Below are 112425 nucleotides of genomic sequence, written 5' to 3'. Positions count from 1 at the left end.
GTAGCCGCCGACCGTGGCCGCCTCGCCGCGCTCCGCCGCCGCTGCGGCAAATTCCGCGAAAGTGTCATAGGGGGCGTCGGCGCGCACCGCGTAGATATGCGGCTCGGTCTGGACCATGGCGATCCAGGTGAAGTCGTCCGGCTTGAACATGCCCTTGAGCACGCCGGCCATGTTGGAGAAATGCGTCAGCGTGTTGACGCCGATCGTGTAGCCGTCGGGACGCGCATGCGAGATGTAGCCCATCTGGTTGGCGCCGCCGCCGCCGGGCTTGTAGTCGATCGCGACGGTCTGGCCGAGGATCGGCTCGGCGGCCTTGGCCAGTTCGCGCGCGAAGGTGTCCGAGGACGATCCCGCCGAGCTCTGCACGATGAACTCGATCGGACGGCTGGGATAGTCGGCCGCGTCCTCCGCCATGGCGGGCCCGGCCAGCACGGCGGCCGAGGCAAAGACGGCGATGAGCTTGCGGACCGGTGCGGCCGGACCACGGTTGCCTTGAGTGTTCATGTCTTCCTCCCTTGTCTCCCTGCCCGGCTCCGGCGAACGGAGCACGGACTCAGCCGGAGGATGTGCAAATCCGGTGCCAATCGGCACGGCACTCCCCGGCAGCCCTCCTGTTTGCAGCCTCCCCAGGCTTCAGAAGGCATGATCAGTTTGCGCGCGGAAGGCAACCCGAAGGACACGGCGCGCGACCGGCACGCGGTTTGCGCGCCTCCCGCGGGACGGCTTGCGATCAGGGAGGAAACCCGCATGACCACGACCGCCACCGATTTCAGCCGCACGCAGCGTCCGCGCGAGGACTGGCTGGCGCTGGCCCTGCCGGAACCGGCGCTGGAGCCGGAGCTGGAGATCGTCGATACCCATGTCCATCTGTGGCAGCATGCCAGCGGCTACGGCTATTTCCTGCCCGATCTGGCCCGCGACGCTGCGGAAAGCGGCCACAATGTCGCCGCGGCGGTCTATGTCGAATGCAAGTCGATGTACCGTGCCGCGGGTCCCGAACATCTGCGCCCGGTGGGCGAGACCGAATTCGCGGCCGGCCAGGCGGCGATGTCGGAGAGCGGCCTCTATGGCGGGCCGCGGATCGGCGCGATCACCGGCTTTGCCGACCTGACGCAAGGCAGGGAGCTCGACGCGCTGCTCGACGCGCACGAGGCCGCCGCCGGCGGACGGCTCCAGGAAGGCCCCGGGCGGCAGCGTGACCCGTGCCGGGCCGAGCCTGATTTCAGGCGCCGCCCATTGCGCCACCTGCTCGCCGTTCCAGCTCAGCCGCGCCAGCCCGGCCGCCGCGCCGATCGCGACCAGCTCCTGATGCAGCGCCAGATCCAGCGCCTTGCCGCCTTTCGCCGCCACGTCCGGTCCGTTCAGCGTCTCGGTCGCCTGGAAGGAGATCTCCCCCTTGCGCGAGCCCCCGGCGATCACCATCGCCTCGAGATGCGGCCTCAGCGCGGCCAGTTTCGGCGTGACCACCAGGCAGCCCGGCACCTCGATCAGCGTATGCGAGCGCGGTCCGTGGAAGCCGACCAGCGCGCCCTTCTTGGTGCGCCGCCCGGCGAAACCCGCGCGGCGGCGGCTGGCCCCGGGCGAGGTCACCGGCAGACCGACCTCCGCCGCCACGCCCTGGGACCTCAGCGCATCCAGCACGATGCCGCGCTTCCATTCCGCCACCAGCCGGTCGGAACCATGCTGGATCACGCAGCCGCCGCAGGACTTGGCATGCGGACAGGGCGGCTTCACCCGGTCTGCGGAGGGGGTGACGATCTTCGGCGCGGCCAGGATGCCGCCCTCGATCTCGCCCGCGACGGTCTCGCCGGGCAGCGCGCCGGGCACGGCGATGCCCTCCGAGAGGCCATCGCCCAGATGCCCCAGTTTCGTGATCACAAGCTCGGTCATGGCCTGGCTCCTCATGTGCCGGGCCGACCTATACCACGGGCGCGCGCGGGACCAGAGCCCCTCACCCCGGCCCTCTCCCCCCGGGGGGAGAGGGAGCGCGCGTCATTCCGCGGCTTCGGCGCCGAGGAAGCCGCCGGACTGGCGCTGCCAGAAGCGGGCATAGAGCCCGCCCTGCGCCAGCAGCTCGTCATGGGTGCCCATCTCGGCGATGCGGCCGCCCTCCAGAACGATGATCCGGTCCATCGCTGCAATGGTGGACAGACGGTGGGCGATGGCGACCACGGTCTTGCCCTGCATCACATGGTCCAGCGCCTCCTGGATCTCGGCCTCGACCTCGCTGTCGAGCGCCGAGGTCGCCTCGTCCAGCGCCAGGATCGGCGCGTCCTTCAAGATGGCGCGGGCGAGCGCGATGCGCTGGCGCTGGCCGCCCGAGAGCTTCACGCCGCGCTCGCCGAGATGCGCGTCATAGCCGGTGCGGCCGCGGTGGTCGCGGAGCGTCAGGATGAAGTCATGCGCCGAGGCCTGGCGCGCTGCCTCCATCACCTCCTCGTCCGTCGCGTCCGCACGGCCGTAGCGGATGTTGTCCATCGCCGAGCGGTTGAACATCGCGGTTTCCTGCCGGACCATCGCGATCTGGCGGCGCAGCGCGTCCTGGGTCAACTCGCGGATGTCGCGGCCGTCGAGCGTGATCCGCCCGCCCTCGACATCGTAGAGCCGCAGGAGCAGGGACATGACGGTCGACTTGCCCGCGCCGGAGCGGCCGACCAGCGCGATCTTCTCGCCCGCGCGGATGTCGAGCTCGAACCGGTCGAGCGCCGCGCCCGGCTTGCCGCCATAGCCGAAGGAGACCCCCTCGAAATGCACCGCGCCGCTGGCGCGCGGGATGTTCGCGGCCTGCGGATGGTCCGTGATGGCATGCGGCGGCGTGAGGGTGCGGATGCCGTCCTCGATCTCGCCGATATTGGAGAAGATGCCGAGCGCCGCGAAGCTGACCCAGCCGGTCATCGTGGCCAGCCGGGTGGAGACCAGCCCCGCCGCGGCGATGTCGCCCGCCGTCGCCGCGCCCTGCCCCCAGAGCCAGAGGCTCAGCCCGATCAGCACGGTCGGCAGGAGGCCGGCAAGCACGAAGATGCAGAGCCGGAAGGTCACCACGATCGAGGCCCAGGCGACCGAGGCCTCGCGGTAGCCATGCAGCGACTCCTCGGTGGCGGCCTCTTCCTTGGGGCCATGGGCGAAGAGCTTCACCGTGGTGATGTTGGTGATCGTGTCGACGATCTGGCCGGTCACCATGGCGCGGCGCGCGGCGCGCAGCTGCGACCGGGCGCGGATGCGCGGCAGGAAGAGGCGGATCAGCACCGCATAGCCCGCCATCCACACCAGCACCGCGAGCCCCAGCCACCAGTTGACCGCCGCCAGCATCACCACCGCCGAGAGCGCCGCCGCCACGGCGTTGCCGAGGATGTTGGTCGCCTCGGTGACCACCTCGGTCAGGGCGCGGGCGGTCTGCTGCGATTTCTGGGCGATGCGCCCGGCGAAATCATTGTCGAAATAGCTCAGCGCCTGGCCCAGTGTGTGGCGGTTCACGCGGCTGAGCACCAGCGCATAGAGGTTCGGCTGCAGCGTCACGGTGTTGAAGGCGGCGTTTGCCACCATCGAAAGCGGCCAGACGGCGAGGAAGAACACCGCCAGAAGCCAGAATTTCCAGCCCTCGGCGGAGAGGAAGGACGCGCCGCTGGCCTGCGCCGCGTCGATCACCCAGCCGATCATCCAGAAGCCGAGCACGGTGGTGATGCCGACCGAGATCGAGGCCGCCACCGCCAGCCGGATCTGGCGGCCGGCGCCATCCAGCGCCCAGCCGAGGAACGGCCGCAGGCGCCCGGGGGGCGGTCCCTCGGCCCGGGCGAAGGGCTCGATCGTGTCGGCGAGCCGCCGGTAGAAGGGCGGGATGCGGGCCGCCTTGCGTTCCGCGATGTCAGCTTCGGGCCATTTCATTCGGCCGCCTCCGTCTTGTCTTCCGTTCCGAGGAAGCCGCCGGACTGGCGCGACCAGAACCCGGCATAGAGCCCGCCCTGCGCCAGCAGCTCGCCATGGCTGCCGACCTCGGCGATGCGGCCGCCGTCGAGCACGAGAATGCGGTCCATATGGGCGATCGTGGACAGCCGGTGGGCGATGGCGATGACGGTCTTGCCCTCCATCATGCCGTAGAGCGTGTCCTGGATGGCGGCTTCGACCTCACTATCGAGTGCGCTCGTGGCCTCGTCCAGCACGAGGATCGGCGCGTCCTTCAAGATCACGCGAGCGAGAGCGATCCGCTGGCGCTGGCCGCCCGAGAGCTTGACGCCGCGCTCGCCGACCTGGGCATCATAGCCGCGGCGGCCCTCGGAATCGGCGAGATCCTGAATAAAATCATGGGCCTGCGCCTTCTGCGCGGCCGCCTCCATCTCGGCCTCGGTCGCGTCTGGCCTGCCATAGAGAATGTTCTCGCGCACCGAGCGGTGCAGCAGCGAAGATTCCTGGCTGACCATGCCGATCTGGCGGCGCAGGCTGTCCTGGGTGACCGCGGCGATGTCCTGTCCGTCGATCTCGATCCGGCCGCTCTCGGGATCGTAGAAGCGCAGCAGCAGCTTGACCAGCGTCGATTTCCCGGCGCCCGAGCGGCCGACCAGGCCGATCTTCTCGCCGGGCGCGATCTCCAGCGTGATCCGGTCGAGCCCGCCCGCGCCCTTGCCGTAATGGTGCGACAGCTCGCGGAAGGCGATGCGGCCCTCGCTGAGCTCAAGCGCGGGCGCGCCGGGTCGGTCGGTCAGGGCCACCGGCTGGGCGATGGTTTCGAGTCCCTCGTCAACGACGCCGAGCGACTGGAAGAAATTCGACACCGCCCACATGATCCAGCCGGTCATGGCGTTGAGCCTGAGCGTCAGGGCCGAGGCCGCCGCGACGATGCCCACCGAGGCCGAGCCCTCCGCCCAGAGCCAGATCGCCCAGCCGACGACGCCCAGCACGAGGAAGCCGTTCAGCAGCGTCAGCACGACATCCATGATGGTGAAGAGCCGCATCTCGGCGGCGAAGGTGGTGCGTGCCCGGTCGATCGCCTCCTTGGCGTAGTCGAGCTCGCCCGAATGATGCGCGAAGAGCTTCACCGACTGGATGTTGGTGTAGCTGTCGACCACCCGGCCGGTGACGGCGGAGCGGGCATCCGAAGCGGCCTTGGAGGCCGGGCCGATCCGGCGCACCGTCCAACGCACCAGCGCGACATAGGCGACGAGCCAGAGCCCGAGCGGCAGGAACAGCCGCAGGTCGGCATCCGCCAGCAGCACCGCGGCGCCGATCACGTAAGCCGTGGCGAAGGTCAGCGCGTCGAAGACCTGGAACACCGCCTCGCCGGCGGCGGGCGGCGCCTGCATGATGCGGTTGGCGATGCGCCCGGCGAAATCGTTCTCGAACCAGCCGACCGACTGGCGCAGCACATGGCGATGCGCCCGCCAGCGGAACAGCGTGCCGAAATTCGGCATCACCGCATTGTTCAGGAGCGCGACATTCAGCCATTGCAGCGCCGGGCGCAGGGTGACGAGGAAGACCGCCATGGCGATCAGCTCGATGCCATGCGCCTGCCAGAGCGCGGCCGGCGTGGTGTTGCCGAGCAGGTCGACCACCCGGCCGACATAGCCGATCAGCCAGATTTCCACGGCGGCGACGAGGATCGAGCTGGCGAAGGCCCAGACGAAGACCTTGCGGAACGGGCGCGACAGCTCGCGCATATAGGCCCAGATCCCGCGCGGCGGCGCGTCGGTCTCGGGGTAATCGACATAGGGATCGACAAGATTTTCAAAGAAACGGAACACGGGACCTGCCTTTCGAGCCTGGCCGACAGATAGGGTGATTCCGTCCCCCGGCGAAGCCTTCCGGGCCAGGGACCGCGCCGCAGGCGGTTGCCGATGCGGCAGCGGCACGGCCTTCTGCCTGCAGGACCGGCAGCGTCAGCGCGCGACAGGGCGAAGATCTGCAATTACCGTGCCGGGCAGGGCCGGGCCGTGGCAGGGCGGCGGCGCCCGGGCAGCGCGCCGATCGGAAAAGACATGCGGTCTTCGCTGCCGTCGTCATCCCGGTCACCGCGGCCCTGAGATAAGTGTGTCTGGGAAAGGGAACCCGCGGTCTTCGCCGGATTTGCGCAACAGCACCCAATCGCACGACCACTTTCCACGGAGCATGGGCCAGAGACAGGTGGCGCGAGCCAGTGGCTGAGATCACCTTTCCGGGCAATGCCGTCCCTCGGACGGTTTCCTGACCCTCCTGATTTCCCGCGCGTCCCGGCCAGTGCCCGGAGGACCGGCAGTTCGGCACCGTCACCAGCGTGTTGTCAGCCGATGCGCCACCGGTCCAAGCACCGCTGCAGCTGCCGCTCAGTGATAACCGCTTCAACGCCCTTGGCACCGCCGGGATCGAACGCGTTGCCTGGCCTCAACTTGGGAAAGGAGCACACGTGCCAATGCCGACTTCCGCAACAATGCCCCTCCAGACCGAAGCGCGCTGGCCCCCTCCTCATGGGATCTCAATGCAGGCCGGCGGAAGGAACCTGATCTCATGGCCGAACCTGCCAGCTCCCGGCCCCGGAAATGCGCGCCGCCGCAGGCCTCCACCGCAATCAGTCAGGGCGGCAGCGTGGCGAAGAACTCTGGCACCATGCCTTTGGAACACATATTTGTCCAAATCCAGACCGGCCGTGGCAATCTCCGGCGTGACCGCCTCCCGATTTGGAGTGTTGCGCTCCCACCTTGGCACAGCGATGCCGTCGGGGGGCGGTGGCATCATCAAGGCCGCCATGCGGACTCCCGAAGAGAACAAAAAGGGAATACAAAGATTCCCATGGCGGTCGAACTCTGCATCACCTCGAACTTCACCTTCCTCCTGGGCGCAAGCCATCCCGAGGAATACATGGAGCAGGCCGCCGCGGCCGGGCTGCAGGCAATCGCCATTGCCGACGAAAACTCCGTGGCAGGCATCGTCCGCGCCCATCAGCGCGCCCGCGAGATTGCCCGCAACCTGCGCGCCCGCGCGGCGGCCGTCGCCCGGGACGGTCCCGTCGGCGCACCCTGCCGGCCGAGCAGCGCTTCGGCGGCGGCCGCGTGCGGGTGATCGACGGCCCGCAGACCGGGCTCTTCAAGGCGGAGGCGATCGACGCGTTCTACGCCACCGCGTTCGTCCGCGGACAGCGCGGCAACCGGCAGGGCGTGGCACTGGAAGCCGAGCGGCATTTCACCTCGGAGCATGCCGCGGGCCTCGCCTCCGACGTGATCCAGCCGGGCGACCTGCAGATGACCGGCGAGGGGCTGCCCTATGTGCTGATGGCCGAATGCCAGACGATGGGCGGCTATCCGCGGATCGGCACGGTAATTCCCGCGGATCTGCCCGTCATCGCGCAGGCCGCGCCCGGCACGAAGCTGCGCTTCGAGCGGATCGCGCTGGCCGAGGCCGACCGGCTCTGCCGCAGCGAGGCCGGCCAGATCCGCGAGGCGGCGGCGCGCTGCCGCAACCTGGTGCGCGATCCGGCCGAGATCCCGGACCTGCTGTCCCATACCCTCGTCAGCGGCGTCACCGCTGGGGACGAGCTCGACCGAACCGACTGACCCGGAGAGACCGACATGGCGACGACCCTCGATCTGAACTGCGACATGGGCGAAAGTTTCGCCGCCTGGACGATGGGCGAGGACGAGGCGATGCTGGCGCTCGTCAGCACCGCCAATATCGCCTGCGGATTCCATGCCGGCGATCCCTCGGTGATGCGCCGCACGATCCGCGAGGCCAGGGCGCGCGGCGTGCGGGTCGGCGCCCATCCGGGCTTCGCCGATCTCTACGGCTTCGGGCGGCGGCGCATCTCGGGCGAGCGGCCCGAGGATCTGGAGGCGCAGCTGATCTACCAGATCGTCGCCATGCAGGGCATGTGCGCGGTCGAGGGCCATCCGATGACCCATGTGAAATTCCACGGAGCGCTGAGCAACATGGCCTCCGAAGATGCCGGGCTGGCGGCGCTCTGCGCACGGGCAATCAAGGCGGTCGATCCGTCGCTGACTTTCGTCACCATGCCCTATTCCGAGCTTGCCGTGGCAGCCGACCGGGCCGGGCTGCCGCAGGCCTGCGAGATCTTCGCCGATCGCAGCTACACGCCCGAGGGCCGGCTGACGCCCCGCAGCCAGCCCGGCGCGGTGATCCACGATCCGCAGGTCTCGGCGCGGCAGGTGCTGGAAATGGTCGTCGGCGGCCGCATTCCCTGCACCGACGGCAGCTTCCTGCCGGTCTCTGCCGACACGCTCTGCGTCCATGGCGACACGAAGCGCGCGGTCGACATCGCCCGGACGCTGCGCACGGCGCTGGAAGCCGAGGGCGTGGCGATCCTGCGCGCCTATGGCGGGGCGCCGCTGCCGATGCCGCTGCAGGCGGCAGCCGCGGCGGTCTGGGCGGACGAGGCGCATGTCGCCGAGAACCGCCGCCTCTACGGCACCAAGTTCGAGCTGGCCGACAGCATCTTCGGCGAGGTGCCGGGCTACGAGCCGCCGCAGGCCGGGTTCTTCCTCTGGCTGCCGGTCGGGGATGGCGAGGCCGCCTGCCTGAAGCTCTGGCAGGAAACTGGCGTGCGCGTCCTTCCGGGGGCTTATCTCGGCCGCGACAGCGGCGCGGGCAATCCCGGCGCGGGCTTCATCCGCGTGGCGCTGGTTGCGCCGATGGAGCAGACCGAATCCGGACTGACGCTGATCCGCCATTGCCTTTATGACAGTTGAGGACCTGAGCCATGGCCTATTCGACCCGCGGACGTGATCCCCTCCTGGATGCCGAGACCCAGGCGGCGCTGGAGAGGCGCACGAGCGAGCTGATCGGCCTGGCGCTGCTGGCCAGCAGCGTGGCGCTGGCGCTCATGCTCGCCAGCTACTCGCCCTACGACCCGTCCTTCCTCGGCAGCGCGACCGGCGATCCGCAGAACATCTTGGGCTATCCCGGCGCCTATGTCGCCTCGGCGCTCAGCTTCATCTTCGGGCGCGGTGCCTGGGCGCTGGTGGCGGCGCTGGCGGTCTGGGGCGGGCGGTTCCTGTTCCACCGCGGCGGCGACCGGCTGCTGAGCCGCGGCGTGTTCCTGCCGATCTGGGTGGCGCTGGCGGCGGTCTATGCCTCGAGCTACGTGCCCGGACCCGACTGGACGCACCATTTCGGTCTGGGCGGCATGCTCGGCGACGCCGCGCTCGGCATCGTGATCGGCATCCTGCCCTTCGCCCTCGGCCTGTCGCTGAAGATCTCGGCTGTGCTGCTGGGGCTCGGCGTGCTGGCCTTCGGGCTGTTCTGCACCGGCTTCACCCGCGCGGAGCTTGCGGGGCTCGGCCGGTTCCTCGGGATCGGCACGGTGCTGGCCTATGACAAGCTGCTGCGCCGCGCGGGCGAGGCAGGGCAGGGGGCGGCCGCGGGCCTCTCCGAACGCCGAGGTCGCCCGTCACCTGCACCCAGCGGGTTTCCGAGGCGGCGGCGGCGCGGTCCCAGCTGCGGCCGAGCTGGCCCAGCACGGTCTTGCGGTCGGCTTTGGCCGAATGCAGCTCCAGCACAGCGTCGCCCAGCCCGCTGGCGGCGAGCCGCCGCTGCACCACGTCGAGCGCAGCCGCCTTCTCGGCGACGAAGAGCACCGTCTTCCCCAGTCCGAGGCATTGCGAGATGATGTTGGCGATGGTCTGGCTCTTGCCGGTGCCGGGCGGGCCGATCAGCACGAAGTCATGGCCCTCCTGCGCGGCCAGCACGGCGGCCAGCTGCGAGGAATCCGCCGGCAGCGGCGCGAAGAGCGTCTCGGGCGGCAGGCGGCGGTCGACCTCGCGCGGCTCGGGCAGGCCGGGCGCATCGGGGGCCAGGAAGGCGGTCTCCGGCCCGTCGACCAGATGGCGGACCAGCGCGCTTTCGCGCAGGCTGTCGGTGCGGTCGACAAGGTCCTTCCACATCAGGAACTTGGCGAAGGAGAAGGTGGACAGCGCCAGCTCCTCCACCACTTCGAACCCGGCAACGTCGCGGACCCGGCGGCGCAGGATCTCGAAGATCATCGGCAGGTCATGGCCGCTGCCGTCGCGGGGCAGCTCGCCTTCCAGCTCGGGGATGGCGAGGTCGAAATCGCGCTTGAGGAATTCCAGCAGGGTCGCGTTGAAGCGGATGTCGTCCTCGTGATGCTCGATCACGAAATCCGACTGGGCCGAGCGGCGCGAGATCTTCACCGGGATCAGCAGGAGCGGCGCGCGGTAGCTCTTGGCGTCGTCCTCGCTGCGCTTCCAGCGCAGGAAGCCCGCCGAGAGGAACAGCGTGTTGGTGCCGCCTTCGGCCAGGTCGCTGCGCGCGCGGCGGTAGAGTTCCAGCAGCCGCGCCTGGGTCTCGGCCCCGGTCAGCGGCACCGCGATCTGGCCTTTGGCGAAAGCGTCTGCGGCGACCTCTGCAAGCAGCGCCGCCTCCTCTCCCGGCGGCAGGTCGCGCGGGCCGACCGGGTTCTCGTCCTTCAGCGCCAGCGCGCGGAATTTCTGCCCGGCGGCCAGCCGGTCCTCGAGCGCGGGCACGTCGGGGCAGAGGAAGGGCAGGGTCTGGCGGGTGTCGCGGAAATTCAGCAGCCGGTTGCGCAGCGACAGGTCGAGGAGCTTCCTCTGCCAGCGCGAGATGCGGTCGGCGGCGGTTTCCGGCGCAGCCTCGGCCAGTTCGCCCGGCAGCCGCCCCAGATCCAGCGGACGGGGCACGCGGCCGGAGCACCGCCGCCGAACAGGCCCGACAGGAAGCCGCCGCCCTGGCCGCGCTGCTGCGCCGCCGCGAGCTCGCCCTCGAGCTGCTCGATCCGCGCCTGGGCATTGTTCAGGGCGTGCTCCTGCACGACCACGGTCTGCGCCATGTAATAGGGCGCGCCCGGCTGCCGGGCGATGGCATCGCCGATAAAGCGGTCTGCATCGGCATCGCGGGACGGCGCCTGGCGCTCGACCTCTGCAAGCTTGTCGAAGAGTCCGCTGATCGCCTGGCGGTCGGAAGTGTCCATTTACTGTTTCCTCTGTTGTCTGGCTTCGGCAGTCTGCCGCCCGGACAGGCGCTTGCCCGGCCCGGTGCACTGGCAGATATGGTCTGCCCCCCGCTCGCGGGAGAGGCCCTCCGGCAAGATAACTCTACGTCATGCCTTCCTGCAGGTGCGGTCCTGCAGCGCAGCCGCCATCCTGCGGGCGCCGGTCAGGACCCGACCGGCAGCCCCCGCCGCGCGGCGCAGCGCCCTCCGACAGCGAGCGGGCCCGCCAACGAGAAACTATCCGCCGATTTCTTGCCAAATTAATTTTCTGCGTTGCCGGAATCCCGGATGATCGACACCCTCTCCGGAGTTTTTCTCAACGAGGCATTTACCATGGAACAGGCACCCGCAGCTCAGCAGGCGCATGGCGGCACGCACGACAAGGCCCGCCCGGAGCGCGCTCTCACGACATTGCAGGCAGGACGGGCCCTGGCCGCCATCGCGGTCGTGGCCTTCCATGCCCATGTCTTCTACCTGCCGGAACGCCTGCATCCCGGCGCATCGATCAGCCCGATCTTCGACCTCGGCTATGCGGGCGTGGAATATTTCTTCGTCCTCAGCGGCTTCATCATGCTCATGGTGCATCGCGGCGATATCGGCCGGCCGGCAAGGGCGCTGCGCTTCGTCAAGAAGCGCCTGCTGCGGGTCCTGCCCTTCTACTGGGCGGTGCTCCTCGGGACCATTCTCCTTGTCTTCGCCCAGTCGTCCGGCGGCCCCGGCCCGCTCCAGCTCCTTCATTCGATATTTCTCGTCCCCATGGCGGGAGACAGGCCGCTGATCGTGCATCAGGCCTGGACGATGTCGCACGAATTCCTGTTCTAAGCCGTCTTCGCCCTGCTGATCGTCTCCCACCGGCTGGGGGTTGCCGCATTCTGCCTGTGGATCCTGGCAGCGCTCTGCGTCAGCATGGGCGCAACGGCCAGCTATCCGCTGGACGACCTGTTTTCGCCTTACAACCTCCTCTTCCCGATGGGCATGCTCGCCGCAGCCACCTATCGCAGCCTGAGCGCCCCGGCAGGCGCCGCACTCGCGCTGTGCGGACTGGCCCTGTTCCTGGCCATCGGCCTGGCCGATGTCACCGGCGCAGCAGACATGGATCACGGCATCCGGACCCTGATCTTCGGCGCCGGTCTCGCAAGCGTCGTTGCCGGGCTGGCGGCACTGGAACTGCACGGCATGCTCGCCGCGCCCCGGCTCCTCAGCTTCCTCGGCGACGCGTCCTATGCGATCTATCTGGTCCACGGCGTTGCCCTGGCGGTCGGCGCCAAAGTTGTCCTCGCGCTCGGCATCAATGCCGCAGCCCCGCCATGGACCAGCTTTGCCCTTCTGATCCTCGGCGGCGTGGCTGCCGGCGCATCCGCCCATGTTCTGGTGGAGCGCCCCTTGACCAACGCCTTGCGCAGACGGGCGGGCATTTGAGCGGGATGGCTGCAGACCTCCGCGGCGCTGTTGCGCAAATCAGCTAAGGGCCAGCGTTCCCCTTTCCCCGGACACACTTATCCTGTGGACATGCGGTGGTTTTCAATGGGGTTGTCACCGATGTCTATTTTCAGGCTGCGCACTCCGTCTCAGCGGTGTTTCCGGCCGCCCGCGGGAGCCGGCATCAGGGCATCGCCGGACCGTAGGGGCGGACGATGCGCGGCACGCCTGCCACGATGGCCTCGAGGCCATCCGGCGCGGCGCCGGTCTCGACCCAGCGGATCAGCGCGGAGACGAGCTCCGGCTCGCTCGGACCGAACATCGGACCGTGGTCGCCGCCGGGAATGGCAAAGAAGGCGGCACTGTCGGAAACGGGCGCCGGATTGCCCCGCGCCGCGCGGAGATCGGCAGCCGTGGCCAGCATGTTCCTGAAGTTGCGCACATGGTCATTGGCCGAGACGAGACCGTCGCCGACGGCGTGCCAGGAGATCAGCTTGCCGCCGGCCGCGACCCAATCCGCGACCGCGATCCGGTCATGGCCGAACCCGGCGCGCAGCAGCCCCGTCTCGATGCGGTAGTGGTCGCGGCCGGGCTCGAAGGCGCGGCGGCGTTCGGCCGAGAGGGCCCAGTCCGGCGCATCCGTCGCGATCCAGGCATAGCCGCCCCCGAGCGCGGCCTGGAGATCGATCCATTTGCCGAAATCGGCGGGCGGATAGGCCGAGTAGATCACCTCTCCGTCGCTGCCGGTCATGTCGGAATAGAGCATGTCGAGCGTGGCGACCTGGGGCGGGGTCAGGCAGGTTGCGGCGTCCGAGACCCCGCACCCCAGGCTGGCGGGCCGGAAATGGCAGGCCGCCGGATCGGAGACCACGCCGTCTTGGCTGCCATCCAGCGGATCGCAGGCCTCGACCGCCGCGAGATAGGCGGCGTGGTACTGCTCCGCGCTCAGCCCGGCCTCCGTGCCCGCCGTGTTCGAAACGGCAAGCCAGCGCGCGACCTGTCCGCCCAGCGACATGCCTTCGCAGCCCGCTGCAATCCCGTCGAATTTCGCGCCGAGCCGCTCGGCCGCGATATACGCGTTGCGGCCGCCGTTCGAGCAGCCGTTGAAATAGCTGTATGCCGGTGGCCGGCCATAGGCCGCCTCGATGACATCGAGGCTGAAGGCCAGGGTCGCGGCGCTGGCCTCGTAGGCATAGTCCCGCAGCGATGCGCGCGCTTCGGCGGTATCCTGGAGCCAGACGCCCGGGGCAGCCTCGGCTTCCGCGGACGCCCGGTTGCCGCCGTTCGACGACGCGCGCGCCAGGCCGAGCTCGGCCACCACCGGGATCACGCCGTCAATCCCGGCGCCCATTGCCACGGGGCCGAGGGCGAGGGGCAGGCGCCCTGGATCCCGCCGCTCGCCGCGGCGGCATCCTCGCTGGTCGATGCGCCCGACTCGCAGATCAACGTCACGCTGAACGGGTCGTGGCGGGTGGTGACCGACGGCGTGCCCGATGCCTACCGGATGCCGCCCTTCCGCGCCCAGCTGTCGGATGCCGAGATCGCCCAGGTGCTGAGCTACCTGCGCGGCGCCTGGGGCAATTCCGGCGGCGCGGTCACGGCCGAAGCAGTCGGCGCGATGCGCGCCCATACCGATCCGGCCAGCAGCAGCCCGATCGTCCTTCAGATGCGCTGAACGGACGGATGCCGATGGACGGGGACGGCACAGCCGCCGCCCCCGCCCGGGACGCCGGTCCGGCCCGAGGGCCGCGCCGGTGCCCGCCACAAACCTTCAGCGGAGCAACTTCAATGTCTTCCCTTACCCGGCGCGCCCTGATGACGCGCATTGCCGCCGCTTCCGTCGCGGGCAGTCTGGCCCGCGTCCCTGCCTTCGCCGATGGCGGCGATGCGATCCCGAGCCTCGGGGCCGCCCCCGCAAGCGCCGTTCCGATCCCCTCGGCAGAGGCCGGGCTCGACACGGTCGTGGCCGAGCACTGGCTGAAAGTGTCCGACAAGGGCGTCTTCCTCGAAGGTCCGGCCTTCGACCGCCAGGGCGACCTGATCTTCACGCTGCCGCTCGACGGCGGGGTGGTGCGCGCCACCATGGACAGGCAGATGACCACGCTGATCGCGCCGAACCCGCGCAGCACCGGCGGCACGGCAATCCACCGCGACGGCCGCATCTTCGTCGCCAGCCCCGGCAACTTCACCGATGGCGGCTCGATCTTCGCGATCAATCCCGACGGCTCGGGGCTGACCGATATCGTCTCGCCGGATGCCGGCCTGCTGCCCGACGACCTGGTCTTCGATGCCGAGGGCGGGTTCTATTTCACCGATTTCCAGGGCACCTCGACCGAACCCGTCGGCGGCATCTACCATGTCGGCCCCGAGGGCGGCGATCCGGTCGCCATCCTGCCGAACATGGCGCTGGCCAACGGCATCGCGCTCAGCCCCGACGGCACCGAGCTGTGGTCGACGGAATTCAGCCGCAACCTGCTGCACCGGGTGCAGCTGGCCGATGCGACCACGGTCGCGCCCTTCGGGACCACGATCGGCTACCATTTCAACGGCCCGGCGCCGGATTCGATGCGCATCGACGCCGACGGCAACCTCTATGTCGCGCTGTTCGGCCAGGGCCGGGTGCTGGTCTTCAACCGGGCGGGCATCCCGATCGGCCAGGTTCTGATCCCAGGCCGCGACGAGGGGCACAACCTGATCTCGACCAGCCTGGCGCTGCGTCCGGGGACCAACGAGCTCTTCATCGTGACCAGCGATGCGGGCCGCGGCGAGGGCGCGAACATCTTCCGCGCCCGGGTCTATGGAGAGGCGCTGCAGCTCTATTCGCACAGCTGACCCACGCCGGGAGGGGGCGGTCCTCCCTCCCGGTTACCCGTCTGCCTGCAGCGCGTCGCGCGCAGCGCCGGAAGCAGCTCGGCGCCGAACCAGAGATTGGCCTTGAGCCATGCGTTGTTGCGCCAGGACGGGTGCGGCAGTCGGTCGTCGCGATGTCCTTGTGCCCCAGCTGGGCCCGGACCTTGGCCAGCGCCTGGAGGCGGTCATGGAGCAGGCGCAGACAAGCATAGTAGGTCTCGACGGCACAGGTATGGCGCAGGTCGTGGATGCTGTGCCGCGCGCGCGGACGCAGGAGCGGCCTGCCGCTCCCGTCCAGCCGCTGGACCCCTGCTGCGGTCTTGCAGGGGACGAGGTCGAAGAGTCCGGCCCGGATGAAGAGGTCCTCCATCGCGCGCTGCAATCCGCGGATGGCCAGCGCCCGGCCGCGCGCCTTGCCGAGATGGGCGACAAAGAGCCCAGCGGGGTCACGTCCGCTATCCTCGACAGCCTTCGGCCGCAGACCGAGAGCGTAAGCCTGCAGCTGCCGGAGCAGCGCTACCGGAAAGTCGACCTCCCGAGTCCTGCCGAACTTGCCTGTCACCGCAAGCTTGCGTGTCTCTGCCGGCCCGGCGCCCCGCAGGCGGAGCGCCATGATCTTTGCCACCGGCAGACCTTCCATCTCCTCGACCCGGAGTCCGGCGATACGTCCGACGGAAAAGATGAGCTGATCGCGCACATGCTTGTCGCGGCGTGCGCTGCCTTCATCCGCCGCGGCGATGCTTCTGGCAAGGGTGTCCTCCAGCTTGCGCAGATCGGACGCTGTCAGGGTGCGCGGGAGTCCGGCCGGGTTCCTTTTCCGCACCTCTGCCAAAGCGGATCCGGTGGGGCCGAGCAATGCTCCCTGGTTGCGGCCGGTGCCGGAATGATACCGGTCTGGCGTTCCGCCGCGGCGATACACGCGCTTGCGGAGCGCGCGGGGGCCAAGATCGCCGCGGAACCAGCCCTTCTCTGCGAACCATCCGTACATGGCGCAGACGCGGCAAACCTTGGCGGCGATTGTCTCTGGCGCGAGCCGTTCGCCGCGATGGTTCCGGGTGCCGGGCTCCAGCCAGGACCGGTCGTTCCAGAGGCGTGGGTCACCGGCTTGCAGGAACCCTGAACGACGGTGCGCCGGTGTTCCGCCGCGCTCGACTTGCTCCGGAGGCTCCGTCCAGCTCTTGCCTTTTGCGGGACGAGGGGTGCGGCAAACTAGCCGCGAAGCGCATCCCTGACCGCTGCCTGCAGGGCGGGCAGCAGGTCGTCCTCGAACCACGGGTGGCGTTTCAGCCAGGCGTTGTTGCGCCAGGACGGGTGCGGCAGCACGAAGGTGCCCGGCGCATGGGCGTGCCAGCCCCGCACGATCTCCGTCACGGGACCTTTCAAGCCGAGATGGCGCCGAATCGCGTAGCTGCCGATGATCAGCCGCAGCGGCACGTCGCCGATCTCCTCCAGAACGCGGCCATGCCAAGTCTCCCAGCAGAGCGGCGGCGGCGGAAGATCCGATCCCTTGGCGGAATAGCCCGGGAAACAGAACGCCGTCGGCAGCACGCTGACCAGCGATCGGTCGTAGAAGGTGTCCGCCTCGATCCCCATCCAGTCGCGCAGCCGGTCGCCGGAGCGGTCGAGGAACGGCCGCCCGGCCTCGTGGACGCGCAGCCCCGGCGCCTGGCCGGCCACCAGGATGCGGGTGCCGGGGCGGAACCAGGGCTGCCGCCCCGCACCTGCGCGGTATGCGTCGCGAGGTTGACCTGCGCCGCCTCGACGCCGGGCACCGCGGACAGCGCCTTCTCGGCGCGGCCGGCGCAGGCCCCGCAATTGAGGCCGGACAGGCGGAAACTGACGGGATCGTGCAGCGACATGGAACTACTCCTTCCGGCGCGGTGGCAGCATGGCGGCCCCATGCTTAGCACCTCGCTCCGAGCCGTTCGCGTGCCAAATCCGGGTTCCAGCAGCTGGAAGGCCGTTCACTTTTTCCGTGATCGTCCGCTCAGAGCGGATCGAGGCCGCTCACCGACTTGATCACCTGGAAGGCGCGGATGCCCCAGATCCCGGCTTCGCGGCCATGGCCCGACTGCCGCACGCCGCCGAAGGGCGCGCCCTCGGCCCGGCTGCGGCCATTGATCTGGACCATGCCGACCTTCAGCCGGGCGGCCACGCGGCGCTGGCGCGCGGGATCGGCGGTCTGGACATAGCCCGCCAACCCGTAATCGCCCTCGTTGGCCAGCCGGACGGCCTCGTCCTCGCTGTCGAAGGGGGTGATCGACAGGACCGGGCCGAAGACCTCCTCGCGAAACAGCCGCATCCCGGGCGTCACGTCGGCAAAGACCGTCGGGCGCGGATACCAGCCGCGCTCGAAGCCCTCGGGCCGGCCCGGCCCGCCCGCAACCAGCCGCGCGCCGTCTTCCAGCGCCGCCTCGATATGGGTCTGGACCCGCTCGTGCTGCGCCTGCGAGACCAGCGGACCGAGATGGCCGCCCTCCGCCGAAGGCGCGCCCATGCGCCACTCCGCCGCCTCCGCCGCCGCCAGGGCGACCGCCTCGTCATAGACCTCGCGCGCCACCAGCATCCGCGAGGCCGCGTTGCAGGACTGCCCCGTGTTGCGGAAGCAATGCGCCACGCCCTGCTTGACCGCGAGGGTCAGGTCGCAATCGGCGAAGAGCAGGTTGGCGGATTTCCCGCCCAGCTCCAGCAGAACCGGCACCAGGTTCGCCCCCGCCGACGCCGCGATCCGCCGCCCGACCGAGGTCGAGCCGGTGAAGCTGGCAATGTCGATGTCCGGATGCGAGGCCAGCAGGCGCCCGGTCTCGCCATCGCCGACAAGCACCGTGAACAGGCCCTCGGGCGCGCCCGCCGCCGCCATGCACTCGGCAAAGATCAGCCCCGCCCCGGCCGACAGCTCGGAGGGCTTCAGGATCATCGCGCAGCCCGCGGCCAGCGCGCCGCCGACCTTCAGCGCCACCTGGTTCAGGGGCCAGTTCCAGGGCGTGACCAGCGCGGCCACCCCGGCAGGCTCCCGGGCGACCTCATGTCCGCCCGGCGCGGACGGCGCCGCCCGCGATGGCGAGCGGCGTCTCTTCCGGTCCGGCGGGGGTCAGCACCCGCGCGGCCGTCAAGGTCATGTCAACGGGCGTCACGCGTGGCCTGCATCCGCCGAAAGGGTGAACGGGTCGACGCCCAGCCGCGCCAGCGCGGCCTGCCACTTGCCCTCGGGCTCGGTGCCGAAGACCAGCGCGTCGTCCGCATCGCACACCAGCCAGCCGTTCTCGGCGATCTCGTCCTCGAGCTGCCCCGGCCCCCAGCCGGAATAGCCGAGCGCCAGCAGCGCCGAATTCGGGCCGAAACCGCGGGCGATGTCCTCAAGCACGTCCACCGTCGCGGTCATGCCGAAATGGTCATCCACCTGCAGCGTGGTGTTCTCGGACGCGTAATCCGCCGAATGCAGCACGAAGCCGCGGGCATGTTCCACCGGGCCGCCGACGAAGATCGCGGGCGAGGACGCCCCCGCCACCGGCGTGATCTCCAGCCGCTCGAGCAACTCGGAGAAGCTCACGTCCTGCGCGGGCTTGTTGAAGATGAGGCCCATCGCGCCGTCGGACGAATGGGCACAGAGGAAGATCACCGTCTTTTCGAAACGGGGATCGCCCATGCCGGGCATGGCAATCAGCACCTTGCCGCTGAGATCGAAGTCTTCGGAGTCATCCATGCCCCCAAAGTGGCAGCGCTTGGGCGTTTCATCAAGTGCGGCGGCGCCACAGGTGACACAAGCCTGACCTGAATGTGACTTTTGCCGGGGCGGGTTTCTGGTAATCAACCTTCCCATGAAAGCCCTCATCGCCCGACTCTGCCTTGCGCTCAGCGCCTCGCTCGCCGCCCTGCCCGCCGCGGCCGACCACAACGACCTCGTCCATGTCGACGTGGTCGATGGCTGGGTCACGCCGCAGGGCACGGTGATGGCGGGCCTGCGCATCCAGGTTGCCGACGGCTGGAAAACCTACTGGCGCAGCCCCGGCGATGTCGGCATCCCGCCGCGCTTCGACTGGAGCGCCTCGGAGAACCTCAAGGCGGTGCGCCTGCACTGGCCGCGCCCGCAGGTCTTCGAGACCTTCGGACAGCGCACGCTGGGCTATTCCGGCGAGGTCGTCCTGCCGGTGGAGCTGTTCCCGGCCGATCCCGCGAAGCCGGTCAGCGTCGCCGGGATGGCCGAGCTGGGGCTCTGCCGCGACATCTGCGTCGCGGTGAACCAGGCCTATTTCGGCAGCAACCAGTCGGCTCCGGCCGCGATCCGCAGCGCCATGGCCGCCCAGCCCGACCGCGGCCGCATCGCCTCGGCAAGCTGCCAGGTCGCGCCGATCAAGGACGGGCTGCGCGTCACCCCGCAAAACTGTCCGGGAAACGGGGACCACCTCAAAAAGCCGCCTCAGCTGGGACGCAGGCACGGACCCTCCCCGACACGCCTGCCATCCAGGAATAGGCCAGCCCGAAACGCACGCCGCCCGCTGCAACAGGCTGCAGCGGGCGGTTTGACTTGCGGTTGCCCGCGCCTCGTGCGGCGCGGGCAGGACGGTCAGGCGATCTGGTCCTGCCAGGCGAGGCCGCCGAAGCCCGCCGGGTCCTGCAGGATCAAGTCGAAACCGCCAGCCTCGAGCGGCGCCATCGCGCCGGACTGCATGTCGTAGCGGGCATGGCCCTCACCGGTCCCGAAGATCAGCGCATCGGCATGGCCCTCCCCGCCGCGGTGGATCCCGGCAAGCGCGCCCTCGATCTCGGCCAGCAGCGCGCCGGTTGCGCCGTCCTGCACCGCCACGCCGGTCGCCGTCTCGAAGACCAGCTCGTCGGCACCGCCGAAGACCAGGTCGCCCGCCGCCAGCAGCTTGCCCGGCATCCCGTAATCGGCAACTTTCGCGCCTTCGGCATCAAGCGCCACGGTCCGGCCGATCCCGGTTTCCACGATCAGCTCGGCGAGCCCGTCGCCATCGGCATCCGCGACCGCCAGGGCAGTGGTCCCCGCGCCGCGGCCGAAGCCGTGGCCCTCGCCGGTTTCCAGGTCGAGCCAGGCCAACGTACCGTCCGGGCGTTCGGTCAGGATGTCCTCGACCCCGTCGCCGTTCATGTCGGCCGCCCCGAACATGTCGTGGCCCGCGCGCAGGAGACCCCCGATCTGGCTGCCGTCGGCTTCTGCCAGGAAGTAGTTGCCGGTCCCGCGCTGCATCAGCAGCTCGTCCGCGCCGTCGCCATCCGCGTCCAGCGCCAGCACGAAGGCGTTCGCGGCATTGCCGATGATCGCCCCCTCGCCCGCAGCCGCCAGCGTCTTCATCCAGCCGAAATCGTCATGGCGCAGCAGCAGGTCGGTCCGGCCGTCACCGTCGAAATCGCCCAGGCCGATGACCGTCGCATTGGCATGGCCGAGCTCGTCCCGGACAGCACCCGTGCCCGCATCGAGCAAGAGCTTCGTGCCGTCGGCGGCCTCGGCCACCAGCGGTTCCTCGCCTGCGGGCAGCGCGGCCAACTCGCCGAGCGCCATGCCCAGCAGATCTCCGATCGCTGCCGCCGTCGCGTCATCGGCGCCGTAATTGGCGTCGAGTGCGGTGATGGCGATCGCCCCGCGCGCCAGCGCCGCGCCTTCGGAGAGCGCATCCGACGAGGACAGCCCCGCCTCGCGGACGAAGCCGTAGCTGCCATCGGCAATCTCGCCGACCGCCAGCCGCGTCGCCGAGGCCTGGTCGTTGACCGAGAACACCACGTCCGACGCGAAGGAGGCTCCGGCCGGGATATTGACCGACAGCCCGCCCTCGAGCAGCGCGCCCTCGCCCGCGGTCGCCTGCAGGTCGGCGATCAGCTCCAGCACCGCCTCGGCGGCGAAAGCATGATCCCCGGCGCGTTCGGCCGCGACCGAGATCACCCCGGTGCCGAAGCCCATGACCGCGGCCTGGATCGCCCCGGCCGTGCCCGAATAGCGCAGGTCAGACCCCGCGAGCAGCCCGTCATTGATCCCCGCGACCACCAGGTCGGGCGCATACTCGCCGGTCATCAGCGCGCCGAGAGCCGTGCCGACCACCGTCGACGGCGCCGCATCCGCGAACCAGCCCTGCGAATACTCGGTCACCATGAAGCCCGAGAGGGTCAGCCCGGTGCCCGCGCCTTCCTGCGGCGCCATCGGCGCGACGATGGCCACCTCGTGCCCGGCGGCGACCAGCGCATCGTAGAGCGCCGCCGTGCCGTCGGAGCCGACGCCGTCGTCATTGGTCAGCACGATCTTCAGCGGCGCTGCCGCCGCGCCGGTGGTCGCGAAGTCGATCCGCGCGGCCAGCGCCTCGCGGGTCCCGGCATCGGCACTCCAGTTGCCGTCCATCGCCGAGACGGTCAGCACGTTGTCGAGGAACCGGCTGACCTCGGAGTCCTCCGCGCCAGTGACCGTGCCGGGGGTCGCCGCCAACCCGTAGGTCGCGGGGTTGCCCTCCGCGTGTTCCGCCACGCCCAGCATGTAGGGCGCCTCGCCGGTGATCTCCGTGTAGGCCACGCCTTCCGGATCGGCCGAGGGCACGTTGACCGTCAGGCCGGTGCCCTGCGGCAGCAGCGTTTCGCCGGTCTGCGCAGCCTTCAGCTGGCCGATCAGCTCGGCGACATAGCTGCCCGCGCGCGCATAGGCGCCGTCGAAGCTCCCGTCGACGCCGCTGCCGGCCGAGACCGCGATGGCCGGGATCCCGCGCGAGATCGCCTCGACCGCCGCGCCGACCGTGCCCGAAATGTTGGAGAAGGCGCCGATATTCTCGCCCTCGTTGGTGCCCGAAATCACCAGGTCGACCTGCTCGCCTGCGAGAATTCCGTCGAGCGCCGCCATCACGGCAGCGGTCGGCGTGCCGTCCACCCACCACTGGCCGTCGGCATATTCCATGACCTCGATCCCGGAAAGCAGCGCATCGGTGCCGCCCAGCGTCGAGCCGCCGCCCGAATTCTGGCCCTTCGGCGCGACCACGTAGACGGTGTGCCCGGCCTCCGCCAGCGCCTCGTGCATCGCAGCCAGGCCTTCGGCGGAATAGCCGTCGTCATTGGTCAGCAGGATCGTCAGGCTGTCCTTCGCCGAGGTATCGTGGAAGGACGTGTCGGTCGCGCGGTAATCCAGGTTCTGGATGCGGGTGTCCTCTTCGACCACGGTATCGGCCTGGTCGAAGGTCTTGCGGTCCTCGCCGGTGCCGTATTCCGCCAGCAGGTACTCGGCCAGCGCGTCCTGCTCGTAGCCCGCGGCGAAGCCGTCCACCACATCATGCGCCGCGGAGGCCTCGAGATCGTAGAGGTTCACCAGGTCCGGGTTCGACAGCGCGCCCATCGGATAGCCGTCGCCGCCGCCCGCAAGATAGTCGAGCGTCACCGCGCGGAAGCTCATGCCGCCATTGTCGACGATGCCGCCATCGCGGACGATCTCGTGCAGCACCGCACCGGCATCGTCGACGATCACCGCGTTCTGCACGCGGCTGCCCGGCGCCGCATCGGGATCGAAGCTGAAGCGCAGCCCGCCGAACTGGCCGAAGCTGCCCGCGCCCGCCTCCTGGCTGAACGGCTCGTTCGACACCGCGTGTTCCAGCACGGCGGCCAGTTCGGCCGTGGTCAGGCTGACCAGCGACAGTCCGTTGTTGAAGGCCAGCACGTTGCCGATGTCGTTCGAGCTGATGCCGCCCTCGGGCTTGGCGCCGGGCACCGCCTCGTTCGGCAGCCGGGCGGCCTCGCCGTTCGAGCCGCCCAGGACCACCGTCTGGCCGATCGAGTCGCGGATGCCGCCGCCGTTCTTGATCGAGACCAGCACGCTCGCGTCATATCCCTTGGCATAGGCCAGATTGGCATCTGCCGTCAGGTTGCCCAGGTTGGTCTCCTGGGTGCGCACCCCGTCGGTGCCGCCACCGGTGCGGTTGCCGTTCAGGAAGACGCTGGCCGCGCCGTACCATTCGCTCTCGCCCGCCACGATCACGTCGCGCACCGCCTCGGCAATGGCAACGATCTCCGGATCGGCCATGCCTTCCGCACCGAGCGCGGCCACGCCCGCCGCGTCGGTGGCCCAGGCACCCGAGACCTCCGCGTCGTAGCTTTCCGGGATGATCACGCCGTTATCGTCGAAATCGATGACCAGCCGACCGACATACTTGTACTGGTAGTCGGTATTGACGACCGCCACCGGCAGCCCGTCGGCATCGGTGGTGAAATAGGGATAGCCGCCCTGCGCCGCGTCGCCCTCGTAGCCCGCGTCATTGCCGTCGAAGAGCCGGGTGTTCGAGCCGCCCGAAATGATGATGTCGACATCCGAGAGCCGCGTCGCCAGCGCCTCCTCGATGCGGATGTCCTGCATGTGGGCCATCAGGATGACCTTGTCGAGATCCGGGTTCGCCGCAAGCAGCGCGTCGACATCTTCCTGGATCACCGCCGCCAGCGCATCGAGGTCGGCCGCCGTCGGATTGCCGCTGAACTGCGCCGGAGACACGGCAGTCTCGGCCGAGGGGCTGGAGATCACCGGGATGGTCGGCGTGGTCGCGGCGACGACGCCGATCCGGGTGCCGTTCTCCGTGCTGACCACCGTGCTCCCCGCGATCCGCCCGGCTATGTCCTCCGCCGCCTGGCCGTCGGCGGTGACCAGCCCGCCCAGCGATGGATCGGCGGAGAAATCGATATTGCCCGAGAGGTACGGGAAGGCCGACGCATCGAAAGCCGCGCTGCCGTCCTCGGCGAGCCCCTGCAGGATATTGGCGATCGCGCCGTTGCCCTTGTCGAATTCGTGGTTGCCGAAGGCGATGGCCTGGACGCCCAGCAGGTTCTGGATCATCAGGTCGGCCGCACCGCCCTGGCCATAAAGCTCTTCGGACGCGTCATAGAACAGGCCGGGGATCCAGGCATCGCCGGAGCTGAGGAACAGCGTCTCGCCATGGCCGCCGATGCCGTCGCCGTCGATATCCTCGGCTCGCAGCGCATTCAGCACGGCGGAGAAGTTCGGGATCACGTCGACCGAATTGGCATTGGCCTCTTGGTCGGAGACGTGGAAAAGCTGCAGCGTGAAGGCGGCACCGGTCCCGAAGGACAAGGTTTCGACAGGTTCGACAGACATGGAATCCCCCGGGGGCGTTCGGAATCGGAAATGGCTCCGCGCCCTGATGGCGGGCGAACGTAACGCGTGTCTGACGGTTCGGTTACAGTTCGGTAGGCCCCGTCAGATTTTTGCCCCGTTTCCGTGCACAGCGGCCGGAAGACACGGCACAGCTCGATTTGACCTGATGCGGTGGATGCCCCCATCCAACGGCATCTCGTATGCCATGATGGTTCCATCGGAACCGAACGGAGGGCACATCAATGACGACGACGATCAGCATGCTGGCAATCGACCTGGCGAAGGGCAGCTTCCAGGTCTGCGCTGTTGGGCCGGAGGGTTCGGTTGACCTTGCCCCCGGGTCCCGGACTGGGAGTTAAATTACTCCCAGAGAGAGGGATCCCAGATGAGCAGACAGCCCCGCCGTCACTTCACCGCCGAATTCAAGGAGCAGGCCGTTGCGCGCCTTTCCGAACCCGGTGCCACCCAGACCAGCGTGGCCCGGGAGCTCGGCGTGTCCGCATCGCAGCTGAAAAGCTGGCGGCTCGAACTGGCGGCCGCTGGTTCAGCCGAGGCCGCGGAACTGGCCGAGCTGCGCCGCGAGAACCGCCGCCTGAAGGAAGAGGTGGAGGTGATGCGCAAAGCTTCGGCGCCGGTCATGTTCCTCGAACCGGTGGCGCGACCTGACCGGCTTCGCTCAGTGGGCGGCGAAACAATGAACACGAAGCTGCAGTTCATCGCCGCCCACGCGTCCGCGCACGCCGTCATCCTCATGTGCCGCCCAAGTTCGACGTCAAAATCGATCAGATCGGCCGCCCCCGCGACGCCCTCCTCGCCCGGCCAGCGCCCGAGCGCGGCCCGCAGCACCGCCGCCTCGTTCCCGCCATAGGCCCGGTAGCCGGTCGGGCCGAATCCCTTGATCGACACCCCGTCCGTCACCAGCACCGCCGCATCGACCCCGTCCAGCGACGTTCCCGACATCGTCCCCAGCGCGCGGACCGCGCCAGAGGCCTTTTCCTCATCCATCGAACCCCCTATACCCCGCCCATCCGAAAAAGGGCGACACCGATGACCTATACTCCTCGATCCGAGTTTCTCAATGTCATGCAGTCGCGCGGCTATATGGCGGACTGCACCGACCTGCAGTCGCTTGACGACGCGCTGACCTCCGGGACAAGTGGCGCGGTTGACGGGGCTCGAACCCGCGACCCCCGGCGTGACAGGCCGGTACTCTAACCAACTGAGCTACAACCGCGTTGTCCGGCGCGTATAGCGGCGCCCGCGGACGGGCACAAGCGCTTTCGCACAGAAAATCGGAAGGAATTTCACGGGCTCCGGAAACGCAAAAACCCGGCCTGACGGCCGGGATGCGGTCGTCAGCTGATTTGCGCAACAGCGCCCCGAAGCACGTCGCAGAGCGGCTGTCACTGTCGGTGCGGCACGTGCGGTCTCTGCTCGGAGACCGACGTTTGCGCCATGTTCGTGTGGGGCGCCGCTTCCTTGTCCCTGAGAGTGCCCTCGATGAGTTCTTGGCTGCACATACCGTTCAGGCCCTTCGCAACGATCAGACAGACGAGGGGGCTTCTGATGAGCAACCTTCGCCCATTGGTCGTCTCTGAGAGAGGCGCGGCACATCTACTGAGCGTTCGGATCGATGAGTGCCGCAACCTTGTGGCTCACGGCAGCGTCCCTCGTGGGCGAGAGTTGGCTCCTGGTCTGACACGCTGGAGCGTCGAGGGGCTTTCGGCCTTTGTCTCGGGCAGAGCCGTGCAAGGGCTGGAGGACGTCGATTGGTGAAGAAGAAGTTCCTTTGGCAGCATCCAAGCGGCCGATGGTATGTGCGCGTTCAAGGCCGCTACCATCGGATTGCCGCGCAAGAGAGGACTCCCGAGTTCGATCTCGAATACTGGGAGATCCTGACCGGGAAGAGGATCCAGGCCAAGACCAGCTGGTCGGCCTTGATGAAGGACTGCCGGGTCTCAGATCGATGGACGTCGCTGAAGCCCCGTACCCGCCAAGATTATGAGAAGGTTCTAACCTACCTTGAAGAAAAGATCGGCGAGCGGGACGTGAAGCTGCTGTCGCGGCAGGATGTCATCAAGGCTCAGCGGGCCAACGCACACCGTGTCCGCTTTGCCAATTATATCCCGCAGATGCTGGTCATCCTATGCGAGCACGCGATCGATCTTGGCTGGCTGTCGCAAAACCCGGCAGAGGGTGTCCGGCACTTGCCGACGCCCGACGACAAGAAGCAGGCCCACTTACCGTGGACCGATCAGGCAGTGGCGACCTTCCGTAAGCGACCGGCCATCACCCTCGTTGCTTGACGCGTTGTGACGTCCGAGATGACGCCCGTAACTTAGGGGGNCCGAGCGGCCGCCGCCGGTGGCCGGAGCACGTGAAAGCCGAGATGGTGCTGGAAACCTATCGCGACGGTGTCTCGGTGGCGGACGTCGCGCGGCGCAACGGGGTCTCCGCACCGCAGCTGCATGCCTGGCGGCGCGCCGCGCGGGACGGTCTGCTGCCAATGCCCGAGGAGGATGCGCTTGGCCTGGTGCCGGTGCTCGTCGCCGGCAATGGCGGACACCGCGGCGGCGCTGGTGACCAGGATATCGGCCCGGCCATCGAGATCAGGGTGCAGGACATCCGCATCCTCGTGCCCGGCTCGTTCGATCCCGGCCATCTCGCCCGGGTGATCGCCGCCGTGCGGGACGCGACATGATCCTGCCGGGCGGGCGGAGCCTGCGGCGGCGGAGCCCGGCCCCGCCTGACCCCCTGCGCGGCGGGCGGTTCCCGCCGCGCAGTCTTCCACGCCGCGCATGGCATTCATGAGGAGATGCGCCATAGTTTCCCGCCTCATGAGCCTATCTGTAGGCAGGGCGGGGCAGACATCGTGCCCCCGCCTGCAAGACAGACAGCAAGGCTGGATACGGCTATGGAAAATATCGCAGAAAAGGTCGTGGCGATCACCGGGGCAAGCTCGGGGCTCGGTGCCGAGACCGCGCGCCATCTGGTCCGCGCCGGCGCCAAGGTCGCGCTCGGCGCCCGCCGCAAGGACCGTCTCGACGCGCTTGTCGATGAGCTGGGGGCGGACAACGCCATGGCGTTCCGCGTCGACGTGACGAAGCGCGAAGAGCTGCAGGGCTTCGTCGATGCCGCCAGGGACCGCTTCGGGCGGATCGACGCGATGCTGCACAATGCCGGGCTGATGCCTTTCGCGCCCCTGGCCGAGAACCGCCATGACGAATGGGACCAGTGCATCGACGTCAACCTCAAGGGCGTGCTCTACGGGCTCGGCGCGGTGCTGCCGGTGATGCAGGCGCAAGGCGCAGGCCAGAACATCTTCGTCTCCTCGGTGGCGGGCCATGTCTGCACGCCGATCGGCGCGGTCTATTCCGCGACCAAGTTCGGCGTGCGCGCGATCGCCGAGTCGCTGCGCCAGGAGGTCAAGGCCTGGGGCGGCCGCGTCACCGTGCTGAGCCCCGGCGCCGTCGCGACCGAGCTGCCGCAATCGATCCGGAACGAAGAGATCGCCAAGGCGATGGCCGATTACTATGCCGAGGCCGCGATTCCGGCGGATGCCTTCGCCCGCGGCGTGGTCTATGCGGTCAGCCAGCCCGAGGATGTCGACATCAACGAGATCCTGATGCGCCCGACCTCGCAGCAGATGTGAGCGGGGCCATGGCAGCGCAGGACACCGGACCGGGGCGGCCGGGCATTTGGCATGCGGGGGCGGTGCTTGCCCTGCTGATGGCCTTCGCCTCGATCTCGACCGATTTCTACCTCCCGGCGATGCCTGCCATGGCCGGGGCGCTCGGCGCCGGAGACGGCGCCATCGAATTCACCATCACCGGCTATCTCGTCGGCCTGTCGCTGGGACAGCTGGTCTGGGGACCGGTCGCCGACCGGTTCGGGCGGCGGCTGCCGGTGGCGGCGGGGCTGGGGCTCTTCATTCTCGGCTCGGCGGGCTGCGCGGCGGCCCAAGGCGTGCCCGGCATCGTCGGCTGGCGCATCCTTCAGGCCCTCGGCGCCTCGGCGGCGATCGTGCTGTCGCGCGCCATGGTCCGCGACCTTTATTCCGGCGCCCGCGCCGCACAGGTGATGTCGGTGCTGATGGCGGTGATGACCGTGGCGCCGGTGATCGCGCCCAGCGTCGGCGCTCTGGTCTCGGGCAGCTTCGGCTGGCGGGCGATCTTCGTGCTGCTGGCGCTGATCGGCATCGCCACGCTTGCCGCGCTCTTCACGCTGCCGGAAACCCTGCGCCCCGCGGAGCGCAGTCCGTCGCTGCGGCTGGGAACTGCCTTTGCCACCTACGGACGGCTGGCGCGCGACCCGATGGTGATGGGCCATGCGGTGGTGGTCGGCATGTTCTATGCCGGCATGTACGGCTATGTCGCGGGCACGCCCGCCGCTTTCATCGGCCATCACGGGGTGTCGCCGCAGGCCTACGGGCTGCTCTTCGCCTCCTGCGTGCTGGGGATCACCGGCGGCAACCTCGCGAATGCGCGGCTCGCCGCCCGCTTCGGCCCGATGCGCTGCCTGCAGGCCGGGACCGCGGGCGCGGCCGTCTCCTCGCGCAAAGCCATGGCGGCGCGGGCGGCAATGGCGGGTTCTCGGTCGAGGGCAGCCTGACGGGCGGCGAGATCTCGGGCGCGGTCAACCTGACCATCGGCGGCGGCGGCGGCGGGGGCGGCCGCGGCGGCGAGGCAGCGATCACCAATTTCGGTTCGGTGACCACTTCGGATTACGGATCGCGCGGGCTGATGGCGCAATCGGTCGGCGGCAATGGCGGGACCGGCGGAAATGTCTATACCGGCAACGTGAACATCAGCACGGAGGGCGGCGGCGACGTCACGGTCGATATCGGCGGCAGCGGCGGCTCGGGAGCGGTCGCCGGCCATGCCGGGATCGTCAATGCCGGCGCGATCGTGACCGGCGGCTACCATGCCGCGGGGATCATGGCGCAGTCCATCGGCGGCAATGGCGGCGCGGGCGGCAACGTCTTCACCGGCGCCGTCACGGGGGCGATCGGCAGTTCGGTGACGGTCGGCGTCGATATCGGCGGCGATGGCGGCACCGGCATGGATGCGGGCACCGTGGAGGTGGCGAATGCCGGCAGCATCACGACGCTGTCGGTGGGCGGCGGCGGCGGCGACGGCGGCACCGCCTCGAGCTACAGCCTCGGGATGAGCGGCGTCTGCGCGCTCGTCTCGGTCGGCAACTATTCCTGCACGTTGCCGAGCGACGAAGAGAGCCCGCAGACCGTCAGCCTGTCGATGGCCATCGATATCGGCGGCGAGGCCGGCGACGGCAGCGACGGCGGCACCGTGGAGGTCGCCAATGACGGCGTCGTCGTCACCCATGGCCAGCTGAGCCACGGCATCCTCGCCCAGTCGGTCGGCGGCGGCGGCGGCACCGGCGGCGAGGGCGATCTGGGCATCGCCGGCTGGACGACCGACAAGACCGCCTCCGAAATGGCCGGGATCGTCGCCTCGCGCACCCAGATCCGATTTTCTAATAGATTAAAACTTCGGAAAATCATNTGCTATATATAGGTTTGCTTAGCCATGCTTAGAAACATTAGATAACTAAAAGGGTTAATTATAGATTACATAATTTTATGTTATTAATAGTGGTTATTTTAATGGTAGCTCACGATGGTAAATCGTGTGATGTTAATTAATTGATAATTAAAACCTGGATAAGGTGGGTTGTGAGCATATGGTTTTGATGGTTGTGCTCATGACAATTAAGGACCGGTTCGCGAGCTACTGTTGTGAAACATTTATCGTGCCAACCACAAGCCAGCGTGGGCAACGGCTTTATCTTTTGTATAGCGTGATTCATTATAGTGCGCCAGACTGAGAAGTGGCGAGAAGTCCACGGGGGTCGCTGGGGAGTCCATGCCTTGTTTAAGAAAACGGATTCTTGAACCTCTTTCACGCTCATGTCACGTCGAGGTACTGCAGAAAAAAGAACTGCAAAATCCGATCCAATTTTTCGTAATCGATTAGTTAACATGGTGGTTAANAATCCACTATTGGTTTTACGTCAAGCAATACGTAGAGTAACTCCCAATATAGGAGTAAAAACAAGACGTAATAAAAAAGGATCGACGCGGAAAGTTCCGATTGAAATAGGATCTAAACAAGGAAGAAGCGCAGGCGATCCTCGCCGAAATGGCCGGCTGACCGGAACTCCCAGGCGTTGCCGCATCCCGGCAGCGCCCCGACCCGCCGCTCTTCCCTTGCGGATCGCAGGCCAGGCAGGCCGCCGGTTCCCGAAACGGGCAGCGGCAACTTTCCCCGCCGAGCCCCCCCTGCCCGCAACGGCTCCGCAGGCTCCGGCACGCCGATGGCCAGCCATCGGCCCGTCTGCACGGATCAGTCTTCGGGCAGGTCGTCGTTGATGTCGTAGTCGAAGCGCTTGCTGCGCGGGCCGCGGCCGCTGCCCCAGCGGCGCAGCCCCAGCCAGGCAACCAGCGAGACCAGCGCGAAAACCAGCGCCAGCGCGGGCACCGAACCGGCCAGGACAGCGGCGAAGGGCCCGCCGACCGACAGCAGGATGCCGACCGCGAGCGCGCCTATGGCGAAACCGAGGAGGATGTAGCCGGGCAGCAGCACCTCGCCGATGCCGAGGACCACCGCAGCCAGAAGCCAGATCCAGCCTGACCCGGCCATCACGGCCGCCCCTTCAGCATCTTGAACGCATCGCCGAAAGCCTCGAGCGCCGCAGCCGGGACGATCACCGTCTGCTGGCCCTGCCCCTCGCCCAGCGATTTCAGCGCTTCGACCTGCTTCAGCGCCACCTGGTACTGCGCCGCCGCCAGCCCGGTCTCGGCGATCGCCTCGGCCACCGCCTTGGTCGCATAGGCCTCGGCATCGGCCTCGACGCGCCGCGCTTCCGCCCGCTTGGTGGCCGCGTAAAGCTCCGCATCGGCCTGCAGCTCCACCGCGCGCTTGCGGCCCTCGGCCTCGGTGACCTGTGCGCGGCGGGCGCGCTCGGCATTGAGCTGCTGGAGCATCGCATCGCGGGTCGCCCGGTCGAGTTCGACATCGAGGATCTCGACCCGCGTCACCTCGATCCCCCAGTCATTGACGGCATCCGCAACCGACTCCTTGATGGTCGCGATCAGCCGCGCGCGGTTGGCCTGAACCTCGTCCAGCTCCATCTGGCCGATCTCGGCGCGCACGATCCCGGCGACGGTGGTGGAGATCGCCCCGTCGACGTCGCGGATGCGGTAGACCGTCCGCTCGGGTTCGGTGATCCGGTAGAAGACGCTGGATTCGACCTGCACCAGCACGTTGTCGGCGGTGATCGCGTCCTGGCTCGCCGGGGGCAGCTGGCGTTCGAGAATCGACACCTTGTGCGCCACGCTGTCGAGGAAGGGGATGATCAGGTTCAGCCCGGGATTGAGCACCGCGCGCAGCCGCCCGAAGCGTTCGACCACATATTTCTCGGATTGCGGCACCACGCGGACACCGAGGAACAGGCAGAGCAGGATGAACACCGCCAGCGCCACGGTGACGAGGCCGGAGCCGGAGAGCGGGGGAAGCTGGGACAGGTCCATCGCGGAGCCCTTATGATGGCATTTCCCCAATATGTGCGCTTTCCGCCGCCGCCGCACAAGAACGCGGCGCAGCCGGCTCCGGAATTCCCGCCCCGGACGGGAACCATGTCCTGCGACATACGTTCAAAGGCAAAGACGGAACCGGCGACCATGACGAATTTCCTGCCTGCCCTCCTGCGCAAGCTTCTGCTGGATCTGCGCTATTCCTACTGGTTCGTCCCTTCGGCCATGGCGCTGGCGGCGCTTGGCGCCGCGGTGCTCTGCGAATGGCTCGACCGGCAGGGCGTCACCGGCTGGATGCCGCATGTGCTGTTCCAGACCGATGCCGGAGCCGTGCGCTCGGTGCTGGGGGTGATCGCCTCCGCCGCGATCGGCGCTGCCGGGGTGATGTTCTCGATGACCATGGTGGCGGTCAGCTTCGCCTCGTCGAATTTCGGCCCCAGATTGATCGGCAATTTCATGCAGGACCGCGGCGTGCAGGTGTCGCTCGGCGTGCTGCTTTCGACTTTCGTCTTCTCGCTGACCGTGCTGCGCGGCGTGCAGGACGGCGAGAACGGCTTCGCCTGGCTGCCCGCGCTGTCGCTGACGGTGTCGCTGGGACTTGCCTTCGTCTCGGTCGGGGTGATGATCTTCTTCGTCCACCACATCCCCGAGATCATCTCGCTGGAAAACGTCTCGGCCGCGCTCGGCCGCCGCCTGCAGGAGACGATCGAAGCGCTGCCCCAGGCGGGCCCCGGCAGCGCCCCGGCGCCCGCCGGACGGACCGAGACGGTGGCCCTGGAGGCGACCGGCTATCTGCAGGCGCTCGACTGCGACGGGCTGCGCAAGCTGGCGCAGGAAAACGGCTGGGTGCTGCGGCTGGAGATCGCCCCCGGAGACTTCGCCGGCCCGCATGTGCCGGTCCTGACCGTCGGCAGCGAGGAACCGCTGGGCGACCGCGACCGCGACCGTCTGCGCGGCTGCTTCGCCACCGGCACCGGGCGGACCGAGGCGCAGAACCCGCTCTTCATCGCGCAGCAGCTGGTCGAGATCATCGCGCGGGCGCTGTCGCCCGGGGTGAACGACCCGGTGACGGCGATGAACTGCCTCAACTGGCTGCATGCGGCGCTGCACCTGCTGGCCGCGCGCGGCCCGGTCGATCCGGCCGGGGCCGAGGGGCTCTGCGATCCGGAGCGGCTCCTGGGCTTCACCACGGTGCTGGAGACCGCGCATACCGACACGCGGCCCTATGTTGCGCCCGACCCGATGGTGTCGCGCCATGCGCATGGCCTGCTGTGTGCTCTGAGGGACAGGCTTGCGCCGGGACCGCGCCGCGCGGCGGTGGAGCGGCAGATCGCGACGGCAGGCGTCACCACTTCACCACTTTTTGAAGCGAGCTCCTTCATCGCGGCGAGAGCTGGCCTCCTTCGCCGCGGCCTGCGTGCTTCGGGAAAACGATCGCCCGGATCGATGTCCGGTCCTCAGCCCTCCCGCCGTCAGCCTGCCTGCAGCGCAGAGCGGCTGGCCAGCTCGCTCGCCAGCCAGCGCGAGGCCCATCGCGAACCGCACCGCCACATGGGGCGGGATCGCATCGTGCGCTTCCGTCGCGGGAAAGGGCGCGCGCCGCGGCTGATGCCGCCGCTACATCCTGCCCTGTCCGAAGATTCACGGCAAGACGGATCACGGTTTCATCCGGCAGATGACATCCCCCGCGGCCGGACAGCCGGGACGCCGGGACGATCCCCAAAGCCGCAACGCATCGGCGAAGCCCTTCGCCGCGATCAAGCCGGAAGAGCCGCTCGATCTTCCCCCTGCTCCGGACGTGGCTGGTCAATCCGGGCCGCGGCTTCCTGGTGGAACGCGGAATCGGGGCCGGAACCGGGCGCCACCTTGTCCGGAAGGCCCTGGCCGTGCCGACCGCAGAGAGCCCAGGCGACCTTCCGCATCGGAGGCGCGCGCTCCTGTCCGGCACGCCCGCGGAGCCGGAGACGATCAACGATCGGGGCGCTTGCCAGGGCGGAGCCGGGGCTGACGGAGATGCCGGGCGCCGGTCCCGAGATCGCGGCGGCGCTCGTGCCCGCCATCGGCACCGGCAGCAGCTTCGGCACTGGCCACGCTGCTGCCTATCGCAACGGGCGGCAGGGCCCGGCGGGCCGGGGTTTCGAAGCGCGTCAACCGGCATTTGCGCGACCTCTCCATTCACGCGCCCGCCCCCTCGTGGAGGGTTGTTGTCACCGTCGTTCGATCTGAAACCATGCAGCGAGGCGGGCAGGACGGGATGACGATTGGCTTGCTCACCGGAACGAAAGGCGGCGGTTCTCGCGAATTGAGCACCTTGAGCGCCTCGGCATTGGCGGCGGGCGTGTCCTCGGCCAGCAGCACCCGGCCGAGCCCGGCCATCACCTGGGTTTCGCGCGGCGCCAGCTCCGCGGCGCGGCGGTAGGAGGCCTCGGCAACGTCCATGCGGTTCGATTCCAGCGCGATCCAGCCCTTGAGCTCGTGCAGGTAGGCGTCGTCGGGACGTTCCGCCAGCACCGGGTCGAGTTCCGCCCAGGCGGCTTCGGCGCGGCCCATCTTGTACTGCGCCAGGGCGCGGCCGATATGGCCGGCGTCCGAGCGGTCGGACGCCGGATAGCGGCCGAAGGTGAAATCGGGATCGCGCAGGTAGCCGCCGAGCTTGGCCTGCAGCCGCGCGAACCAGTAATCGGCGCTGGCGCGGTCCGAGGTCTGCGGCCCCAGAACCTCGGCATAGCTCTCGATCGCGCGGATCCGGTCGCGCGACAGCGGGTGGGACCGCAGGTAGGGGTCCTGGCGCACCGGCGACATGTCTTCCTGCCCGGCGAAGAGCGCCATCACCTCGGCCATGGCATGCGGGTCGATCCCGGCGCGCGCCATGAAGCGCATGCCGGAGCGGTCGGCGGCGCTCTCTTCCTCGCGGGTATGGCCGAGGAACACGCCGCGCGCCGATCCGGCCGAGCCATAGGCGATGCCGAGCCCCGCGCCGGGGCTGCCGGTCACGGCGGCGGCCTTGCGCGCCAGCGCGCGGCCCGCGGCGCGGTTCGGGCTCGGCGCCAGCGGATCCATGCCCTTGTAGGGGTCCTCGAAGAGGCCCTGCTGCGCCTTGAACCTCAGCACCCGGAGGCAGGCCCGGTCGATCAGGCCGCGGATCGCCGCGGCGGAAATCGACAGGCCGATCTCGGGTGCATCGAGCCCTTCTTCGGCAAGCCGGGGCAGGTGGCGCAGGTAATCCTCGCCGACCATGTCCATGTCGATCCCGGCATGGAGTGCGCGGGCCACCACCATTTCCGGCGTGCCGACCCCGTGCGCGGTCAGCTCCTTGACGCCCGTGTAGTCCGAGACCACCAGCCCGTCGAACCCGGCCGTGCCCCGCAGCCAGCCCTCGATCAGCGGCTCATGGGCATGCATCGGCATCTTGTTGACCGCGTTGAACGAGGCCATGACGCCTTCGGCCCCGGCCTTCACCCCCGCCACGAAGGGAGGCAGGTAGATGTCGAGCAGGTCCTCCCAGGCCATGGTCGCGTTGTCGTAGTCGCGGCCCGACTGGGTGGCGCCATAGGCGACGAAATGCTTGAGGCAGGCCGAGACCCGGCCGCCATTGTTCTCCTGCAGCCCGCGGGTCACCGCCTCGGCGATGCAGGAGGCCAGGTGCGGATCCTCGCCCGGGCTTTCGGCAACCCGGCCCCAGCGCGGATCGCGGCTGATGTCGATCATCGGCGCATAGACCTGGTGCAGCCCCTCGCTCGACGCCTCCTCGGCGGAGAAGGCGGCGCAGGCGCGGATCAGCTCCATGTCCCAGGAACAGGCCTGGGCGATGTTCAGCGGAAAGATCGTGCGGTGGCCGTGGATCACGTCCTCGGCGAAGAACAGCGGGATGCCCAAGCGCGACCCGGCGATGGCGCGTTCCTGCATGGCGCGGGTGCTTGCGCGGGATTTGGTGCCGAAGATGGCGCCCACCTCGCCGGCATCGAGCCGGCGCGCCAGGGGCGTAGAGGTCTCGGCCCCGGTGGTCAGGCCCTCGCCGGCGGCGAGGAGGTTGAGCTGGCCGATCTTCTCGGCCAGCGTCATCCGGGCCAGCAGGCCCTGCGGATCGTCTTGCGTGGTCACGTATGGACCCCCTTGCTACGGGGTCACTCCGCGACGAGCTGCGCGACCCCCAGATTGCCCTTGCCGACAGGACGGACCATGCCGATTCCGTTCCGGATTCCAAGCACTGCGTTGTAGAAGGGCAGCCCGTCCGGATCATGCGGCACTTCCTTGCCATGCAGGACGGCAAGCACCGAAGTCCCGGGAAGTTCCTCGCGGATCGTCATGTGGAACTCGGCGGTCGCTACCATGTCCATCGCCGAGGTCGCCTCGTCCAGAAGCAGGATCTCGGGCTTGTGCAGCAGGATGCGCGCCAGGACCAGCCGCTGCTTCTGCCCGCCGGAGAACACGTTCCGCCACAGCTGCCCGTCATGCAGCTCCTCTGCCATTGCGCCGATGAACTGGCCGAGCCCGACCCGGTTCAGCACATGCGCCACGCGGATGTCGTCGAACGCGGTCTCGCGGGCAGGGTAGGTGGCCAGCGCCTTGAGCGTCAAACGGTCGGGCAGGTCGGGCTCCTGGCCGGCGAAGAACAGCCGGCTGTCGTCGCGGCGGCTGACCGTGCCGGTGCCGTATGGCCAGAGCCCGGCCACGGCCTTCAGCAGCGAGCTCTTCCCGCAGCCGTTGCGGCCGTGGAAATAGATCCAGTCGCCTTTCCACAGTTCCAGCCGCGGCACCGAGACGAAGGCGTCGCTGCCATGGCCGCGGTGGTTCAGCGCCAGGCCGGTCAGTTTCAGCACCGGGCCGGTCTCGTGGGTCTTCTGGCGGAACTCGTTGACGCCGGTCTCGCGGTAGAAGGTCTCGCGGTCCTGCACGCGTGCCACCGCGCGGGCGAGCTCGGTCAGGCGGTCGGCATTGGCGCGCAGGTTGGCGATCGCGGGCATCACGTTGATGAACCACGAGGTGTCCGAGATCAGCGCGGCGGTCAGCTCGGAGCTGGCCGCGAAGGTGCGGAAGCTCATCTGCCCCGACATGTAGGCCGGCAGCGCCGGGAGATAGGCGAAGAGCCGCGAGCTGAGGAAGTTGTAGCTGTCGGTGAACAGCAGCATCCCCGCCGACCAGCGGTTCTGGCGGCCCCAGGTGCGGTCGATATCGGCATAGAGCCGGCCGTTGACGTCGCGCTGCACCCGCTGGCCCTTGGAGGCGGCGAGCTTGGTCACGCGGTTCAGCATCGCGTTCCATTCGCCGCGCCAGGCGCCGTCATGGCGCTGGCGCGCGACGGTCAGGGTCTCGATCACCTTGCCGATCATCCAGGCGATGGCCGTGACGGTCGGCACATAGGTCAGCACCAGGAGGCCCGACAGGATCGCCGTGCCGTGGATTCCGGGCTCGATCACGATGGCCTGCGCCAGCCCGGGCAGGCCCATGGCGGTCAGCCCGTCGCGCGCCGAGGCGGCCCAGCTGTCGAGGAAGGCGACGGCCTGGCTGCGTTCGAGGAGCGCCTGCGAGACGAACCAGATCGAGGCGATCGCGCCCCAAAGTCCCATCGCCAGCCCGATCACCCCGCCATAGAGGCCGATCGAGCATTCGTCGATGCGCTGGTCGATCGCGTCGGGCAGGCGCTGCTTTCCGGCGTCGCCGCCCTTGTCGGAGCTGAGGTCGAGCGCAATGCGCTGGTCGGCCAGCACGGCGGAGTCGAAGCGGCCGACCATCCAGGACCGCGCCTTGCGGTGCAGGTGGCTGGACATCAGGTGGCGGGCGGCGACGCCGGCGGACTTGCCGAGGAAGATCGCGACGAAGGCGAATGCGGCGGCGAACAGGATGCCGGCCGCATCCTCGCCGGTATTCAGGTTCCGGTGGAAGCCCGCCAGGGAGGCAATGAAGTCGGCGCTGGCCGTGGCGGTCCAGACGCTGGCCTTGCTCAGCAGCGTCGTAAGCGCGAAAATCGCAATGGTCAGCAGCCAGGCTTCGCGCCAGCGCTCCGACACCCAGTAGGCCGTTATCAGGCCCCAGAAACTTGTGAACTTCTTCATGCCCGTTCCCCATTCGCGGAACTCAGGGAAGAGCATGCTTGTTGACACAGGTTAACAATCTGCCTAGCGGCAGGTCCTGGCTGTCTGTGACGTTACGTGCAACTCGCCTGAATTCCTGATTTCGCCCGCGCCCCGATCATTGGTGAGGTCTTCAAGAGCCCTTTCCTTGTAGGCGGATTTTCGCCGAATGTCCAATTATTGATGAATTTTACAGGCTCATATAGCGGTTTTCCGGATCACGATTAACGTCAGCGAAGGGTTTTGCCGCAGCCCGCACAGATTCGGCGGGAACCTTTTCCTGCCGTTGCGCGTTTGGGGCGACCGCCGGGCGCGATTCGTTAACCATCGAACAATCGTCCTCCGGGCCGTCCGCCGGGCTTGACCTGCGCCGCCGCCGCCCCGAGCCTGAGGCCGTCCCCGTCTCCAGGAGCCCGTCCATGATCGTCCGCGCCGCCGCTTTCTGCCTCGCCCTTCCCGCTGCCGCCGCCGCCCAGGAGAATGTGTCCCGCATCGCCGTCATGTCGGCCTTCGCCCCGGAATGGGGCATGCTGGTCGAGGCGCTGGAAGGCGCCGAAAGCGGCAGCCTGAACGGCGTCACCTTCGTCACCGGGCGCCTCGCCGGGCAGGAGGTGGTGCTGTTCCTGTCGGGGATCTCGATGGTCAACGCCGCCATGACCACCCAGCTGGCGCTCGACCATTACGACATCTCGGCGATCGTCTTCTCCGGCATCGCCGGCGGCGTCGACCCGTCGCTGCATGTCGGCGACGTGGTCGTGGCCGGGCAGTGGGGCTCCTATCTCGAGGCGCTGATGGCGCGGGAAACGCCGCAGGGATATCTCGAGCTGCCCTTCTTCGAGACCGATTTCCCCAATTACGGCATGATCTTCCCGAAACCGGTGGAGGTGATGCGCGACGGCATCGAGGCGCCCGAGCGGAAATTCTGGTTCGAGGCCGACCCGGCGCTGCTGGCCACCGCCCGCGAGGTCGCCGCGGAGATCGAGTTCGAGACCTGCGCCGGCGAGACCGCGTGCCTCGGCAGCCCGCCGCGGGCGGTGGTCGGCGGCAACGGCGTCTCGGGCATGGCCTTCCTCGACAATGCCGATTTCCGCGAATACGTCTTCGACACTTTCGACGCGCAGGTGGTCGACATGGAAAGCGCGGCCGTCGCGCAGGTCGCCTGGGCCAACCGGGTGCCCTTCATCGCCTTCCGCTCGCTGTCGGACCTCGCGGGCGGCGGCGAGGGGGCGAACGAGATGGAGACCTTCTTCGCGCTCGCCGCGGGGAACTCGGCGACGATGGTCACCGCCTTCCTTGCGGCGCTGGAGTGACAGGTAAGGCTGCGCGGGGGTTCCCTGTGGACAAACCGCCGCGCTTCCGCTAGAGGTCCGCATTCCTTGCGCCGGGACGGACCCCGCGCCGACCCGATGGACACACCCCATGATACCGACTCTCCAAGATGCCCTCGCCGAGCGCGGGTATGAAAGCCTGACCTCCGTCCAGGAGGCCGTCACCGATCCCGAGCTGGCCGACTCCGACCTGCTGGTTTCCGCGCAGACCGGCTCCGGCAAGACCGTGGGCTTCGGCCTGGCGATCGCGCCGACGCTCCTGGGCGAGGCCGAGACGTTCGGCCCGGCCGCCGCGCCGCTGGCGCTGGTCGTCGCGCCGACTCGCGAACTTGCGGCGGATCGGCCGGATGCGCCGCAAGGCCCGCGCCCGCGCCGCCGCCTGAGCAGGCCGCAACGCAGCGTGCATGCCGTGGCCTCCGGCGCTATCATGGGCGCAAACCCCATGCAGGAGACCGAGATGCCGCCCCCGCCCCGGGTCATTCACGCCACAGACGGGACGCCCTATACCCTGCGGCCGATCCGGCCGGGGGATGCACCTTCGCTGATCCGCGGATTCGAGGCAATGCCGCCGCGCAACCGCTGGTTCCGCCTGCTGCATCCGGTGCCGCATCTGACCGAAGAGATGGCCGATGCCTTCTGCCGGCCCAATCCCCGCCACACGGTCTGCCTCGTCGTCGAAGGGCATGGCGAGCTGGAGAGCGACATCCTTGGCGGCGCGCGCGTCACAGATCTGGTGCGCGGCGAGCCCGCCGAATTCTCGGTCTCGCTGCGGCCCGAAGCGGAGGGCATGGGGCTGGCGCGGCAATCCCTTGAGGCGGTGATCGGTGTCGCCCGCGCGCGCGGCGCCTCGGGCGTCTGGGGCAGCATCTCCGGCGACAACAGCTGGATGCTGGGCCTGGCGAAGCGGCTGGGGATGAGCCTGTCGCTCGATCCCGACGATTTCTCGCTGCGCCTCGCCCGGCTGGATTTCGGCCCCGAGGACTGAACTCAGCGCTTTGCCAGGCGCCGGCTGTTGGCGCGGGTCTTGGCCTCGATCGGCCGCATCGCCGCCAGAGCGGCCACCGCCGGCCCTTTGCTGCCGGCCGCGGCGCGCGCCGCCATCTCGAAGGACTTGGCGAAGGCCGCAGGCTTCTCCATGACCATCCTTGCGGCCTCTTCCGGCTTCATCGTTCCCAGCGCCATCTGCATCGTGCGCTGCTGGATCACCACGGAGGCGGAGATCATCATGCGGCCGTAGGACAGCGTGAATTCCTGCCAGGTCGTCGCAGCCTGAACGGCCGCCTTCATGTCGTACATCTTGCTGCTCGCCTTGCTTGTCGGAATTGGAGCTTACCTGCCGGGCGCTCCGGGAGAAACCCCGCGGCGCACTGCCGGGACGTCAGGCCGCCTGGCGCGCCCTTGCCGCCTCCAGAATGGCGTCGAGCGTCGCCGCCATGAGCGGTTCGCGCTGGTCATGCCGGGCAAAGCCGTGATCGGCCAGCGGGTAGAGCCGCCGCACCGCCTGCGGCAGCCGCATCAGGTAGGTTTCGGTCACGGCCGGCGGAACGATGGCATCCTCGCTTCCGTGATGCAGGCTGACCGGGCAGGCGATCCGCTCCAGCCCGTCGAGCGGGTCGAAGGCCAGCCCGGTGTCGCGGAACGCCGGACCGAGCGCCTGGCCCTGGAAATCGAAGGGACGGCCCTCGTCCAGGGCGGCAAGGCTCCGGCCCTGGATTTGTCCGGCGCGCAGCTCGTCGGCGAAATTCGCGGCCGGCGCCCAGAGATGCAGGCTGGCAACGTCCTCGGGACGCTCTGCGGCAAGGCAGGCAAGTTCCATCGCGCCGAGCGAATGGCCGACCAGGTGCACAGGCGCGCGCGACGGCCCCTGGGCATAGTCGAGCATCTCGGAAAGCTGGGCGAGCTCGTCGGGCACGGTGACATCGGCGAAGGCGCCCTCGCTCTCGCCATGTCCCGCCCGGTCGAAGGCCAGCACGGCGAAGCCCTCCGCCTGCAGGCGGCGCGCGAAATCCGACAGCAGCCGCCCCGGCCCGATCCGGTTGCCGGAAAAGCCATGGGCCAGCATCACCGTGCCCATCGGACTGCGGTCGGCCGGGTAGAAGGTGCCGCAGAGGGTCAGGCCGCGATGGGAAATGTCGATCTGGCGAAGCGTGGGCACGGGCGGATCTCCTGTCTGGATGCGGAACAAACGCGCAGGAGGGGGCCAGGTTCCGGCCCTGCGGCATATGCCGGGGCCAGAACGCAGAACGCCCCGGCACTGGGGCCGGGGCGTTCCGAGTAGAAATCGAAGAGGGGCTCAGCCGCGCTCTTCGATGATCTCCACCAGANCGCGCAGGAGGGGGCCAGGTTCCGGCCCTGCGGCAGATGCCGGGGCCAGAACGCAGAACGCCCCGGCACTGGGGCCGGGGCGTTCCGAGTAGAAATCGAAGAGGGGCTCAGCCGCGCTCTTCGATGATCTCCACCAGCTGCGGGATCTTGTTGATCATGCCGCGCACGGAGGGGGTGTCCTCCAGCTCGCGGGTCTTGTGCATCTTGTTCAGGCCCAGGCCGATCAGCGTCTTGCGCTGGATTTCCGGGCGGCGGATCGGGGAACCGATCTGCTTGACAACGATGGTTTTCGCCATGGGTCCGCTCCTTATGCGTCAGCCGTTTCGGCCGCCGCGTCATCCCGCTTGGGGAGGATGTCGGCGACTTTCTTGCCGCGGCGCTGCGCAACCTGGCGCGGGCTTGCTTCGCGGCCGAGACCGTTCAGCGTGGCGCGGATCATGTTGTAGGGGTTCTGCGACCCGGTCGATTTCGCGACCACGTCGTGGATGCCCAGCATCTCGAACACGGCGCGCATCGGACCGCCGGCGATGATGCCGGTACCGTGCGGGGCGGTGCGCATGACGACGCGGCCCGCGCCGTGGCGGCCCTCGATGTCGTGATGCAGCGTCCGGCCTTCTTTCAGCGGCACGCGGATCATCTGGCGCTTCGCCTGCTCGGTGGCCTTGCGGATGGCCTCGGGGACCTCTTTCGCCTTGCCTTTGCCGAAGCCGACGCGGCCCTTCTGGTCGCCGACGACAACCAGAGCTGCAAAGCCGAAGCGCTTGCCGCCCTTGACGGTCTTGGAGACGCGGTTGATCGCGACCAGACGATCTGCGAATTCCGGTGCTTCGTCGCGGTCGCGGCGATCCCGGCGGTTTTCACGTTCTGCCATGTGGCAATTTCCTTGTTTCAGGCGCCAGGCGCCGTCTTTGCCCAATCCAGGTGAGAGGGACGGATCCCGTCTCCCGGATCATCGAGGCAGCGCCAATGGCGCTGCCTGCACAGGTCCTGTCATGAAGGCACGCCCCGAGGGGCGCGCGATCAGAACTTCAGACCGCCTTCGCGTGCGGCGTCGGCCAGAGCCTTCACCTTGCCGTGGAACAGGAATGCGCCACGGTCGAAGTAGCACTCTTCCACGCCCTTCGCCTTGGCACGCTCTGCAATCAGGGCGCCGACCTTGGCTGCGGCTTCGACGTTGTTCTTGCCTGCCAGACCAAGATCCTTCTCGAGGGTCGAGGCGGAGGCCAGGGTGATGCCCTGGACGTCGTCGATCAGCTGGACGCTGATGTTCTTGTTCGAACGGAAGACCGACAGGCGCGCGCGCCCGTTTGCCATTTTCCGCAGTTTGTTCCGAACGCGCAACCGGCGCTTCAGGAACAGCTCTCGTTTGCTGTTGGCCATGTTGCCCGTCCTTACTTCTTCTTGCCTTCCTTGCGGAAGATGAACTCGCCCTTGTAGCGGATACCCTTGCCTTTGTAGGGCTCGGGACCACGCCACTCGCGGATGTTGGCTGCGACCTGGCCGACCAGCTGCTGGTCGATGCCTTCGACGACGATCTCGGTCTGTTTCGGGCAGGTCACGGTGATGCCTGCCGGAACATCGAAGTTCACGTCGTGGGAGTAGCCGAGTGCCAGCTTCAGGGTGTTGCCCTGGATCTGCGCACGGTAGCCGACGCCCTGGATTTCCAGCTCTTTCTTGAAGCCGTCCGACACGCCGGTGACGAGGTTCGCCACCATGGTGCGGGTCATGCCCCACTGCTGCCGGGCAACCTTGGTCTTGTTGACCGGGGTCACCTTGACGGCGCCGTCTTCCAGTTCGAGGCTGACCAGGTCAGTGGCGGTGAAGGAGCGGGTCCCTTTCGGGCCCTTCACTTCGACCGTCTGGCCCTTGATGTCTGCGGTCACGCCGGAAGGAAGGGCGACCGGTTTTTTGCCGATACGAGACATTTCTGCCCTCCTTAGAAAACGGTGCAGAGAACTTCGCCGCCGACATTGGCCTGACGGGCATTCGCATCGGTCATCACGCCTTTCGGGGTGGAGACGATGGACACGCCCAGGCCTTGACGGACCTGCGGGATCTCGGTGGCGCCGGCATAGACGCGGCGGCCGGGGGTGGAAACGCGCTTCAGCTCGCGGATGACCGGAGTGCCTTCGAAGTACTTCAGGCTGATCTTGAGGGCCGGGTGGCCGTCTTCGCCCGTCGTGGCTTCGTAGCCGCGGATGTAGCCTTCGTCGGCCAGCACGTCGAGAACCCATGCACGCAGCTTGGAGGCCGGCGTGACAACGGTGGACTTGCGACGCAGCTGAGCGTTGCGGATGCGGGTGAGCATATCGCCGAGAGGATCGTTCATGTGGTTAAACCTCCCTTACCAGCTGGACTTCACAAGGCCCGGGATCTGGCCTGCGGAACCGAGTTCGCGCAGCATGATCCGGGAGACCTTGAGTTTGCGGTAGTAGGCGTGGGGACGCCCGGTGAGCTGGCAGCGGTTGTGCAGCCGGGTTGCCGAGGAGTTGCGCGGCAGCTTCGCCAGTTTCAGGCGTGCCTTGAAGCGCTCTTCCATCGGACGGCTCTCGTCCTTCGCGATTTCCTTCAGCGCTTCGCGCTTGGCGGCATACTGCTCCACCAGGCGTTCCCGCTTCTTCTCGCGTTCGATCATGGATTTTTTTGCCATGTCCTCGATCCTCGCCTTAGCTGTTGAACGGCATGTTGAAAGCTTTCAACAGCGCCTTGGCTTCCGCGTCGGTCGGCGCGGTGGTGCAGATGATGATGTCCATGCCGCGAACCGCGTCGACCTTGTCGAACTCGATTTCCGGGAAGACGATGTGTTCCTTCAGGCCGGTGGCGTAGTTGCCGCGGCCGTCGAAGGACTTGCCCGACACGCCGCGGAAGTCGCGGATGCGGGGCATGGCGATCGTGATAAGGCGATCGAGGAATTCGTACATGCGGTCGCCGCGCAGCGTCACCTTGGTGCCCAGCGGCATGCCTTCACGGACGCGGAAGCCTGCAATCGACTTCTTCGCCTTGGTGATGACAGCTTTCTGGCCGGCGATCGCGGTCAGGTCTTCCGATGCCGACTTCACCTTCTTGGTGTCGTTGACGGCCTCGCCGACGCCCATGTTCAGGACGATCTTGTCGAGACGCGGAATCTGCATGACGTTCTTGTAGCCGAACTCTTCCTGCAGCTTTGCACGGACTTCGTTGCGGTACAGGGCCTTCAGGCGCGGGGTGTAATCGGTCACGTCGAGCATCAGACGGTCTCCCCGGTGGTCTTGGCGAAACGCACCTTCTTGTCGCCTTCCATGCGGAAGCCGACGCGGGTTGCCTTGCCGTTGCTGTCGAGCAGCGCGAGGTTCGACAAGTCGATCGGCATCGCTTTCGGGATGCGGCCGCCCTGCGACTGCTGGCTCTGCTTGGTGTGGCGGATGGCAACGTTCACGCCTTCGACCACGGCCTTGCCTGCCGACGGGTTCACGGACTGGATCTCGCCCTGCTTGCCCTTGTCCTTGCCGGCAAGGACGACGACCTTGTCGCCTTTTTTCAGCTTAGCAGCCATCTCAGAGCACCTCCGGCGCCAGCGAAATGATCTTCATGAAGTTCTTGGCGCGCAGCTCGCGGACGACCGGCCCGAAGATACGGGTGCCGACCGGCTCGCCGTTGTTGTTCAGGATAACGGCAGCGTTGCGGTCAAAGCGGATGGCGGTGCCATCTTCGCGGCGAACTTCCTTTGCGGTCCGGACGACGACTGCTTTGCGCACGTCACCCTTCTTCACGCGGCCACGCGGAATCGCTTCCTTCACCGAGACGACGATGATGTCGCCCACGGAAGCGTATTTCCGCTTCGAGCCGCCGAGGACCTTGATGCACTGAACCCGGCGGGCGCCGGAGTTGTCAGCGACATCCAGATTGGTCTGCATCTGGATCATGGTTAGTCTCCCGACCTTTGGGAACGGGTCCCAGGGTTTCGAATAGTTCGGGCGGAATATTCCGCCCGTCGTATCCAGTCAACTGAAAGCGTGGCGCCTTACCAGGTGCCTTGCACTTCCCAGCGCTTCGTCTTCGACTTCGGCGCGCATTCGATGATGCGGACCTTGTCACCTGCCTTGTAGGTGTTCTGCTCGTCGTGAGCCCGGTACTTCTTGGACTTGCGGATGGTCTTCTGCAGGACCGGGTGCTTGAAGCGGCGCTCGACCGAAACGGTCACGGTCTGCTCGTTCGCGGCGCTGGTGACGACACCTTGCAGGATGCGTTTGGGCATGGATCAGGCCTCCGCTTGGGCAGCTGCAGCTGCCTTCTCGTTGAGAATGGTCTTGACGCGGGCGACGTCACGCTTGACGGCGCGCATGCGTGCGGTGTTTTCCAGCTGGCTGGTGGCCTGCTGGAAGCGGAGGTTGAAGGCTTCTTTCTTGAGATCGGCCAGTTGCTCGCGCAGCTGATCCGGGGTCTTCTCGCGAAGTTCCGTGGCGTTCATCGCCTTTTCCTTTGCACAATCACCGGAGAGCCCCCTGCGTTCGAGGTCACTCTGATTCCGGTGGAGTCGGTGAATGAGCGGCCCCTATACGCGCATGACGGCTGCGTGACAAGGCTTTCCGGTACCCATATGCGGTTTTCCCGGCGCGCCTGCGCGGCGGGCCTGTCAGCTATGCAAATGAGGGGATTGGAGCGGGTAGTCGGAATCGAACCGACACCAAGAGCTTGGAAGGCTCGTGTGATACCATTTCACCATACCCGCGCCGTTCCGGAGACATAGAAGAACCCGCAGGCGGAGGCAAGCCCCGAGGACACGGATTTTCTTTGGGATGCGCGGAGATGGCCGCCCGGAGGCCGGGCCCGCCTCAGCGGACGTAGCCGCGGTCGTAGATCACCTGCTGGGCGATCCCCGCCCCGAGCAGGTAGACGGAAGTGACCGCGACGAGGCCGGTCAGCGCGGGCACATGGGCGAAGCCGGTCCAGGCGGCATAGCCGATGGCTCCTGTCCAGAGCAGCGCCACCGGCAGCGACACCGCCCGCCAGCGCGCCGTCCGCACCGGATGGATGAATTTCAGCGACAGGAACTGCGCCACCGACAGCAGGAGGACCAGCACCAGGATCACCTGCCAGGGCGGCTGGATCACCAGCAGCGCCAGCGTCACCATGTTCCAGCAGCCGGGAAAGCCGCGGAACGAGGAATCCGCGGTCTTCATCCGGGTATCCGCGAAATAGAGCGAGGACACGAAGGGGATGAAGAGCACGACGAACCAGCCCGTCCAGCCCGGCAGCAGCCCCGAGCCGTAGAGCGCATAGGCCGGGATCATCACATAGGTGAGGAAGTCGATGATCAGGTCGAGGATCGTCCCGTCGATCACCGGCGCGTTGGCAGTGACGTCGTAGCGCCGCGCCAGCGGACCGTCGATTCCGTCCACGACGAAGGCCACGGCCAGCCAGATCGCCATCATGGCCCAGTCCTGGGACGCGGCCTCCAGCAGGGCCAGCATGGCAAGGGAGGCGCCGAGCGCGGTGAACAGGTGCACGGAATAGGAACGGAAGCGCATGCCCAAGGGAGTGCCCGTTTGCGCCCGGGGATGCAAGCGCCGCTGCGGTCGCAATCGTTCCTGCCGCGCAGGCGCGCGACGGAAAGGACCGGACATGTCTGTGTCATTGGACCATAAGAAGGCCTTGTTGCGCAAATCAGCTAGCGGCCAGAGGCCCCCTTTCCCCGGACACACTTACCCTGCAGCCACCGTCATCGGGATGCCGAGCGCCGTGAAGCGGTTCAGGACCGCCACCCGGATCTGGACCTCCGCCACCTGGCAGTCGAAGTCCCGCGACATCAGCCGCTGCCCGAGCAGCTTCACGCAGCTCATTCAATCGCCGGGGCAAAGGTCCCCCGGACCTTTGCCCGGTCCGCGTCATATCTCCACCATGCTGCGGCTGTGGTGCCCGCTCCAGTTCCGCCAGAGTGTCCGGCCCAAGTGCTTCGATGCTCGCAGGATCTCGCTGCGCGCCCGGGCTCCCGCCGTGTCCGGCTTCCATGGTCGCGCATTTCGGCGGTGCGGAAGTGAGGAGGTTCAGCAAAAGGTCCGGGGGACCTTTTGCCCGACGACCCGCCGCCGCGCCGCGGGCCGAGATGGCATCATGGCAGCCGCGCGTGTCGTAGGCACCGTCTGCCGTGACGGTGGCAATCTCCTCGTCCGCCGGGATCTGGGCGAGCAGGTCCGGCAGCATCCCTCGCCGGTTCGCCCGGACGCTACTGCGTCCCACTGCATCTCGGGATCGGACCAGACGGTCAGCGAGCCGCGCCGCCTCAGCGCCTCGCTCGCTGCTGCGCTCGGACCGGTGGCGCGCAACGGCTCGCTAGCTACGCCAGTTGGTCGTCTTGTACTTGGTCTTCGCCGGTCTGCTCATGGCCGCCAGCTATCATGCCGGATTCGCGCCGTGAATCCCAGGCCGCATTTGCGCAACAAGCCCGTTGGCCACGACCCGGCGAGGGCGTCGTCCTTGTGCGCGAAGGTTGAGTTCGGCTGCGAGAGGATGCTGCGGAGAGGGTCGAACGGCTGCTTACGCCAGGTCCGCTCCCGGCCTCCGGCGAAGTGTCGAGAGGTCTGAATCTCATTGCAGGCCGGAGCCGGGCGCTTGAGTACTGCACCGTCATGTCCGGTAGCAATATGAGCTTGCAGAGGTCATGCCCCGTTCCAGGGTCGTCAGCCTAGAAAGGGCCGGCAACGATAAGTAGGGGAGATGATCCGGTACGATTCCTGAATGCCGACTGCGCTTGAATCACCCAAAAAGCCGATCTCAAACGCGGATCAAACGGCGACACGCCCAGATGATAGGATATCGTGCCAATCCCGTCATTGTCGTGTGTTGAATTTCCCATATTGACTGCAGTTTGGTCGCTCAATGCTCCAAATTCGCACTCTTATGGTCCAATGACTGTCTGGGAAGGAAGTGGTGCCGCAGAAGGGACTCGAACCCCCGACCCCATCATTACGAATGACGTGCTCTACCAGCTGAGCTACTGCGGCGCGGTGCGCGAAGCACCGTGGAGGGGCTGGTAGCAAATCCCTGCTACCAGCGAAAGACCGAAATTACGCTTTCTCGGTCGAATCTTCGGCGGAGCCCTCGACGGTTTCCGCATCCTCCGGACCGGGCTCCGGAGCCTTGTCCTCGAGCGCGCCGACGATCAGCGGAAGCATCCCCGCAGCGACCTCGGGCATCACTTCGGAGGCCGGGGCCGGCTTCCAGGTGAGCGTGTCGAAGCTGCCGCAGACATCGCAGACCGGCTGCCATTCGGCATAGACCGCGCCCTCGACCTCGCAGACCCAGGCATTGCCGCGCGGTGCGGTGACCGCCTTGGCCAGCCAGGCCTTCACGGCCGTGTCCGACCCGCCCTCGCCGCGTTCGATCGCCGCCATCAGCGTCATGACGCGCGCGGTGGGATCGGTGTCGGCCAGGGTGCCCAGCGACCGCCGCGCCTCGGGGAAGTCCTCGGCGGCGATGTTCAGCTCGGCCATCAGCATCCGTGCCTCGGGATGGGACGGGTCCTTCTTCACCAGGTCGGCAAAGCGCTTGACCCGCTTCTGCGGCGTCTCTTCGGGCTCGATCGCGGCATAGGCCGCGGCCAGCGACGGATGGGGCTCCGCCGCCCAGGCGGTGCGGATCAGCTGGGCCGCCTTGGCGCCGGCGCCCATTTCGAGCTGCGCCTTGGCGCCCTCGACCACGGCGGGGGCGAAATTCGGCAGCTCCCGCGCGGCATCGAGCGCCGCCTTGCGGGCGTCGTCGAGCTTGCCCTCGCGGCGCAGGTCCCAGGACTGGCAGAGCGCCAGCAGGCCGTCGCGGCGCTTGGCCAGGTCCTTCGGCGCGGACTTGTACTTGCGCTTCAGGCCGAGCGTCACCCGCGCGGCGGACCAGTCCTTCTCATGCGTCTGCATCAGGAACAGCTGGTCGGCCGTTTCGGAGTTGTCCGGCTTCAGCTTCAGCGCGTTCTCGGCGAGCTTGCGCGCGGTGGACTCGTCGCCCTCCGCCTGCTTCTGCCGCATCAGGCCGCGGATCGCCACGAAGCGCGTCTTGTCGTTCGACAGCAGCTTCTTGTAGCTCTCCATCGCCAGCGCGCGGTCGCCCATCTGCTCGGCCGCCTGCGCCGCCAGCAGCGTGGCGATCGCGTCATCGGCCAGCTTGCCGTCGGCCTTCTGCGCCTTGCGCAGCGCCACGCGGCTTTCGCCGGAGGCCAGCGCCAGCATGCCCTCGGTCACCAGCTGGTTGCCGCGCTTTTCGCGGTGGCGGTAGAACCAGCGGGTGAAGGCCGTCTTGTCACCGGTGATGAAGCGCAGCAGCGCCACGAAGAGGCCGATGATCCGCAGCACGATCCAGACGGCCACGAACAGCGCCAGCGCCGCGATCACCGCCTGGAGCGGGCCGAGGGTAATTTCGTAGCCGCTGAAGATCACGGTCAGGTCTTCGCCGGAACCGGCAACGATCGTGATGCCGTAGACCAGCGCCGCGACGACCGCCACGAAGACAAGGATCTTGATAAGGGTCCAGAGCATGGTCTCGTCCTCAGTTCGTGTTCACGGCGGCTGCCAGGGCAGGCAGCGCGGCATCGGCATCGACCCGGGCACGGGCCTCGGCCGCCCAGGACGACAGCGCCTCCTGCCCGCCTTCGGGCAGCGCGGCAAACTCGGCCAGCGCGGTTTCCAGATCGCCGCCATCCACCGCGGCGGTGATCCGCGACAGGACCGCGTCGGGATCGTTGCCCTCGCGGGCCTCGAGCGACCGGACGCCGGTCTGGGTCCGCAGGAAGGCCATCAGGCGGTTGCCCGGATCCTCGGACATGGTGGTGGTCAGCGACGCCTCGAGCGCGGCGCGCGCCGCCGGGGTGTAGCTTTCCTGAAGCTGCAGGACGGTCGGAATGCCGGTCGCGCCATTGTCGGCCAGCACCTGCGGAACCTCGGTCACCTCCTCGAGCGCCGGCAGCGCGGTCTCGTAGGGGATGCCTGCATTCAGCGCTGCCACGACCTGCGCCAGCGCCGCCTGGGCGACGGCAGCCTGGGCACGGGCTTCGGCGGCGGCCTCGGCCTCGCGGCGCCCCCGGCATGGCGGCCGATCTGGTGCTGCTCGACGGCGACCCCGCCGGGCTGGCAGACGGACCGCAAGCCTGCCGCGCGGCGCTGACCGTCTGCGGCGGCGAAATCACCCATGAGGCCATGCCATGACCGAAACCGAGCTCCTCCGACGGCCCGAACCTGGAGATGATCTCCTGGGTCTCGGATTATCTGGAGGGCTGCGGCTTCGCCGTGACGCGGGTGCCCTCGGCCGACGGCACCAGGGCCGGGCTGCTGGCGCGGTTCGGCGACGGGACCGGCGGCGTGCTGCTGTCGGCGCATTCCGACGTGGTGCCGGTGGCCGGACAGAGCTGGACAACCGATCCCTTCACCCTGACGCCGCGCGGTGACCGGCTGGTGGGACGCGGCGCGACCGACATGAAGGGCTTCCTCGCCTGCGCGCTCGCGCTGGCCGGACGGCTGGAGGCGGCGCCGCCCGCACGCCCGGTGATGATCGCACTCAGCTGGGACGAGGAGATCGGCTGCAAGGGCATCCCGGAGATGATCGACCGCGTGATCCCGGTGCTGGGGCGGCCCGAGCTCTGCATCGTCGGCGAACCGACCTCGATGCGGCTCTGCACCGGCCACAAGGGCAAGGCAAGCTACCTCGCCACCTGCCGCGGCGAGCCGGGCCACTCCGCGATGGCGCCGAATTTCGCCAACGCGCTGCACTTGGCCTGCGACATGATCGGCGCGCTCCGGCGCGAGCAGGACCGGCTGATGCGGGAGGGCGCGCGGGATGCCGCCTATGACATGCCCTGCTCGACCGTGCATGCCGGGAAGATGTCGGGCGGCGTGGCGCTGAACATGGTGCCGGAACTGGCCGAAGTGGCATTCGAGATCCGCCACCTTGCCGCTGAGACCGCGCCGGAGATCCTCGCCCGGATCGCGGAGGGCCTGCCCGCGGGCATCTCGATCACGGAAACCGGCAGCTACCCGGGCCTCGCCGCCGATCCGGCCGATCCGGCCATCGCGCGGCTTGCGGCCCTGCTGCCCGATCCCGCGCCCGTCAAGGTCGCCTACGGCACCGAGGCCGGGTTCTTCGCCGGGCTCGGCATCCCGACCGCAGTCTGCGGGCCCCGAAGACGGAATCGTCGCCCGCGCCGAGCGCCTGCGAGGCCGCCAGGATCTGCGCATCGGTCCAGACCGTGCCATCGGCAAAGCGCAGTTCNGCGGACCGCGACGTCGCCGGGATCGATGCCCGCCCCGAAGGCTACCGTGTCGCTGCCCGAGGCATCGTCGATCACGTCCTGCCCGCCGCCCGGGCCGAACCGGTAGAGATCGTCGCCGGCCGCACCGAGCGAAGCTACGCGGCGGCCATGGTCAAGGGGATGCCGAGGGCTGACCTTCGGGCTGATATTCGCTATGCGGCCATCGCGGCGGCCATGTCGATCCTTGCCTGCCCGGGCGTGCGGCAGCCGCTGCTCGTATGGCGGCGCTTCCTGTTGCAGAAGGGGGCGATGCAGTCGAAGAGCGACGCCTTGGCCGCGCGGCGTAACCAAACCTTGGGCGGTGGACGAGCTCGGCCTTCAGCGATCCGAGGGCGCTCTCCACCGGCGCGTGTCTCACGCCTTCGAACGGGCCCCCGGACCGTTCGATCCGCTGGCGCGGACCCGCTTGAACTCCAAGCAGTCGCTCGTGCGGCTCATCGAGGCAGCTGCCGTCCAGGCATCGGGAAACCGCCGGCCGTCGCCGCTCGCGTACTGAACTCCGCGGTCGGAGCGGCAGATCATCCCCGGCACCGGCCGCCGGTTCGCAAGGGATGTCCCGGCAGCCCCACCTGTTTGCGAGGCGGCGGTTCCGGGATCTGGTTTCCTGCAGCGAGCAGGGAGCGGCTTTCCCAACGAGCGCATGTTTCGAGGGTCCCGCGAACGGGCGCGCAACGCAGCGCGGAACCGGAAGGGGCCGGACGGGCTGAAGGCGGAGATCGTGGCCGGGACCCTGCGTCCCTGCGCGGCTGAGCTTGCTCCCGGATCCCGGACTGAGAGTTACAGTACTCTCAGGAACAAGGGATCCCACATGGCCGGACCGCGCCGCCGCCACCATGTGGTGACCGCCGGGCCCCGCGCCCGGCCGTCACGCCGTTGTGCCCCCCCGCCGGCCGGAACCTGCGTTACCCTTTTGCCGATGTCCCTTCCGTGACAGGCCGCGCGACCGCTTTCCTTGTCCACGAGACCTGTCCCGCACCGGGCTTCTCTGGTGGAAAGTGACCGTGACGATGTGGCAGACACTCTTTGACAGGCTCCAGTGAAGCGTTGTCGCCGAGGGCGCGCTCGAGGTAACGCTCCCCGATGGCAGCACGGTCCATTGCGGACGCAAGGACGCGCCGCCGGTCCGCGTGGCGCTCAGCGACCCACGGCGCATCCGGCAATTCGTGACCGATCCGGAAATGGCGCTCGGCGACAGCTATGCCGAGGGCACGCTGACGGTCGAAAACGACGATATCGGCGGGCTGCTGGCTCTCGCGCTGAAGAACATGAACGGCACCGGGCGGCGGCTGCGCGCACTGCGCCCCGGCAAGCTGGCGAGCCGCCTCGGACAGATCACCTCCGTCACCCGCGCCAAATCGAACGTGGCGCATCACTACGACCTGTCCAACGATTTCTACCGGCTCTTCCTCGATGCTGACATGCAGTATTCCTGCGCCTATTTCGAGCATCCGGACGACACGCTGGACCGGGCGCAGCTGCAGAAGAAGCGCCATATCGCCCGCAAGCTGCGGCTGGAGCCGGGCATGTCGGTTCTCGACATCGGCTGCGGCTGGGGCGGCATGGCGATCACGCTGGCGCAGGAGTTCGGCGCCCGCGTGACCGGCGTGACGCTGTCGGAGGACCAGCACCGGCTGGCCTGCGCGCGGGTGAAGGCGGCAGGACTCGGGGACCGGGTGAAAATTCTGCTGCGCGACTACCGCGAGGTCGAGGCGCAGTTCGACCGGATCGTGTCGGTCGGCATGTTCGAGCATGTCGGCATCCCGCAATATGGCGAGTATTTCGGGCAGGTCTCCGACAAGCTGGCCCCGGAGGGCGTGGCGCTGATCCACACGATCGGCCGCACCGCCGAACCGGTGCCGGTCAGCCCCTGGATCCTCAAGCGCATCTTCCCCGGCGGCCACGTGCCGTCCCTGTCCGAGACCGCGCCGCATATCGAGCATTCGGGGCTCTATCCCTGCGACCTGGAGATCCCGCGCCTCCACTATGCCGAGACGCTGCGCCACTGGAACCTGCGGGTGCAGGCGCACAGGGCCGAAATCGAGGCGATGTTCGACGAGAAATTCTACCGGATGTGGCGCTTCTGCCACGTCGCCTGCGAGATGACCTTCCGCCATGGCCGCCTGGCGGTGTTCCAGTTCCAGCTGGCGAAGAACCAGACCGCGGTGCCGCTGACGCGGGATTATCTCTGCGCACCGGCAGACCGCGGCGCCGGGCGCCTCCGCGACGCCGGCTGTGCCGTCCGGCCGGACTGTTTCGCGCGCCCGGCAACCTGCGGGCATCCCGCTCAAAACATGCACAATCAAAGATTTAAACCGTTTAACAAATGCAGAATTTTGATTTCTAAATAAATTGTTTCGATGTCAATAAAATCTGGACACCCGGCAGTGATCGAATATCACGGCGCCAGTAATGCTCCGGCCCCGGCCGACAAGCCAGGAAACTTTCAGATGAAACTTGCACCCTCCCTCATTGCAATGGCCATCGCATTGGCCCCCATTGCTGCCTCCGCTGCCAGCCTTGACGCCGAACAGCTGATGAAATCCTTCAACATCATCGCGCTCGACGACATGGACCTGCGGGCGACCGACCATGTCGAGGGCACCGTCTATGTGGGCGACGACTACAATACGGGCGCAACCGGCACCTCGCCGCGCACCCCCACCTCGATCAATACCGACAACATGGCGCCCGGCACGGTCGGCGACGTCACCGGCGCACTGATCGTCGGCGGCGAGGCCGGCGGCAATTTCGGCGGCGCCATGCGCGGCGACATCGTGATCGGCTCGTCCTATTCCGGGCGCCGCGAAGGCTCCGGCGGGCTGCAGTCGGGCGTCGGCACCAACACGCCCGCCGGCATTCCCGTCGACGAGATGGTCAGCACCTTCACCGCGCTGTCCGGCAATCTCGCCTCGCTGGAAAGCACGTCCGGGACGGGCTTCAACACGGCGATGAACTTCAAGTCCTTCACCTCCGGCGCCGGGGACGAGGACGGCATCGCGGTCCTGAACATCAGCCGCAGCCAGGCGATGCAGATGCTCAACGAGCAGCAGCAGATCACCTTCGACCTGAGCGGCGGCGCGAGCACCTTCATCATCAATGTCGCGGGCACCGACCTCGGCAATCTGGGCGCCATGATGAACACCGACACGCCGTCGGTCCTGTTCAACTTCTACGAGGCGGACTACCTCAACTTCACCTCGACCTGGCGCAGCGCGATCCTCGCCACCGGCGCGCTTGTCGATACCGCCCCGGGCGGCAGCAACGGCGTGATCGTGGCCTCCGATGTCGTGCTGGGCGGCGAGGTCCGTCCCTACAACGACAGCTACACCTATGGGGGCACGCTGCCGACCACCATCGTTTCGCCGCCGCCGCCGGTCACCTCGGTGCCGGTCCCGGCCGCGCTGCCGATGGCGGCGGGCGGGCTCGGCCTCCTGGCCTTCCTGGCACGGCGCCGCAAGCGGGCCTGACCGCGCCACCCTGCGATCAGGAAGCCCCGGCAATGCCGGGGCTTTTTCATGCCAGCCCGCCGGAACGGAAAAGGCCCCGGACGATGCCGGGGCCTTCCTGTCCTGCGGTTGGGCCGGAGCGGCGGAGGCTTACACCTCCTGCAGCGCCTTCACCCCGATGTCGTGGCTCAGCCGCGACTTCATCGCCAGCGCGGCGGCATGCGAGGCCGCCAGCGTGGTGAAATACGGGATCCGGTTCATCAGCGCGACATTGCGCATCTCGCGGCTGTCCTCGATCGACTGGTTGCCCTCGGTCGTGTTCATCAGGATCGCGATGCCGCCATCCTTCAGCACGTCGACGATGTTCGGGCGGCCCTCATAGACCTTGTTGACCACCTCGGACTGAACGCCCTGCTCCGACAGGAACGCCGCCGTGCCGCGGGTCGCGATGATCTGGAAGCCGATCTCGGTCAGGACCTGCGCGGTCTCGGCCAGGACGGGGGTCTTGTCCTCGTCCTTGATCGACAGGAACACCTTGCCCGAAGACGGCAGGGTCGTGCCCGCCCCCAGAAGCGCCTTGAGATACGCCATCGGGAAGTCCTCGTCCGAACCCATCACCTCGCCGGTGGAGCGCATTTCCGGGCCGAGCAGCGTGTCGACGCCCTGGAAGCGCGCGAAGGGCAGAACCGCCTCCTTCACCGCGAAGCGGCCGGTGCGGTAGTCGACCAGGCCGCCCTCGACGCCCTCGAAGGACTTCAGCGGCTCGCCCGCCATCACGCGCGCGGCGATCGCGGCGATCGGCGAGGTCACGGCCTTGGCCACGAAGGGCACGGTGCGCGAGGCGCGCGGGTTCACCTCGATCAGGTAGACCTCGTCGTCCTTGATCGCGAACTGGATGTTCATCAGGCCGCGGACATTCAGTGCCAGCGCCAGCGCGCGGGCCTGTTCTTCCATGACCGCGATGATCTCGGGGCTCAGCGAATGCGGCGGCAGCGAGCAGGCGCTGTCGCCCGAATGGACGCCGGCCTCTTCGATGTGCTGCATGATCCCGGCGATATGCACGTCGGTGCCGTCGGAGATCGCGTCCACGTCGACTTCCTGCGCGCCGGCCAGGTAGCTGTCGAGCAGCACCGGGCTGTCGCCGGAGACGACCACGGCCTCGGCGATGTAGCGCTCGAGCTGCGCCTGGTCGCGGACGATCTCCATCGCGCGGCCGCCCAGCACGTAGGACGGGCGGATCACCAGCGGGAAGCCGATCTTGGCCGCCGCCGCGAAGGCCTGCGCGTCGGTCGAGGCGATGGCGTTGTTCGGCTGCTTCAGGCCGAGGCGGTTGACCAGCGCCTGGAAGCGCTCGCGGTCCTCCGCCAGGTCGATCGCGTCCGGCGTGGTGCCGAGGATCGGGATGCCCGCGGCCTCGAGCGCATTGGCCAGCTTCAGCGGGGTCTGGCCGCCGAACTGGACGATCACGCCGTGCAGCGTGCCGGCCTTCTGCTCGGTCGTCAGGATCTCCATGACGTGCTCGAAGGTCAGCGGCTCGAAATACAGCCGGTCCGAGGTGTCGTAGTCGGTCGAGACGGTCTCGGGGTTGCAGTTGATCATGATCGTCTCGTAGCCCTGTCCGGACAGCGAGAAGCAGGCATGGCAGCAGCAATAGTCGAATTCGATCCCCTGGCCGATCCGGTTCGGACCGCCGCCGAGGATGACGACCTTCTTGCGGTCCGACGGACGCGCCTCGCATTCCACCTCGCCCATCACCGGGTATTCGTAGGTGGAGTACATGTAGGGGGTCTGCGCCTCGAACTCGGCGGCGCAGGTGTCGATCCGCTTGAACACCGCGGTGACGCCGAGATTCAGGCGCGCGCGGCGGATGTTGTCCTCGTCGCGGCCGGTCAGCTTGGCCAGGCGGGCATCGGTGAAGCCCATCATCTTCAGGTGGCGCAGGCCTTCCTCGGTGACCGGCAGGCCGTCGCGGCGCACCTGCTCCTCGGTCTCGACGATCTCGCGGATGCGCGCGAGGAACCACGGATCGAAGGCGGTGACCGCCTGGATCTCGTCATCCGACAGGCCGTGGCGCATCGCCTGGGCGATGACGCGCATGCGGTCCGGGGTCTTGTCGTTCAGCGCCTTGGTGATCGCCACCTTTTCGGGCGCGCCGGGGATCTCGACCTCGTCGAAGCCGGTCAGGCCGGTTTCGAGCGAAGCCAGCGCCTTCTGCACGGATTCGTGGAAGGTCCGGCCGATTGCCATCGCCTCGCCCACCGATTTCATCGCGGTGGTCAGCTCGGGCTTCGATCCCGGGAACTTCTCGAAGGCGAAGCGCGGGATTTTCGTGACGACATAGTCGATGGTCGGCTCGAAGGAGGCGGGCGTGACCTTGGTGATGTCGTTGTCCAGTTCGTCGAGCGTGTAGCCGACGGCCAGCTTCGCGGCGATCTTGGCGATCGGGAAGCCGGTGGCCTTCGACGCCAGCGCCGAGGAGCGCGACACGCGCGGGTTCATCTCGATGACGACCATGCGGCCGTCTTCGGGGTTCACCGCCCATTGCACGTTCGAGCCGCCGGTCTCGACGCCGATCTCGCGCAGCACCGCGATCGAGGCGGCGCGCATGATCTGGTATTCCTTGTCGGTCAGCGTCAGCGCGGGCGCGACGGTGATCGAGTCGCCGGTATGGACGCCCATCGGGTCGACGTTCTCGATCGAGCAGACGATGATCGAGTTGTCCGCCTTGTCGCGGACGACCTCCATCTCGTATTCCTTCCAGCCCAGCAGGCTTTCGTCGACGAGGATCTGGCCCACCGGCGAGGCTTCCATGCCCGTGCGGCAGTAGTATTCGTAGTCGTCGCGGTTATACGCGACGCCGCCGCCGGTGCCGCCCAGCGTGAAGGCGGGACGGATGATCGCCGGCAGGCCGATATGCTCGAGCGAGTCCATCGCGATCTTCAGGCCCGCGGCGATGTCGCGGCTGCCGTCTTCGCGCAGCGGCGCGGTGACGATGTCGGCCTTCGGGTTTTCCAGCCCGATCCGGTCCATCGCCTCGCGGAACAGCGCGCGGTCCTCGGCCATCTCGATGGCCTCGCGCTTGGCGCCGATCATCTCGACGCCGAATTTCTCGAGAACGCCCATTTCCTCGAGCTTCAGCGAGGTGTTCAGGCCGGTCTGGCCGCCCATCGTCGGCAGGAGCGCGTCGGGACGCTCCTTCTCGATGATCTTGGCGACGACCTCGGGGGTGATCGGTTCGATATAGGTGGCGTCGGCCAGGCCCGGATCGGTCATGATGGTGGCCGGGTTCGAGTTGACCAGGATGACCCGGTAACCTTCCTCGCGCAGCGCCTTGCAGGCCTGGGCGCCGGAATAGTCGAACTCGCAAGCCTGCCCGATGACGATGGGCCCGGCACCGATAATCAGAATTGAAGAGATGTCGGTGCGTTTGGGCATGGTGCGGCCTCTGACTCAGGAGTGGGCAAATCGCCTGCGTTATAGTCAAGGCAGGACAGGGCGCAAGTGCCGCAGGACCCGATTGCCACGAAAAGGCCGGCCTTGGGGAAACTCCGCCTGCCGCGGGTCTCCGCCACGGGTCCGGCGGGCGCTTCCGCGGTTCCGGCAGAGCGGCTGTGCGCCCCTGCAAGAGGACTTGAGCGGCGGCCGCGACTATGTGAGCGTAAACACCAGCCACAGGAGGACCCGATGAAAGACCAGATCAAGGGCCTGCATCATGTGACGGCAATCTCCGGCCCGCCGCAGGAGAATGTCGATTTCTTCACCAAGGTCATGGACCAGCGCCTGGTGAAGCAGACCGTGAATTTCGACGCGCCCGACACCTATCACCTCTATTACGGCACGCAGGCGGCCGATCCCGGTTCGATCCTGACCTTCTTCCCCTTCGTCGATGCCGGTCCCGGCCATGCCGGGCCGGGCATGGCCTCGGCCTATGCCTACGGGCTGAACCCGCGTTCCTTCGACGACTGGATGCGGCACTGGGCGGACCGCGCGGTCGATTTCGACGGCCCGTCCGAGCGCTTCGGCAGCCGCGTGATCATCCTGCGCGATCCCGACGGCGCGCCGGTGGAGATCGCCGAGGACGAGGCCGCGCCGGACCATCCGGGGCTGTTCCACGGCGTCACGCTCTGGCTCGAGGACATCGGCCCGACCCGCGACCTGCTGGCCGATGTGATGGGCTACGAAGAGATCGGCCACGAGACCCTGGGCGGCGAGGAACGGCTGCGGCTGAAGACGGCGGGCGACGCGCCCTATGTCGACCTGATGCGCAGGGCGCCGGACCATGTCGCGCGCCAGGGCAAGGGGACGATCCACCATGTCGCCTTCCGCGCCTCCGACGATGCCGACCAGCTTGAATGGCGCGAGCGGCTGCTGGCGGCCGGGATGCAGGTGACCCCGGTGATCGACCGGCAGTATTTCAACGCGATCTACTTCCGCTCGCCCGGCGGCGTGCTGTTCGAGATCGCCACCGACCCGCCCGGCTTCGCCGCCGACGAAGCGCCTGACGCGCTCGGGCAGCATCTGAAGCTGCCGCCGCAATACGAAGGCCGGCGCGCGGATATCGAGCGGATCCTGCCGCCGCTGAAGGTGCCGGCATGAAGCCGATCGCGCTTGCCGGCGCCGCACCGGCCCGTGCGTCGCACGGGCTGGTGCTGATCCATGGCCGCTGGGCCTCGGCCGTCCAGCACGCGCAGAGTCTGCCGGAGGCCGATCTGCTGCACTTTGATGCTTGNCGGCCTGCTCCTTGAACTCAGCGGTGAAGTGGCGGTGAACCGCGCCGGGTTTACCGGAGGCTGATTGCCGTTAGTTACGCGGCCATGTCTTCAGTTTCCAGAACTGCGTAGAAGTTGGCTTCTGCCTCGGCTGGCGGGATATTCCCGATGGGCTCGAGCAAGCGGCGGTTGTTGAACCAGTCGACCCATTCGAGGGTGGCATATTCGACGGCCTCGAAGCTGCGCCATGGGCCGCGACGATGAATGACTTCTGCCTTGTAGAGGCCGTTGATCGTTTCGGCCAAGGCATTGTCATAGCTGTCGCCAACACTGCCGACCGATGGTTCGATGCCGGCTTCGCCCAGCCTTTCGGTGTAGCGAATGGACAGATATTGCGCGCCGCGATCGCTGTGGTGAACCAGCCCCATGGCCTTCGTGGGGCGCCGATCATGAACCGCCTGCTCAAGGGCATCCAAGACGAACCCCGTCTGGGCGGACGTGCTCACCCGCCAGCCGACGATCGAGCGGTGATCGGGGATACGGGCAGCCATGTTATGCCCGCGCTGGAGGCCGCATGGGCGCCGGCGGCCGCCCGCAGATCGCCGAACGCCCCCGCCCGCCCCGCCACAGCCTGGAACGGCCGGGAGATGTTACGTCGACCAATGCACGTGGCAGGAGCGCCTCGCAGGTCGGTTCCAGCGATGTCTGCTGCCTATTTCCGGGAATCGATAGCTTCTATCCGGTGGCAGCGAATAGCTAGGCTTTCCGGCGGTTCTCAGGAAAGCCTAGCCTCCATGGTCGCGGAATGAGCCGACTGGGTCGGCGGCCTCTCCCGCATCATTCTCGTTCGACGGTTGCCGTGTGGATGGAAGCGGGACGTTGCAGTGCTCACGGGGAACGATATTCTTGCCATGGCAGGCTTCCGCATCCTGACTGACAATCGGCTGTTTTCAATCCCGTTGATGAAGCTCTTGTGCGACGAATGGCCGAGGCGGCCTGCTTGTCCCGCCTTGCTTGGCGGATCTTGTACCGCGAGACGCCCTGCCGTTCCACCGCGTGCCGGAGCCGGAAGGGGCTGCCCGAGACCTTCTCCGCCGTTTCGTCCAGGTGCCGCCCGCCGCCAGAACGACATTGCCGACGCCGAAGGTTCCCCGCGATTTGCGACCCGAACTTGACAGTCCTGCGCCGGATGGGTTCATGCGACATGCCCGCGCCCGAACAATGTCTGACCTGGCGCAGGCCGGGATAGAACCGACGCGAAGCCAGACCGCGCGGCTGGTGTCGGCGGCCGCGGCGACCGTGGCCATCGCGGCCGAGCCAAGCGTGCCGACTTGAGCGGCACGGAAACTTGATTGACAGGTGGCGCCGGGCCGGAACGGGCGCGCCGAGCCTCCGTCCTTAAGACAAGGAGAGCGGGATGCCCCGCATCGACATCTACACTACGCCCACATGCGGCTACTGCACACGGGCGAAGAAGCTCCTGAAAGCGAAGCGTGCCGCCTTCACCGAGATCGACGTCTCGGTCTCGCCGCACTTGCGCCGCAAGATGGCCGGCCGCGCAGGAGGATCGAACTCGGTGCCGCAGATCTTCATCGGCGGGACGCATGTCGGCGGCTGCAGCGAGTTGATGGCGCTGGACCGTTCCGGCGTGCTCGACGTGATGCTGGCCTCTTCCTGAGGCAATTCCGTCGATAGACCGCTGCATGGCAGTGCCCGGCCGCCGGCAACGCCACGGTGAATGTCACGGGTGTGGATGAGACCGGTCCGCTTTCCCAAGTCGCGCAGGAATTCATGTCGGGCATCGCCAGCTTGTCCGGGATGCCTCTGTTGGATGGGCATCCGGAATGAGGGCACCGTCCGGGATGCCGCTCTTGAACGGCTGCCGCTTCCCGCGCGGGCTGCTTGCCTGCGCGGTCCGGGCGCACCATAGATTCGCGCTCGGCACGGCGGATGTCGCGGAGCGAGGGCATGAACGCGATTGCTCCGAGCGAATGCGCGAACGGCCGGGCGCGGCGTGATCGCCAGCCGGGAACCGGTCCGGAAATGGGCCGACCGATTTGGCCGCCCTTTCGCCACCGGCGCCAGGCGCGGCAGGCGGCATTTCGATGAGGTCGTCACCGCGATCCGCGCGGGGACACGCCGGTTCCGGCAGGCCGTCAGCGCGGACGGCCAAGTGCCCGGCATTCCGCTTCAGCCCCGGCGGAGCGCCAGGGCTGCAAGGCGCTTCCGCAAAGGGCTGGCCGGCCGGTTCGGCGCGCCGCGTGCCATCATCGTCGGCAAGCTGCGCAGCCATGCCAACCCGTCTCGCGGATCGGCGCCGGGTGCAGATCACCGGGCGCATGATGGCTTGAACACCCGCATCAAAGGGGCTCGCCGGCCAATCAGAAAACGCGAGGATCGCCAGCCCGCGAAACGGCTGGCCTTCGTCGAGCGACAGCTCGCGGAGCTGGAGGCCGGGATTGCCAGGCTGGCCGTCGAAGACGTCCCCATGGCCCTGTCCCGCAAGATCCTGTGGGGCTCCGCCCGTCCGGCCCCCGGGGGCTCCGCCCGGTCCTTCCCCAATCTGTCCGCAGGGACGGTTTGCCTCCTGCGGAGGACCGGAGCGGCCCCCGCCGGAGGATGTGCCGCTGGCGCGGACCGGTCCGGACTCCCCGGCCCCGGCCCTGTCGCCACGGCGCTGATCCTGACCATTCCGCCCGGGATCGGAAGGCGCGACGGAACGCAGGCCTTGCCCCCTGCAGCCGCGCCTACGGCCAATGGAAAGGCAGGTCCGCCATCCGCGGGGGGCGCAAGCCGTTGCGGGATGCGCGCTGCCTGCCTGTCGTCGTCGCAATGCGCTGCACCCTGGCCTCAAGGCCAGGCACGCCCAGCTCCGCGAGGCTGGGACACCCGCAAAGGTTGCCATCGCCGCGCTCATGAGAACGCTCCTGCCCACCGGCAGCGCGCTGGCGAAAGCCGGCAGGTTGCGGACCCCAAAAGCCACTTGCGCATGGCCGATGCTCGCTCTGGCGCTTCACGAAGGGCCGGACGTATTGCGGTGCGATCAGCTTGGCCTCATGTGCCATCGACTCCACCTCGCGCGCCCAATGGCTCGCGCTGCCGCAGGCTTGGAACACGGCGACAGCCGGTGGCAGCTCCGCCATGAACTTCCGGAACTGAAGCCGCGTCAGCTTCCTGCGGAACTTCACATGTCCGGTCTTCGAAGCGCCGTGACCCCGGAAAACGTCCTTTGCCAGATCCACTCCCGACCATCGCATCCTCCATCCCGCCGTCTTCTGCGCTTCCGTGGCTTGCATCATCACGACCTTGGCACATCGCGATGCCGTCTGGAGAGGGCGGCAACCATCCCATCTTGGCGAACCGGGAGGCAACGTCCCGGCGGTGATTTTCGCGCTAGCCGTTGGGCCGGAAGCCGATTGCGGCCGGGCGCGGCCGCGAGGCCTTTCCGAATTCGCCTTGGACTTAACATAAGTTTGTGAATTTCCGGGAATCCGAATACAATCCAGACGTGTGCGTTCCGTGCAACCCTTGTTCCACTGCCACATCCAAACCTCCGCAAGGAGAGCACCATGGCTGACGCAGAATCCTTCTCCACATCGGGCATCAACGAAATCGACGCGTTGCTGAACGTCGACGAAGACAATTCCAGCATCGCCTACCGATGGGACAGCACGACCCTGTCCTACAGTTTCCCCGGCAGTGGTTTTCCCTATCTTGCCCAGGAATTCTTCGATATCGGCGATCCGCTGGAATGGGCGCTTTTCCTGCTGTCTGGTGGCACATATCTGGACCCGGGCCTGTTTTTCGCCGGCGCGCTGACCGCGAATGATTTCGGCTCGTTCAGCGGCGCGCAGCGGGATGCTGCGCGCTTCGCCATGGATTTCTTCGATGCGGTCAGCGGCCTGACGCTCAACGAGCAGGACGAGGGGCTTGTCTTCAACCACGCGGACATCCGCTTCGCCCTGACCGACACAACCCAGGCGCCGGCGTTCGGCATTCCGCCGCTGCAGCGGATCGAGCTTCTGCTCGGCACTGGCTGGCTGGGCGACACCTGGTTCCGCAATGACGGCACTTTCGACGATCCGCAGCCGGGCACGTTCGCGCACTGGACGATCATGCACGAGGCGGGCCATGCGCTCGGTTTCAAGCATACCCATGAGGAAGGGCTCTTCGGCGGCCGCGTGCCGGATTTCCTGGAAAGCATCCTGACCGATGTCGAGGGCGAGATCATGGACGAGCCGCTCGACAGCCTGTCCTACACGATCATGACCTATGAAGGCTTCGTCGAGCCCGATCCGCCCGGCATCAACCGCTATCCCACGACGCCGATGGCGCTCGACATCCTGGCGCTGCAATACATGTACGGCGCAGACTATTCGACGAATTCGGGTGACACCGTCTATCGCTGGGATCCGGATGGCGGCGAGTTCTACGTCGATGACGTGCTGACCATCGACCCGTTCGAGAATTTCGTCTTCCAGACCATCTGGGACGGCGGCGGGACGGATATCTACGACTTGTCCGCCTACACGGCCGGCGTCGATATCGACCTGCGCCCGGTAGATCCCCATGACGGCACCGATCCGCAGGGCTGGTCGACCTTCAGCGCGGCGCAGCTTTCGAACATGAACGAGGACACGGCCTGGGGGAATGTCGCCAATGCGATGCTCCACGAGGGCAACACCGCATCGCTGATCGAGAACGCGGCCGGCGGCAGCGGCGGCGACCTGCTCACCGGCAACCAGCTCGGCAACGAGCTCGCCGGGAACGGCGGCAACGACACGCTGATCGGACTCGGCGGCGATGACACGCTGCTGGGCGGGACGGGGAGCGACTCGCTCGACGGCGGAGAGGGTGCCGACAGCCTGGAGGGCGGTTCGGAGGATGACGTGCTTGAGGGCGGCAGCGGCAATGACACTGCCTCCGGCGGAAGCGGCAATGACAGCCTCCTGGGCGGCGGCGGCGCAGACAGCCTGTCGGGCGGCGGCGGCCAGGATACGGTGCGCGGCGGCGGCGGAAGCGACACGGTCAGCGGCGGCGCAGGCAACGACTCGCTCTTCGGCGATCTCGGCGATGACGACATCGCGGGCGATGGCGGCAGCGACACGATCGATGGCGGCGCAGGCAGCGACACGCTGGCGGGCGGCGGCGGCAATGACAGTATCGCCGGCGGAGGCCAGGCCGACACGATCAACGGCGGCTCGGGGGCCGACACGATCGACGGCGGCCTGGGCCATGACAGCATCGACGCGGGCATTGGCGATGACAGCGTCGACGGCGGGGACGGCAATGACACGATCTCCGGCGGCAGCGGCGGCGACACCGTTCATGCCGGAACCGGCGCTGACGATGTCGATGGCGGGACCGGAGACGACCGGCTCTACGGCGATGCAGGGTACGACCGTCTGGAGGGCGGCGAGGGAAATGACTGGCTCTACGGCGAGGGAGGCAACGATACCGCCATTGGCGGCCTCGGCAACGACCTGATCGGCGGCGGCGTCGGCGACGACAGCCTGTCGGGCGGGGACGGCACGGACATCCTGGAGGGAAATGACGGCCGGGACACGCTGGATGGCGGCGCCGATGACGACACGCTGGATGGCGGCGCGGATGACGACACGCTCCATGCCGGGGCCGGAGACGACAGCGCGGTCGGCGGCGCGGGCGCGGATGTCATCTGGCTCGGAACCGGCAACGATACCGCCACCGGCGGGTCGGGCGCGGACGTGATCGACGGCGGCGGCGGTGACGAAAGCATTTCCGGCGATGCCGGGAATGACGTCATCACCACCTATTCCGGCGCGGACACGATCGACGGCTGCCAGGATGACGACAGCATCGTTTCCGGCAGCGGCGCCGATCTCGTCAATGGCGGAACTGGCGACGACACGATCTGGAGCGGCTTCGGCGCCGACAGCGTCGCGGCGGGCCCCGGGGAGGACGAGGTGCATGCCGGCCTGGGCAGCGACACCGTCGATGGCGGCAGCGGAGATGACGCAATCTGGGCCGGCGGCGGTGCGGATCTGGTCCATGGCGGGACCGGCAACGACACGGCCTTCGGGGGAGGCGGGGAAGACACGCTCTACGGCGATGACGGGGCGGACGAACTGCATGGCGGCGCGGATGACGACACGCTCTGCGGCGGCGCCGGCGACGACTCCCTGTTCGGCGAGGGCGGAATCGACCTCGTGAAGGGCGAAGACGGCAACGACACGCTCTCCGGTGGCGAAGGCCCCGACACGCTTGACGGCGGCGACGGCATCGACCGTGCCTCCTTCGAGGACGCAGCCGGGCCGGTGACGATCAACCAGCAGGACCCGTCGCAGAATACCGGAGACGCGGCGGACGACACCTGGATCTCGATCGAGGAATTCGGCCTTTCCGACTTCGACGACACGTATATCGGATTCGATCAGGAAGACCCGCCCGATGTCGTTCATGGCGGGGGCGGGGACGATACGATCTTGGGCTATGCCGGGAACGACTCCCTCTACGGGGAGGCCGGGAACGACTCCCTGGTCGGCGGCGAAGGGGCGGATCTGGTCGATGGCGGAAGCGGCTTCGACTGGACCAACGTCACGGAGTCGATCATCGGGATCGTTATCGACCTCACCGACCAGGCGCGCAATTCCGGGATCGCGGAAGGCGATGTGTACGTGGATGTCGAAGGCTTCGAGATGACGCAGGCCAATGACGAGTTCACCGGGCTTGCGGCGGCCGAGGAGATCTACGGCTTCGACGGCAACGACACGGTCATCGCCAATGGCGGCGACGACACCGTGCATGGCGGCACCCAGCACGACCTGATCCTCGGGGGAGGCGGAGATGACGACCTCTACGGCGACGACGGTCTGGATTTTCTGGACGGCGGCGACGGCGACGACAGTCTCGAGGGCGGCGAGGGCCAGGACACGTTGCTGGGCGGAGCCGGAAACGATACGTTGCGGGGCGGGATCGAAAATGACCAGATCACCGGCGGGTCAGGCGATGACATGCTGTACGGAGATGCGGGGCGCGACGATTTCAACTTCGCCTCCGCCGGTTGGGGCCAGGACACGATCTGGGATTTCGAGGACGGGCTGGATACGATGGTCTTCTCGGGCTTCGCCACCCCGCCGGGCCGTCCGTCGATGGCCAATCTGGATTTTTTCCAGGCAGGCGCGGACGCGGTCATTGCATTGGCAGCCGGCGGGCCGGACCGGATCGTTCTGGCGAATTTCGACGTGGCGGATCTGAACCATCAGGACTTCCTGTTCCTTTAGAGGGCGTCTCCGTAGCGGGGCGTGGGCCGGTGCTCGCGACGGCCCCTGCTGCATCCTGACCTGAACCGCAGGTCGGGGCTATCCGAGGGACCGGGCCGCCGGACGCCGGTGCGCTGCACGGGCATCGTGGCGATCCCGTATCCGGCGGGGACTGTCGGCCGCCCCGAGGTTTGCCAGGTCTGGGGCCGAGCGTGCTATGCTTCCGCAGCGCCGCCCCGGAATTTCCAATCCGATCTTTCGTTCCGGAGCCTTCCAATGGCATTCAGGCCCAGCGAGCCGGTCACGGGCATTGCCGCACTGCGCGGGCTCATCCCCGAGCCGGTTTCGGTCCGCGTTGCCAACAAGGAAATGGCCTGCCTGAACGGTCTTGCGTGCGCCTTCATTGGGCTGCCTTCCTTTGCCGTGCTGTCGTCGCGCGAAGCGGAGGACGCCATCGCCACGTCTCCACGCGGCGATGTGCCCGGCTCCGTCAAGGTGCACGGCGACCGACCCCCGTTCTTTCCGGACCGGCCGGGCAAACATCGTCCCGACAGTTTCGGGAACATTTCCGCCAATCCCGGCATCGGCCTGCTGGGAGGTGTCACGTTGGCCAGCTCCGATTGTCGGGCCGCTGGTTTGGACATGCCTGCCCATGATGCCAACGCCTCGCTGTACAAGCGTCATCGCTTCCTGCCCGCCATCGTCACCTGCGCGGTTTGGCCCTGCATCCGGTTCAGCTTCAGCCTGTGCGCGGTGGAGGAGATGCTGCTGGAGCGCTGCATCGACGTATTCTGCGAAATCATCCGGCGCTGGACCGTCAAGTTCGGGCCTCGGGTCGCGCGGAACCTGTTGCGGCGGCAGTCTCGTCCCGGCGACGTCTGGCACCTGGACTAAGTCGCGGCGAAAATCGGGGGCAAATCCTTCCGGCCGTGGGCGCTGTTCCGCAAATCGGCGGGATTCATCTCGTGAATCCAGAATGCTAGCCGTGCAGCATGAGCAGACCGCCCAAGACGACGTGCAAGACGACCAACTGGAAGAGCTACAATCAGGCGCTGAGGCAGCGCGGCCCGCTGACCGTCTGGATCGATCCTTCGTTGCAACGGGAGGCCATCCCATCGGGGCGTCGCGGCCGCCAGCAGGCATACAGCGAATGAGTATCCGTCATGCGAAAGTGGCTTTTGGAGTCCACAACCTGTCGGCCTTGACCAGCGCGTTGGCGGTGAGCATGAGCTTTCTCATGAGCGCAACGATGGCAACCTTTGCGGGTGTCCCGGCCTCTCGGAGCTGGGCGTGCTTGACCTTGAGATCGGGGTTGAAGCGCATTGCGAGGAGTGCGGGCCTGCAGAGCGCATCGCGCAACGGCTTGCGGCCGCCGCTGATGAAGGACCTGCCTGTCCTCTGGCCGGGTTCGCGGCTGAAGGGGGCGAGCCCTGCGAGGCTTGCGGCCTGCGTTCCGTCGAGCCTCCCGATTTCGGGCAGGAAGGCCAGGATCAGCGCCGCCGCGACGGGGCCGATGCCGGGAATGGAGCACAGGATTTCGCGGGCGCGTGCCATGGCACCGTCTTCGGCGATCAGCCTGGCAATCCCGGCATCCAGGTCCGCAATCTGGCGCTCGGCGAGGGCCAGCCGTTTCGCGGGCTGGCGCGTCGCCGGAGCGTGGATCTGAACGTGGCCGCGGTTGCGCCGGAGCGTCCGCCCGGTGGCCAGGGCGCGTTGCGCCGAGTCATATGCGCCGCCACCGGTGCCTTGTCCAGCCATCGGATCAGGGCCCGGAAACCGCGGGACGTGTTCCCGAACGGCTTCGCCGCGCCCTCCCCGAGGCGGAAGGCATCGGGACGGGAGTCCGAGATGTCGATGCCGATGGCATGATCCGTCATCTTCGCCAGTCCTGTCCTTGCCATGCGTGGTGCAAACACGCGCAGCCCCTCCCGCGGCGTTGCCATGCAACGCGCTGCCGGGCGGCGGTGCAGGCCCATGGTGAAGACGTCGGCTGATCCTGCTCACTCGCGGTACGGTCGAGCTGGGCAGACACGATCCGGCCGTCGCCGTCTGTTTCCCGCCATGCATGGCGGGAAACAGACAGCCCCAAGCATGCACGAACGGCTCGGAAATCCATAAGACAAGGAGGATTAGGGAATCGTCCGGGGGAGTCCGGGCCGGTCCGCGCCAGTTGCGCTTGCGCTTGGCTTGGCGCCGCAGGCGCTGGCCGTGCCGGATGCGGCGCGGCTGGCGGAGTTCCTGGTAACGATGCGGGATGCCGGGCTGAACCCGTCGATGGACCTGCCGCGCAGCGCGCCCGGATCGCGGCTGCGCCGCGGCCTTGCCGCCGACAGGCTCAGGCGGCCTTGATGTTCTGCAGGTCCGTCAGGATCGTGTAGAGTGTGTCGGGGTCGTCATTGGCGCGCAGCTTGGCGCAGGTCGAGGCATTGCGCATCACCCGCGACACGGCCGCCAGCGCCTTCAGGTGGGCAACGCCGCAATCATCGGGCGCAAACAGCGCGAAGACCAGATCGACCGGCTGGCGGTCGATCGAGTCGAAGGGCAGCGGACGCTCGAGGCGGAGGAACACTCCCGAGACCTTCTCCAGCTCGCCCAGTCTGGCATGGGGGAGGGCGACGCCCTCTCCCACACCGGTCGGACCGATGGACTCGCGATCCTGCAGCGCTTCGACAGCGTCGTCGGCATTGATGCCGTAGCAGTCAGCGGCGATCTCCGCGAGTTCCTGCAGCAAACGCTTCTTGCTGGTCATCCCGCCGATGGATTTCACCGCGGCAGGCGTCAGTAAGGATGCAAGTTCCATCTATCCACTTTCTCGCGGTTCCCGCGACCATCACACCGTGTTGCTGGGATCGATCCAGCCGATGTTGCCATCGTCACGCCGATACACCACGTTCACTCCGCTCGTTCCCTCGTTGCGGAACACCAGGATCGGCGCACCGACAAGCTCCATCTGCATGACCGCTTCGCCCACCGAGATCGACGGGATCCGAGTCTGCATTTCGGCAATGATGACGGGCTGGAGGGAATTCGGTTCCTCGAGCTCGTCCCCACCCGTTTCGGCGGCGATCACATACGACGAAGCACCGAAAGCTTCAACCGGTTCCGCGCGCTTGACGTGGTGGTCTTTCAGGCGGCGCTTGTACCGGCGCAGCTGCTTGTCGAGCTTCTCGAGGCAGGCCTCGAACGCGCCGTAGATTTCGGTCCCCTTGGCACGTGCCTGGGACGTCAGCCCGGTGGAGAGATGAACCGTCGCTTCGCACACGAATTCATGGGCGTCGCGGGAGAAAGTCACGATCGCTTCGGTGGGGCGCTGGGAGTACTTGCCCATGACCTCGTTGAGACCGTCCTGCACATGCGTCTGCAGGGCATCACCGACATCGATTTGCTTTCCGCTGATTTGGTATCTCATAACACCTCCTTATACTTGGGGCTGTTGACCGGCCGGGCCGTCACGTATTGGGCCTGGTGGCCGGGGATTGGATGGCGCCTGGGGGAGCGGAACTCCGCTGCAACCGCGCAGGCAGCGCCGTGGGACGATTGGAGGACATCGGCATCGACGAACATGCAGCCATTTGGCTCCACCTCACTCTTGGATGTCAACTGTATCCACGCATCCATGGGAAGAGCAAGTGCAATCGCAAACGTTAAAATGCGCTTAAAATATGTGTTTCTGTTGCCATATCCGGCTCAGGACATCCGGAATCCCTGGCCGAGATAGACCCGCCGGACATTCTCGTTGCTGATCACCTCTTCGGCAGATCCGCTCATCAGAACGGTCCCCTCGTGCAGGATGTAGGCGCGGTCGACGATCTGCAGCGTCTCGTGGACATTGTGGTCGGTGATCAGGACGCCGATTCCCCGGGTCTTCAGATCCGCCACCAGCGCGCGGATGTCGCCGACCGCGATCGGATCGACGCCGGCGAAGGGCTCGTCCATCAGCACGTAGCGCGGCCGCGCGGCGAGGCAGCGGGCGATTTCCACCCGGCGGCGCTCGCCGCCCGACAGCGCCAGCGCGCGCGAGCGGCGCAGATGGGTGACCGAGAATTCCGACAGCAGCTCTTCGAGCCTTTCGCGCCGGGTATGCGGATCGGGCTCGGAAATTTCGAGGATCGCCAGGATGTTGTCCTCGACCGAGAGGCCGCGGAAAATCGAGACCTCCTGCGGCAGGTAGCCGATCCCGAGCTTGGCGCGGCGGTACATCGGCAGGGTCGTGACATCGCGCCCTTCCAGCGTGACCTGGCCGCCCTCGGCATGGATCAGCCCGGCGATGGCATAGAAGGTCGTCGTCTTGCCCGAGCCGTTCGGGCCGAGCAGCGCCACGACCTCGCCGCGTTCCAGCTCCAGCGACACGTCGCGGATGATCGGCCGCTTGCGGTAGCTCTTGCGCAGCCCCTGCACCTGCAGGCCGCCCGTGCGCTCGAAGGGCGGGTTGTTCAGGTCGCCGACGGTGGTCATTGCGCTGCATTCCCGGGGGTGCTGCCGGGCGTGATCACGGTGCGGACGCGGCCGTCCATCCGGCCGGTGCCTGTGGCCAGGTCGATCACCAGGCGCTGTCCGTTCAGCGTGTTCGGACCCTGGGTCAGCAGCACGTCGCCGGTCATCACCACCTCGTTGCGGACCGGAGAATAGACCGCCTCGCCGGCCTCCGCGGCCTCGCTGGGCGTGACCATCGTCACCCCGCCCGACGCGGTGATCTGCTCGACATCCTCGCCGAGGCTGCCATCGGGCAGGCGGGCATATTCCACCAGGATGCGCGGCGCGGCGAGGCGCAGCTCGCCCTGCACCACCAGCACGTCGCCGGTGAACAGCGCGGTGCCCTCGGTCTGGTTCATTTCCAGCTGGTCTGCAGTGACCTCGACGGGCGCGCCGGAGTCGTTCCGGGCGACGCCGCCGAGACTCACGCCGGTGCCCTGGGCCAGCAGGGGCGCCGGCAGGGCCAGCATCAGGGTCAGGAACAGGGAAAGTCTCATTCGGCCTCCGTCGCTTGCGGGCGATATATCAGGTGAACGCCGCCGGTGAACAGGGCCACGGTGCCGTTGCGGGTGCCGGGTTCGGCGGTCACGGTCAGCTTGCCGGCCGAAAGCGTGCCGATCGGCCCTTCGGCCTCCACCGGGCCGAGGCTTTCGAGATGGCTCAGATTGGTCCGGATGCGGGCGCCGGGCATGGTGGCGACATAGCCGTTCGAGCTGTCGATCCGCACGCCGCCGCCGAGTTCGGCGACCCGCTCGCCCTGGTCCAGGGTGCCTTCGGGGGCCGTGAGCTCGAGGGTGATTCCGTCCGGGCGGGCCAGCCGCGCGGCGAGGACCCGGCCATGGGCGATTCCGTCCCGGCCGGGATCCGGGGTCAGCCGCTCGGCTGAGAGCCGGAGTTCCGAGCCGTCCTCGGTCAGCCCGGCATAGGTCGGATTGCCCAGCCGCTCCTCGCGCGCCATGTCGCCCAGCTCCGCCTCGCTCCAGGGCAGCGGCTCGCCGATCTGCCCGCTGCGCGACAGCAGGAACAGGGTGGACAGGATGCCGAGCGCGACGAGCGGGAGGACGATTTTCACGACGGCGATAGCGCGCGAATAGGCGTTATCGAACCGTCGCACTGTCAGACGACCCCGGCCCGCAGGCAGTCATGGATGGTGACGATGCCGCGCGCGATGCGCGGGCCGTCCGGATCGACCGCGAAGAGGCTGGTGATCTTCAGCTGGTCCATCAGCGCCACCGCTTTCTCGGCGAGCTGGTCGGGCGCGATCGTCTTCGGGTCGCGGGTCATCACGTCGCCCGCCGTCTTGTCGAGCAGGTTGACCATGTTCCGCCGCAGGTCGCCGTCGGTGATGATGCCGGCCAGCAGGCCGGATTCGCTGGTCACCCCGACCACGCCGAAGCCCTTCTGGCTCATCTCGATCAGCGCTTCGCTCATCGGCGTGTCGATGCCGACCAGCGGCAGCTCGGCATCGCCATGCATCAGGTCGGCGACCTTGGACAGCTGGGCGCCCAGCTTGCCGCCCGGGTGGAACTGGCGGAAATGCTCGGGGGTGAACTGGCGGTGCTCCATCAGCGCCACCGCGAGCGCGTCGCCGAGCGCGAGCGTCATCGTCGTCGAGGTGGTCGGGACGATGCCGGTGCCGCAGGCCTCCGGCGCCTTGGGCAGCACCAGCGCCACGTCGGCCTGGCGCAGCAGCGTCGAGTCGGGCCGGCTGGCCACGCCGATCAGCGGGATGGCGAAGCGCCGGGTATGGGCGATCATGTCGGCCAGCTCCGGCGTTTCGCCGGAATTCGACAGCATCATCACCACGTCGCCCGCTGCCAGCATGCCGAGATCGCCATGGCTGGCCTCGGCAGGGTGGACGAAATGCGCGGGCGTGCCGGTCGAGGCCAGCGTCGCGGCGAGCTTGCGCGCGATATGGCCCGACTTGCCCATGCCCGAGACGATCACCCGCCCGGTGGCATTGAGGATCAGCCGCACGGCATCGGCAAAGCTCGCGTCCAATGCCTCGGCGAGTGTCCCGAGCGCCTCCGCCTCGATCGAGATCACGCGGCGGCCTGCGGAGAGGAAGATGTCGGAATCTGTATCGGTCATGGCGCTCACGAATGTGCGAAAATGTCGGTGTCCGGCCAGCCCTCGAGGTCGAGGAGCGCCCGGGTCGGAAGGAAGTCGAAGCATTTCTGCGCGAGCTTCGTGCGGCCTTCGCGGGCCAGCCGCTGGTCGAGCTTCTCGCGCAGCCGGTGCAGGTAGAGCACGTCCGAGGCGGCATAGGCAACCTGGGCCTCGGTCAGGGTTTCCGCGCCCCAGTCGCTGGATTGCTGCTGCTTGGAAATGTCCTCGCCGAGGAGTTCGGAAACCAGGTTCTTCAGCCCGTGCCGGTCGGTATAGGTGCGCGTCATGCGCGACGCGATCTTGGTGCAGTAGACCGGCGTGGCGAGCGCGCCGAAGCTCTTGTACATCATGGCGATGTCGAACCGGCCGTAATGGAACAGCTTCAGCACGGTCGGGTCCTTCAGAAGCCGCACGAGGTTCGGCGCTTCGGTCTGTCCCCGCGCGACCTGCACCAGATGGGCGGTGCCGTCGCCTGCGGAAAGCTGCACGACGCAGAGCCGGTCGCGCCCGGGGATCAGCCCCATGCTTTCGCAGTCGATCGCCACGACCGGCCCGAGATCCAGGCCGTCGGGCAGGTCCCCGGCATGCACTTGATGTTCCAAATCCCCGATCCTTGTCCGTTTGCCGTTCCCCCGCGGAGGGGTTGCATCCTTATGAACGCTAAGGGCGCCATGATCCAGTGATGGTGACATCCGTCTGGAATACCTCGGCGCAAATCCCCTTGCGCGGAGGCGGCGAGAGATGGCGAGACGTATCGATGGCGCAGTGAACGGAGCGGCGGTGCTGCCGTCGGATGCGCCGCTTCCGGCGGTGACGCGGGGCATCATGGTGGCGGTGGGCGGCAATCTCGACGTCCTGTTCGCCGGGACGGAGGAGGTGCCCGGCAACCGTGCGGTCCTGCCGGCGCTGCAGCCGGGCGTCGTCTATGCCGTCCAGTGCGAGCGCATCTATCCCGAGGGGACCACGGCCGCGGGCATCGTCATCCTGTGGTGATCTGCCGACTGCGGATCTTCACGTTCCATCAACGTGTCTTGTTTCCGCATGGGGCCGCGAGACTCCGGCTGCCCCGGCCGGGGGCGGATCGAGAGGGGGGGGCTTCTGCCATTCGGGGTGCGGTCCTGGCCGGAGCGGGACAGGCGCAGGACTGCATGAACCTGGCACGCTGACGTCACCGCGAAGGTTGCGGGAGCCGGACGAAGATCCCGGCGCGCGTCGAGGTGACCGGATCGGCTGGGCGCACCGAGCGGGCCTGCAGCCGCGACGGCATGCGGGTGGTCGGGAAAGAGACGGTCCGCCCTGGCGGACCCCCGGATCGAGCGCGAATGCGACCGGAGCGGCAAGCTGGAGGACGGGCAGGTCCGGACTGAGGGCGGGCGGCGCGCCGAACCGCACAAGGGCCGTGACGATCGCGATGATGGTCAAGACAACGATCGCAGTGATGATCACGGGGGTGGCCGCGGCGATGACGGCGGCCGGGACAGCGATGGCGATCGCGACAGGGACAATGACCATGACAATGATCGCGGCGATGACTGGCCTTCCGGTCTGGCGGGCGCTTGCGCCGTAGGCGCCTGAGTGCAGCTTGGGCGGTCAGGCGTTGCGGGGCCGCGGCGTCGTCTGTCTTCGCTCTCCGGAGGTGACGTGCTTCCCTTCCTGCTGGAAAGGGAATGGTGCCCAGAAGAGGACTCGAACCTCCACGTCCTTACGGACACTAGCACCTGAAGCTAGCGCGTCTACCAATTCCGCCATCTGGGCCGATGTCGTGAGGCGGGCTTCTAAGGGAGGTCCGCGGGGGTGTCAATGGGGGGTCCTCAACAAAATTCGCAGGCTGCGGATGCGCGGAAAGAGCCACGGATTGACCCCGTGCGGGCGTCGTTCTCTATGTTGTCGAGGGGGTTCGACACCGAACCAGCGCGTCCATTTCCTTGGGANAATGGTGCCCAGAAGAGGACTCGAACCTCCACGTCCTTACGGACACTAGCACCTGAAGCTAGCGCGTCTACCAATTCCGCCATCTGGGCCGATGTCGTGAGGGGGGCTTCTAAAGGCGGCTGCGGGCACTGTCAATCCGGATTCGGAGAAAATTCCGCGCTTTCCGCAACGTCTTCCCGCCGCTGCGAATTAACCGTCCGTCCATAGCCGCCGGGCTACCAGCGCGACCAGTTGGACCTTGTCGGGTTTGGCGCAGGGGGCTATCTCGAATCTGGTACCGAGCTGGGAGGCAAGCCATGGCGAAACTTGTGACGATCTTCGGCGGATCGGGCTTTGTCGGGCGCCACATCGCGCGGCGGATGGCCAAGGACGGTTGGCGCGTGCGCGTCGCGGTGCGCAATCCCAACCTCGCCATGCACGTCAAGCCCTACGGCGCCGTCGGCCAGGTGGAGCCGGTCTTCTGCAACATCCGCGACGACGTCTCCGTGCGCGAGGTCCTGACCGGCGCGGATGCGGTGGTGAACTGCGTGGGCGTGCTGGTCGAAAGCGGCAAGAACAGCTTCGAGGCGGTGCAGGCGGAGGGGCCGGGCCGGGTCGCGCGGATCGCGGCGGAGATGGGCATCGACCGCATGGTGCAGATTTCCGCGATCGGCGCCGATGCCGGAAGCTCCAGCGGCTATGCCCGCAGCAAGGCAGCGGGCGAGGCGGCTGTGCTGGCTTCCGTGCCCGGCGCGATGATCCTGCGGCCTTCGGTGATCTTCGGGCCCGGCGACAGCTTCTTCAACCGGTTCGCGGACATGGCGAAGTTCGGCCCGGTCCTGCCGATTACCGGCGCGGACACGAAATTCCAGCCGGTCTATGTCGACGATGTCGCCGCTGCGGCGGAGCTCTACCTGCTCGGCCGCGCCGAAGGCGGCGTCTACGAACTGGGCGGTCCGGAGGTGAAGACCTTCCGCCAGCTGATGCGCGACATGCTTTCGGTGATCCGCAAGCGCCGTGCGGTGATGTCGCTGCCGGGCTTCGCGGCGCGCGGCATGGCCTGGAGCTTCGACATGCTGCAGAAGGGCACTGGCGGGCTGTTCGTGAACCACATGCTGACCCGCGACCAGCTGAAGAACCTGGCCCGCGACAATGTCGTCTCCGAAGGCGCGAAGGGCTTCGCCGATCTCGGCATCGCGCCTGCGGCGATGGCCGCGGTCCTGCCGGGCTATCTGTGGCGTTTCCGCACCGACGGGCAATATGCCGTGCTCAAGGACGGGGCGGACGACCTGAAGGCCTGAGGCCTCAGGCCTCGGCCAGCGCGTCGGGTTCGGCCGGGGGCTCTTCGCGGTCATCCCAGAAACGCTCCAGCTCGGCATTCAGCGCGGCGCCCAGCAGCACGACATAGATCGTGATGTAGAGGAACATCAGCAGCGCAACGACCGCGCCGATCGAGCCGTAGACCTGGCTGTAATTGCCGAAATTGCCCAGGTAGTAGCTGAAGCCGAAGGTCGCCGCGCCCCAGACCGTGATCGACAGCACCGAGCCCGGCGTGAAGAACCCGGTCATCCGGTGCTTCACGTTCGGCGCGAAGCGGTAGAGCAGCCAGACCCCGGTGAAGACCAGCCCCAGCGTGATGAACCAGCGCGCCACCTGCAGGAGCAGGCCGTTGACCCAGGCCAGAAGCCCGGCAGGCAGGTTCTCCGCCAGGAAGGGCAGGTTCAGCACGGTGGTGATGATCGGCACGATGACCAGCGCGAGGATGGCGATCACCGCGACGAGGCTCAGGGTCAGGGTCATGGCGAAGGACAGCGCCATCGCATGCCAGCCCTTGCGGGAGCGGCCGTGATAGACCGCGTTCAGTCCGCGGATCAGCGCGTCCGTGCCCTTGCGCGCCGACCACAGCGCCGCCAGCGTGCTGATCGCCGTCGCCCAGCCCAGCGTGCTGTTCGAGGTCAGGATCATCCGGCGCACCTGGCTGTCGATGATCTGGAATGCCTCGGGCGGCATGAAGCCCTGCAGCAGCGCCATCTGCTCCTCGACGGCTTTCGGGTCGGCGATGAACCCCATCAGCGCGACCACCGCCGCGATTCCGGGAAATACCGACAGCATCGAGAAAAAGGCGCCGCCGGCGGCGACCAGCGGCAGGTTCGCCGCGTCGATCCGGGCCTGCATGTTCATGGCGAATCGCCAGGCGGTCTTGATGGCTTCCAGCACTCGGGCACCTCCATGTCACCGGACCGTGATAGCATGGGCGGGAAGCTGCCTGAACCGACGCAAGGGAAAAGGCGCCCGGAAAGCTCCGGACGCCTGCATTTCGGTAACGGTCTGGCGATTCAGCGGAAGGAGGCGGTGACGTTGGTCGAGCTGCCGGTGGCAAGCGCTGCGCCGCTCGATTGCAGCACGCGCAGCTCCAGCACGTCGCCGCCGCCGACTTCGATCCAATCGGTGCTGCCGGAGAGGATCGAGGGCGCATTCGCGGCCGCGGGCACGGCGATGTTCAGATCCGTGCCGGGAATGCCGTTCTTCAGCACCTGAAGCCGCCGCAGCCCTGCGCCGCCTTCGGCGAAATCCACCGTCGCGCGCAGGCGGATGCGGGTGATCGCCCGGTTCTGCGGCACCACGATCTGCGTCGCCTCCGCCGCGCTCCAGGCGCTGTCGACATTCTCGTGGGCCGAGACCTTGGTCGTCCAGGCCAGGGTTTCCCAGCTGCCGTTGGCGAGGCCCTGTCCCGGCGCGTCCAGCGACAGCGACAGGCCGTAGGGTTCGCGCAGGTTCAGCGTCGCCTTTTCGGTCGCGGCGGTGTCGTCGACTTCGGCGGCGACGGTGCCCTGGAAGGCGCCCGGTTCATAGACCGCCTGGCCGGTGCCGGCGCCCTTCTGGAAATAGGTGGTCATGACGGCAAAGCTGGTGACCCGGTTCTTGCGGATCTCGATGCGCTCGGTGACGTAGCCCGGATCCGAGCTGGTATCGACCATCCGCACGCCGACGCGGCGGGTGTCGCCGGCCTCGTGATGCATGTTGTGGTCGATGTTGAAGTCGATGCAGTGGTCCAGGTAGATATCTGCCGGCGGCGGCCAGGAGGTGTTGGTGTTCGTCTTCTGGAAGAAGGCGTTGCGGTGGATCTGGCCGAGCCGCGATCCCTTGATCTTCAGCCCGTGGTCGCGGAAGTCGAAGAAGCAGTCGCTGATCACCAGCTCCGGCTCTGCGCCGGTGCGGAACCACTCGATCGCGACCTTGCAGGTCGGGCAGCGGACATTGTGGAACAGGGCGCGCTCTGCCTCGATCGTGCCGGGCTCCTGCGCGCCGTCGGGATGGCCGCGGCAGATCACCGGCCGGGCGACGAAATAGAACTGGATGTCGCGGATGATCGGGGCATAGGCGCCGTCGATCACCAGCCCGTCCTCCATCCGCCACAGGATCGAGCTGTCGGTCCAGTCGTTCATCTGCTTGACGTTGCCGACCAGCGGACCCGAGATGTGGCAGTTCTCGAACAGCATCCGCCAGGCGCCGGTGAAGTCGAACCCCTTGGTGAAATGGTCGTCATAGGGGAAGCCTGCGCTGAGATGCGCGTCATAGCCCTGTACTAGGAGGTCGCGCACCACCAGCGAGCAGTTGCGCCGCGAGCCGCCGTTCAGCGGCAGCGTCGCGGTCAGGGGACGGCCGTCCACCCGCCCGTCGGCCAGGAGCGCGAATTTCTCGAAATGGAAATAGGGTGCGCGGTTGCCGCCGGTGAAGATCGGCCCGTGCGACACGCTGGAGCCGTCGACGACGATCCGGCTGACTTCGGTGCCCATGCCGAGGATCGACAGGCTGATATTGTCCGCAGGCAGGTTGATGGTCTCGTCGACCGGGCTTTCCAGCGAGAAGATGCCGGGCGGAATCACCAGCGCGCCGCCGCCCTTCTCCTTGGCGTAGTCGACGAAATTCCGCATCGCCGGTCCGATATCCGAGCCGCGGTTGTCGAGGACCCGGCCGAAATGCCTCAGGTCTACGGTCTGGGCCAGCTCGAACCACTGGCCGTTGTTCGACTGCACGCGCATCGGGTGGGCGGGCTGGTTGAGCGCCGGGACATAGAGATAGGGCGAGGCCATGCTGCCGGCCTCATGCGCGGCAACTTCCACCGCCGGGACCGACTCGCTGACATTCACCGTCGCGATGTCCGCCGCCGTCAGCGGCCCGACCTCCAGCGCCGGAAGGTTCTGCTTCGGCCCTGGTGCCGCGCCGATTTCGGCTTCGAATTCGGAAGGGGTAATCGTCTGGGTCATGTCGGCTCCACCGGTTCCTGCATGGCCGGAGAAGCTAGACAGCGGGGCTGAGCAAAGCCTGAGCGGCGCGCCCGCGCCGTTCAGACGCCGTTAACGGGGCTCAGAGCGACAGGGTCCGTTCGCGCAGCCAGGCGACGAAGCCGCGCGGATCGCTCGACCAGCTGCGGCTTTCCTCGGGCGGGATCGGGGTGCCGACGACCGGCGCCTGCGGCTTGTTCAGCGCGGCGACGACCTCGTGGATCAGCAGGCCCTGGCGCAGGGTCGGCGAAATCTGGTTGGCGATCTGGTACCAGCGGCTGTTCTGGCCGGGGAAGCGGACCGGCAGCACCGTGGCGCCGCTGCGCTGGATCATCTTGGCGGTGAACGGGTTCCAGGCGGCTTCGAGCGCCGGGCCGAACCAGGTTTGCGAGGCCGCGACGACGCCCGACGGGAACAGCACGATCGCGCCGCCCTGGCCGAGATGCTCCATCGCCCTGCGGCGCATCTCCAGGTTCTGCTGCAGCGCGTCGGATTCATGCGGGAACGGGACAGGCAGCATGAAGCGCTTGATCTCGTCTACCCCGGTCAGCAGCGAGCGGGTCAGGATCTTGTAGTCCTGCCGGACGCGGCCGATCAGCTCGCCGAGCACCATGCCGTCGACCAGCCCGTGCGGATGGTTGGCGACGACGATCAGCGGCCCGGTGCGCGGGATGCGCTCGATCTGGTCGTGGGGGGTGTGCAGGGCGATGCCCATGATGTCGAGCGCGCGCCGCCAGAAGGCCTGGCCCTCGGGCACGCCCGAGCGCTCGAATTCCCGAATCAGCCGCAGCAGGGTCAGCTTGCCGGTCATCCACTCCATGCTGCGGATGGCCTGGGCCTTCAGGGGGCTGTCGAAGGTCGTCGCATAGGACAGTTTCCGCTTGTCGTACGGAACATAATCCGGCCCCTCGGCCGCAGCGTCCTGATAACTCTCAACCACTTCCTGTCCATCCATCCTGTCGGTCCGGCTCTCCGGGCAGCCGGAGGATCAGAAGTCTTCCCCGAACCGGTTGGCGACCAGATCTTCCACGGCCTGGGCCAGCTTTGCAGCTTCCGGTCCGCAGGTCTCGACCTCAATAGTGGTTCCCTTGGAAGCTGCCAACATCAAAAGCCCCATGATGCTGTCACCCGAGGCGCTGAGTCCCTCGCGGGACACAGTTGCCCGTGCATCATGGTTTTCGACTACCTCGGCAAGCTTGGCCGAGGCGCGGGCATGCAGGCCCTTTTCGTTAATGATTTCGAGGGTCCGCCGTGTTTGTTGCGGCATGGGGGTGATCGTCAAGCGGAGCTCCGTCAAAGCTGTTGATGTATTTCTTGCCGGCGGCGAGCGAGGATTCAACCGCCAGGGCAATCGGCTGGCCGCGCAGCTTCGCCAGCTTGATCAGCATGGGAAGGTTGGCGCCGGCCATGATCTTGCGCTTTTCCTGGACGCAGGCGGGCAGGGACAGGTTCGAGGGCGAGCCGCCGAACATGTCGGTCACGACCACGACCCCGTCGCCCTGGTCGACCGCGTCGGCGGCGGCCATGATCTCGGCTTTCTTCAAGTCGCGGTTGTCGTCGGCAGCGATGGCAATCGGCACGATGCCCGTCTGGGGGCCAAGGATATGCTCCAGCGCCGAGAGATACTCCCGTGCCAGACCCCCATGCGCGACAATAACGATGCCAATCAAGCTGCGTCACCCGGTTCTTGCCGCAGCGGCGACCATGCCGCGCCGCTCCAGCTCATGATGTCGAATAGACACGCCCCAGCCCTTGGCTGCAAGCGCGGCCGCCAATTTTTCTGCCAGCGCCACCGAACGGTGCTGCCCGCCGGTGCAGCCGAAGCCGAGCGACAGATGCGACTTTCCCTCTTCCAGATAGGCAGGAAGCAGGAATTCCGCCAGATCTGCAACCTTGCCGAAGAAGGAGTCGAAGCGCGGATCCTGCGAAATGTAGGCTGCCACCTCCGCGGACCGGCCGTCGAGTGACCGCAGCGGCGCCGACCAGTAGGGATTGCGCAGGAAGCGGACGTCGAAAACCATGTCGATGCCGCGCGGCAGGCCGCGCTTGTAGCTGAAGGAATGCACCGACAGGGCCAGCCGCTGCGCGCTCGATCCGCCGAACCAGCTGTCGAGCTCGGCGCGCAGGTCATGCGGGGTCAGGTCGGAAGTGTCGATCAGGAAATCGGCCCGCGCCCGGATCGGCCGCATCAGGTCCAGTTCGCGTTCCACGCCTTCGGCGGCGGTTTCGGCCGGGGCCAGCGGGTGGCGGCGGCGGGTCTCGGAGTAGCGGCGCACCAGAATGTCGGCGCGGGCGTCGAGATAGATCAGCTCCAGATCGACATCCGGATCGCGGGTCAGCGTCTCGATCATCTCGATCAGCGCGGCAACGCTGAAATCGCGGTTGCGCACGTCGAGGCCCAGCACCAGCGGCGGTCCAAGGGGCGCGCCCTCGATCAGCGCGGGAACAAGGCTGAGCGGCAGGTTGTCGATGGTTTCGCAGCCCATGTCCTCGAGCGCGCGGATCGCGGTCGAGCGGCCGGCGCCGGAGGGCCCGGTGACCAGGATCACCCGGTGATGTCCGGCCGGTTCCGCATCTGCTGGGCGTGACGTCATTCCTGCAATCTTCCCTGACCTCTGACATATTGCAGAATCCCTGCAGGAAAATGCACGGACTCGATCTTTTTTAACATCGGAAGGGCGTGGTCGAGCAGGCGGATATGCGCGGGTTCGGGCAGGCGTTGCGTTTCGGTGACAGACATGTCGACCACAAGGACAACCGGAGCGGGATCTGCCAGTCGGGCGCGTATCAGCCCGATGCCGCGGCATTCGATGGCATGGGGCAGGCTGGGCGGGGCGGACGCGGTCACCCTGCCGTCCGCGATGCGCAGCAGCGTCACGTCATCGGCGACAAGCTCGGCGCCGAAGGCCATCAGCTGCAGCGCAAGCGCCGACTTGCCGCTGCCAGAAGGCCCCTGGATCAGCACCGCGCGTCCGTCGATGGCGACGGTCGAGGCATGCCGGGTCTCGTGGCGGTCAGGCGCGCTTGGGGGCATCCGGTCCTTGCGTGAGTTTCAGGCGGTAGCGGCGGCAGGCGTCGCGGCCGCCGGAGCCGGACCCTGCCATGTCGGGCCAGTGTCCGCCGGGGCGCATGGGCCAGTGCATCGCGCCGCGCGCCGGCCGTGCCCGCCGCCTCGCCCCCGACCAGCCGTTCGAAGAACCCCGTGACCGGCGCGAAGGCGCTGTTCTGCGACAGCGCCGAGCAGCTCAGCCAGCGCAGGTCGACATCGTTTCCGGAGAGACGCCCGGTGACCTCGCGCAGCAGCGTGGTCTTGCCGAGCCCCGCCTCGCCGGTCACCACCGCCATGCGCGGACGGGCATCGCTTGCCTCGGACCAGAGGCCGAGCAGCCGGTCCGCTTCGTCCGAACGCCCGAGGGCCTCGACATGCAGGCTGCGGCCGTCGCGCCCGGAGGAGGCACGGCCGAGCAGCCGGGACACGCTGCCCGCATCGTCGAACCCGGCGAGGGTCACGTCATCGCGGCTTTCGAATTCGAACTGCCCGGCGGCCAGAGCTCGGGTGGCGGCATCGACCATAACGCCGCCGGGCGGCGCCACCGATTGCAGCCGCGCGGAGCGGTGCATGACCTTGCCGACCATGTGCAGGCGTTCGTTGCCGGTGTGCTCTTCGGGGCGGCCGATCACCGCCTCGCCGGTTGCCACGCCGACGCGGAACCCGACCTGGATACGCTGCCCGGAGGGCAGCTGGAACTCGCGCTCCGACAGCTCCGCCTGCAGCGCAAGCGCGGCGCCGAGACCGCGCTCGGCATCGCCGAGACGTGTTCTGGGATAGCCGAAGAGCATGATCACCCCGTCACCATGCAGCGAGGCCAGATAGCCGCCGAAGCGCCGGGCCACGGCGCCTGCCGCGAGGTAGAAGGACTGGAAAACCGCATGCAGGTCATCCGGGGACAGGGTTTCCGTCAGCCGGGTCGACCCCACCATGTCAGTGAAGATCACCGTAAGCCGCCGCATCTCCAGCCCGTCCGGAAGGGTCTCCGGTCCCACGGTCATCGTGCCGCGCAGGGCGTCGATTGCCGCCCGCAACCGCTTCCGCTGGCCGAGGGTCAGGCCCAGTTCGCGCAGGTCGGCATCGCTCAGCGTCCAGAACAGGTCGTCATCGATGTGCTCCGCACGGAAGCTTTCCTCGAAAGCGGCGAGACCGGCTCGCTCGAGTACGGTCAGCATGGAAGGATGCTGCATCGTGTGTGTCCCCTGTGCCCGGCCGGTGCCCGGGCCAATTGCCGATCCGACGGTTCCTTCTTGTTCCCCGCGCGGAAGCTATCCCAATCAAAGCGTTGCTGTCCACTCGCAAGAACCGTCCTTGACTTGCACTTTCAGCATGCATGGGACGACTGTCCGTGCGTTCGCGACAGGACCATCGTGCGCAGCATCCGGCTGCCGAGAGCTGGGTTCCGTCCCTCCTCCTGTTGCAGCAGCTTGCGGAGATAGGCGGGCGGGTTCCTCAGATCGGCTTGCCGTTCGTAGAGCACCATCACCAGCAGGGCGGCTTCGGCGAAGCAGAGACGGTCGATGGTGCTCCGCCAGAGCTCTGCGGTGATCCCGAGACTGCGGACCAGATGGTCGACGAGATCGCGCAAGGGGGCTGCAAGGTGGCGCCCGACATTGGCGACACGGGGCAAGGCGGCCTCTACCATCTCGGGGCTGAGGGACGGGGATGGCGCGCAGTTCGAAGCGTCCGTTTCGACGCCTCAGATAATTCCGAAGATGCGAAGCGATCAGAAGGATTTTGTCTGGGATATTTGTGGCAGCCATTTTGAGGGGCAGTGCCTCCCGGATGTCCTGTCGCGGGCATTTCGGTCCGGACGGCTCCCTGTTCGTGGCGGACGTCTTGCGCTTCTGGCTCGGGCAGAAAAGTTGCCAGCCGGGCCAGAAGCGCGCAGAGGTCTCCGGCGACAGGCTTGCGGCGCAGGACACGACGAGCCTCGGCGAGCAGGTCCCCTGCCGCGTCGGTTGCCTCGATTTGGCGCAGCATGAGGCTGCAGCGCTCGCGCAGGCGGCGGCAGGTTTCGGCCTCCAGTTCGGCCGCCTCGGCGAGCCCGGCGATCTCGGGCATCCGCGCCAGCAGCGGCGCCAAGTCGAGCCCGTAGGCTGTGCGGCTGCCATCGGGGGCCTGGCGCATGTAGCGCTTGCCGTTCGGGCTCGACTTCCGCGCCAGCAGCCGCAGGGCGACCAGTTCGGAAATCAGCCGCGTGACGGTCTTGTCGCCGTCGCGGTTGGTCATCTCTGCCAGCCGGGCATTGGACACATGGACGATCAGCTCGCAATCGGGCCCGGTTGCCAGCAGGTCGCCGGGCACGCAGGCCATGATCTTCTCGAGCAGGTCGAGGCGGCTGCGGTTCAGACCGAGCGGACCGCGTGCCAGTCTCAGCGCAGGCAGGATCTGCCGCCATTTGTGCCATGTCTTTGCTGCGGGCACACCTGTCCCGTGAACAGGACGCACCTGGTGCTCCTGCCCCCTGCCCCGCCCTGCGGCGGGAAATGTCTGATGGATCATTTCTACTTCACGGCAGGCAAATTTTCCCCGTTCACCGAGTCGGTGCTCTTGACGGCAGACCTGTCGGGGTCTAGCGTGAAGCTGCGAAACTTATCTCTAGGCCCATCGGATCTCGGTTCGGTGGGTTCTTTTTTTGTCCTGCTTCCGTGCCTCCTTGCCTGTTTGAAACCTAGCCTCTGGTCAGTCGCCTGTGCGGCCGCCGGTCTTCTGCCAGCGGTCCAGCTCTTCCCGGATCAGGTCCTCGATGCGCGAGGACAGGTGATCCGCAAAGCTCTTCTGCGCGTCGGTCTTGGCTGGAACCGAGACCGAGATCGCGCCTTTCGCGGTCTTGACGGTGGCAAAGACCTTGCGGTCCTTCCCTTCGCCCAGACCGATCTGCATCTTGCTGTCTCCGGCACTTGGGGCCGGCTTTTCCGGGGCCACCTTCGCGGCCGGCGCCAGTGCCTCGAAGGCGATGCCGAAGCGGGCATCGCTGTCGGCAGCCTCGCGGCGCGGCGCGGTCAGCGCGGCTTCGATCCGCTCGAACGCAGTCTCGCAGCCCTCATAGGCCGACACGAAGGCCAGCCAGCGGTCGCGGCCGATGCCGGGTGCCGGGCCGATCAGCCGCGCGAGGCTGTCCGGCAGCGTCTTGCCGAGCTTCGCGTAGTTCGAGGCCCGGGCCTTGTCGATGGCGAGCGCGTCGATGGCGACCGCTCGGGGAAAGCCCTCGGCCTCGATGGCGATGAGGAAGCGTGCCCGTTCCAGGAAGCTCAGATCCTTGCGGACCGAATTCTCCTGGCCCTGGATGATCACCGCGTCTTCGTCGGTGATGTCGTCGCGGATGATCGCCTTGACCTTCTGGCCGAGGCTGCGGATCGCGCGCACCCGGCGGCGGCCGTAGATGATGCGGAACCGTCCCGGATGTTCGGGATCGGGACGCAGCAGCACCGGCGTGGTCTGGCCGGTGCGCGAAATCGACTCGCGCAGCGCCGCCTCCGCCGCCTCGTCGAGCTCGTCCATCCGGTCGGCAGGGCCGCCGCGTTCGATCAGCTCGGGGTCGATTTCCTGGATGTACCGTGCATTCGGCTTCTGCAGATGCTCGGCCGCATAGCGGTTCAGGCCGAAGGGCGCAGGCTTGCGCGAGCCCTTGGCAACCGGGTTGCCAGCTGGCAACCGGCCGGACTCCCCGGCTGCGGCCTCGCCGGAGAACACTTCGGACAGACGGTCCTTACGCGCCATGGGTCATCTCCAGAGCTTCGCGGCCCCAGACGCGCCGCAATTCGTTTTCGACGGTGCGCACCACCAGTTCGACGCTGGCAAAGGCACGGTCATAGGTCTGGCGGTGGAAATCTCCGCGGGCAACCTCGTAGATCGACTGCTTGGTCATCGAGGCGTCGCCGACGGCGGTGGATTTCACGAACGGGTGCAGCAGCACGTCCTCGCCCAGTTTCGAGCGCAGGAAGGCGGCCATCTGCTGGCTCGGCCCGTCATTCGGTTCGAACCGCGTCAGCAGGAATTTCTCGAAATCCCAGCGCAGCGGTTCGCCGCCCATCGCGACGCTTTCGAGAAGCCCCGCCGCCATGGTCAGGAACTGCTCCATCGAAGCGATGTCGAGCATGGCCGGGATTACCGTGATGATGATGCCTGTGGCCGCGCAGAGCGCCGACAGCGTGATGAAGCCGAGCTGCGGCGGGCAGTCGATCAGCACCACGTCGTACTTGTCCTCGACCGCGCCGAGCTGCATCCGCAGCCGCTGGTCGAACTTGATGTCGGTGCCGTCCGGGTTGCCGTTGATCAGCGCCATTGGCGTCTCGTGCTCGAACTCTGCGAGCTGCAGCGAGGCGGGGATCATGTCGACGCTGCTGAAATGCGTCTTCTGGATCGCTTCCTCGATATGCACGGCGCCGTCATAGCGAACCACGTCATAGAGCGTCGCCACGCTGTCGTCGAAGATCGTCGGCGCGAAACCGAACAGCGAAGTCAGCGATCCCTGCGGATCGGCATCGATGCAGAGCACGCGGTAGCCCTGCATGCCGAGCCCGTGCGCCAAATGCGCCGTGGTCGAGGTCTTGGCGGAGCCGCCCTTGAAGTTCGACACGGCGATGACCTGCATCTTGTCGCCGTCACGGCGGCCCTTCAGGTAGGTGCCGGGGGTTTTGGCGTTTTTCTCCAGATAGGCCCGGATGCGCTGGATCTCCGCCTCGGAATAGACCCTGCGGTTCGCGACCCGTTCGGCGACGTCCTCGATGCGTTCCTCGGCATGGAGGCGGCGCAGGTGGCCCTGGGTGATGTTCAGGAAATAGGCGGCCTCTGCGGAGGTGAACCGCCGCAGCGCCTTGCCGGATTCGGGCGCCCAGGAGGCGAGCTCCGCCCGCAGGAGCGCGGTGCGGATGATTCCGGCACGGCTTGCCAGTCGCTCATGCGCGACGCTATCTTGGGACTGGGTGTCCTTCATGCTCTGCCTGCCTCTGTTAGAGCGCTTTTTTGGTTTTTTATCGCGTTTTGCGTTACGTTCGGCGTTACCCTGTGACAGAATCTCCGTCGCTGTCAACAATCTATGGAAAAGACTGTGTTTTCTCGGTGTCACCGGCTTTGTGCAGCGGCTGGCAACAGGCGGTTGCCAGCTGGCAACCGGCTTGAAAGGGACGGTTTGCCAGCTCGTGGTCCGGGTTCGCCGATGAGGAACGAGCAGGCAGGGTCACGCGATGCAGATAGGCTTCCCTGATGTTCCGTGGGCTCCATGGCGCCGATCCACGCCTCGCATGTCCCGCTGGATGCAGCCATTGGCTGCTGTGCCTGCGCATGTCCTGCACTCGCGCCGAGGCAATCGTCTTTGTGGGGCCTTCTGCCCGCGGCGCAACGGCATCGGCGAGAATGCCGCGAGGCGGCCGTTGGGGCGGTCTAGGTGCTGGTCTTGCCGACATGAGTGTCCGGGACGGCGCCAATTTGAGAGAGGCGTCTTCAGGGCGAGACCATCCGTGCTCGGCCGAGTTGACCGCACGGCGGGTGGACCGCTCCCTGACGGGAGAACCACGATCCGCGACAAGGTCGCCTAAACTTGGAGCGCTGCCTATCAAGGGGGTAATGTAATGGTAGCGCCTGCGCCGATGCGGGAGCGGCAATGCCGGGCCAGGATTGCACGGCATCATCGGACAAACCGGGCCGGACAGGGAACCTGCCTCGATGTTCCGGGAAGCGGGACTTCCGAACTGACTCGGATGCCGCAACTGGCGAGACTGGCTGCGGGCAGACTTCGATGCCAGTCCGGAGATTTAGCTGCGCCCGCGGTCATACAGGTTCCGGAGCGGTCCGGATCGTCTGGGCGGACCTGGACGCAGGACCGGATCGCTTGGCGCCTGAGACCCGGAAGTGCGGCGGGGGGCTGATCGAGCAAGCGGCGCCGCATCGGGGAGGCAGGCATTCCGCCGGAGCGCGTCTGTCGGGCCTGATCTTGGGGCAGGCGGGCTTGATGTGAAAACCGGATGCCGCAGCCTGTCCCTCTGCTGCCTGGGCCAGCAGAAGCAGACGACGCCACCTACGGACGACGGTGGCGGCCTCGGCGTTTGCGGCGATCAAAGCGTTCTGAACTGGGTGCTTGCAGAGCGATGTCCGCGAGCTGCAGTCGGCTGACGGGATCCTGCTTGAAAAGCGTCTAGGGCCGACCCGGGCTGCGATTGGCGCGGATATTGACCACGCTCCGTGACTTTCCGTCACGAGGATGCGGCTTCGCGTTGAAGATGTTTGATCGTGCTGCATGGAACCGGCCTGCCTTGATGCCTTGATGCCTTGATGCCTTGATGCCTTGCTGAAGCGGCGCAGGGTTTGGCCAAGAGGGAACCGTCAGCTTGAGCCCGATGGTCTGCGCCGGTCTGCGGGATAAGGCGACGCAAAGCCACAGGCGGGCTCGGATGGCCGGCGCCTTCTTCGAGTGGCATGTGGCCTCCGCAACGAAGGGCGATCCGTTCTGCACGCGATGTTCGTGACCCAATCCGGCGGGGAGGCGTGTCCGGACAGTCTGGCTTCAGCGGCAGAGCGGACGTCGCGATTTAGGGCGGTGCCCGGAGTCCTGATCCATGACTCATTGCTAGGGTGCAATTGCGTGAGTGTGCGGGACCGGGGTCCGGGGCGCTCGTCCGGATCCGTCCCTGCCGTGCTTTCCGGGGGAGGGTGAACCACCGGGCTTGGCGACAGAGCAGACCTGCGCCCGGGCGGCCTTGGAGTTCCTCCGGCCTGTGCCGAACGGGGGAGGGGACTCATATCTGGTGTGCTGTGGCCGGAGGCGATGGCCCGCTGGCCGCGTGTCCTGCGCAGGCTTCGGAGCAGTCTGGTTCGGTCGTGCAATCGGGCGCGTCCAGCCCGAGCCGGGTTCGGGACCTGGATCTGCGCTGTTGGCGAGAGCTGCGTTCTTCCTCGTCCAAGGCACCAAGTCGATCGGTCCGATGTGCCGCTCCGAGAGATGGCGTTCGTCGGACGTGTCGAACGGGATGTCATCTATCGATTTGAGTTCCTCAGAGCGAGGGTGGACGAAGCATGAGAGGCATTGGGCAAGGCAGGTCTGATCACCGGGAAGCTGCCTTCCCGGTCAGCCTGACACCTTCGTCCGGCTGCGGCGGAGCAGACAGTGCCTGACGGGTACTCGAGGGTGAGCATGGTCTGCGGAATCAGGGAAAGGGTCTCCGGCCAACCTTGAAGGCAGATTGAGCAACAGACACCGGGTCCCGTGATCCGCGCAGTGGGAATGCAGATGGTCATCAAGGCGAAGTCGATGCGGGTCTCGGCCGACAGGCAGACGGACGAAAGTGATGGGGCTAGGCTGTGCGCTTGTCCTGCTGTGGAGGTGGCTGGCGCCAGGTGGCTGCCGTCGGCTGCGAAGCGGGGCGGGAACTGTCTTGGGACCCGCCCCTCCGGAGAGGCGACCACGGGAGCTGTTGTCCGGAATCAGGGAGTGCGATACTGCGCAGGCAGCGGTCACCGGCGGCGGCAAGAGAGTCATGCCGGTTGCCAGCTGGCAACCGGGTCTGTGTTCCCGTGTGGCAATGGTAATTTGCCAACGATTGGGCTGACTGCGCCTGCCGCTTTTCGATTATCGGACACGTCTACCGCCGTCAGGAAGCGGCGGTAAAGTCACCAAATGTGAAGATAACCGCCGCGGATGCGAGCGGAGAGATTGTCCGAGCGCTATCCCCGCCATTCCTTCAGGCGGTGGAGCCGGGCGTTGCCTGTTTCGTGCTCCGTGGCAAAGGCTGCCGGTCCAGCAGGTCATGCCCGGCACTTGCCAACCCGAGCAGGTCCGGGGGCAGGGTTTCCCCGGACTTGTCCAGCTCGACCGCCAGCGTCACGATGCGCCGTCCCCAGATTGCCGCCCAGCGGCGGTGCCCGAGCGGCTCGGCGCGGGCCGACAGCAGTGCCAGATCGCGGTCGAGACGTGTTCTGGTGCGGGCGGCGAGGTGCCGTCCCGGACGCGGGAGCGCCATGTAGCAGCCGACCATCGCCAAGGTTCCGGCGGCCATGCTGAGACCGGAGGCCAGAACGGCCGGCATCGGTGCGGCGGCCGCTCCAGCCTGGCTCGACAGCATGAAGCACATGTTGGCATCCAGCGCATAGGGGGCGCTGCGGGGATGTGCGCGGGCGAGGGCGCCGATCGCGATGAAGGGCAGGATCGTGAGCACGAGATCGCTCCAGCCGCCGATATGCGGCTGCACGCCGATGCGGTACGCCATGCCCGCGATCACCCCCAGAACCACGCCGGTGCCGAGCTTCGGCGCAATCACATGGGGCAGGGGCATCGAGCCGAGGACGAGGGCGAAGATGGCCATCGAGAAGGCGGTCAGTTCGGCGGAGAAGCTGCCGCTGAGGATGTACATGGCCGAGCCTGCGAGGCTGGCGCAGGCGGCCAGCAATGCGGCCCGGACGGCCAGAACCGGATTGCCGGGCGGAGAGAGCCGCAGCAGTTCGGTGCCGGAGGGCGAGACGCCCTGCAACCCGGCCGCGGCGGCGGCGAGCGCATCCCTGGCCGCAGCAAGGCGGGGCCGCCGATGCCGGTCCCCGAAGCCGTGCCGCCGCAGGAACCGGCGAAGAAGGGCGGGCTCTTCGCGCGCATGCTGGGCCGCGCCGACAGCAGCGGCGCGATGCGCCGCGCGCTCGACGACGACATGCTGGAGCAGATCGAGGACCTGCTGATCACCGCCGACATGGGGGTCGAGACCGCCGCGCGCGTGACCGCCAACATGGCCGAGGGCCGGATGGGCCAGCGGCTCTCCACTGCCGAGCTGAAGAAGATCATGGCCGAGGAGATCGCCCGCATCATGGAGCCGGTGGCGCGGCCGCTGCCGATCTATCCCAAGCGCCCGCAGGTGGTGCTGGTCGTCGGCGTCAACGGCTCGGGCAAGACCACGACCATCGGCAAGCTCGCCTCGCAGTTCCGCGCCTCCGGCAAGAAGGTGGTGATCGCGGCGGGCGACACGTTCCGCGCGGCGGCGGTCGAGCAGCTGCAGGTCTGGGGCGAGCGCGCCGGCGTGCCGGTGCTGACCGCGCCCGAGGGCTCCGACCCGGCGAGCCTGGCCTATGAGGCGATCGAGAAGGCGCATCGCGACGGTGCCGACCTCCTGCTGATCGACACGGCCGGGCGGCTGCAGAACCGCTCCGACCTGATGGAGGAGCTGGCCAAGATCGTCCGCGTCATCCGCAAGCGCGACGCGGAGGCGCCGCACAACACGCTTCTGGTGCTCGACGCGACGACGGGCCAGAACGCGGTGACCCAGGTCAAGGAATTCCAGCGTCTGGCGGATGTCTCGGGGCTGGTGATGACCAAGCTCGACGGGACCGCGAAGGGCGGCGTTCTGGTGGCGCTGGCCGACCGTTTCGGCCTGCCGATCCACGCCATCGGGGTGGGCGAGCAGATCGACGACCTCGCGCCCTTCGACCCGGAGGAATTCGCCGCCGCGCTGACCGGCCTGGAGGTCTGAGCCCCGGCGCCGGTGTCGCAGGGCGGCTCCTGCGTTGAGGTGATGGAGCAGAAGAGCTAACTTTGCGGCATTATTTCGTGGATTGCCGCCATGCGTTTGCTCCTCGCCTTTCTCCTGACCTGCCTTGGCACCGTTGCGGCGGCGCATGAGGTGGAACGGACACCGCTCTACGGCGACTGCACGGTTGCGCCGCTGGAAGAATGGAGCGCGGGCGAGCAGTGGGCTTGGCGGCGGATCTGCTCCGGTCTGGATGCTGACATGCTGGCATTCCATGGAGCGGACCCGGGCTGCATTCCCGACATTACCGAGGACGCGCAGCCCTTGGACGACAGCCAGTGCCTGCGCGCCGGATTCATCCGGACCATTGCCACGCGCTCGCCTTGGATCGAGGCGTCGGCGCGTCCGGAGATCCGCATTTCCAATGCTCTGGTCGAGGGAAGATTGGCATTCGAGCATGACGTAGTCCCGTCGGTTCTTTCTCTGGATTACAGTCATCTGCCGCAAGGGCTGTCGATGGCCGGCACGGAGTTTGGCCGGGACGTGAACCTTCGCAACAGCGTGGTCGGGGGGCTGGTAGTTGCCGCCGTTGGCCTAGACGTCAGCGGAGATTTGATGCTGACAGATGGACGCTTTCCGGGTTTCAGCCTGCTGGGGGCCAAGATCGGCGGGATTTTGAGCGGCTCGCGCTCCATTTTTTCGGGACTGTTCAACGCGGACGGGATGGAGGTGGCGGGCAGTCTTTTTCTGCGTGGCGGCGCGCGTTTTGACGACGGTGTCGTCCTGCGAGGCGCAAAGATCGTCGGGAATGTCGAGGCCGACGGCTCCAGCTTCGGCGGACTGTTCATCGCGGATGGGATGGAGGTCGCGGGCAGTCTTTTTCTGCGGGGCGGCGCGCGCTTTGACGACGGTGTCGACCTTCTAGGCGCAAAGATCGGCGGGAATGTCGAGGCCATCGGCTCCAGCTTCGGCGGATCGTTCAACGCGGATGGGATGGAGGTGGCGGGCAGCCTATTCCTTGGTAATGGCCTATTCCTAAGTAATGGCGCGCGCTTTGACGACAGTGTCCTCCTGCGTCGCGCAAAGATCGGCGGGAGTGTCGCGGCCAACGGCTCCAGCTTCGGCGGATCGTTCAACGCGTACGGGATGGATGCGGCGGGCAGCCTGTATCTGCGGGATGGGGCGAATTTCGCGGAGAATGTGGATTTGTTTGGCGCGCGCATCGGGCAATGGCTGCAATTGCAGGGCTCCATTTTCGGTGGGGAGGTCGGTCTGAATTCCGCCGAGATCGGGACGGAACTGACCCTGAGCAGGGGGCAAACCCATGCCATCTGGGAGGATCAGGGCGCGCTGATATTGCGGAACGCCCATGCCGGATCGCTGCAGGCCGTGATGCCGGTGCCGGGCATCGAGGATGCCCACCATTCCTGGCGTCTGAAAGCCGGGGAGGATGCGGATGGCCGTACCACTTACGCCGCCCTGCCAGTCGATCTGGCGAATTTCAGCTATGACCGGCTCGGCGGCGCTAGCGAGGAGGCTGAACACGACATTACCCGTATCCGGGCCGACCGGCTGATTGCGTGGGTCGAACAATCGGTGGCGCCGGGACATGAAGCGGGCGAAGGCTATGCGCCGCAGCCCTACATGCAGCTTGCGCGCACGCTGAGGAATGCCGGGGCGGAGGCGGCGGCGGACGAGGTCGATTTCGCGCGGCTGACGCACCGGATGGCGACGCGGGACGGCCTCGGTCCTTGGCTCGTGGACGGGGCGGCCCGGATATTCGTCGGATTCGGTGTCTATCCGCAGCGGGCGCTGTGGTGGTTTCTCGGACTCGTGATCGTGGGCTGGGCGGTGACGGGCTGGTCGCCGGATCTGCATGGGCGCGGCCCGTTCGAGCGGCTGTTCTATTCGCTGGAGAACGCGATGCCGCTGATCGAGCCGTCGCAGGGCTTCGAGAGCGTGACCCATGGCGATAACCGTGCCGTCGCGAATTTCTTCCACTTCCAGAAGATCGCTGGATTCCTGCTCGCCACTGTCCTAGTCGGTGCAGTGACCATTCTTGGAGGCTGAGCATGAGCGATCAGAACGACTGGCGGAAGCAGGCGCTGGACTTGGGGCCGGTGCTGCTCTTCGTGGCGGGGTACGTGCTGGTGCGGGAGAAGACCTTCGCCATCGGCGGCCGCGACTACGAAGGCTTCGTCATCGTCACCGCCTGCTTCATTCCGCTGCTGCTGCTGACCAACTGGCTGCTCTACAAGCTGACCGGCAAGGTCAGCCGCATGCAGATCTTCACCCTTGTCCTGGCCGTGGTGTTCGGCGGGCTGACCGTGGCGCTGAACGACGAGCGGTTCTTCAAGATGAAGTCCACGCTGGCCTTCGGCATCTTCTCGGGCCTCCTGTGGATCGGGATCGCGCGCGGCCAGTCCTGGCTGGAATTCGTCATGGACGGGGCGCTGCCGATCACCCACGAAGGCTGGATGATCCTGACCAGGCGCCTGGCCATCTTCTTCGCGGGCGTCGCGGTGGCGAACGAGATCATCTGGCGCGGCTTCTCCACCGATGTCTTCGTCGCCTGGGACACGTTCGGGCAGATGGCCGCGATGATGGGCTTTTTCGTCACGCAGGCAGGCCTCTTCAAGCGGCACTCCACCGAAGAGACCTGATCCCGGGTCACTTGGTCCGGAACAGGACCTGCTGCGCCTTGCGGTCGTTGCTGCCGGTGCGCAGCTCGGCATGCAGCGCGCGGCCCCTGGCGACGCCGGGCCGCGCGGCGCAGGCCTCGAGCCAGCGGGCGAGGTTGGGCTTGTCCTCCAGCGTCTGCTGCTGGCCTTCCCAGAGCGACGCCCAGGGCCAGATCGCCATGTCGGCGATGGTGAACTCGTCGGTGGCGGCGAATTCGGTCTTGCCCAGCTGGGTGTCGAGCACGCGGTAGAGCCGCCCGACCTCGGCGCGGTAGCGGTCCTGCGCATAGGGCAGCACCTGCGGCGGATCGAGATCGGGCGCGTATTTCAGGAAATGGTGCGCTTGTCCGGCCATCGGGCCGACGCCGCCCATCTGCCACATCAGCCACTGGTCGACGGCGATGCGCTCGCGTTCGGTGCGGCCGCAGAATTGCCCGGTCTTGCGCGCCAGATACTGCAGGATCGCGCCCGACTCGAAGATCGGGACCGGCGCGCCGTCCGGTCCCTCGGGATCGACGATCGCGGGCATCCGGTTGTTCGGCGAGATTTCCAGGAAGGCCGGGTCGAACTGGTCGCCCGCGCCGATATTCACCAGATGCGTCTCGTAGGGCAGCGCCATTTCCTCGAGCGCGATGGAGATCTTCCAGCCGTTCGGGGTCGGCCAGAAATAGAGGTCGATCGGTGCCATGGGGTCTCCTTTCGGCATTGCGCCCATCCTGCATCCGAACGCCCGCACCGCAAGCCGCGTTCCCGCGAGCTTTGTTGCAGCCGAAGGGCGCGATTGACCGGCAGGCCCGCCGGGCGGTATCCTCGGCAAGGTTCAGGAGTGACGGCAATGGCAGGCGGCTGGGCGCAGGACGGCGCGGTAAACGAGCAGATCGAGGCATCCATCGAGGACGAGCTGCGCCGCATGCAGATGCGCCGCCAGCCGCAGGGCGAGAGCCTGACCCATTGCGCCGATTGCGACGAGCCGATCCCCGAAAAGCGCCGGACCGCGATCCCGGGCGTGAAGCTCTGCATCGAGTGCCAGTCCGAGCGCGACCGCCGGCCGGTCCAGCGCGCGGGCTTCAACCGCCGCGGCTCGAAGGACAGCCAGCTGAAATAGCCGCGCGGGACTTCCGTTGCCGGGCGGCGGATTGCGCCCGATCTTGACCTCGGACGGCCGGAGTCCTAAGGGCAGGGCCCGTGGCGCTTTGTTCACCGGATTGCGGGCCACGTTAAAGATTCCGCTAAAGAGGTCGAGGGCAGGGCCCTCCCCACTCTTCCCGGGCGATGGCAAGGAGACGCGCAATGGCGGACGATCTGAAGGTTTCGGGGAAAGCGGGCTGGCAGCCCCGGACCAAGCTGGTGCATGGCGGCACCAAGCGCAGCCAATGGAACGAGGTCAGCGAGTCGATCTTCCTGACCCAGGGCTTCGTCTACGACACCGCCGAGCAGGCCGAGGCCCGCTTCAAGCAGGTCGGCCCCGATGAATTCATCTATGCGCGCTACGGCAATCCGACGGTCGCGATGTTCGAACAGCGCGCCGCGCTGCTCGAGGGCGCCGAGGATGCCTTTGCCTGCGCGTCCGGCATGGCCGCCGTCTCGGGCGCGCTGACCTCGATGCTGAAGGCCGGCGACCACGTGGTCTCCGCCAAGGCGCTGTTCGGCTCCTGCCTCTACATCCTCGAAAGCATCCTGGCGCGCTACGGCGTCGAGGTGACCTTCGTCGACGGCAAGGATCTGGATGCCTGGCGCGCCGCGGTCCGCCCGGACACCAAGGCGGTGTTCCTCGAAGCCATCTCCAACCCGACGCTGGAAGTCGCCGACATTCGCGGGATTTCCCAGATCGCGCATGACAACGGCGCGCTGGTGCTGGTCGACAACGTCTTCGCCACCCCGGTCTTCCAGCGCTCGCTGGAGCTCGGTGCCGATGTCGTGATCTATTCCGCGACCAAGCACATGGACGGCCAGGGCCGGGTTCTGGGCGGCATCGTCCTGGGCACCAAGGAGTTCATCCGCGGCACGCTCGAGCCCTACATGAAGCATACCGGCGGCTCGATGTCGCCGTTCAACGCCTGGGTGCTGCTCAAGGGCCTCGAGACGATGACGCTGCGCTGCGACGCGCAGGCGGAGACCGCCGAGGCGCTGGCCGCGGCGCTCGACGGCCATCCCAAGCTGTCGCAGGTGATCTTCCCGGGCCTCGCATCGCATCCGCAGCACGAGCTGGCGAAGTCGCAGATGTCCCGTCCGGGCACCATGCTGGCGATCGAGGTAAAGGGCGGCCAGGAGGCGGCCTTCCGCGTGCTGAACGCGCTCGAGGTGTTCATCATCTCGAACAACCTCGGCGACGCGAAATCCATCGTGACCCATCCGGCGACGACCACGCATTCGCGGCTGTCGGACGAGCAGAAGGCGGAACTGGGCATCGCGCCCGGGCTGATCCGCATCTCCTGCGGCCTCGAGGACAGCGCCGATCTGGTCGCCGACATGCTGGCGGCGCTCGAACAGGCATGAGCCTGGTCCTGCGGCAGGGCGGGGCGGCGGACGCGCCCGCCCTGTCGCGGATCTTCCGCGCCTGCATCCTGCGCGGCACGAAGCACGCCTATTCCGCCGAACAGAGGCTGGCCTGGGCCGGGTCGCGCCCCGATCCGGCGGCCTGGCGCCAGCGGGTGCAGGGCATCGACATCCGCATCCTCGAGAAGGACGGCGCGGCGATCGGCTTCGCGGGGATGCAGGACGACTGCTTCGACCTGCTGTTCGTCCATCCCGACCATGCCGGGCAGGGCCATGCCCGGCGCCTTCATGATCCGCTGGTTGCCGAGGCGCGCGCCCGCGGGATCCTGCGGCTCACCGCCCATGCCAGCCATGTCTCGCGCCCGGTCTTCGCGCATTTCGGCTGGCAGGCCGGGGAGGAGGCAGAGGCGGAGCGCGGCGGCGTGCTGCTGGGCTACACGGTGATGACGCTCGGCCTCATGGGCGGCTCCAGCGCGCGCGCCGGATCGGGCGGATAGCCCAAGGCGTCGAAATCCTCTGCATAGAGTTCCTGCGCCAGCCGGATCTCGGCCGGGCCGAAATGCTCCGCCAGCTTGCCGGCCGCGCCGGTCGCATGGCGCTGGCCGATGGCGGCGTAGCTGCCGGCTTCCGCCCCGTAGAACCTCCGCTGCATCTCCGCGAAATCCCGGCCGAAACTCTCGAAGGCGCCGAGCAGCGCATAGTCGACCTGTCCCAGCATCAGCAGCCGCGATTGCGGCGCGAAATGGATGTCGCGTGCGCTTTCGGGGATGCGGGCCAGCGCCGCGAGCATCTGCGCCAGCGCGGGCCGGGCGTCGGCGGCGAAGCCCAGCCGGGGCAGGTGGCGGGCGCGTTCCCAGTCATTCGCGACGATCTTGTCGAGATAGCCCGAGAGCAGCCGCGCATAGGGGTTGCGGGTGAAGGAGAACCGCTGCCAGCGTCCCAGAAGCGCCGCGCGCCGGGTCGCGGGCGGCAGGGAAGACAGAAGCGGCAGCGGCGAGGTCGCGCGGTCATGCACGTCGCCTTCCTTCCGTCCTCCGGCGCGGTCCTGCAGGAAGGCCTTGATCGCGGTGCAGGCGACTTTCGGGGTCTCGACATAGGCGACGCGGCGGGCCGGATCGGGATGCACCAGATAGTCGAGCGCGCCGGGCGCCGTGCCCAGCCGCGCCGCGAGCTGTCCAAGGGCCTGCCTCCGGCCCGGTCTCCTGCTGGTGTCTTCTGCCATGGCGCCAGACTGGGCGGGGCGTCCGCGGCGGGCAAGGCGGCATCCTGCCCGGGGCCGCCGGACCGCCGATCTGACGCTACGTCGGAGCGTGGCCTCCGGATCACATTTTTTTCCAATGTCAGCAGGACGTGAACGCGCCGAAACTCTGCTGGACAAGAGGGGCATGCGCCCCACATAAAGCCGCGTTGTCACGGAACGGGGATCTTCGGCCATGAATATCCATACGCCCAGGCCCGAAAGGGAGCCGACGCGGGAAGACGCCGCGCAGGCGCTTGAGCTGCTGCGCCGCTGGGCCGGGGAGGCCAGCGCGGCCGAGATCGAGACGCTCGATCCGGCCGTCCAGACCCTGATGCCGGGCAAGGCTTCGGGCTATCCCGTTCTGTCGCGCCAGTTTTCCGAAGACTTCGTTGCCGACGAGGCCTATCGCGCGACGCTTCCGGACCTGCAGAACGGGCCGTCGAGCCTGATCCGCGGCGCCAATGCCCGCATCCAGCATGTCGGCATCTCGAATTTCCGCCTGCCGATCCGGTTCCGCACCCGTGATTCGGGCGACATGGTGCTGGAGACCGCGGTCACCGGCACGGTCAGCCTCGAAGCGGACAAGAAGGGCATCAACATGTCCCGGATCATGCGCAGCTTCTACAAGCGCGCCGAGGAGGCGTTCTCGATCGAGGTGATCGAGGCGGTTCTGGACAGCTACAAGGCCGATCTCGGCAGCTTCGACGCGCGCATCCAGATGCGCCTGAGCTTCCCGATGCAGGTGGAAAGCCTGCGCTCGGGCCTGTCCGGCTGGCAGTATTACGACATCGCGCTGGAAGTCGTCGAACAGGACGGCGTCCGGCAGAAGATCGTCCATCTCGACTATGTCTACAGCTCGACCTGCCCGTGCTCGCTGGAACTCAGCGAACATGCCCGCCGCGAGCGCGGCCAGCTCGCCACGCCGCATTCGCAGCGCTCGGTCGCCCGGATTTCGGTGGAGCTGGACGACAGCGCCGGGGTGCTGTGGTTCGAGGATCTGGTGGAACTCTGCCGCCGCGCCGTGCCGACCGAGACCCAGGTCATGGTCAAGCGCGAGGACGAACAGGCCTTTGCCGAACTCAATGCCGCCAACCCGATCTTCGTCGAGGACGCGGCCCGCAGCTTCGCGGGGATGCTTCTGGCGGAACCGCGCGTCGGCGATTTCCGCGTCGTGGCCAGCCATCAGGAAAGCCTGCACAGCCATGACGCGGTGTCGGTGCTGACCGAGGGGCCGACCTTCGCGCAGGTCTCGCTGGAGCCGCGGCTTTTCGGCTCGCTGATCCACGCCGGCTGAGCCCGGCCGCGGATTGTTCTGGCGCCATCGCGCGGGCCGTGTTCCACTCGGTCCAGGGGACAGCGGCTTCGGGAGGGCGCCATGATCTTCCATCAATCCCAGCTTTCGGCGGAGGCGGCGCACCGGCTGGTGTCGCGCGCCTTCGACTATTCCCGCTCGAAGAACTGGGCGGTCGCCGTCGCGGTGGCCGATCCGGCGGGCGCGGTGCTGGCCTCGCTGCGCATGGACGGCGTGGTGCCCGCGATCCTCGAGATCGCGCAGGACAAGGCCTATACCGCGGCGGCGATGCGCTGCGCGACCAAGGCCTTCGGTGCCGAGAAGGCGGGCGATCCGGTCCAGTCGCTGGGGCTGTCGACCCGGCCGCGCCTGCTGGCCTGGGGCGGGGGGGGCGCGGCCGGACCAGTTCCGCCCGGTCTCCGACAGCCTGCCCGACTACATGGAGACCGAGGGCCGCCGCAACCTGGTCGGTCCGGCCTCGGTTGCGGTGCCGGGCAACCTGCGCGGCTGGTGCGCGATGCATGCCGCCCATGGCGCGCTGCCCTTCGCCGATGTCATCGCTCCGGCGATCCGCTGGGCGGCCGAGGGCTTCCGCGCGACGCATTACCTGAGCTCGAACATCGAGCGCCACGCTGCCGACATGATCAACGACCCGGTGATTTCGTCCATCTTCCTGCCCGGAGGCGCGCCCGCAAAGGCGGGCGACCGGATCGTGCAGGGCGACTATGCCGAAAGCCTGCGGCTGGTCGCGCGCGAGGGCGCTGCGGCGCTGCATGGCGGCGCGCTGGGGCAGGCGCTGGCGGACCGCCTGGCGCAGGATGGCGGCGGCGAAGGCCTGGTCTCGATGGCGGATCTCGAAGGTTACGAGGCGCGCGAGCGCGAGGCGGTCTTCGGCAGCTATCGCGGCCATGACATCGTCGGCCCGCCGCCGCCCGCTTCCTCGGGCGTCCATGTCGCGCAGATGCTGAACATCCTGGAGGGCTTCGACCTGGCCGCGATGGGCTTCGACTCCGCCGAGCGGCTGCATCTGGTGGCCGAAGCGATCCGGATCGGCTTCGAAGACCGCCGCGCCGCCTCGGGCGACCCGGATTTCGTCGACATCCCGGTGGAGAAGCTCATTTCCAAAGCCTATGGCGAGGCCTGCCGCGCACGGATGCGCGGGCTGGGCGGGGCAGGCGCGGTGCCGCCGGGCTACGAGAGCAACAACACCACCCATATCACCGTGGCCGATGGCGACGGCATGATCGTCTCGGCGACGCATACGATCAACGGGCTGTTCGGCGCGCGGTTCATGGTGCCGGGAACCGGGATCATCCCGAACAACTACATGTACAATTTCGATCCGCATCCCGGAAAGGCGCTGTCGATCGCGCCGGGCAAGCGGGTGCCGACCTCGATGGCGCCGATGATCGTGCTGAAGGACGGCAAGCCGCGCTTCGCGCTCGGCCTGCCCGGCGCGCTGAGGATCTTCCCCTCGGCGATGCAGGCGATCCTGAACCTGATCGACCATGGCATGAGCGTGCAGCAGGCGGTCGAGGCGCCGCGGATCTGGACCGAAGGCGCGCATGTCGAGCTGGAGCCGGCTTACGAACACCATGCCGAAGCGCTGCGCGCCAAGGGACACGAGGTGCGGATCGTCCCGCATATCGGCGGCGGCATGAACGCGATCGGCTTCGGCCCGGAAGGGGTGATGACCGGCGCGGCCTGCTGGCGTGCCGACGGCACGGTTTTCGCGCTCGGCGGCGGCTTTGCCGACGAGGGCGTGTCCTTCCATATCTGAGCACTGGCTTTCAAGCGGAGGGAAAGCCCGACCCGGCTGCCCTATGGACGATAAACAGGCGGCAACCGGGTCGGGCCAGCGCACCAACTGCCATTGCGGTTGCCGATGGCGGGTGGTGTGGCCGGCTGGAACCTGCGGGCCGGGTGCCGTGAACTGGAGGCTGCCGGAAGATCGCCTGGCGCACTGCGAGCTACCTGCTCTGCCCCCGGAATAGTTGTCCTCCCTGACGGTTGTCCTCCCTGACGCAGGCTTTCGAGCCCGACGGGCGGCGGCCAGTGCCGGTCTGCAGACCGGCCAATCCAGGCACCTGAAGGAACTCGGGAAGGATCGGGCCAGTGGAACGCCTTAGGTCCGAGAGAATTGCCCGTCGCGTCGCCCTCGGTCCGGGCGGTGCGATCTCGGAGAGCCGCCTTCGGCGCGCAGGCCGCCGATGCGGAGTAGGGCAGCTCTCGGGACTGCCGAGGGCCGGAAAACGCTCCGACGGACCGCTTTCCCGGGGCCGGGCTGCCGCAAAAGCTTCGACCAAAGGCTCCGGCCGATCCGCACCGGGGGACCGATGATCTCGACGGTCGCCGGCCATGCGCCCTGGCGGCGAACCGATGGAACGGCTCTGGCTCACCCATCCCGGCGAGAACCCCTCCGGGGCTGGCAACGCTTGTCCAGCTGGCCGGCAAGGGCATCCTGCCACGCAGTCGCCGGCCCATGTCTTTGCGCCACGCGAATGGCTCGGCGCACGGGGTCATCGCGACAGCTTGCGGCTCGCACATGCCGGCAGCGGATGCGGCGCGATCCGGGCCGCCACCGGGCTGGAGCTGTCGGCCCGGGCGCTTGGCCCGCGACCGCGCCCAGGGTGTTCCGCGCGCCGGCCGTCCCGTCCTGACGGCCGCGCCCGGCAGGCCCTCAGGGCAAGGCGACGGTCAGTCCGTCAAGCGTCTCGGACCACAGGATCTGGCAGGAGAGCCGCGAGGTCTCGCCGCGTCCCGGCAGCAGCGGCAGCACCTTCGCCTCCAGCTCGCCCGGCGGCAGAACCTTGCCGCTCCAGTCCTCCGCGACCTTGACGTGGCACATGCCGCACTGGCCCGATCCGCCGCAGCGGGGCGGCACGAACATGCCCCAGTCGCGCAGGATCTCCATAACGCGCCAGCCTTCGAGCGCCTGCAGCTCGTGCCGGTTGCCCTGCCTGTCGATCAGTCTCACGATGCCCATGGCGTCTCCTTTCCTGTTGCGGCGCCCCGGCGGCGGGATCAGGCGGCGTGCGCGGGCAGCCCCATCCCTGCGGCAATCAGGTCGAGCCATTTCGACACCCGCCCGTCCGTCAGCGCGGCCTCGTTGTCGAGATCGAGCGCCAGCCCGAGGAATTCGCCGTCGACCTCGGCGGTGGAGAATTCATGGCCATAGCCCTCCGACGGCCAGCTGCCGATGCAGGTGGCGCCGCGATCGGTGAAGAACTCGTGCAAGAGGAAGATCGCGTTCACGAATTCGGTTGGATAGGTGATCTGGTCGCCGAGCCCGTAGATCGCGATGGTCTTGCCGGTGAAGTCCTGATCTTCGATCCTGGGCAGGAATTCGAGCCAGCTTTCCTCCTGCGCCTCGGTGGCGAGGCCGGGCAGTTCGCCGTCTCCCAGGGTCGGCGTGCCGAGGATCAGGAAGTCGTAGGCCATGAAGTCCCCGACCGTCGCGCGGTTGACGTTCAGCGGCTTCGCCATCGTCTCGTCGTCGAAATTCTTCTTGATCTGCTTGGCGATCCTGCGGGTCTTGCCCGTGTCCGTGCCGAAGAAGAGGCCGATCTTTGCCATGTCCTGTCCCCTGTTGCGGTTGGCGTGCAAGGGAGCCGAGCAGGGGGCGTGCCATCCGGCGCAGGGCGGCCGGATGGCGGTGTTTTGCGGGAAACCCGACAGGACCTGTCGGCTGTCCTACGGTCAGAACCGGGTCAGGTAGGTCTCGTATTCCAGCGGCGGGATGATCGTGGTCAGCTCCTCGATCTCCTTGCGCTTCACCGCGACGAAGACGTCCCGGAACGCCTCGCCGAAGATCTCGGCGGCGATCTCGGATTTGGCGAATCGATCGACGGCCAGTTCCCAATGCGCGGTCAGCGGCTCCGGCGGCTCGTGCTCCTCGTCGATCATCGGCCCCGGTTCCAGCCCGCGCTCGATGCCGTAGAGCATGCCGCCGAGGATCGCGGCGATCACCAGATAGGGGTTGGCATCCGCCCCGGCGATGCGGTGTTCGAGCCGCGCGGCGACGCCGCTCGATTCGGCCAGCCGCACCGCGACGCCGCGATGGTCGAGTCCCCATTCCGGAGCGTTCGGCGCGAAGCTCAGCGCGCCGAAGCGGCGGAAGCTGTTCATGTGCGGTGCGAAGATCGCGTGCAGGTCTCGCATCGTCGCCAGCGTGCCGGCCACGGCCGAGGCCAGCAGGGGCCCGGGCTCGCCCGTCTCGTCGAAGATGTTCTTTCCGTCCTTGTCCAGCACCGAGACATGGACATGCATGCCCGAGCCCGGCTCGTCGCCATAGGGCTTGGCCATGAAGGTGCCTTCGAGCCCGTGGCGGCCCAGCACGCCGCGCACCGCCCGGCGGAACAGCACGGCATTGTCGCCCGAGCGCAGCGCCGGGCCGTGATGGAAGTTCACCTCGAACTGGCCGGGGCCGTATTCGGCGGTGACGGTGTCGGTCGGGATGTTCTGCGCGGCGCAGATGTCGCCGATCTCGTCCAGCCAGGCAGCGGCGCGGTGCATGACCTCCATGTCGTAGTTCTGGGCCGGCGGCGTGCGCTCGGGCGGCTGCGGCGGATGGTCGACGCTTTCGCGGTGCTCGAGCGCGTAGAATTCAAGCTCGGGCGCCACGACCGGGGTCCAGCCCCTGGCGGCGAAGCGCGCCAGCACCTGCTTCAGCAGGGTGCGCGGGCTCAGATCCGAGGGCTTGCCCAGCTCTTCCTCCAGATCGACCAGCACCTGCGCGGTGGGGCGGTCGGCCCATGGCACCGGCAGCAGCGTTCCCGGCACCGGCACCAGCACGCCGTCGGGATCGCCGACGACGATGCCGAGGCCGGTCTCGGTCACCTCATGGCCGCGGATCGACACGGCGCAGGTCGAATAGGGGATGCGGACCGCGCCCTTGGCGATCTTCTTCCACTGGTCGCCGGGCATCCACTTGCCGCGGAAGATCCCGTTCAGGTCGCAAAGGAGGAGCTCGATGCGCTCGGGCTCTCCGTGCTCGGCGCAATAGGCCTTGTACTCTTCTTCGAATGTCACTTCTGGCCTTCCCGTTCCTCGATCTCCCGCCGCGCAATCTGACTCTTCGAGACGAGGGCCGCAACCACGACCCCGACGGCAACGATGGAGATCAGAATGGTGGACAGCGCATTGATCTCGGGCGAGACGCCCAGGCGCATGGACGAGAATATCTTGATCGGAAGCGTTGTGCTAGAGGGACCAGAGGTGAAGGAGGCAATCACCAGGTCGTCGAGCGACAGGGTGAAGGCCAGCAGCCAGCCCGAGATCACCGCCGGGGCGATGATCGGCAGGGTGACATGGCCGAAGGCCTGCATCGGCGAACATCCCAGATCCAGCGCGGCCTCTTCCAGCGAGCGGTCGAAGCTGACCAGCCGCGAGGAGACCACCACCGAGACATAGCACATCGAGAAGGTGGTATGCGCCAGGATGATGGTGAGGATGCCCCGGTCGAGCCCGATCGCGATGAAGAGCAGGAGCAGCGACAGGCCGGTGATCACCTCGGGCATCACCAGCGGCGCGTAGATCATCCCCGAGAACAGCGTGCGGCCGAGGAAGCGGCGCTCGCGCACCAACACCCAGGCGGCCATCGTTCCCAGCACCGTCGCGATGGTCGAGGAGACGACGGCCACGCGCAGCGTCACCCAGGCCGCGTCGAGGAACTGCTCGTTGCGGAGGAGCTCGCCGTACCACTGCGTCGAGAACCCCGCCCAGACCGTCACCAGCCGCGAGCTGTTGAAGCTGTAGACCATCAGGAGCAGCATCGGCAGGTAGAGGAAGGCGAGCCCCAGCGTCAGCGTGGTGACGTTGAAGACGGACATGCTGCGTTTCATGCGTTCTTCTCCTCGTTGCGCTGGAACAGCACGATCGGGATCACGAGGATCAGCAGCAGCACCACCGCCACGGCGGAGGCCACCGGCCAGTCGCGGTTGTTGAAGAATTCCTCCCACAGCACCTTGCCGATCATCAGCGTCTGCGATCCGCCGAGGATCGAGGGGATGACGAATTCGCCCAGGGAGGGGATGAAGACCAGGAAGCAGCCGGCGATCGCGCCCGGGCGCGACAGCGGGAAGGTCACCCGCCAGAAGGCCGAGATGCGGGTGCAGCCCAGATCCTCGGCGGCCTCCAGCAGGCTCTCGTCCATCTTCTCGAGCGTGGCGTAGATCGGCAGGATCATGAAGGGCAGGTAGGTGTAGACGATGCCGATATAGACCGCGGTCTGGGTGTTGAGGATGCTCAGCGGCGTGTCGGCGAGCCCGAGCGCCAAGAGCACCTGGTTCAGGTAGCCCTCGCTCGAGAGGATGCCGATCCAAGCATAGACGCGGATCAGCGCCGAGGACCAGAAGGGCAGGATGATCAGCATCATCAGCAGCGGGCGCCATTCCGGCCGGGCGCGCGACATCGCATAGGCGACCGGATAGCCGATCAGCAGCGTGAAGAAGGTCGAGACCGTGGCGATCCAGAGCGAGGAGACATAGGATTTCCAGTAGAGGTCATCCTCGGCCAGCCAGGTGAAATTCTCGAAATCGAGCTCGGAGAAGAAGTCCCGGATCCCGGACCAGCCCGCGGCGAGGTCCAGCGTCGGCATGTAGGGCGGGATGGCGATGGCGGTGTCCGACAGCGCGATCTTCAGCACGATCAGGAACGGCACCATGAACAGCGCCAGCAGCCACGCATAGGGAACGGAGATCAGGACCAAGCGGCGCGGGTTCAGCTTCATGAGGTCAGCACCACCCCGGCATGGCGGCTCCAGCTCAGCCAGACCCGGTCGTTCCAGGTGAAGCGGCTGGCGGCATAGCGCTCGGCATTGGTCATGAGCGCCTTGATCATCTGCCCGCTGTCGAGCCGGACATGGTAGGTGCTGACATCGCCGAGATAGCCGATATCGACGATCGTGCCCTCGACGGAATTGATCCGGTCTGGATGCGGCTCGGCGCCGACCCAGATCTTCTCGGGGCGGATGGCGTAGAACACGCTCTGTCCCAGCGCGACCTCGGTTCCGCCGGTGCGGGTCATCACGGGTTTCTGGCCCTCGGCATAGGCGATGCCGATTTCCTCGCCGAGGCTGTCGACGCGGCCCTCGATGATCGAGACCTCGCCGATGAAATCCGCCACGTAGCGCGAATTCGGCGTCTCGTAGATATGCTGCGGCGTGTCGATCTGGCAGAGGCGGCCGGCATCCATCACCGCGACGCGGGAGGCGACGGTCATCGCCTCTTCCTGGTCATGGGTGACGATCACGAAGGTCGTGCCGGTCTTCTCCTGGATGTCCATCAGCTCGAACTGGGTGTCCTGGCGCAGCTTCTTGTCGAGCGCGCCCAAGGGCTCGTCCAGAAGCAGCAGCTTCGGCCCGAGCGCGAGGGAGCGGGCGAGCGCGACGCGCTGGCGCTGGCCGCCGGAAATCTGGTGCGGCTTGCGGCGGGCGAACTGGTCGAGCCGGGTGAGGCGCAGCATTTCCTCGACGCGCGCCTTGATCGTGTCCTTGTCCTGGCCTGCGCGGCGCAGACCGAAGGCGATGTTGTCCCAGACCGAGAGATGCGGGAACAGCGCGTAGCTCTGGAACATCATGTTCACCGGGCGCTTGTTCGGCGGCACCGGCGCGATGTTCTGGCCGTCGAGCCAGATCGTGCCCTCGGTCGGCGTCTCGAAGCCCGCCAGCATCCGCATCAGCGTGGTCTTGCCGCAGCCCGAGGGGCCGAGCAGGGCGAAGAATTCGCGCGGATAGATCTGGAGGTCGATCCCCTGCAGCGCGGTGAAATCTCCGAAACGCTTGGTGACGCCCTCGAAACGGATCAGCGGCACGGCGGCCGGGTCGGTCCAGGGGGCAAAGGGGGCGGGGGAAGGCTTTGTATCCATGGCAGACCCGGAACGCTTCACATCATTGAAAAGGAAGGGACCGCGCCCTTGCGGCGCGGTCCGGCCGCCAGGCTCAGGTGCCCGACTTGATCTTGGTCCAGAGCCGGGTGACGACCCGGTTCACCTTGGGATCATAGGCGGTGACGGTGTAGAGGTTTTCCAGCGTCTCGGCCGAGGGATAGATCGCCGGGTCGCCGATCACGTCCTCGGCGAGGAATTCCTGCGAGGCCTCGTTGCCGTTGGCGTAATAGACGTAGTTCGACGCCGCCGCCATGTTCTGGGCATCCATGATGAAGTTCAGGAAGGCCATGGCGCCCTCGGGATTCGGCGCGTCCGCCGGGATCGCCATCTGGTCGAACCACATCAGCGCGCCTTCCTTCGGCGCGTTGTAGGCGATTTCGACGCCGTTATCGGCCTCGGCGGCCCGGTCGCGGGCCTGCAGGATGTCGCCCGACCAGCCGAAGGCCACGCAGATCTCGCCATTGGCGAGCGCGTTGATGTATTCCGAGCTGTGGAACTTGGTGATGTAGGGGCGCACCGCCATCAGCACGTCCTCGGTCTTCTCGATGACGTCGGTGTCGTGGCTGTCGGGATCCTCGCCGATATAGCGCAGCGCGGCCGGGATGATCTCGGTCGGCGCGTCGAGGAAATGCACGCCGCAGGAGGCCAGCTTTTCCATGTTCTCGGGCTTGAAGATCAGCTCGAGGCTGTCGATCGGCGCGCCCTCGCCCAGCACTTCCTGCACCTTCGCGACGTTCACGCCGAGCCCGGTGGTGCCCCACATGTAGTTGATCGAATATGCGTTGCCGGGGTCGTATTTCGCGGTCCGGTCCTTGATCACGCCCCACAGGTTTTCCGAATTCGGCAACTGCGCGAAGTCGAGCTTCTGGAACACGCCCGCCTGGATCTGGCGCTCGAGGAAGGTGCCGGTCGGGACGACGACGTCATAGCCCGAACCGCCTGCCAGCATCTTGGTTTCCAGCAGTTCGTTCGAGTCGAACACGTCGTAGACCAGCTCCAGCCCGGTCTCTTCCTCGAACTTCGACAGCAGCTCCTCGTCGATGTAGTCCGACCAGTTGTAGACATGGACGGTGCCCTCGGCGGCGAGGGCCGCGGTCCCGCAGAGCAGCGCCGCAGAGAGCGGCAGCAGTGCCTTCTTCATTGTTGGTTTTCCCCATTGAACCCTTGTTCTGCGGTCACTCTGTGAAGATTTCCGGCCCTCCGCAAGAGTGCCCGTGCGACAGTCACGGAATTGCCAAGCGTCATGATTGACACCTGCCGCGTTCCTACGCACGGTACGCATCAGCAGCCGCCGGGGCTTTGCCGGACGGCCTTTCCGTTCGTGATCCACAGGTGAATTCCGTGCCCTCCGACATTGCCGCCGACTGGCGGGAAAAGCTTCCGCTGGCGTTCCAGGCCTATCGCGGCGACCGCCGAATCGAAGAAGTCGAATGCGTCATTCCCGACCTCGTCGGGCAGTCCCGCGGCAAGGCGATGCCGTTCCACAAGTTCAATCCCGAGAGCCGGTTCCATTTGCCGATCTCGCTGTTCTACCAGACGATTACCGGCGAATGGGTCGATATCGAGGAGATCGACCAGCAATGGACCGAGACCGACATCATCCTCGTCCCTGACATGAACACCGCCACCGCCGCCCCCTGGGCGGAGGAGGACGTGACGCTCCAGGTGATCTGCGACCTGCAGACCCGGGCGGGCGAGGTGCTGGAGGTGGCGCCGCGCAACGTGCTGCGCCGGGTGCTCGACCGCTACGCCGCCAAGGGCTGGCAGCCGGTGGTCGCGCCCGAGCTGGAATTCTACCTCACGAAGCCGAATGTCGATCCGAACGAGCCGATCGAGCCCCCGGTCGGGCGCACCGGCCGGCGCGGCACCGGACGGCAGGCCTATTCGATGTCGGCGGTCGACGAATACGGCCGCGTCATCGACACGATCTACGACTATGCCGAGGCGCAGGGCCTGGCGATCGACACGCTGATCCAGGAAGGCGGCGCCGGGCAGATCGAGATCAACCTGCTGCATGGCGACCCGCTGTGGCTGGCCGACCAGGTGTTCTACTTCAAGCGGACGATCCGCGAGGCGGCGCTGAAGAACGGCATGTTCGCCACCTTCATGGCCAAGCCGATGCGCGACGAGCCGGGCTCGGCGATGCATATCCACCAGTCGGTGCTGGACGCGAAGACCGGGCGCAACATCTTCACCGCCGAAGACGGGCGCGAGACGCCGGAATTCTACCATTTCATCGGCGGCTCGCAGCGCTACGTGCAGATGCTGATGCCGCTCTTCGCCCCCTACATCAACAGCTACCGCCGCCTCTCGGGCGGGCTCTCGGCGCCGACCAACCTGGAATGGGGCGCCGACAACCGCACCACCGGGCTGCGCATCCCGTCCTCGCCCGCGGAGCACCGCCGGGTCGAGAACCGGGTGATCGGCATCGACTCGAACCCTTACCTGGCCATCGCCGGCTCTCTGGCCGCGGGCTATATGGGTCTCGTCGAGAAGATCGAGCCGCGCGCCCCCGCGGTCGGCGAGGTCTGGACCGAGATCGGCGAGACCATCCCCGAGGGCGCCTACGAAGCGCTCGCCGCCTTCGAGGAGGCCGGCGCCGTGCGGGAAGTCCTCTCCGAGGAGTTCTGCGCCCTCTATGCGGCCATCAAGTCCGCCGAGGTGAACGAGTTCCGGCAGGAGATCTCTCCCTGGGAACGCCAGCACCTGATGCTCAACGTGTAATCGCAACGCGACGCAAAGAAGACCGACCATGCCCCTGAACCACCTGCCCACCGCCGAGCTGCAGGCGCTTGACGCCGCCCATCACCTGCATCCCTTCACCGATGGCGACGCGCTCAACGCCAAGGGCGCGCGGATCATCACCAGCGCGAAGGGCGTGTTCCTGACCGACAGCGAGGGCGAGGTGATCCTCGACGGCATGGCGGGGCTGTGGTGCGTCAACATCGGCTATGGCCGCAAGGAGCTGGCCGAGGCCGCCATGCGCCAGATGCAGGAGCTGCCCTTCTACAACACCTTCTTCCAGACCAGCCACGTGCCCGCCATCGAGCTGGCCGCGCGGCTGGCCGAACTGTGCCCGGGCGATCTGAACCACGCCTTCTTCAACGGCTCCGGCTCGGATTCGAACGACACCAACCTGCGCATGGTCCGGCATTACTGGGCGGCGAAGGGCAAGCCGTCGAAGTCGGTCGTGATCTCGCGCTGGAACGGCTATCACGGCTCGACCATGGGCGGCGGCTCGCTTGGCGGGATGAAGGGCATCCACAAGCAGGGCGGCCTGCCGATCCCGGACATCGTCCATATCAACCAGCCTGACTGGTGGTCCGAGGGCGGCGACATGACGCCCGAAGATTTCGGCCTGATGCGCGCGCAGGAGCTGGAGCAGAAGATCCTGGAACTGGGCGAGGACCGCGTCGCGGCCTTCATCGCCGAACCGGTGCAGGGCGCCGGCGGCGTGATCGTGCCGCCCGCCACCTACTGGCCCGAGATCCAGCGCATCTGCGACAAATACGAGATCCTGCTGATCGTCGACGAGGTGATCACCGGTTTCGGCCGCACCGGCAAGTGGTTCGGGTCGCAGACCATGGGCATCCGTCCCGACATCATGACGCTGGCGAAGGGGCTGAGCTCGGGCTACATCCCGATCGGCGCCTCGATGGTGTCGGACGAGGTGGCGAAGACCATCAACTCGGCCGATGAATTTGCCCATGGCTACACCTATTCCGGCCATCCGGTGGCCGCGGCGGTGGCGCTGGAAAACCTGCGCATTCTCGACGAGGAAGGCATCGTCGAGCGGGCCGGGGCCGAGACCGCGCCCTATCTGGCGAAGGCCTGGGAGAGCCTCGGGGACCATCCGATGGTGGGCGAGACCAAGATCGCCGGGCTGATGGGCTCGCTGGCGCTGACGCCGGACCGCGGGAAACGGGCGAAATTCGCCGCCAAGGAAGGCACGGTCGGCTATATCTGCCGCGAGCGCTGCTTTGCCAACAACCTGGTGATGCGCCATGTCGGCGACCGGATGATCATCTCGCCGCCGCTGGTGATCTCGCGGTCCGAAGTCGACCTGCTGATCGAACGGGCGCGCAAGGCGCTGGACGAGGCCTTCGAAGAGGTCAAGGCGAAGGGCCATTGGCAGGCCGCGGAATGATCCGGAGCCCGGCGGACGTGCGACCAGCCGCAGGGAGACCTTCGGCCGGGGCGCCCCTCGCGGCAGGCAAGTCCTGCCGGGCGGGCCCGGTTTCCCGGGCGGAGCTGCGCTGATGGATATCCTGAGGATCAACGATCCCGAGGGCGAACTTCCGCGGTCGTGGTATGCTGCGAC

Annotated in this window: 100 protein-coding genes, 5 tRNA genes, 12 pseudogenes and 1 riboswitch (2 of these 118 only partly in view); of the genes and pseudogenes, 45 read left to right on the top strand and 72 right to left on the bottom strand. The window is 67.4% G+C overall.

The window, feature by feature from the left end; translation table 11 throughout:
* The 4 genes from C7T91_RS07490 to C7T91_RS07475 all read right to left on the bottom strand — a co-directional run.
* Window positions 1–504, bottom strand: partial view of a Bug family tripartite tricarboxylate transporter substrate binding protein gene (locus C7T91_RS07490; protein ID WP_108258711.1) — the 5' portion only. Its footprint begins 498 nt before the window's first position; 504 of the gene's 1002 nt are visible here — the first part of the coding sequence; its start codon is at window positions 502–504; its stop codon lies beyond the left edge, outside the window.
* Window positions 505–633: 129 nt separating this feature from the next.
* Window positions 634–1890 (bottom strand): class I SAM-dependent RNA methyltransferase, encoded by a 1257-nt coding sequence (locus C7T91_RS07485; protein WP_108258710.1) that lies wholly within the window; start codon window positions 1888–1890, stop codon window positions 634–636.
* 102 nt (window positions 1891–1992) lie between these two features.
* Window positions 1993–3882, bottom strand: a complete 1890-nt coding sequence (locus C7T91_RS07480) for an ABC transporter ATP-binding protein (RefSeq protein ID WP_108258709.1) — start codon at window positions 3880–3882, stop codon at window positions 1993–1995.
* A complete protein-coding gene (locus tag C7T91_RS07475; protein ID WP_108258708.1) occupies window positions 3879–5732 on the bottom strand; it encodes an ABC transporter ATP-binding protein in 1854 nt (617 codons plus the stop codon). Before C7T91_RS07475 ends, C7T91_RS07480 begins: the two co-directional genes overlap by 4 nt.
* Window positions 5733–6753: 1021 nt before the next feature.
* Here C7T91_RS07475 and C7T91_RS35015 point away from each other — a divergent pair.
* The 4 genes and pseudogenes from C7T91_RS35015 to C7T91_RS39190 form a co-directional block, all read left to right on the top strand.
* Window positions 6754–6990: pseudogene (locus C7T91_RS35015) on the top strand (PHP domain-containing protein); the annotation flags it as partial.
* A gap of 23 nt (window positions 6991–7013) precedes the next feature.
* The gene (locus tag C7T91_RS35010; protein WP_236638080.1) at window positions 7014–7514 is read left to right on the top strand and encodes a 5-oxoprolinase subunit C family protein; all 501 of its coding nucleotides are present in this window, start codon (window positions 7014–7016) and stop codon (window positions 7512–7514) included.
* Window positions 7515–7529: 15 nt separating this feature from the next.
* Window positions 7530–8663 carry a 5-oxoprolinase subunit PxpA gene (gene pxpA / locus C7T91_RS07460; protein WP_108258706.1) on the top strand — a complete coding sequence of 378 codons (1134 nt, stop codon included), beginning with the start codon at window positions 7530–7532 and terminating at the stop codon, window positions 8661–8663.
* 11 nt (window positions 8664–8674) lie between these two features.
* Window positions 8675–9202 (top strand): annotated as a pseudogene (locus tag C7T91_RS39190) (DNA translocase FtsK 4TM domain-containing protein); the annotation flags it as partial.
* A gap of 25 nt (window positions 9203–9227) precedes the next feature.
* Here C7T91_RS39190 and C7T91_RS07450 read toward each other — a convergent pair.
* Complete coding sequence (locus C7T91_RS07450) at window positions 9228–10478, bottom strand: DUF4011 domain-containing protein (RefSeq protein ID WP_236638108.1); 1251 nt, start codon at window positions 10476–10478, stop codon at window positions 9228–9230.
* A gap of 23 nt (window positions 10479–10501) precedes the next feature.
* The gene (locus C7T91_RS07445) at window positions 10502–10921 is read right to left on the bottom strand and encodes a DUF2076 domain-containing protein (RefSeq protein ID WP_108258704.1); all 420 of its coding nucleotides are present in this window, start codon (window positions 10919–10921) and stop codon (window positions 10502–10504) included.
* Between the two features lie 309 nt (window positions 10922–11230).
* On the opposite strand from C7T91_RS07445, the pseudogene C7T91_RS38375 reads away from it, so the two are divergent.
* Window positions 11231–12361, top strand: a pseudogene (locus tag C7T91_RS38375) (acyltransferase family protein).
* Between the two features lie 184 nt (window positions 12362–12545).
* On the opposite strand, the gene C7T91_RS33370 reads toward C7T91_RS38375, so the two are convergent.
* Entirely contained in the window at window positions 12546–13712 is a 1167-nt protein-coding gene (locus C7T91_RS33370; protein WP_108258701.1) for a tannase/feruloyl esterase family alpha/beta hydrolase, read from the bottom strand.
* 36 nt (window positions 13713–13748) lie between these two features.
* Between C7T91_RS33370 and C7T91_RS33365 the strand changes: the two genes are divergently transcribed.
* The 3 genes from C7T91_RS33365 (at window position 13749) to C7T91_RS07415 (ending at window position 16331) form a co-directional block, all read left to right on the top strand.
* Window positions 13749–14036, top strand: a complete 288-nt coding sequence (locus tag C7T91_RS33365) for a c-type cytochrome (protein ID WP_236638107.1) — start codon at window positions 13749–13751, stop codon at window positions 14034–14036.
* 140 nt (window positions 14037–14176) lie between these two features.
* Window positions 14177–15193, top strand: a complete 1017-nt coding sequence (locus C7T91_RS07420) for an SMP-30/gluconolactonase/LRE family protein (protein WP_108258700.1) — start codon at window positions 14177–14179, stop codon at window positions 15191–15193.
* A gap of 205 nt (window positions 15194–15398) precedes the next feature.
* Window positions 15399–16331, top strand: a complete 933-nt coding sequence (locus tag C7T91_RS07415; protein ID WP_145962804.1) for a hypothetical protein — start codon at window positions 15399–15401, stop codon at window positions 16329–16331.
* Window positions 16332–16420: 89 nt separating this feature from the next.
* On the opposite strand, the gene C7T91_RS33360 is transcribed toward C7T91_RS07415, so the two are convergent.
* From C7T91_RS33360 to C7T91_RS07395, 4 genes and pseudogenes are all read right to left on the bottom strand, one after another.
* Complete coding sequence (locus tag C7T91_RS33360) at window positions 16421–17026, bottom strand: uracil-DNA glycosylase family protein (protein WP_407943265.1); 606 nt, start codon at window positions 17024–17026, stop codon at window positions 16421–16423.
* Window positions 16981–17112, bottom strand: a pseudogene (locus tag C7T91_RS35005) (hypothetical protein); the annotation flags it as partial. The gene C7T91_RS33360 and the pseudogene C7T91_RS35005, both read right to left, overlap by 46 nt.
* Window positions 17113–17198: 86 nt before the next feature.
* Window positions 17199–18224: pseudogene (locus C7T91_RS07400) on the bottom strand (aldehyde dehydrogenase family protein); the annotation flags it as partial.
* A gap of 117 nt (window positions 18225–18341) precedes the next feature.
* A complete protein-coding gene (locus C7T91_RS07395) occupies window positions 18342–18914 on the bottom strand; it encodes a YqgE/AlgH family protein (RefSeq protein WP_108258695.1) in 573 nt (190 codons plus the stop codon).
* A 115-nt stretch (window positions 18915–19029) separates the two neighbouring features.
* Between C7T91_RS07395 and C7T91_RS07390 the strand changes: the two genes are divergently transcribed.
* Window positions 19030–19887, top strand: a complete 858-nt coding sequence (locus C7T91_RS07390; RefSeq protein ID WP_108258694.1) for a protein-disulfide reductase DsbD domain-containing protein — start codon at window positions 19030–19032, stop codon at window positions 19885–19887.
* Here C7T91_RS07390 and C7T91_RS07385 read toward each other — a convergent pair.
* On the bottom strand, window positions 19776–24296 hold the full coding sequence (locus tag C7T91_RS07385; protein WP_108258693.1) for a 5'/3'-nucleotidase SurE: 4521 nt from the start codon (window positions 24294–24296) through the stop codon (window positions 19776–19778). The two genes, C7T91_RS07390 and C7T91_RS07385, sit on opposite strands and share 112 nt — an antisense overlap.
* Window positions 24297–24681: 385 nt before the next feature.
* Here C7T91_RS07385 and C7T91_RS39185 point away from each other — a divergent pair, with 385 nt between their 5' ends.
* A complete protein-coding gene (locus C7T91_RS39185; RefSeq protein ID WP_407943273.1) occupies window positions 24682–25164 on the top strand; it encodes a transposase in 483 nt (160 codons plus the stop codon).
* On the opposite strand, the pseudogene C7T91_RS35000 reads toward C7T91_RS39185, so the two are convergent.
* Window positions 25074–25301, bottom strand: a pseudogene (locus C7T91_RS35000) (anhydro-N-acetylmuramic acid kinase); the annotation flags it as partial. The gene C7T91_RS39185 and the pseudogene C7T91_RS35000 overlap by 91 nt on opposite strands.
* A gap of 42 nt (window positions 25302–25343) precedes the next feature.
* Here C7T91_RS35000 and C7T91_RS39180 point away from each other — a divergent pair.
* Window positions 25344–25469, top strand: a pseudogene (locus tag C7T91_RS39180) (tyrosine--tRNA ligase); the annotation flags it as partial.
* On the opposite strand, the gene C7T91_RS07370 reads toward C7T91_RS39180, so the two are convergent.
* Window positions 25454–25530, bottom strand: a tRNA-Asp gene (locus C7T91_RS07370). The pseudogene C7T91_RS39180 and the gene C7T91_RS07370 overlap by 16 nt on opposite strands.
* Before the next feature lie 112 nt (window positions 25531–25642).
* Between C7T91_RS07370 and C7T91_RS39175 the strand changes: the two genes are divergently transcribed.
* From C7T91_RS39175 to C7T91_RS39170, 6 genes are all read left to right on the top strand, one after another.
* Window positions 25643–25894: an excisionase family DNA-binding protein gene (locus tag C7T91_RS39175; protein WP_108258692.1), complete on the top strand. Its 252-nt coding sequence runs from the start codon at window positions 25643–25645 to the stop codon at window positions 25892–25894.
* Window positions 25895–26068: 174 nt separating this feature from the next.
* On the top strand, window positions 26069–26602 hold the full coding sequence (locus C7T91_RS07360) for a hypothetical protein (protein ID WP_108258691.1): 534 nt from the start codon (window positions 26069–26071) through the stop codon (window positions 26600–26602).
* The gene (gene tnpA / locus C7T91_RS07355) at window positions 26599–26997 is read left to right on the top strand and encodes an IS66-like element accessory protein TnpA (RefSeq protein WP_269100369.1); all 399 of its coding nucleotides are present in this window, start codon (window positions 26599–26601) and stop codon (window positions 26995–26997) included. The genes C7T91_RS07360 and tnpA overlap by 4 nt, the downstream gene beginning before the upstream one ends.
* Before the next feature lie 213 nt (window positions 26998–27210).
* Window positions 27211–27948: an SDR family oxidoreductase gene (locus tag C7T91_RS07350; protein WP_108258690.1), complete on the top strand. Its 738-nt coding sequence runs from the start codon at window positions 27211–27213 to the stop codon at window positions 27946–27948.
* 8 nt (window positions 27949–27956) lie between these two features.
* Window positions 27957–28907, top strand: coding sequence for a Bcr/CflA family efflux MFS transporter (locus C7T91_RS32320; RefSeq protein WP_201742015.1), 951 nt, complete (start codon window positions 27957–27959; stop codon window positions 28905–28907).
* A gap of 1315 nt (window positions 28908–30222) precedes the next feature.
* Window positions 30223–30684: an uS7 family ribosomal protein gene (locus C7T91_RS39170; protein WP_108258689.1), complete on the top strand. Its 462-nt coding sequence runs from the start codon at window positions 30223–30225 to the stop codon at window positions 30682–30684.
* Here C7T91_RS39170 and C7T91_RS07335 read toward each other — a convergent pair.
* Together C7T91_RS07335 and C7T91_RS07330 are read right to left on the bottom strand one after the other, a co-directional pair.
* Window positions 30659–30955, bottom strand: a complete 297-nt coding sequence (locus tag C7T91_RS07335; protein ID WP_108258688.1) for an NfeD family protein — start codon at window positions 30953–30955, stop codon at window positions 30659–30661. The two genes, C7T91_RS39170 and C7T91_RS07335, sit on opposite strands and share 26 nt — an antisense overlap.
* Window positions 30955–31845 carry an SPFH domain-containing protein gene (locus C7T91_RS07330; protein ID WP_108258687.1) on the bottom strand — a complete coding sequence of 297 codons (891 nt, stop codon included), beginning with the start codon at window positions 31843–31845 and terminating at the stop codon, window positions 30955–30957. Before C7T91_RS07330 ends, C7T91_RS07335 begins: the two co-directional genes overlap by 1 nt.
* 150 nt (window positions 31846–31995) lie before the next feature.
* On the opposite strand from C7T91_RS07330, the gene C7T91_RS07325 reads away from it, so the two are divergent.
* Window positions 31996–34074 carry a DUF2254 domain-containing protein gene (locus C7T91_RS07325; protein WP_161555786.1) on the top strand — a complete coding sequence of 693 codons (2079 nt, stop codon included), beginning with the start codon at window positions 31996–31998 and terminating at the stop codon, window positions 34072–34074.
* Here C7T91_RS07325 and C7T91_RS07320 read toward each other — a convergent pair.
* Both C7T91_RS07320 and C7T91_RS07315 read right to left on the bottom strand, forming a co-directional pair.
* Window positions 34024–35949, bottom strand: a complete 1926-nt coding sequence (locus C7T91_RS07320) for a glycoside hydrolase family 3 N-terminal domain-containing protein (protein ID WP_108258685.1) — start codon at window positions 35947–35949, stop codon at window positions 34024–34026. The two genes, C7T91_RS07325 and C7T91_RS07320, sit on opposite strands and share 51 nt — an antisense overlap.
* 23 nt (window positions 35950–35972) lie before the next feature.
* Complete coding sequence (locus tag C7T91_RS07315; protein ID WP_161555785.1) at window positions 35973–37901, bottom strand: ATP-binding cassette domain-containing protein; 1929 nt, start codon at window positions 37899–37901, stop codon at window positions 35973–35975.
* Window positions 37902–38338: 437 nt separating this feature from the next.
* Between C7T91_RS07315 and C7T91_RS07310 the strand changes: the two genes are divergently transcribed.
* The 3 genes and pseudogenes from C7T91_RS07310 (at window position 38339) to C7T91_RS34990 (ending at window position 40232) form a co-directional block, all read left to right on the top strand.
* A complete protein-coding gene (locus C7T91_RS07310) occupies window positions 38339–39229 on the top strand; it encodes a 5'-methylthioadenosine/S-adenosylhomocysteine nucleosidase (protein WP_201742013.1) in 891 nt (296 codons plus the stop codon).
* A gap of 109 nt (window positions 39230–39338) precedes the next feature.
* Window positions 39339–39584 (top strand): annotated as a pseudogene (locus tag C7T91_RS34995) (DEAD/DEAH box helicase); the annotation flags it as partial.
* Between the two features lie 90 nt (window positions 39585–39674).
* A complete protein-coding gene (locus tag C7T91_RS34990) occupies window positions 39675–40232 on the top strand; it encodes a GNAT family N-acetyltransferase (RefSeq protein WP_330848829.1) in 558 nt (185 codons plus the stop codon).
* A gap of 2 nt (window positions 40233–40234) precedes the next feature.
* Here the strand turns inward: C7T91_RS34990 and C7T91_RS07300 are convergent, their stop codons facing one another.
* The 19 genes and pseudogenes from C7T91_RS07300 to C7T91_RS07210 all read right to left on the bottom strand — a co-directional run bounded on the left by C7T91_RS07300 (window position 40235) and on the right by C7T91_RS07210 (window position 50539).
* Window positions 40235–40543 carry an antifreeze protein gene (locus C7T91_RS07300; RefSeq protein WP_108258682.1) on the bottom strand — a complete coding sequence of 103 codons (309 nt, stop codon included), beginning with the start codon at window positions 40541–40543 and terminating at the stop codon, window positions 40235–40237.
* Window positions 40544–40625: 82 nt separating this feature from the next.
* Window positions 40626–41402, bottom strand: a complete 777-nt coding sequence (locus C7T91_RS07295) for an alpha/beta hydrolase (RefSeq protein WP_108258681.1) — start codon at window positions 41400–41402, stop codon at window positions 40626–40628.
* 277 nt (window positions 41403–41679) lie between these two features.
* Window positions 41680–41868, bottom strand: a complete 189-nt coding sequence (rpmD, locus tag C7T91_RS07290; RefSeq protein ID WP_108258680.1) for a 50S ribosomal protein L30 — start codon at window positions 41866–41868, stop codon at window positions 41680–41682.
* A gap of 11 nt (window positions 41869–41879) precedes the next feature.
* Window positions 41880–42443 (bottom strand): 30S ribosomal protein S5, encoded by a 564-nt coding sequence (rpsE, locus tag C7T91_RS07285; protein WP_108258679.1) that lies wholly within the window; start codon window positions 42441–42443, stop codon window positions 41880–41882.
* Window positions 42444–42592: 149 nt separating this feature from the next.
* The gene (gene rplR / locus C7T91_RS07280; protein WP_108258678.1) at window positions 42593–42952 is read right to left on the bottom strand and encodes a 50S ribosomal protein L18; all 360 of its coding nucleotides are present in this window, start codon (window positions 42950–42952) and stop codon (window positions 42593–42595) included.
* A gap of 11 nt (window positions 42953–42963) precedes the next feature.
* Window positions 42964–43497, bottom strand: coding sequence for a 50S ribosomal protein L6 (rplF, locus tag C7T91_RS07275; protein ID WP_108258677.1), 534 nt, complete (start codon window positions 43495–43497; stop codon window positions 42964–42966).
* An 11-nt stretch (window positions 43498–43508) separates the two neighbouring features.
* Entirely contained in the window at window positions 43509–43901 is a 393-nt protein-coding gene (gene rpsH, locus C7T91_RS07270) for a 30S ribosomal protein S8 (protein WP_108258676.1), read from the bottom strand.
* 15 nt (window positions 43902–43916) lie between these two features.
* The gene (gene rpsN, locus C7T91_RS07265; protein ID WP_108258675.1) at window positions 43917–44222 is read right to left on the bottom strand and encodes a 30S ribosomal protein S14; all 306 of its coding nucleotides are present in this window, start codon (window positions 44220–44222) and stop codon (window positions 43917–43919) included.
* Window positions 44223–44238: 16 nt separating this feature from the next.
* A complete protein-coding gene (rplE, locus tag C7T91_RS07260; RefSeq protein ID WP_108258674.1) occupies window positions 44239–44799 on the bottom strand; it encodes a 50S ribosomal protein L5 in 561 nt (186 codons plus the stop codon).
* Window positions 44799–45104 carry a 50S ribosomal protein L24 gene (gene rplX / locus C7T91_RS07255; protein WP_108258673.1) on the bottom strand — a complete coding sequence of 102 codons (306 nt, stop codon included), beginning with the start codon at window positions 45102–45104 and terminating at the stop codon, window positions 44799–44801. The genes rplE and rplX overlap by 1 nt, the downstream gene beginning before the upstream one ends.
* A gap of 1 nt (window position 45105) precedes the next feature.
* Window positions 45106–45474 (bottom strand): 50S ribosomal protein L14, encoded by a 369-nt coding sequence (gene rplN / locus C7T91_RS07250; protein WP_072708063.1) that lies wholly within the window; start codon window positions 45472–45474, stop codon window positions 45106–45108.
* A gap of 98 nt (window positions 45475–45572) precedes the next feature.
* Window positions 45573–45806, bottom strand: coding sequence for a 30S ribosomal protein S17 (gene rpsQ, locus C7T91_RS07245; protein WP_108258672.1), 234 nt, complete (start codon window positions 45804–45806; stop codon window positions 45573–45575).
* Window positions 45807–45809: 3 nt separating this feature from the next.
* A complete protein-coding gene (gene rpmC / locus C7T91_RS07240; protein ID WP_108258671.1) occupies window positions 45810–46019 on the bottom strand; it encodes a 50S ribosomal protein L29 in 210 nt (69 codons plus the stop codon).
* A gap of 187 nt (window positions 46020–46206) precedes the next feature.
* Window positions 46207–46280 (bottom strand) — tRNA-Gly (locus tag C7T91_RS07235).
* A gap of 103 nt (window positions 46281–46383) precedes the next feature.
* Window positions 46384–47079, bottom strand: a complete 696-nt coding sequence (locus C7T91_RS07230) for a CDP-alcohol phosphatidyltransferase family protein (protein ID WP_201742012.1) — start codon at window positions 47077–47079, stop codon at window positions 46384–46386.
* A 174-nt stretch (window positions 47080–47253) separates the two neighbouring features.
* Window positions 47254–47752, bottom strand: a pseudogene (locus C7T91_RS07225) (hypothetical protein); the annotation flags it as partial.
* A gap of 724 nt (window positions 47753–48476) precedes the next feature.
* Window positions 48477–48552 (bottom strand) — tRNA-Thr (locus C7T91_RS07220).
* 63 nt (window positions 48553–48615) lie between these two features.
* Window positions 48616–50073: a heme biosynthesis protein HemY gene (locus C7T91_RS07215; RefSeq protein ID WP_108258669.1), complete on the bottom strand. Its 1458-nt coding sequence runs from the start codon at window positions 50071–50073 to the stop codon at window positions 48616–48618.
* 10 nt (window positions 50074–50083) lie between these two features.
* Window positions 50084–50539, bottom strand: coding sequence for a COG4223 family protein (locus C7T91_RS07210; RefSeq protein ID WP_108258668.1), 456 nt, complete (start codon window positions 50537–50539; stop codon window positions 50084–50086).
* A gap of 236 nt (window positions 50540–50775) precedes the next feature.
* Here C7T91_RS07210 and C7T91_RS07205 point away from each other — a divergent pair, with 236 nt between their 5' ends.
* The 3 genes from C7T91_RS07205 (at window position 50776) to C7T91_RS07195 (ending at window position 55306) form a co-directional block, all read left to right on the top strand.
* On the top strand, window positions 50776–51906 hold the full coding sequence (locus C7T91_RS07205; RefSeq protein WP_108258667.1) for a M20/M25/M40 family metallo-hydrolase: 1131 nt from the start codon (window positions 50776–50778) through the stop codon (window positions 51904–51906).
* Between the two features lie 1060 nt (window positions 51907–52966).
* Entirely contained in the window at window positions 52967–54187 is a 1221-nt protein-coding gene (locus tag C7T91_RS07200) for a cyclopropane-fatty-acyl-phospholipid synthase family protein (RefSeq protein WP_330848822.1), read from the top strand.
* Window positions 54188–54286: 99 nt separating this feature from the next.
* Window positions 54287–55306, top strand: coding sequence for a collagen-binding domain-containing protein (locus C7T91_RS07195; RefSeq protein ID WP_161555784.1), 1020 nt, complete (start codon window positions 54287–54289; stop codon window positions 55304–55306).
* 129 nt (window positions 55307–55435) lie between these two features.
* On the opposite strand, the gene carB is transcribed toward C7T91_RS07195, so the two are convergent.
* Entirely contained in the window at window positions 55436–58720 is a 3285-nt protein-coding gene (gene carB, locus C7T91_RS07190) for a carbamoyl-phosphate synthase large subunit (RefSeq protein ID WP_108258665.1), read from the bottom strand.
* 249 nt (window positions 58721–58969) lie between these two features.
* On the opposite strand from carB, the gene C7T91_RS07185 reads away from it, so the two are divergent.
* Window positions 58970–59881 (top strand): ring-cleaving dioxygenase, encoded by a 912-nt coding sequence (locus C7T91_RS07185; protein WP_108258664.1) that lies wholly within the window; start codon window positions 58970–58972, stop codon window positions 59879–59881.
* A 208-nt stretch (window positions 59882–60089) separates the two neighbouring features.
* Here the strand turns inward: C7T91_RS07185 and C7T91_RS07180 are convergent.
* A pseudogene (locus tag C7T91_RS07180) lies at window positions 60090–60521 on the bottom strand (DDE-type integrase/transposase/recombinase); the annotation flags it as partial.
* 890 nt (window positions 60522–61411) lie between these two features.
* Here C7T91_RS07180 and grxC point away from each other — a divergent pair.
* Window positions 61412–61672, top strand: coding sequence for a glutaredoxin 3 (grxC, locus tag C7T91_RS07175; RefSeq protein WP_108258663.1), 261 nt, complete (start codon window positions 61412–61414; stop codon window positions 61670–61672).
* Between the two features lie 1069 nt (window positions 61673–62741).
* Here grxC and C7T91_RS33350 read toward each other — a convergent pair.
* Complete coding sequence (locus tag C7T91_RS33350; protein WP_201742011.1) at window positions 62742–63236, bottom strand: transposase; 495 nt, start codon at window positions 63234–63236, stop codon at window positions 62742–62744.
* Window positions 63237–63563: 327 nt separating this feature from the next.
* Here C7T91_RS33350 and C7T91_RS37765 point away from each other — a divergent pair, with 327 nt between their 5' ends.
* From C7T91_RS37765 to C7T91_RS07155, 3 genes and pseudogenes are all read left to right on the top strand, one after another.
* On the top strand, window positions 63564–67256 hold the full coding sequence (locus C7T91_RS37765; RefSeq protein WP_108258662.1) for a hypothetical protein: 3693 nt from the start codon (window positions 63564–63566) through the stop codon (window positions 67254–67256).
* Between the two features lie 255 nt (window positions 67257–67511).
* Entirely contained in the window at window positions 67512–68129 is a 618-nt protein-coding gene (locus C7T91_RS07160; protein WP_108258661.1) for a hypothetical protein, read from the top strand.
* Window positions 68130–68227: 98 nt separating this feature from the next.
* Window positions 68228–68386 (top strand): annotated as a pseudogene (locus tag C7T91_RS07155) (IS5/IS1182 family transposase); the annotation flags it as partial.
* A 10-nt stretch (window positions 68387–68396) separates the two neighbouring features.
* Here the strand turns inward: C7T91_RS07155 and C7T91_RS34970 are convergent.
* Window positions 68397–68789, bottom strand: a complete 393-nt coding sequence (locus tag C7T91_RS34970) for a transposase (protein WP_236638078.1) — start codon at window positions 68787–68789, stop codon at window positions 68397–68399.
* A gap of 633 nt (window positions 68790–69422) precedes the next feature.
* On the opposite strand from C7T91_RS34970, the gene C7T91_RS32310 reads away from it, so the two are divergent.
* The gene (locus C7T91_RS32310) at window positions 69423–69584 is read left to right on the top strand and encodes a hypothetical protein (RefSeq protein ID WP_161555782.1); all 162 of its coding nucleotides are present in this window, start codon (window positions 69423–69425) and stop codon (window positions 69582–69584) included.
* Here C7T91_RS32310 and C7T91_RS07145 read toward each other — a convergent pair.
* The 7 genes from C7T91_RS07145 to C7T91_RS07115 form a co-directional block, all read right to left on the bottom strand.
* Window positions 69571–70035, bottom strand: a complete 465-nt coding sequence (locus C7T91_RS07145) for a PTS sugar transporter subunit IIA (protein ID WP_108258660.1) — start codon at window positions 70033–70035, stop codon at window positions 69571–69573. The genes C7T91_RS32310 and C7T91_RS07145 overlap by 14 nt on opposite strands.
* Window positions 70036–70065: 30 nt before the next feature.
* Window positions 70066–70644: a ribosome hibernation-promoting factor, HPF/YfiA family gene (gene hpf / locus C7T91_RS07140; protein WP_108258659.1), complete on the bottom strand. Its 579-nt coding sequence runs from the start codon at window positions 70642–70644 to the stop codon at window positions 70066–70068.
* Window positions 70645–70922: 278 nt separating this feature from the next.
* Window positions 70923–71690: an LPS export ABC transporter ATP-binding protein gene (lptB, locus tag C7T91_RS07135; protein WP_108258658.1), complete on the bottom strand. Its 768-nt coding sequence runs from the start codon at window positions 71688–71690 to the stop codon at window positions 70923–70925.
* Window positions 71687–72205, bottom strand: a complete 519-nt coding sequence (locus C7T91_RS07130) for an LptA/OstA family protein (protein WP_108258657.1) — start codon at window positions 72203–72205, stop codon at window positions 71687–71689. Before C7T91_RS07130 ends, lptB begins: the two co-directional genes overlap by 4 nt.
* The gene (locus C7T91_RS07125; RefSeq protein WP_145962803.1) at window positions 72202–72780 is read right to left on the bottom strand and encodes a hypothetical protein; all 579 of its coding nucleotides are present in this window, start codon (window positions 72778–72780) and stop codon (window positions 72202–72204) included. The genes C7T91_RS07130 and C7T91_RS07125 overlap by 4 nt, the downstream gene beginning before the upstream one ends.
* A gap of 44 nt (window positions 72781–72824) precedes the next feature.
* On the bottom strand, window positions 72825–73799 hold the full coding sequence (locus C7T91_RS07120; RefSeq protein WP_108258655.1) for a KpsF/GutQ family sugar-phosphate isomerase: 975 nt from the start codon (window positions 73797–73799) through the stop codon (window positions 72825–72827).
* A gap of 5 nt (window positions 73800–73804) precedes the next feature.
* Complete coding sequence (locus C7T91_RS07115) at window positions 73805–74419, bottom strand: ribonuclease D (RefSeq protein ID WP_108258654.1); 615 nt, start codon at window positions 74417–74419, stop codon at window positions 73805–73807.
* Window positions 74420–74558: 139 nt separating this feature from the next.
* On the opposite strand from C7T91_RS07115, the gene C7T91_RS07110 reads away from it, so the two are divergent.
* Both C7T91_RS07110 and C7T91_RS32305 read left to right on the top strand, forming a co-directional pair.
* Window positions 74559–74810, top strand: coding sequence for a spike base protein, RCAP_Rcc01079 family (locus C7T91_RS07110; protein WP_145962802.1), 252 nt, complete (start codon window positions 74559–74561; stop codon window positions 74808–74810).
* Between the two features lie 406 nt (window positions 74811–75216).
* Window positions 75217–75384: a hypothetical protein gene (locus tag C7T91_RS32305; protein WP_161555781.1), complete on the top strand. Its 168-nt coding sequence runs from the start codon at window positions 75217–75219 to the stop codon at window positions 75382–75384.
* A gap of 101 nt (window positions 75385–75485) precedes the next feature.
* Here the strand turns inward: C7T91_RS32305 and C7T91_RS07105 are convergent.
* Window positions 75486–75572, bottom strand: a tRNA-Leu gene (locus C7T91_RS07105).
* A gap of 179 nt (window positions 75573–75751) precedes the next feature.
* A tRNA-Leu gene (locus C7T91_RS07100) sits at window positions 75752–75838 on the bottom strand.
* A gap of 207 nt (window positions 75839–76045) precedes the next feature.
* On the opposite strand from C7T91_RS07100, the gene C7T91_RS07095 reads away from it, so the two are divergent.
* Window positions 76046–77029: a complex I NDUFA9 subunit family protein gene (locus tag C7T91_RS07095; protein ID WP_108258652.1), complete on the top strand. Its 984-nt coding sequence runs from the start codon at window positions 76046–76048 to the stop codon at window positions 77027–77029.
* 4 nt (window positions 77030–77033) lie between these two features.
* Here the strand turns inward: C7T91_RS07095 and C7T91_RS07090 are convergent, their stop codons facing one another.
* The 13 genes from C7T91_RS07090 to C7T91_RS07030 all read right to left on the bottom strand — a co-directional run bounded on the left by C7T91_RS07090 (window position 77034) and on the right by C7T91_RS07030 (window position 91711).
* Window positions 77034–77945: a YihY/virulence factor BrkB family protein gene (locus C7T91_RS07090; RefSeq protein ID WP_108258651.1), complete on the bottom strand. Its 912-nt coding sequence runs from the start codon at window positions 77943–77945 to the stop codon at window positions 77034–77036.
* Between the two features lie 119 nt (window positions 77946–78064).
* Window positions 78065–79996, bottom strand: coding sequence for a hypothetical protein (locus tag C7T91_RS07085; protein ID WP_108258650.1), 1932 nt, complete (start codon window positions 79994–79996; stop codon window positions 78065–78067).
* A 100-nt stretch (window positions 79997–80096) separates the two neighbouring features.
* Window positions 80097–80954 carry a lysophospholipid acyltransferase family protein gene (locus C7T91_RS07080; protein ID WP_236638077.1) on the bottom strand — a complete coding sequence of 286 codons (858 nt, stop codon included), beginning with the start codon at window positions 80952–80954 and terminating at the stop codon, window positions 80097–80099.
* 48 nt (window positions 80955–81002) lie between these two features.
* Entirely contained in the window at window positions 81003–81281 is a 279-nt protein-coding gene (locus C7T91_RS07075) for an HPr family phosphocarrier protein (RefSeq protein ID WP_108258648.1), read from the bottom strand.
* A complete protein-coding gene (locus C7T91_RS07070; protein ID WP_108258647.1) occupies window positions 81244–81684 on the bottom strand; it encodes a PTS sugar transporter subunit IIA in 441 nt (146 codons plus the stop codon). The genes C7T91_RS07075 and C7T91_RS07070 overlap by 38 nt, the downstream gene beginning before the upstream one ends.
* Window positions 81685–81690: 6 nt before the next feature.
* Entirely contained in the window at window positions 81691–82608 is a 918-nt protein-coding gene (gene rapZ, locus C7T91_RS07065; RefSeq protein ID WP_108258646.1) for an RNase adapter RapZ, read from the bottom strand.
* Window positions 82605–82979 carry an HPr kinase/phosphorylase gene (locus C7T91_RS07060; protein ID WP_236638076.1) on the bottom strand — a complete coding sequence of 125 codons (375 nt, stop codon included), beginning with the start codon at window positions 82977–82979 and terminating at the stop codon, window positions 82605–82607. The genes rapZ and C7T91_RS07060 overlap by 4 nt, the downstream gene beginning before the upstream one ends.
* Window positions 82973–84238: an adenylate/guanylate cyclase domain-containing protein gene (locus tag C7T91_RS07055; protein ID WP_161555780.1), complete on the bottom strand. Its 1266-nt coding sequence runs from the start codon at window positions 84236–84238 to the stop codon at window positions 82973–82975. The genes C7T91_RS07060 and C7T91_RS07055 overlap by 7 nt, the downstream gene beginning before the upstream one ends.
* A gap of 149 nt (window positions 84239–84387) precedes the next feature.
* On the bottom strand, window positions 84388–84693 hold the full coding sequence (locus tag C7T91_RS07050) for a hypothetical protein (protein WP_236638075.1): 306 nt from the start codon (window positions 84691–84693) through the stop codon (window positions 84388–84390).
* Window positions 84694–84701: 8 nt separating this feature from the next.
* The gene (locus tag C7T91_RS07045; protein WP_161555779.1) at window positions 84702–85490 is read right to left on the bottom strand and encodes a helix-turn-helix domain-containing protein; all 789 of its coding nucleotides are present in this window, start codon (window positions 85488–85490) and stop codon (window positions 84702–84704) included.
* A gap of 258 nt (window positions 85491–85748) precedes the next feature.
* Window positions 85749–86786 (bottom strand): plasmid partitioning protein RepB, encoded by a 1038-nt coding sequence (gene repB, locus C7T91_RS07040; protein ID WP_108258642.1) that lies wholly within the window; start codon window positions 86784–86786, stop codon window positions 85749–85751.
* Window positions 86776–88002, bottom strand: a complete 1227-nt coding sequence (repA, locus tag C7T91_RS07035; RefSeq protein ID WP_108258641.1) for a plasmid partitioning protein RepA — start codon at window positions 88000–88002, stop codon at window positions 86776–86778. Before repA ends, repB begins: the two co-directional genes overlap by 11 nt.
* 2740 nt (window positions 88003–90742) lie before the next feature.
* Window positions 90743–91711: an FUSC family protein gene (locus C7T91_RS07030; RefSeq protein WP_236638104.1), complete on the bottom strand. Its 969-nt coding sequence runs from the start codon at window positions 91709–91711 to the stop codon at window positions 90743–90745.
* Between C7T91_RS07030 and ftsY the strand changes: the two genes are divergently transcribed.
* The 3 genes from ftsY to C7T91_RS07015 all read left to right on the top strand — a co-directional run bounded on the left by ftsY (window position 91601) and on the right by C7T91_RS07015 (window position 95172).
* Window positions 91601–92512: a signal recognition particle-docking protein FtsY gene (gene ftsY, locus C7T91_RS07025; protein WP_407943272.1), complete on the top strand. Its 912-nt coding sequence runs from the start codon at window positions 91601–91603 to the stop codon at window positions 92510–92512. The genes C7T91_RS07030 and ftsY overlap by 111 nt on opposite strands.
* A gap of 90 nt (window positions 92513–92602) precedes the next feature.
* A complete protein-coding gene (locus tag C7T91_RS07020; RefSeq protein WP_108258639.1) occupies window positions 92603–94579 on the top strand; it encodes a hypothetical protein in 1977 nt (658 codons plus the stop codon).
* A 2-nt stretch (window positions 94580–94581) separates the two neighbouring features.
* Window positions 94582–95172, top strand: coding sequence for an inner membrane-spanning protein YciB (locus C7T91_RS07015; protein ID WP_108258638.1), 591 nt, complete (start codon window positions 94582–94584; stop codon window positions 95170–95172).
* 7 nt (window positions 95173–95179) lie between these two features.
* Here the strand turns inward: C7T91_RS07015 and C7T91_RS07010 are convergent, their stop codons facing one another.
* Window positions 95180–95878, bottom strand: coding sequence for a glutathione S-transferase N-terminal domain-containing protein (locus tag C7T91_RS07010; protein WP_108258637.1), 699 nt, complete (start codon window positions 95876–95878; stop codon window positions 95180–95182).
* A gap of 147 nt (window positions 95879–96025) precedes the next feature.
* Here C7T91_RS07010 and C7T91_RS07005 point away from each other — a divergent pair, with 147 nt between their 5' ends.
* The 3 genes from C7T91_RS07005 to C7T91_RS06995 all read left to right on the top strand — a co-directional run bounded on the left by C7T91_RS07005 (window position 96026) and on the right by C7T91_RS06995 (window position 98183).
* Complete coding sequence (locus tag C7T91_RS07005; RefSeq protein WP_108258636.1) at window positions 96026–96295, top strand: DksA/TraR family C4-type zinc finger protein; 270 nt, start codon at window positions 96026–96028, stop codon at window positions 96293–96295.
* Window positions 96296–96365: 70 nt separating this feature from the next.
* A riboswitch (SAM riboswitch) is annotated at window positions 96366–96444 on the top strand.
* Window positions 96445–96480: 36 nt separating this feature from the next.
* Window positions 96481–97686 (top strand): O-succinylhomoserine sulfhydrylase, encoded by a 1206-nt coding sequence (gene metZ / locus C7T91_RS07000; protein WP_108258635.1) that lies wholly within the window; start codon window positions 96481–96483, stop codon window positions 97684–97686.
* Window positions 97683–98183, top strand: a complete 501-nt coding sequence (locus tag C7T91_RS06995) for a GNAT family N-acetyltransferase (RefSeq protein ID WP_108258634.1) — start codon at window positions 97683–97685, stop codon at window positions 98181–98183. Before metZ ends, C7T91_RS06995 begins: the two co-directional genes overlap by 4 nt.
* Here C7T91_RS06995 and C7T91_RS06990 read toward each other — a convergent pair.
* The gene (locus C7T91_RS06990; protein ID WP_161555778.1) at window positions 98120–98908 is read right to left on the bottom strand and encodes a sulfotransferase family 2 domain-containing protein; all 789 of its coding nucleotides are present in this window, start codon (window positions 98906–98908) and stop codon (window positions 98120–98122) included. The two genes, C7T91_RS06995 and C7T91_RS06990, sit on opposite strands and share 64 nt — an antisense overlap.
* Before the next feature lie 211 nt (window positions 98909–99119).
* On the opposite strand from C7T91_RS06990, the gene folE2 reads away from it, so the two are divergent.
* The 3 genes and pseudogenes from folE2 (at window position 99120) to C7T91_RS06975 (ending at window position 101997) form a co-directional block, all read left to right on the top strand.
* Window positions 99120–100220 (top strand): GTP cyclohydrolase FolE2, encoded by a 1101-nt coding sequence (folE2, locus tag C7T91_RS06985; RefSeq protein ID WP_108258632.1) that lies wholly within the window; start codon window positions 99120–99122, stop codon window positions 100218–100220.
* An 81-nt stretch (window positions 100221–100301) separates the two neighbouring features.
* Window positions 100302–100547: pseudogene (locus C7T91_RS39165) on the top strand (heme-binding protein); the annotation flags it as partial.
* Between the two features lie 109 nt (window positions 100548–100656).
* Window positions 100657–101997: a gamma-glutamyltransferase family protein gene (locus C7T91_RS06975; RefSeq protein WP_236638074.1), complete on the top strand. Its 1341-nt coding sequence runs from the start codon at window positions 100657–100659 to the stop codon at window positions 101995–101997.
* Window positions 101998–102897: 900 nt separating this feature from the next.
* Here C7T91_RS06975 and C7T91_RS06970 read toward each other — a convergent pair.
* The 7 genes from C7T91_RS06970 to C7T91_RS06940 all read right to left on the bottom strand — a co-directional run bounded on the left by C7T91_RS06970 (window position 102898) and on the right by C7T91_RS06940 (window position 109245).
* The gene (locus tag C7T91_RS06970; RefSeq protein ID WP_108258631.1) at window positions 102898–103203 is read right to left on the bottom strand and encodes a 2Fe-2S iron-sulfur cluster-binding protein; all 306 of its coding nucleotides are present in this window, start codon (window positions 103201–103203) and stop codon (window positions 102898–102900) included.
* Between the two features lie 38 nt (window positions 103204–103241).
* A complete protein-coding gene (locus tag C7T91_RS06965; RefSeq protein WP_108258630.1) occupies window positions 103242–103793 on the bottom strand; it encodes a flavodoxin in 552 nt (183 codons plus the stop codon).
* Between the two features lie 123 nt (window positions 103794–103916).
* The gene (locus tag C7T91_RS06960; RefSeq protein ID WP_236638073.1) at window positions 103917–105248 is read right to left on the bottom strand and encodes a glutamine synthetase family protein; all 1332 of its coding nucleotides are present in this window, start codon (window positions 105246–105248) and stop codon (window positions 103917–103919) included.
* The gene (locus C7T91_RS06955) at window positions 105245–106060 is read right to left on the bottom strand and encodes an ABC transporter permease (RefSeq protein ID WP_108258629.1); all 816 of its coding nucleotides are present in this window, start codon (window positions 106058–106060) and stop codon (window positions 105245–105247) included. Before C7T91_RS06955 ends, C7T91_RS06960 begins: the two co-directional genes overlap by 4 nt.
* Window positions 106057–106947, bottom strand: coding sequence for an ABC transporter permease (locus C7T91_RS06950; protein ID WP_108258628.1), 891 nt, complete (start codon window positions 106945–106947; stop codon window positions 106057–106059). Before C7T91_RS06950 ends, C7T91_RS06955 begins: the two co-directional genes overlap by 4 nt.
* A complete protein-coding gene (locus C7T91_RS06945) occupies window positions 106944–108083 on the bottom strand; it encodes an ABC transporter ATP-binding protein (protein WP_108258627.1) in 1140 nt (379 codons plus the stop codon). The genes C7T91_RS06950 and C7T91_RS06945 overlap by 4 nt, the downstream gene beginning before the upstream one ends.
* A 73-nt stretch (window positions 108084–108156) precedes the next feature.
* The gene (locus C7T91_RS06940) at window positions 108157–109245 is read right to left on the bottom strand and encodes a polyamine ABC transporter substrate-binding protein (protein ID WP_108258626.1); all 1089 of its coding nucleotides are present in this window, start codon (window positions 109243–109245) and stop codon (window positions 108157–108159) included.
* A 200-nt stretch (window positions 109246–109445) separates the two neighbouring features.
* Between C7T91_RS06940 and C7T91_RS06935 the strand changes: the two genes are divergently transcribed.
* From C7T91_RS06935 to C7T91_RS06925, 3 genes are all read left to right on the top strand, one after another.
* Window positions 109446–110828, top strand: a complete 1383-nt coding sequence (locus C7T91_RS06935) for a glutamine synthetase family protein (protein ID WP_236638072.1) — start codon at window positions 109446–109448, stop codon at window positions 110826–110828.
* Between the two features lie 28 nt (window positions 110829–110856).
* Window positions 110857–112251 carry an aspartate aminotransferase family protein gene (locus tag C7T91_RS06930; RefSeq protein WP_108258625.1) on the top strand — a complete coding sequence of 465 codons (1395 nt, stop codon included), beginning with the start codon at window positions 110857–110859 and terminating at the stop codon, window positions 112249–112251.
* A gap of 112 nt (window positions 112252–112363) precedes the next feature.
* Window positions 112364–112425, top strand: the 5' end (the start) of a protein-coding gene (locus C7T91_RS06925; RefSeq protein WP_108258624.1) for an NAD(P)/FAD-dependent oxidoreductase. 1228 nt of this gene lie beyond the right edge of the window; the window shows 62 of its 1290 coding nt (coding positions 1–62); its start codon is at window positions 112364–112366; the stop codon falls past the right edge of the window.

The organism is Mangrovicoccus ximenensis, from assembly GCF_003056725.1.
Lineage (GTDB): Bacteria > Pseudomonadota > Alphaproteobacteria > Rhodobacterales > Rhodobacteraceae > Mangrovicoccus > Mangrovicoccus ximenensis.
This window is presented reverse-complemented; position numbering and strand designations above follow the sequence as displayed.

What these genes read in the sequence shown, in the direction of transcription:
- C7T91_RS06975 (WP_236638074.1), top strand. Translation starts at nt 100,657, where the DNA reads ATGGAGACCGAGGGCCGCCGCAACCTGGTCGGTCCGGCCTCGGTTGCG.
- C7T91_RS06965 (WP_108258630.1), bottom strand. Translation starts at nt 103,793, where the DNA reads ATGGCAAAGATCGGCCTCTTCTTCGGCACGGACACGGGCAAGACCCGC.
- C7T91_RS07230 (WP_201742012.1), bottom strand. Translation starts at nt 47,079, where the DNA reads ATGCGCTTCCGTTCCTATTCCGTGCACCTGTTCACCGCGCTCGGCGCC.
- C7T91_RS34970 (WP_236638078.1), bottom strand. Translation starts at nt 68,789, where the DNA reads ATGGCACGCGCCCGCGAAATCCTGTGCTCCATTCCCGGCATCGGCCCC.
- C7T91_RS07385 (WP_108258693.1), bottom strand. Translation starts at nt 24,296, where the DNA reads ATGTCTGTCGAACCTGTCGAAACCTTGTCCTTCGGGACCGGTGCCGCC.
- C7T91_RS07095 (WP_108258652.1), top strand. Translation starts at nt 76,046, where the DNA reads ATGGCGAAACTTGTGACGATCTTCGGCGGATCGGGCTTTGTCGGGCGC.
- repA (WP_108258641.1), bottom strand. Translation starts at nt 88,002, where the DNA reads ATGAAGGACACCCAGTCCCAAGATAGCGTCGCGCATGAGCGACTGGCA.
- grxC (WP_108258663.1), top strand. Translation starts at nt 61,412, where the DNA reads ATGCCCCGCATCGACATCTACACTACGCCCACATGCGGCTACTGCACA.
- C7T91_RS07415 (WP_145962804.1), top strand. Translation starts at nt 15,399, where the DNA reads ATGGAGCAGGCGCAGACAAGCATAGTAGGTCTCGACGGCACAGGTATG.
- C7T91_RS06950 (WP_108258628.1), bottom strand. Translation starts at nt 106,947, where the DNA reads ATGAAGCTGAACCCGCGCCGCTTGGTCCTGATCTCCGTTCCCTATGCG.
- rpsE (WP_108258679.1), bottom strand. Translation starts at nt 42,443, where the DNA reads ATGGCAGAACGTGAAAACCGCCGGGATCGCCGCGACCGCGACGAAGCA.
- rapZ (WP_108258646.1), bottom strand. Translation starts at nt 82,608, where the DNA reads ATGACGTCACGCCCAGCAGATGCGGAACCGGCCGGACATCACCGGGTG.
- C7T91_RS06970 (WP_108258631.1), bottom strand. Translation starts at nt 103,203, where the DNA reads ATGGGCATCGTGAGACTGATCGACAGGCAGGGCAACCGGCACGAGCTG.
- C7T91_RS07480 (WP_108258709.1), bottom strand. Translation starts at nt 3,882, where the DNA reads ATGAAATGGCCCGAAGCTGACATCGCGGAACGCAAGGCGGCCCGCATC.
- repB (WP_108258642.1), bottom strand. Translation starts at nt 86,786, where the DNA reads ATGGCGCGTAAGGACCGTCTGTCCGAAGTGTTCTCCGGCGAGGCCGCA.
- C7T91_RS06930 (WP_108258625.1), top strand. Translation starts at nt 110,857, where the DNA reads ATGCCCCTGAACCACCTGCCCACCGCCGAGCTGCAGGCGCTTGACGCC.
- carB (WP_108258665.1), bottom strand. Translation starts at nt 58,720, where the DNA reads ATGCCCAAACGCACCGACATCTCTTCAATTCTGATTATCGGTGCCGGG.
- rpsH (WP_108258676.1), bottom strand. Translation starts at nt 43,901, where the DNA reads ATGAACGATCCTCTCGGCGATATGCTCACCCGCATCCGCAACGCTCAG.
- C7T91_RS07445 (WP_108258704.1), bottom strand. Translation starts at nt 10,921, where the DNA reads ATGGACACTTCCGACCGCCAGGCGATCAGCGGACTCTTCGACAAGCTT.
- C7T91_RS07110 (WP_145962802.1), top strand. Translation starts at nt 74,559, where the DNA reads ATGGCGAGACGTATCGATGGCGCAGTGAACGGAGCGGCGGTGCTGCCG.
- C7T91_RS39175 (WP_108258692.1), top strand. Translation starts at nt 25,643, where the DNA reads ATGCGGTCGTCAGCTGATTTGCGCAACAGCGCCCCGAAGCACGTCGCA.
- rplE (WP_108258674.1), bottom strand. Translation starts at nt 44,799, where the DNA reads ATGCTCGACGTGACCGATTACACCCCGCGCCTGAAGGCCCTGTACCGC.
- C7T91_RS07145 (WP_108258660.1), bottom strand. Translation starts at nt 70,035, where the DNA reads ATGGAACTTGCATCCTTACTGACGCCTGCCGCGGTGAAATCCATCGGC.
- C7T91_RS06940 (WP_108258626.1), bottom strand. Translation starts at nt 109,245, where the DNA reads ATGAAGAAGGCACTGCTGCCGCTCTCTGCGGCGCTGCTCTGCGGGACC.
- C7T91_RS07300 (WP_108258682.1), bottom strand. Translation starts at nt 40,543, where the DNA reads ATGTACGACATGAAGGCGGCCGTTCAGGCTGCGACGACCTGGCAGGAA.
- C7T91_RS07485 (WP_108258710.1), bottom strand. Translation starts at nt 1,890, where the DNA reads ATGACCGAGCTTGTGATCACGAAACTGGGGCATCTGGGCGATGGCCTC.
- hpf (WP_108258659.1), bottom strand. Translation starts at nt 70,644, where the DNA reads ATGAGATACCAAATCAGCGGAAAGCAAATCGATGTCGGTGATGCCCTG.
- C7T91_RS07020 (WP_108258639.1), top strand. Translation starts at nt 92,603, where the DNA reads ATGCGTTTGCTCCTCGCCTTTCTCCTGACCTGCCTTGGCACCGTTGCG.
- C7T91_RS07075 (WP_108258648.1), bottom strand. Translation starts at nt 81,281, where the DNA reads ATGCCGCAACAAACACGGCGGACCCTCGAAATCATTAACGAAAAGGGC.
- folE2 (WP_108258632.1), top strand. Translation starts at nt 99,120, where the DNA reads ATGAATATCCATACGCCCAGGCCCGAAAGGGAGCCGACGCGGGAAGAC.
- C7T91_RS07015 (WP_108258638.1), top strand. Translation starts at nt 94,582, where the DNA reads ATGAGCGATCAGAACGACTGGCGGAAGCAGGCGCTGGACTTGGGGCCG.
- C7T91_RS07350 (WP_108258690.1), top strand. Translation starts at nt 27,211, where the DNA reads ATGGAAAATATCGCAGAAAAGGTCGTGGCGATCACCGGGGCAAGCTCG.
- lptB (WP_108258658.1), bottom strand. Translation starts at nt 71,690, where the DNA reads ATGACCACCGTCGGCGACCTGAACAACCCGCCCTTCGAGCGCACGGGC.
- rplR (WP_108258678.1), bottom strand. Translation starts at nt 42,952, where the DNA reads ATGGCCAACAGCAAACGAGAGCTGTTCCTGAAGCGCCGGTTGCGCGTT.
- C7T91_RS07085 (WP_108258650.1), bottom strand. Translation starts at nt 79,996, where the DNA reads ATGACCCAGACGATTACCCCTTCCGAATTCGAAGCCGAAATCGGCGCG.
- C7T91_RS39185 (WP_407943273.1), top strand. Translation starts at nt 24,682, where the DNA reads ATGAGCAGACAGCCCCGCCGTCACTTCACCGCCGAATTCAAGGAGCAG.
- C7T91_RS07195 (WP_161555784.1), top strand. Translation starts at nt 54,287, where the DNA reads ATGAAACTTGCACCCTCCCTCATTGCAATGGCCATCGCATTGGCCCCC.
- C7T91_RS07325 (WP_161555786.1), top strand. Translation starts at nt 31,996, where the DNA reads ATGACGAATTTCCTGCCTGCCCTCCTGCGCAAGCTTCTGCTGGATCTG.
- C7T91_RS06995 (WP_108258634.1), top strand. Translation starts at nt 97,683, where the DNA reads ATGAGCCTGGTCCTGCGGCAGGGCGGGGCGGCGGACGCGCCCGCCCTG.
- C7T91_RS07010 (WP_108258637.1), bottom strand. Translation starts at nt 95,878, where the DNA reads ATGGCACCGATCGACCTCTATTTCTGGCCGACCCCGAACGGCTGGAAG.
- rplN (WP_072708063.1), bottom strand. Translation starts at nt 45,474, where the DNA reads ATGATCCAGATGCAGACCAATCTGGATGTCGCTGACAACTCCGGCGCC.
- C7T91_RS07130 (WP_108258657.1), bottom strand. Translation starts at nt 72,205, where the DNA reads ATGAGACTTTCCCTGTTCCTGACCCTGATGCTGGCCCTGCCGGCGCCC.
- C7T91_RS07310 (WP_201742013.1), top strand. Translation starts at nt 38,339, where the DNA reads ATGATCGTCCGCGCCGCCGCTTTCTGCCTCGCCCTTCCCGCTGCCGCC.
- C7T91_RS07005 (WP_108258636.1), top strand. Translation starts at nt 96,026, where the DNA reads ATGGCAGGCGGCTGGGCGCAGGACGGCGCGGTAAACGAGCAGATCGAG.
- pxpA (WP_108258706.1), top strand. Translation starts at nt 7,530, where the DNA reads ATGGCGACGACCCTCGATCTGAACTGCGACATGGGCGAAAGTTTCGCC.
- C7T91_RS34990 (WP_330848829.1), top strand. Translation starts at nt 39,675, where the DNA reads ATGGGCGCAAACCCCATGCAGGAGACCGAGATGCCGCCCCCGCCCCGG.
- rplF (WP_108258677.1), bottom strand. Translation starts at nt 43,497, where the DNA reads ATGTCTCGTATCGGCAAAAAACCGGTCGCCCTTCCTTCCGGCGTGACC.
- rplX (WP_108258673.1), bottom strand. Translation starts at nt 45,104, where the DNA reads ATGGCTGCTAAGCTGAAAAAAGGCGACAAGGTCGTCGTCCTTGCCGGC.
- C7T91_RS07315 (WP_161555785.1), bottom strand. Translation starts at nt 37,901, where the DNA reads ATGAAGAAGTTCACAAGTTTCTGGGGCCTGATAACGGCCTACTGGGTG.
- C7T91_RS07185 (WP_108258664.1), top strand. Translation starts at nt 58,970, where the DNA reads ATGAAAGACCAGATCAAGGGCCTGCATCATGTGACGGCAATCTCCGGC.
- C7T91_RS07055 (WP_161555780.1), bottom strand. Translation starts at nt 84,238, where the DNA reads ATGCTGACCGTACTCGAGCGAGCCGGTCTCGCCGCTTTCGAGGAAAGC.
- C7T91_RS07395 (WP_108258695.1), bottom strand. Translation starts at nt 18,914, where the DNA reads ATGGATGACTCCGAAGACTTCGATCTCAGCGGCAAGGTGCTGATTGCC.
- metZ (WP_108258635.1), top strand. Translation starts at nt 96,481, where the DNA reads ATGGCGGACGATCTGAAGGTTTCGGGGAAAGCGGGCTGGCAGCCCCGG.
- C7T91_RS33370 (WP_108258701.1), bottom strand. Translation starts at nt 13,712, where the DNA reads ATGGGCGCCGGGATTGACGGCGTGATCCCGGTGGTGGCCGAGCTCGGC.
- C7T91_RS07160 (WP_108258661.1), top strand. Translation starts at nt 67,512, where the DNA reads ATGGCATTCAGGCCCAGCGAGCCGGTCACGGGCATTGCCGCACTGCGC.
- rpsQ (WP_108258672.1), bottom strand. Translation starts at nt 45,806, where the DNA reads ATGCCCAAACGCATCCTGCAAGGTGTCGTCACCAGCGCCGCGAACGAG.
- C7T91_RS06955 (WP_108258629.1), bottom strand. Translation starts at nt 106,060, where the DNA reads ATGAAACGCAGCATGTCCGTCTTCAACGTCACCACGCTGACGCTGGGG.
- C7T91_RS32320 (WP_201742015.1), top strand. Translation starts at nt 27,957, where the DNA reads ATGGCAGCGCAGGACACCGGACCGGGGCGGCCGGGCATTTGGCATGCG.
- rpmC (WP_108258671.1), bottom strand. Translation starts at nt 46,019, where the DNA reads ATGAACGCCACGGAACTTCGCGAGAAGACCCCGGATCAGCTGCGCGAG.
- C7T91_RS07120 (WP_108258655.1), bottom strand. Translation starts at nt 73,799, where the DNA reads ATGACCGATACAGATTCCGACATCTTCCTCTCCGCAGGCCGCCGCGTG.
- C7T91_RS06990 (WP_161555778.1), bottom strand. Translation starts at nt 98,908, where the DNA reads ATGGCAGAAGACACCAGCAGGAGACCGGGCCGGAGGCAGGCCCTTGGA.
- C7T91_RS06945 (WP_108258627.1), bottom strand. Translation starts at nt 108,083, where the DNA reads ATGGATACAAAGCCTTCCCCCGCCCCCTTTGCCCCCTGGACCGACCCG.
- C7T91_RS07330 (WP_108258687.1), bottom strand. Translation starts at nt 31,845, where the DNA reads ATGGACCTGTCCCAGCTTCCCCCGCTCTCCGGCTCCGGCCTCGTCACC.
- C7T91_RS07215 (WP_108258669.1), bottom strand. Translation starts at nt 50,073, where the DNA reads ATGCTCTGGACCCTTATCAAGATCCTTGTCTTCGTGGCGGTCGTCGCG.
- C7T91_RS37765 (WP_108258662.1), top strand. Translation starts at nt 63,564, where the DNA reads ATGGCTGACGCAGAATCCTTCTCCACATCGGGCATCAACGAAATCGAC.
- rpmD (WP_108258680.1), bottom strand. Translation starts at nt 41,868, where the DNA reads ATGGCGAAAACCATCGTTGTCAAGCAGATCGGTTCCCCGATCCGCCGC.
- rpsN (WP_108258675.1), bottom strand. Translation starts at nt 44,222, where the DNA reads ATGGCAAAAAAATCCATGATCGAACGCGAGAAGAAGCGGGAACGCCTG.
- C7T91_RS07335 (WP_108258688.1), bottom strand. Translation starts at nt 30,955, where the DNA reads ATGGCCGGGTCAGGCTGGATCTGGCTTCTGGCTGCGGTGGTCCTCGGC.
- C7T91_RS07390 (WP_108258694.1), top strand. Translation starts at nt 19,030, where the DNA reads ATGAAAGCCCTCATCGCCCGACTCTGCCTTGCGCTCAGCGCCTCGCTC.
- C7T91_RS07420 (WP_108258700.1), top strand. Translation starts at nt 14,177, where the DNA reads ATGACGCGCATTGCCGCCGCTTCCGTCGCGGGCAGTCTGGCCCGCGTC.